This window comes from Paraburkholderia elongata, assembly GCF_013177735.1.
Taxonomy (GTDB): domain Bacteria; phylum Pseudomonadota; class Gammaproteobacteria; order Burkholderiales; family Burkholderiaceae; genus Paraburkholderia; species Paraburkholderia elongata.
Genome location: NZ_WOEZ01000074.1, coordinates 57,672 through 170,964 on the forward strand (window position 1 = coordinate 57,672; position 113,293 = coordinate 170,964).

Genomic DNA, 113,293 nt, shown 5'->3' on the forward strand with positions numbered 1-113,293 from the left:
GTGCCGCCGGGCAGCGACTTGCGCGCATTGGCCAGATGCACGGCATGACTCGCGCGATCGAGCGCGCCTTCGTCGCTGGACGGCCTCGGCGCGAACAGGACAACGGGCGGCACCAGCGTGCCGTCGTCCTGCTGACCGCGCAGCAAAGCCTCGAACCCCACCTGCTTCTGATGCGACAAACTGTATAGCGGCTGGAAGTGCGAGGTGAGGTAATAGTCCTCCCAGCGATGCCGCAGCACGGCCGCCCCACCCTCGTCATGCGCGGCATCCGAGAGCATCTGCAGCACCTCAAGCGGCAATGCGCGTTCGGCGCACACGCGGTTTCTGCCCGAGTGCTTGGCGCGCAGCAAGGCCTCATCGGCGCGGTCGAGCAACACCATGATGCTTTCGCCGCTCCGGTGTTCGGCCACGCCGAAGCTCGCAGTCAGATAGCCGTCCGGCCGCTCGATCGCGGCAATCGCGACGCGCAGCCGCTCGGCCAGCGCCAGTGCGCCGGCCAGGCCGTCGCGCAGCAACACCGCGAACTCCTCTCCGCCGATCCGGCTCACGCTTTCGTCCGCGGAGGTCTCCTCCATCAGCACCTGGGCGACCTGGTACAGGGCATGGTCGCCGATCGCGTGGCCAAAGCAGTCGTTCAGCGATTTGAAACTGTCGATGTCGAGAAAAATCGCGCTGACCCGCGCATCCGGCTTCATGGTTTCGAGGCGGAGTTCAGCCTGCTTCACAAACGCGCGGCGGTTTTGCAGGCCGGTCAGCGGATCGGTCGCGGCGAGTTGCGCCAGTTGGCTCTCGAGCAGAAAGTGGTTGCGCCGGAACCGGTAGAAACCGAAGTGAAACACAACGGAAGTCGGTACGCCGATCGCCGCGATCCACATCCACACGACAACGTCGACGTCATGCATGCGCGGCTCGCCAACCAGTAAGGCCAGCGCCGCCCCATAGAAGAGCGCGCTGCCGGCGAAGAAATGCAGCGGCGTGAGCCATAGCGGCGCGGCGCAGATCGGGATCACCACCATCGCCGGCAGTAACCACAGCAACGGTTGCTCGACGCCGGAGACGTTCAGCGCGAGACCGGCCACCAGCACCAGCGCGTACGCGACACCGATTGCGCCGAACGTCCAGATCGAGCCGGCGCGTGGAATCGCCATCACTAGCAAAGCGAGCACCAACGCACAGGCGAGCCGGTAGGAGAGCGGCGTCGTCGGACCGGCAACCATGTTGCGCGCTCCCACGAAACACAGGAACGCGACGACAGCAAACGCCATCGTCACGGTCGAAAGTGGACGTTGGTGTTCCAGCGATCGTCTATGAAATCGATCGCGCAAACCGGAATCGGACAGTTGCTTCGTTGAGGTAGAAAGCATATTGACAGTTATCAGGCTGGCTCCGGCCACTCGGCCAATGTATAACGGCAACCGTCTGACAAATATTTATGCCCTGCCCGCAAATAGATTTGCGCCCCGCTCCGTAAGGGCTACGCGGCCATTACGCGATCGCTTCCCGAGGTCCCGGCGGCAGCGAAGCATTCAACAGGTCGAACTGCAGCAACCGCATATCGAAGCCGTCCATGACGCCACGCGCGACATGCTCCGCGCATAACAGCACCTTCGCAATCGTTTGCGCGTACAACGCAGACGAATGTAGTGTCCATATATGGGGACGACACTAATCGGCTAAACCCGTAAAGCACACTCGATCAGGTCACGCCCCAAGCGTTGTGGCCTACAATTGTTGCTGCCGCGCGGCCGCTTCGCGCCCGCGGCGCACGGCAGAAGATTCATCCCGCCTCCTGCTGAACATCCACGCGCGCCAAGCGCGCCGGCAGAGTGGGGACACACTCATTGACGTGACCTCTGTGGAGCGCAGCAATGCCATTTCTGGCACAAGACCACGGTTGCCCCGGCTGGAACGGGGAAATGGCGCGGCGCATCAGCGAATTCGACTGGACCGCGACCAGCCTCGGCGCAATAGAAAACTGGCCGCGCAGTTTGACCGCCACCGTTCAAATGCTGCTCGCCTCGCCCGTGCCCCTCGTGCTTCTCTGGGGCAAACCGGGCTACATGATCTACAACGACGCCTACGCGATATTCGCTAGCGGACGGCATCCGTATCTGCTCGGCTGTCCGGTCGAGCGCGGCTGGCCAGAAGTCGCCGAATTCAACCGTCACGTGATGACGACATGTCTTGCCGGCGGCACCCTGTCGTATCGCGACAAGGAACTGGTCCTGCTGCGCGACGGCAAGCCTGAAGACGTCTGGATGGACCTCTACTACAGCCCGGTCGCCGACGACAGCGGCGCACCCGCGGGCGTACTCTCGATGGTCGTCGAAACCACCATGCGCGTACTGACCGAACGCTGGCGGCAACATGCCGAGGCGGAACTGCGCGAGACCAACGAACGGCTGCAACTCGCGCTCAATACCGGCGCCGTGCTCGGCACCTGGGTGCTCGACGTGCGAACCGGCACCGTCACCGGCGACGAACGTTTCGCCCGCACCTTTTCGTTTCCACTGGAAGAGGCCACGCAAGGGGTCGAGCGCAATGCCGCGGCGCAGGTGATCCATCCTGACGACCAGCCGCTCAACGATCGCTTGACGATCGAAGCGATACGCACCGGCCAGCCATTTCGCGCCGAGTACCGGATTCGCCGCCCCGATGGCGACTATATGTGGGTGCAGGCGAACGGCCAGTGCGAGTTCGACGAACAGGGGGAGCCGACGCGCTTTCCCGGCGTGCTGATCGACATCCACGAACGCAAGATCGCCGAACAATCGCTGCGTCAGTTGACCGAAACGCTCGAACAACGCGTGGCCGATGAGGTCGCGGCACGCGCGCTCGCCGAAGAGCAGTTGCGACAGGCCCAGAAGATGGAAGCGATCGGCAGCCTCACAGGCGGCGTCGCGCACGACTTCAACAATGTGCTGCAAGTGATCAACGGCAATCTGCAGATGCTCGCCGCCGATGCCGATGGCAGTCTGGCCACGCTGCGGCGTTTGTCGGCCGCGACCGATGCCGTCAAACGCGGTGCGAAACTGGCCGCGCATCTGCTCGCCTTCGCGAGGCGCCAGCCGCTCTCGCCTACCGTGTTGAACCCGCGCCGTCTGCTCGCCGGCATGAGCGAGATGCTGCACCGCGCGCTCGGTGAGACTGTCAAGATCGAAACGGTGTTGAGCGACGACCTGTGGAATGTGCAGGCCGATCGCAATCAACTCGAAAACGCACTACTCAATCTCGCGATCAATGCGCGCGACGCTATGCAAGCCGACGGCACGCTCACCGTCCGCGCAACGAACCGCGTGCTGGACTCCCTGTTTTGCCGTGGCAAACCGGAGCTCTCGCCGGGCGAATACGTGGCGTTTTCAGTGACCGACACGGGCACCGGCATGAAGCCTGAAATCCTGGAGCGCGTGTTTGAACCGTTCTTCACGACCAAACCCGACGGCCACGGCACCGGTCTGGGCTTGAGCATGGTGTTCGGCTTCGTCAGGCAAAGCGGCGGCCATACGGTGATCGACAGCGAAGTGGGACGCGGCACCACCGTCTGGCTGTTTTTCCCGCGTTGCTGCGAGCCGGAAACAGTCGAAGCCGTCGATCAGACCTCGGCGCCGGTGGGCGGCGGCGAAACGATTCTGGTGGTCGAAGACGATGCAGATGTCCGCCTGACTGCCGTCGAAATGCTCGCGCAGCTCGGCTATAAGGTGCTGACTGCATCCAGTGGCGACGCGGCGCTCGAATTTATCGAAAGCGACGTGCCGATTGATCTGCTATTTACCGATGTCGTGATGCCCGGCCAGGTGAAAAGCGTGGAACTGGCGCAGCGTGCGGCGGCGCGCTCGCCCACGGTGCCGGCGCTCTTCACCTCGGGCTATACACGCGACGAGATCGTCCATCACGGCAAGCTCGACGCCGGCATCACCCTGCTCTCCAAGCCTTACCGGCGCGACGACCTCGCGCGCAAGGTGCGCAGCGTATTGCACGCTGGAGTCGCCGGCGTGATCGATGGGCAGACTACCGCGTTGGCGGACGCTCTGACCAGTCCGCCGTCACCTCAATCCGGCATGCCGGCTCGCGTGCTGCTGGTCGAAGACGACGCCGATTCGCGCGACGCACTCAGCGACCTGCTCGGCGCGCTGGGTCTCGACTGCACCGCGGTCGCGAGCGCTGAAGAAGCGTTGCCGCTCGTGCCCGAGCAACGTTTCGACGTCCTGCTCACGGACCTGACGTTGCCCGGCATGTCCGGCGACAACCTGGCGCGCGCGGTGCTGCGTCAGCGGCCGGACATCCACGTGTTGCTGGTGTCGGGCTACGGCAAGAGCGCCGAGATCGGCGACACCATCCCGGGCGCACGGCTGCTCGGCAAACCGCTCGATATCTCGCAGCTGCGGTGCGAACTCGCGGCGTGGCTCGATCACACGGAGGCGGCTTCCTAGCGCGCGTCCTTCACGCAACCAAACGACTCCGCCGATGGACATCCGATGCGGCACCGCTGGCTGGACCGACAAGACGCTGATCGCCTGTAAGCGCTTTTATCCGCGCGGCAGCAGCAGCGCCGAAGCGAGGCTGCGTTTTTACGCGTCGCAGTTTCCGCTCGTTGAAGTCGATTCGGCCTACTACGCGATGCCATCGGCAAGCAATGCGCAGTTGTGGACCGAACGCACGCCGGAAGGTTTCACATTCAACTTCAAGGCGTTTCGCCTTTTCACGGGGCATCAGACTTCGCCCGATGTGCTGCCCAAAGACATTGCGATGGCGCTGCCGGAGGGCATCACCGGCCCGCGCAAAAAGAACGTCTATTACGGCGATCTGCCCGCCGAGATCCTCGACGAGCTGTGGCGGCGCTATCTGGAAGCGCTCGAACCGCTACGCACGAGCGGCCGCCTCGGCGCGGTGCTGTTCCAGTTCGCACCGTGGATCACGCGCTCGCCGGACGGTCTCGCGCTCGTCGAAGAATGCCGGGCACGCATGACCGGCTACCTGATGGCCGCCGAATTCCGCAATCAGTCCTGGTTCGACGATCGGCACGCGCAATGGACACTCGACTTCTTGCGCGAGCGCAGCCTCGTCCATGTGATCGTCGACGCCCCGCCGGATGTGACGAACCGCGTGCACACCGTGTGGGAAGCGACGCATCCCGAACTCGCGATGGTGCGTCTACACGGTCGCAATACGCAGACGTGGAGCGCGGCGGGCGCGGCAAGTGCGGCCGATCGCTTCGATTACGACTACAGCGACGCCGAACTGAGCGAACTGGCTCCGTCGATCCGCGCAATCGCGACCCGGGCGGGCCGTACCCACGTGATCTTCAACAACTGCTTCGAAGACCAGGGACAGCGCAACGCGCGTTCGCTGATGACCATTCTGGGCAGCGATGTCACCTCGCTTGCGTAGGCCCGACGGTCACGTTTGCGTGCGCACCGCTCACACACTCCATACCGCATCGATCAGCGGAATCACCCAGACGAGCGACGGCAGCCAACCACGACGCGCGTCGACATCGGGCTCGGGCAGATCGAGCGCGGCGAACGCGAACAGCGCGGCGTCGGGAATCACGCGTGCGAGACTCACCATCTTCACGATCGTGATCAACACGCCGAGCATGAAAACCTCGATCATTCCCCACGGTCGCACGAACTGGATCGCGTGCAGCGCAACCTCTTCAGCGTCAGCAGGCAGATCTCCGCATGCAGCGTCTTCAGGTCAACACGCGGTTTGCTTTCCTGCCGCGCGCACCTGCGGTTTCCGCTGCCGCGTGGGTGGAGCCTGCCTGGTAAGCATCATGGGCTCAGCCGGCTGATTTTCTGTCCCTGCACGCCGATTCCAGCCATCAACCCAGACTGACCGAAGATGAACGCATAAACATCGGAGCGCGCGGTCGTGCTCGAAAAATCAGAGGCCATTCCCGACTCCGCGACAACAACGCTCGGCCCCGCACCGATCGACCATCCGTCACTACTGTTGTTCAGATAATTCAGCGCTGACGGCTTCATCAACACCATGGCCTCGGAGAAACTCTGCGCGCCCGCCTGCAGTCCGTACGACAGCGAGGTCGCATTGTAGTAGCCGAGCACATGTCCATCGGGCACGAACAGAACACCGTTGCCGCCGGAGCCGCCAATCAGCAGGCCAGCTTTCAAGATGCTCGGAAAGACAAGGACGCCCACCGAATGCGCGGCCACTTCCTTCGCACGGGGTGTTGTTGTGTACAGCGTGTTGAGCGCCGTGCGCGCTTCCTGTTCGAGGTCGGCACGCGATGAAGTGCTACTTGAAGAGCCGCCCATCCCCGAGCAGGCAGCGACGAACAGAAGCGGGAGCAATGCGGTCAGGCGAAGGGACTTGATTGACATCGTGAGCTTTCCTTATTTTATCGGGCTGTACGCCCTCGCATGAAAGCTGCGAGGGTCAAGGCCTTTGATGAAATTGAAAATCGAACAGCAATACCTCGCGCACCCGCGCTAGTGAGACGTCTCCTGAATGTCGTTAAGCTTCCAACTCTTGTCAAACCACGGTGCAAGCGGACCATACAGCCGGAAAATCGTCAGCCAGCTTTTTCCTGGTATGGTCTGAATCCAGTTGCTCTCCTTGCCTGAAGGTGCTTTGGGTCCGAAGTACAGGTCGACCGATCCGTCGGGGTTCTTCATGAGCCCCTTTTCACTTGAGAGGCTCGGGAACTGCTGGTCCGTCTGCAGCATCGAGCGGGTCTGCGTGTCGTACAGCACGACCGACCAGAAATCCTTCACTGGCACGTTAGGCGAAACGTGGAGCGTGTAGTCCTTCGCGCCGTCGAACGGCTTACCCGTTGCGTCGTAATTTGCAGCGGCGTATTGCGAGCCGATGCCGGGCATCGCGATGACCATCGCGGGTGTATCGACTGTCGCCGCGTAGAAGAACATGGTCCGGGCGTCAAAGTTGCGGGCACCATTGTTGAGCCATTCATAGCTTCCACCAACGAACGGCGTGTTCCAGTGCCGGTCGGGATAAATCAATACCGCTTTGTCGCGATTTGCGAAGTCGATTGCGCGCGCAGTTGCGTTACCAACCGCCACGGCGTCGGTGAGAATTTTTGTCATCCTCGCGTCCGGCGCGAACGGCTTATCTTTTTCCATCCCGATGGATGCAAAAAGTCCAGTCATGTCAGGCCCATAAGAGCCTGCGGGCTCCTCCTGAATGATTTGATTCACCTCCTCGTAGAACTTGATGTCGTTCGCATGAACCGTGTTAATGATTGGCTGTTCTGTGGTTTGGCCAGAATGAGACCCGCAAGGGATGCCAGTACTGCGGCCCTAACCCACGTTGCGGCTTTCCTGTTCACGTCCGGCTCCGATTCGTCCATGGGCGTTCATCGTTTTTTGCGGTACTGGAAATTTGAGGTGCCGTCGAATACCGACGAGTCTGTTTTCCTATTTGCCGAAAGTCATGTTCAGGCCGGCGAAAATAGTCCATTGTGGAACGCCGATGGGACCGACAGGTTCGATGGGAATGGTCGGCCGGAGAAGCAAGTCATTCGTATGTCCGCTGACCCCGAACAGGCTCGGGGTAAAGAAGTTCTGGATGTTGAATGACGCTGCCAGATTGAGCGGATTGTTGCTCTTGTTCGCGTCATCCGCCGGGCTTTGGGCGATAGCATTCCCCATCGATAGGCAAGCAATAAGGCACACGCCGACTGGCGAAAAGCGAACATTGGCTTATTCATTCCCTCGTCCTCTTACCTGGCTTCTTTGATATGTTTTCCCCACACTATCCAAGACATAAATTTCCAAACCGACCAGAAATTCAAGACAAGCAAATTCCCGCCGTAAGGATTGGCGCTCGATTCGACGATTAATCAGGGATTGGCTTCAACTTCTGAAGTGGCGCCTAGCGCGTCTGCGCGAGACAAGATGCGAGTAACGGCGTGAGCAATCACAATTCACCTCTCCGGAAAATAGAACGTGTGCCATATGGCCACGTTGACGCACGCCTCATCACCATTACGATCTGGCTCTGGATACTAACAAAACCCCAAACGTGCTGGGGGATTATTTTTGAACATAATTGAAAGCATGCGCGATGCATAAAGTGGCGTACTGGTTTTAAAACAATGCATATGTGATAGCGGCGATAGACAGAAAGACCCTGGCGAATGGCTCCCACTTTCCGAAGTGTGTCAGGCGCTTCAGAGTCGGCAAAACGTTGCCTCATCATTCCCCCTCCAAACGAACGGCCCGGTACGCTCTGTTGCGTAATTTCTATTGACGAAATTATTTTCGCAAACCTAACTAAATAATAAAATCAGACAGATTAAGTAAGGGGAAATATCAGCCTTTGTCGCAATAAACATGCGCCATGATGTTCGGACCGACATGAATATCTTAAAGCTTGATGAAATTGCTGGATCCGGGCGTCGCGCGCGTGTTTAAACGCCCGCACTATCCGCTGGACGTAATCCTGATGTGTGTGCCTTGGTACGAGGCCTACGGGCTGAGTCTGCGCAACATTGAAGAGATGATGGCTGAGCGGGGTATCGAGGTCGATCATTGGACCGCGCACCGCTGGGCTATCAAGCTGCTACCGGTCCTGGAGAAGGCGTTTTGCCGTCGCAACCGACCGGAACGGCGAACCCGGAACGGTCACGATCGACGAATGCCGAGTGAACTTCGCTGAGCTGGAGGCCCTCAATAAAGCTCGACGGCGGCCTGAAACCCGAACGAATGAAGGTGCATTGTAAGATCTACTGCGTCGGCGCCACCCCGTTGCAATCGAGCGTCGAAAAATCTCGCCCCAGTTGCCACCAACTCAAAGTGCCGAGCTCGAAGACCAGGGGCAGCGCAACGCGCGTTCGCTGACGACCATTCTGGGTAGCGATGTCGCCCCGCTTGCGTAGTCTCAGCAGGCACGATTGCGGCCGGTCTTGCGATTTGCTTTCAATGCCGGCCAGCATCCATATTGTGACCGTTTGCATCGCGCTTTTTATCCCGCTGCCGATAATGCAGCTTATATTGATGTTAGCAGCCGCGTTTTGCGCGGCACTTCTTCTAGCCACGAGAACCATCATGCCCGCCCAACACGACGAAGTCCCCACTGCCAACACCAAGCCGAGCAAGGCAAAACGCAAGGATCTGTCCATGGTGTCGCGCAATCTTCTGATGGTTGTGGTCGGCGCCGTGGTCTTCGCGATCGTTGCGACGGTCGTGCTCTACGAGCCGATCACTTACGGCGACGAGATTCCCAACTTCGGCATCATTCTCATGATGACCGTGCCGATTATCGCGGGCGTGGCCTTCCGGGTGGGACTGGATGCGTGGCTGGATAAGGAGTGAGCGGCAACACCACCCACACCTCCAAGCCGCCGCCCTCGCGCGCATGAAACTGCAGGCTGCCGCCGTGCAGCCGCGCAATTCGCTCAACAATCGCTAGCCCGAGCCCCGTACCGCCGCTATGCGCGCGAGCATTGCGGCCACGCTGAAACGGCGCCTTCAGCTGTTCCAACTCCTCTGCCGAAAGCCCTTTGCCTCGATCGCCGACCGCGACATACACGGCTTCGCCCGTGGCCCAACTCCGCACGGCGAGCCCGCTGCCGCCATAGACGATCGCGTTCTGCATGAGGTTCATCAGGAGCCGCATCATGCTGATCGGCCGGTACGCAACCGCGGGCAAAACCGCGAGCGACAGCGCAAATTCGTGACCCAGCCCAGCGAAATCGCCGGCGAGCCGTTCGATCAACGCATTGAGATCACCGGGCTCGGCCGCTTCACGCTCGCCGCTGCCCGCGTAATCCATGAACTGCTGCAAGATCGTCTCGATCTGGTCCAGATAGGACTCGGCGGCGACGACAAAGCTGCTGTCGCTGCCGTCCGGCATCGCCATGGCCATCGAGAGCCGCAGTTTGGTGAGCGGCGTGCGGATGTCGTGCGAGATGCCCGCCAGCATCAGCGCGCGCGTCGCCTCGGCTTGCTGCAACGCATGCGTCATCTGATTGAATGCGCTGCTTACCGTGGCGATCTCGGTCGGACCGTCGGTCGGCAACGGCGCGGGCGTTTCGCCGGCTCTCACGCGGCGCGCCGCCCGCGTCCACTGCTGGAGCGGCTGGTTGAGGTGGCGCTGGATCACGTAGCCGGTCAGCGCCGCCAGTGCGCCCAAACCGAGCGACAGCAGGATCGCGGCGTCGAGTCCGGCGCCTTGCGCGTCCTCCGGAATCGGCAGCGCGATCCAGTATGGCACGTGCGGCGCATCGGCCGGCGCATGCATGCGAATCCACAACCGTTGACCGCCTTCGGACTGCCAGAGCGCGGGCATGTCGGCAGGCAGATGCTCGCGCAAGCTGTCGAGAAACACGTTGCGCTGATAAGTGCGATAGGCGCGCATCAGACTCGGCGGCGGTTCTGCGGCGGCTTCGGCGGGTAGTTGCGCGCGAGCGTCGAGGCGTGCGGTCAATTCGGCGCGCGCGCCTGGCGGCGTAGCCCGAAGCAGGCTATCGAGCGTCATCACATAGGTGGCGAACACCGCGCCCGCCCGCTCGACGCGGGGCCGCTGCACGTAATGCAGCAACACGCCGAGCGCACAGACCTGGCTCAACATCACCAGCACGATCAGCAAGACGATATTGCGCGCCAACAGCGTTTTCGGCAGCGCCCTCCGCAGCCACGCGCGTGTCATGAGTCGACGTCCGCGATCAGCATGTAGCCCACGCCCCATACGGTCTTGATGAAGCGCGGCTTCGACGGGTCGTCCTCGACGATCTGCCTGAGCCGCAGCACCTGCACGTCGATGCTGCGATCAAGCGCATCGTGCTCACGCCCACGGGCGCGCGCCAGCAGATTGTCACGACTCACGGGCCGGTTCGGCGAGGAAGCCAGCGCGACGAGCAGCAGCATCTGCGCCGAATGAATCTCCAGCAGTTCGCCGGCGCGCGACAACTGCTGCTTGCCGACGTCGAGACTGAAATCGCCGAAGCGCACGCTCTGCGAGGTCACGGTGACATCGCCCGAGGCCATCTTCTGGCGGCGCAGCAGCGCATTGATCCGCGCCACCAGTTCACGCGGCAGGAACGGTTTGGCGAGGTAGTCGTCGGCACCGGTTTCGAGGCCGACCACCTTGTCGAGCGGATCGCCTTTGGCGGTCAGCATCAGGATCGGCAACGTCTGCCCCTGCGCGCGCAAACGGGCGCAGATGGCGAGGCCGTCTTCTTCGCCGATCATCAGATCGAGCACCAGCAGATCGAACGGCTCGCGCTCCAGATAACGGTCGAGCCGTTTGCCGTCCTCGGCGATCCGTACGTCGAAGCCCTGGCCGCGCAGGAAACGCTGCAGCATGTTGCGCAGTTCGGCTTCGTCGTCGAGCACGATGATTTTGGCGGGGCGATCCATACGAAAGCTCCTCGGTTTAAGCGTCGGGCGGTGTATGCCGCGCCGCGTGCCGTTCGGCCTGGCGCTGCAACAGCACGTAGAATGACGGGATGAACAATACGGCGATGCACGTTGAAGCAAGCATCCCCGAAAATACCGCAATGCCAAGCGAACGGCGTGCGCTCGCACTCGCGCCGGTGGCGATCACCAGGGGCACCACGCCGAGAATGAACGCGAACGAGGTCATCATGATCGGCCGGAACCGCAGACGCGCCGCTTCCACCGCGGCCTCGGCGATGCCGACGCCCTGCGCGCGCAGATGCCGTGCGAATTCGACGATCAGAATCGCGTTCTTCGCCGACAGCGCGATCAGCAGCACGAGGCCGATCTGTGTGTACAGGTTGTTGGCCGCACCGAGCGCGGCAAGCGTACCGGCTGTTCCGAGCAACGCCATCGGCACGGCGAGCACCACCGCCACCGGCAGCAACCAGCTTTCATATTGAGCGGCGAGCACGCAGAACACCAGCAACACGGCCACGGCAAACACCCAATATGCCGAATTGCCGACCAGTTTCTCCTGATACGACATCGCGGTCCATTCGTAACCGATGCCGGCGGGCAGCACACGCGCGGCCTCCTGCTCGAACGCGGCGATCGCCTGGCCGGTGCTATAGCCGTTCGCCGGATTGCCGTTGATGGCCGCAGCCGGCGCCAGGTTGTACAGCGTCGCCACTGCGGGGCCTACGCTCGGATGGGCGTCGATGAAGGTGCCCAGTTCGACCATATGGCCGCTGTTGCTGCGAATCTGCAACCGGCGAATGTCGTCGGTTTCGCGGCGAAACGCGCCGTCGGCCTGCACAAACACGGGGAACGTATGGTTGAACGTCGTGAACTGGTTCACATAGCTCGAGCCCACGTAATCCTGCAACAGGTCGAACACATTGCCGACCGGCACTTGCAGCGACTCGGCCTTGGCGCGATCGAGCGTGAGTTCGACGGTCGGCACCGACGCGCGAAACGGGCTGAACACACGCTGCAGTTCGGGCCGCTTCGAGACGTTGGCGATCAGCGCGTCGGTGGCATCCTGCAAGCGCTGATAGTTCTGCGAGCCGTCCGTGAGCATCACCTGCATCTGCACGCCGCCGCTATTGCCGAGGCCCTGGATCGGCGGCGGCACGATCACCACAGAGCGCACGTCAGGCAGTTTCGCGAGTTCGCTATTCATGCGCAAATATAGCGAGCGCAGGTCCTCGTCTTTGCCGCGCTTGCTCCAGTCGTCAAGCGTGACGTAGATTAGCGCGGAATTTGGCAGCGATGCGTTGTTATCGAGTGGCGAGATGCCGCCGATCGACACCACGTGGCTCACGCCAGGAATCGCGCCAATGCGCTTTTCTATCTGTGCGCTCGCCTCGCGGGTGCGCGCAAGCGATGCGGCATCCGCCAGTTGCGCGGCGATCAGGATATAGCCCTGGTCTTCGAGCGGAATGAAGCTGGTGGGCACCCGTGTCAGCAGAAATGCAGACGACGCCCCGAGCAGCAGCGCGATGACGAGCGCCAGCCTGGAGTGCTGCACGAACCACGAAACGATGCGCACATAGATCTTTTCGACGCGGGCGTATCCCTTGTCGAACACGCGATACACGATGTTCGGTTTGCCGGGCCGCGCGTGCCGCAACCAGCGCGCGCTCTGCACCGGCTTCAGCGTCACCGCGTTGATCGCGCTGATGATGGTCGTTGCGACCACAACCAGCGCGAACTGCCGATACATCTGGCCGGTAACGCCGCCGAGAAACGCCGACGGCAGGAACACCGAGATCAGCACCAGCGTGATGCCGACGATCGGTCCGAGCAACTCGTGCATCGCGTCGATGGCGGCCTGCTTCGGCGTCTTGCCCTGCTCGATATGCTGCGTAATCCCTTCGACCACCACGATCGCGTCGTCCACCACGATGCCGATTGCCAGCACGATCGCGAACAGCGTCAGCAGATTGATCGAGAAGCCGAGCATGTAGATCGCGCCGAACGTGCCAATGATCGTCACCGGAATGGTCGTGGCGGGCACGAGCATCGCGCGCCAGTTCTGCAGAAACAGCAGGATCACCGCGAGTACCAGTAGCGCGGCCTCGAACAGCGTCTTGTACACGTCGATTACCGACTGCCGCACGAAGGTCGTCGTATCGAACGGCAATTGATAGCTGACGCCCTTCGGCATGTCTTTGGCCAGCCGTGCCATGGTCGCCTTCACGGCATTGCCCACTTCCAGTGCGTTGGCTTCGGGCAGTTGATAGATGGCGATGCCCGCAGCGGATTTGCCGTCGATATTGAAGAATTGTCCGTAACTCGAGGAGCCCAGTTCGGTATGACCCACATCGCGAATGCGCACGAAGTGGCCACCGTTATTCGGATCGGCTTTGACGATGATGTCGTCGAACTCGTGCGGATCGGAGAGCGCGCCCTGCATCGTCACCGTGAGCTGGAACGCCTGGCCGGCGGCGTTCGGCTCGGAACCGAGCTGGCCCGCGCTCACGTCCTTGCTTTGACTCTGGATCGCCTGCATCACATCGGCTGCGGTCAGATAGCGCTCGCTCAGCTTCTGCGGATCGAGCCACACGCGCATGCTGTACTGGCCCGTGCCGAACACGGTGACGTCGCCGACACCCGGCAAACGCGCCAGTGTGTCGCGCAGATAGATCACCGCGTAATTGCTCAGGAACAGCGTGTCGTATTTCGGATCCGGAGATTGCAGCGTGTACAACTGCAGGATCGCCGTGGAGCGCTTACGCACGGTCACACCCTGCTGCTGCACTGCTTGCGGCAATTGCGCGGTGGCGGCCGACACGCGGTTTTGCACCAGCACCTGGGCTTTATCGACGTCCGTCCCGACCGCGAAGGTGACGGTGAGTGTGTAGGTGCCGTCGTTCGTGCTGGTCGACTGCATGTAAAGCGCGTTTTCCACGCCATTGACCTGCGTTTCGATCGGCAGCGCCACGCGATCGATCACGGTCGCGGCGCTCGCACCCGGAAAGCGTGCGACAACCTGCACGGTCGGCGGCGTGATCGGCGGATATTGCGCGATCGGCAAGTTGATCAGCGCAACGGCGCCGAGCAGCATCACGATCAACGCGATCACATTGGCGAGGACCGGACGCTCGACGAAGAAGCGGATCATGACTGGCCCTGCGCCGCCGCGGCGACCACCTGCACTTTAGCGCCGGGCGCGACCGCCAGCGCCCCGCCGGTCACGACCTGGTCGTTCGCATTGAGACCCGAGGTGATCGCCCGCTGCGAACCGTACAGGCCACCCGTGATCACCGCGCGTTTCTCGATCACACCCGCGCTGTTCACGATCAGCACCGATGCACCCGCCTGCTCGCGCAGCAACGCGGTGTCCGGCACCAACAGCACCTTTTGCGGCGCGCCGGCCGGAATATGCACTTCGACCGACATGCCAGGAATCAGGTGCGCGTCCTGATTGGCGATATCGGCGCGCAGCTTGACCGCCCCGCTGTCCGGATCGACCCGTGTGTCGACGAATTCGAGCGCGGCGTCCTCCCCCTTGCCGGCTGCCGCGCCGAGCACATTGACGCGCACCGTGCGCGGCGGCTGCGTAAAAAGCCCGATGCGGTTCGCGTCGCGCTCGTTGAGCGTGAAATTCACGTACACCGGTTGGATGCGATCCAAGGTGGCTAGCTTCGTGGAGTCGGAGGCGCCCACCAGATTGCCGACGTCGAATGCGCGTGCGCCGATGCGGCCCGCAAACGGCGCGCGTATTTCCGTGTAGCCGAGATTGATGCGCGACATGTCACGTTTGGCGAGCGCCTGGTCGCGTGTGGTCTGTGCTTTTTGCAGCGTCGATTCGGAGGTCGCGTTATCGGACGTGAGTTGCTTTTGCCGGACCAGTTCCTGGTTGGCATTGTCGAGCGCGGCTTGATCGTAGGTCAGTTGCGCGCGATACGTATCCGGCTCGATGCGAAACAGCACTTGCCCTTGCTTGACGTACGCGCCATCGGTGAAGCCGATTGCCTTCAGCACGCCTTGCACGCGCGCCACCAACGTGACGGTCGCCGAGGGCGCGACGGTGCCGCTCAGATCGAGCTGCTCGCGCACCTCGCGCGGCATCGGCCGAGTCACGCTCACTTGCGGCAAGGGTGCGGATTGCGCGGCGGGCGCGCTGCCATCGCGGCACGCGGCCAGCGCCACAGCCAGCACAATGCAAAGCCTCGCTCCCAGGCGCCGGCTCGACTCGTTCCGGCTTGCCTCATTCCTGTTCGCCACGCTACGGCGTGCCCAGCTCGTGCTTGTCTCTGTCAGGTTGTTATTTTCCATTCTCTAGCTGACCTCCACTGCTGCGCGCCAGCGCGGAATTCGCGGGCGGGTTCAGCAACCGGCCCCAGTCCGTGCGCTGCGCCATCTGTTCGGCAATCTGTTCGCTCACCACCTGCTGCCCCTGCGCCACTTCCCAGCCGCCGCCCAACGCGCGATACAGCGACACCGCCGCGAGCGCGGCGATCCCCTGGTTCTGCGCGAGCGAGTCGCCGTCGCGCAGCATCGAACGCGATGCGTCGAGCACCGTGTCGTACGTCACCGACCCGGCGCGATACTGGATATTGGCGAGCCGCAACGCGCGTTGCGACGCATCGGACGCGCGTGACGACGCCGCCAGCGCATCGAGCGAAGTGCGCAGCGCGGCAATGGCGTCCTCCACTTCTTTCTGCGCTTGCAACACCGTGTTCTGATAGTCGAGCACGGCTTCCTGGAAGGCGGCGTCCTGAATCCGCACGGCGTTTTTCAACTGGCCGCGATCGAGGATCGGCAGCGTAATGCCCGCGGAAAAGAGGCCGATCGTCTTGCTGCCCCATTGCGACAGTCCGATGCCATGCTGTTCGCCCGACGAAAGCCCGAACAGTCCCGTCAACGATAACGACGGGTACAGCTTCGCTTTGGCCGCGCCGATCAGTGCCGATTGCGCCGCTGCGTTGAGCGCGGCCTGCCGCACGTCGGGACGGCGGCGCAACAGATCGGCGGGAATCCCGACATCGATCTGCGTCGGCGGCACGGGAATCGCCGCGCTGCCTTTGAGTTGCGCATCGACAGCGTCGGGTGGATCGGCAAGCAGCACGGCGAGCGTGTCGCGGTCTTGCGCGCGCGCCTTGATGAGCGGCGGAATCTGCGCCTCGGTTTCGGCCACCAGCGTGGCCGCCTGTTCGACATCGAGCTGGCTCGACGCGCCGCGTTTGTAGCGCGCCTGGGTCAGCGTGAGACTCTGCTGCACCGCCTTCAGGTTTTGCTGCGCCACTGCGATACGCTGCTCGAGCGCGCGCAAATCGATGTACGCATTGGCGACATCGGCGAATAGCGACACGAGCGCGTTGTCATACGCGGCTTCGGAGACGCGCAGTTGTGCGCGGTCCGATTCGATCTGCCGGCGGTACTTGCCCCAGAAGTCGAGTTCCCAGCCGGCATTCACACGCAAATGCTCGGCCCACAGATGTGTCGGCGGCAGCGGACCGACGCCGCTTGTGTTGATATGGTCCGCGCCGGCTGAAACGCTGCCCGATTGCGGCAGCAGATTCTCCGCGCTGATCGCGAGTTGCGCACGTGCCTTGAAAATGTGTAAACCCGCCACTTGCAGCGACAGATTGCGCTCGTATGCGCGCTGTTCGAGCGCGCTCAGCACCGGATCGTTGAACGCAGTCCACCAGGCCGCTTGAGCGGCGGGCGCGGCCTGCGCCTCGCCGGCCAAGCTCTCCAGCCACTGGTTTTCGAGCGTCACGTCCGGCTGTTTGAAGTCGGGGCCGACTGTCATGCACCCTGTCAGCGCCCCGCTCATCGCAACGGTCAGCGCCAGGATCCGCGCCACGCTCATTGCCACGCTCATTGCCACGCTCAGCGCCACGCTCGGCGCGCAAGCGATGCACGGGCGGCAAGACGGGACAGGTTTCATCGCGTTGTGGCGTCAAAGGTCCTACGATCCCGCCGATGCCCGCGCGGCTCAGTGCGCTGCCCCGCGTTCCTGCATGAATGCCGCGATCTGCGGCAACGTGATGTAGCCCGCTTTCTGCGTGTCGATTTCATCGAAATGCTTGGCGACCATCGGCATGCCCGCGGCGGCCTGTTCCCTCGTGAGCTTGCCGTCGTGCGTGGTGTTGGCATTCGCAAAGCGCGTTTGCAGCTGCTGCGCCATGCGTTCCATACGTTGGGGATTGCCACCCTGCGGTGCGGCCGTTTGGGCGAACGTGACGGTGGATGCGCAGCACAGCAGCACAACGGCGAAAAACTTTTTCATGACTGACTCCTTCGATTGGGACATCGTGCGTCGCCTGCAAACCGCTGCGATCCGTCCGATGACAGACCGAATTCTTGGGGAAGCGCCGCCGGAAGGCAATTTCAGAATCATGTCGCCATATGTCATGGTTTTCGCGGCGCTGGCACGGCAGGCACACGCGCTGTCGTCGCAACACAGCGTGCGCTTCATACACCCGCACGCGTACGGCTTAGCCCACTTTCGCGCGACATTAAATGAAATAAGTTCGCGCTGCCGTTTCGAAGGCGCTTTGCGTATCTTTCGTCTGGCGGCGCTACAAGCACCTTAAGCACTTCAAGCGCCTCACGCACCTCAAGCGCCTCAACGGTTCGGGCGAGCTCTCAAGCAATCCGAACCAGCTGCATTGCTTCTTCACTGGAAGACGCGCCACGCCGTTCAAAACGTCTCAGGAGTATCAAGTGAGTATTCGTCTCGTCTGCGCCTCTACTTTCACCGCCATCGGCCTTGCCTGTTCGTCGACGGCGTTCGCCCGGGTGGTCATCTATATGCCCGCTGCCGTGGTCTATGCACCGCCGCCACGCCCTGTCTATTACTACGCGCCGGTCAAACCTGTTTATGTGGTGGCACCCCCGCCGGCTCCCGTTCCTGTGGCTGTCGCAGTCGGCACGCCCGTGCCGCTGCCGAAGCCGCCTACGTACACGACGGTCGTCGTGCCGGCGCCGACTAGCTACGCGATCGTGCCGGCTCCCAGCGTCACCTACGCACAACCCGTCATGGTGATACCGCGTTAAATGTGCCGGATGCAAGCCCTGACAAACCGTCCCCGCGCTGCGTGCGTCGGCCCGGCGAAAGTGGCATGCACCGGCCTACCTGCAGCTAGCTGCCGGCGGCAGCGAGCCAGACATACGCGGAACGAAGAAGCAAGGACTTGATGACGGTGCCGTCGGCGGCCACGACCAGATCGGGAACCGCCGCACCGTCGGCAATTTCGTCGATCAACACGCTACCCACGGGCAGGCCGGGCGCAAAGCGCGCGGTCAGCGTATCCGTATCCAATGTGTTGATTACAACAATAGCGGTTGAACCAGCATAGGCCATGCTGTACGCAAGAATGCCTGGTAAATTCCCGTTGTCCTGAAGAATGGCCGGCGTGCCGCGCGAGAACACTCTGTTCTGCTTGCGCAGCGCGCTGAGTTGCGCAATGAACCGGACCATCGGCGCTCTGGTGTCGAATTGGCGTTTGAAAGCTCAATGTCAACTCAACATCGCGGAGTGCGGCACGGCATTTGCTGGAAGCGCCACAAACACCAGGCGTGTCCATTAGTTAGACATATCCGTCCAACTGCCGCCGTACCGCTTGCACCGTTTCATCGCCCATCCACCTCTTCTTCAGGACCGTTAGATGAGTTATCAGGATATTGACAAAGAGATTGCCCATCTCGAACGCGTATTCGGGCTGATTTCCACCAACGATCGCCTTCCGCTGTCGTATTGGCGTAATCGGCTGAGCATGTTCCCTAAAACATTGCTGATGCCGATACAGCGCGCACGACTCGCACGGCTCAAAGCCGCGCTTCGCTCACTCGAGCAGTCCGCGCGAGCGGCTGGCGGCCGAGCCGCGCATGCGTTCGACAGGCACCCGGCCATGCCGCAGGCGGTGACGGAGAAAGCGCGAAGACGCGGCTGACCGCCATCGCACCGCAGATCGACGGCAATCGCTGAACGGGCGCGAATAGCACGCGGCGGCGTCAAGGCAGCCGCCGCGTGTTGCTCAATCCATCAGGAAATCAAAATCCGCGCGGCGAGCGCCAGCGCGAGGGCCGGTAGCATCACCACTGCCCCTACTTTAAGGAACTTCATAAAGCTCACGTCCTCGCCTTCCCGGCGAATTGCGTTGAGCCAGAGGATCGTTGCGAGCGAGCCGGTGATCGACAGGTTCGGACCCAGATCGACGCCGATCAGAAACGCATCGATCACGCGCTCCGGACTATGCGCCTGCGTCACGGTCGAACTGGCGATCAGACCCGCCGGCAGGTTGTTCATCAGATTGCTGCCGATCGCGACGATGCTGCCCGCCCAGCCAGACGTCGCGAGTTCGCTGTGTTGTGTCGCGCCTTGCAGCAGATTGACGAATGTCTTGATGACGCCGGTGTGATCGAGCATTTCGACCAGTACGAACAAGGCGGCGACCAGCGGCAGCACGCTCCACGATATGTCACGAATCATCGGCAGTGGCGATTTGCGCTCCTGGATCAGCACGACCGCGGTGGTCAGCGCGCCGAGTATCGCGGTGGGCAGGCCAAGCGGGACGTCGAAGGCGGAAACCGTCAGCAGCACGACGGCCGTCACCGCAATACCCGCAAGCGCAACGCGCCCGCTCGACGACAACTCGAGCGGCTCGAGATCGGCCTCGCAGGTGCCGGCGAGCGCTTCGCGCTGGGTCCAGCGCAACAGCACATAGGTCGCCACGATCGACAGCAGCGAAGGCAGTGTGAAGCGCATCAGCCAGGCGCCGAGCGCGGGCGTGTGATTGCCGTACAGGACGATGTTGGCCGGGTTCGAGATCGGCAGCACGAAGCTCGCGGCATTCGCGATGAACGCGCAGACGAACAGCAAGGGCAGCGGATGCGTCTTCGCTTTTTTGGCGGCGGCAAATACCGCCGGCGTGAGGACGACCGCGGTGGCGTCATTGGAAAGGAAGGCGGTGATGACCACGCCGACCAAATAGACCAGCAGAAAGAGCTTCCGTGGCGAACCTTTGGCGTGGTTGACCGCGAATACGGCGACCCAATCGAACAGGCCTTCGCGGCGCCCAACTTCCGATAGCAGCATCATGCCGAACAGGAAGAGGTAGACGTCCGTGCCTTTGCCGACTGCCTCGACTGCCAGATCGACGGGAAGCAGGTTCAGCGACACGAGTAATAACGCGCCGGCGGCGGCCCACACGGCCTCGGGCCATTTGAACGGCCGGGTGATAACGCCGGCCGTGGCGGCGAAGGCAATACCCCAGGATAGGAAGACGGAATGCACTAAATAAGTCCTGAATTCTGATTGCGCGTGAGCACGGAATTGGAACGCAGCATAACCCATGACCGTGATGCCACATGGGTTGGGGGCAAATTGTGTACCGCACAATTCAGGCTGCCGCGCGAGTGTATTCCACCCCCATTAGCATCACGGGTACAACAATCTGTTCTCTTCTCCCCGTCTATTCAGTTTTCATTGGCATCCCTACTATTCGCAATCACACCCGACACACCGCACACGGCAAGCACCACGAATAGCGAGCATGAACCCATGAAACCCCGTCCTTCAGACATCGAGCATTACAGCGGCACTGCCGTCGCCCTGCACTGGCTCATTGCGTTGCTGATCATCGGCGGGTTCTATCTCGGCTGGATCATGACCGATATCCCTGGCTTTACGCCCACCAAGCTGAAGTACTTCTCGTGGCACAAATGGATCGGCGTGACAGTCTTCGTGCTGGCCCTGGCACGCGTGCTGTGGCGCGCCACTCACCGCGCGCCGGCGCTCGGCAGCGCTACGCCCACGTGGCAGAAGGCTGCTGCCCATCTCGTGCATGGCGTGCTCTATGTTCTGATGCTGGCCATTCCGCTGTCCGGCTACTTCTATAGCTCGGCCGCGGGCATTCAGGTGGTGTACCTCGGCATCGTGCCGCTGCCCACCCTCATCGGCCCGGACCAGGCGCTCAAGGCAAGCCTGCGTACGGTTCACGTGCTGCTTAATTACACGTTGCTGGCACTCGTTGCCATGCATGTACTCGCGGCGCTCAAGCATCAATTCGTCGACCGCGACGGATTACTCGCACGGATGATTCCGTTCCTCAAATGACACACGAGTAACGGGCGAGCTGCAGCCGATTGGCTACAGCCTGTTGGCAATCTAATTCCCAGCGGTGTGCAATCAGCGCGCGCGGGTTCGATAGGATGCGTACCACTATGAAATCAAACTTTTATCACACCATGCTGGCCGGCGTCGCCGCCGTCTCTTTCTTCGGCGCGGGACTCGCGCACGCCGATGTCGACACGGGCAAAAGCAGCGTTATCGCCACGACGAAGCAGATGAACGTGCCGGTGGACGGCAAATTCAAAAAATTCTCGGCGCAGCTTAATTTCGATCCGGCCAAGCCGGCCGTCGGCAGCGCCAACGTGTCGATCGACACCGGCAGCTACGACCTCGGCGCGGACGACTACAACAAGCAGGCCCAAGGCAAGGAATGGTTCGATAGCGCGACCTATCCGGCCGCGACGTTCGTCTCGAGCGCGATCGCGCCGGCCGGTGGCAATCAGTACAAGGTCACCGGCAAGCTCACCATCAAGGGCAAATCGCAGACAGTCGTGGTGCCGGTCACCATCGCCAGCCAGGGCACCACGCAAACCTTCGACGGCGCATTGCCGATCAAACGTTCGCAGTTCGATGTCGGTACCGGCGAATGGAAAGACACGTCGGTTGTCGCCGACGAAGTCGTCATCAAATTTCACATCGTCGCTTCGAAGAAGTAACGAAACACACCCAAGCGTCGCATCACTTTCTGAAACCTGGAGAATCCCTTGAAGAAACAACTTTTGCTCGCCGCAGGCGCGCTGACCGCGGCTATGTCGTTCAACGCAATGGCCGCCGAAACGTATCAGCTCGACCCGATGCACACCTACCCGAGCTTCGAAACCGACCACTTCGGCGGACTGTCGATCTGGCGCGGCAAGTTCACGAAGAGCAGTGGCACCGTGGTGCTGGATCGCGCGGCGAAGACCGGCACGGTGGACGTGACGATCAATATGAGCTCGGCGGATATCGGTAACGACAAGCTCGACTCGGAACTGGCCACGGACAAGTTCTTCGATGCAGCCAAGTACCCGACCGCGACCTACAAGGGCACGCAGATCCGCTTCGACGGCGACAAGCCGGTGGAAGTGATCGGCGCGCTGACCATGCATGGCGTGACCAAGCCGGTCAACCTGAAGATCGAATCGTTCAAGTGCATCATGAACCCGATGCTCAAGCGCGAAGTGTGCGGCACTGAAGCGACCGCGACATTCAATCGCGACGATTTCGGCGTCGACTTCGGCAAGACCTACGGCTTCAAGATGCTGACCACGCTGAATATCCAGGCTGAAGGCATCAAGCAGTAATAGCTAGCGCCCTGCAGCGCGCGCTTGACGCAAGCTGCAGGGGGGTTGCGGCAGACGGTGGTATCACTCCCCGTCTGCGCATTCCCGAGATCGGCACGCAGACCGGAAGCACGGCACCTTGCCCCGGCGGAGCAAGGTAATATTACGGTTGGCGTCCGGCGTGCAGCGCATCATGGCTCGCGTGTCCTGACGCCCGGCGCAGCAAGCCATCTAACAGGGCAGCACGGCCGCGCGCGTCGACTGTTATGCTCGCTGCCGTGCCGTCACCCCATCCGCCATCCATGAGTTCTGTAAGCCGCCGCATCGCGCATCTGGACATGGACGCGTTCTACGCGTCCGTTGAGCTTTTGCGCTATCCCGAACTGCGCGGCCGCGCGGTGGTGATCGGCGGCGGCCGCAATGGCGTGCCGCAAACACTTGAAGACGGCAGCCGCCGCTTTGCGAAGCTGCGCGATTATGCGGGCCGCGGCGTAGTGACCACCTCCACCTACGAGGCCCGCGCGCTCGGCGTGTTCTCCGCGATGGGCATGATGAAAGCGGCCGTGCTCGCGCCGGATGCGATTCTGCTACCCACCGATTTCGAGTCGTATCGCCACTACTCGCGCCTGTTCAAAGCGGCGGTCGCCACCTTCACGGACCGGATCGAAGACCGCGGCATCGACGAAATCTATATCGACCTCACCGAGTTGCCGGGCGAACCGCGCGAGATCGCCGCGCGCATCAAGCAGGCCGTCAATCAGGCGACCGGCCTCACCTGCTCCATTTGCGTGGCGCCGAACAAGCTGCTGGCGAAAATCGGCTCTGAACTCGACAAGCCCGACGGCCTCACGATTCTGACGCCTGCGGATGTGCCGTTGCGCGTGTGGCCGTTGCCGGTGCGCAAGGTCAATGGAATCGGACCGAAGGCCGCGGAAAAGCTCACCGCGCTCGGTCTCGTCACGGTCGGCGATCTGGCGGCGGCGGACGCGGGCTTGTTGCAGGACCACTTCGGGCGCAGCTACTCGGCGTGGCTCATGCAGGTCGCGCAAGGCTACGACGAGCGGCCGGTGGTGGTCGAATCGGAGCCCAAGTCGATGAGCCGCGAGACGACCTTCGAACGCGATCTGCATCCGCGTCATGATCGCCCGGCCTTGTCGAGTTCGTTTACCGGCTTGTGCGTGCGGGTCGCGGAAGACCTGGTCCGCAAGGGCTATGTGGGCCGCACCGTGGGCATCAAGCTGCGCTACGACGACTTCCGCACGGTCACGCGCGACCTGACCCTCGACGAACCCACTGCCGACGCCACCGAGATCCGGCGCGCGGCAACCGAATGTCTGAGACGGGTGGAATTGAACCGCAAGCTGCGGCTCTTGGGCGTGCGCGTGAGCGCGTTGACGCCGGCCAACGCACAAGCGGTGAAGCAGCGTCTACCGGTTCAGGCCGATTTGCCTTTTACCAGCGACGATTAACCCGCTGCTTCTGCTGGTATCCCGGCATTCGTGCGTGCTGCCGACAAGCCGATTTCCACACTCGAGGCCGCAATCGAAAACGCAAACGTGTTGATCCCGTTCGCGCTTTCCGCCGACACCGTGCCGCGATGCATTTCCGCAATGGCCTTCACGATCGCGAGACCCAGCCCGTGGTTTTCGCGGCTATTGGTGCGGGACACTTCCGCGCGATAGAAGCGGTCGAACAGGTGTTCGAGCACGTCCGGCGCGATCGGCTCGCCCGGGTTGGCCACCGCTATGCGCAACTGATCCGCCGCATTCGAGATCGTCACCGTAATCGCCGCGCCCGGCGCGCAATGCTGGATCGCGTTCATCAGCAGATTCGTGCAGGCGCGGCCGAACAACGAGCGGTTCACGCGCGCCACCGCATCGCCGTGCAACTGCGCATGCACGCGCGCTTCTTCAAGCGGAATCTCCAGAAACTCCAGCGTATGCGCGACTTCCGCAGCCAGCGACACTTCGACGAGACCCGTCGCGCGCTCGCCCTGGTCGGCGCGGGCGAGGAACAGCATGTCGTTGATGATCGTGCGCATGCGTTCGAACTCTTCGAGATTCGATTGCAGCGTATGGCGCAGATCGTCGACCGAGCGGTTGCGCGTCAACGCCACTTCGGTCTGGCCGATCAGAATCGTCACTGGCGTACGCAGTTCGTGAGCCACGTCCGCGTTGAACGACTCGAGGCGGCCGTATGCGCCGTCCAGACGTTCGAGCGCGCCGTTGAACGAGTTAGCCAGATCGTTCAATTCGAGCGGCAGCGAGGCCGTATTCAGACGCTGCGAGCGGTTATTCGGGCTCACGGCGGAGGCATCTCTCGTGAGGCGCGTCAACGGCGCAAGACCGAGGCGCGTGACCGAGTAACTCAGGAGCAGCACGGCGAGACTACCCAACGCGGACAGCGCGGCAAGCGCCGAGCCGAACACTTGCATCGTGCGCACGTTGGGCAAACAACTGGCGGCGACCTGCAATTGCACGGGCGGGCGGGCGCCGTAAGCCGGTATCGTCACCGTGATGGTCAGCATGTCCGAGCCGCCGCCGACCGGCGAAACCCTCGCGTAGCCGCCCTGCCAGCTCGCCACCACCGGCCCCTCGATGGGCTTGCCATAGTGAAAATACGGATCGCCGCTCGATACCGAATACACGGTGCTGCCGTCGTGCGGCATCATGTCGGTGAGCTTCTCGCGGGCTATGCGCCACTTCTCCGGCGTCACCGCGTGATAGACGATGATGCGCGCGATCTCGGTGCGATCGTCGAGCGATTCGCGCAGATGGTGTTCGAGTTGCGTGCGCAACACCAGAAACAGCCCGGTGCCGACCAGCGTGAACACGAACAGCGCCACAAGCGCGAACATCAGCGCAAGGCGGCGCGCGATAGAACGGTTCATGATTGCTCTGCCTCTTCACGTACTTCGAGCACGTAGCCCATGCCGCGCACCGTGTGCAGCAGCTTCGAGGGAAACGGGCCGTCGAGCTTGGCGCGCAGTCGTTTGATCGCGGTTTCGACCACGTTCGTATGGCTGTCGAAGTTGACGTCCCACACGAGTTCCGTAATGGCGGTCTTCGAGAGGATGTCGCCCTGGCGGCGCGCCAGCACGCTGAGCAACTGGAATTCCTTGGCGGTCAGATCGAGACGTACGCCGTCGCGGGTGGCGCGCCGGCCGATCAGATCGACGAACAGATCACCCACCGAAATCAGCGTCGACTCCTGCGAACGCGTGCGGCGTGCCAGTGCATGCAGCCGCTCGACCAGTTCGAGAAAGGAAAAGGGTTTGGTTAGGTAGTCGTCGGCACCTTCGCGCAGACCACGCACGCGGTCGTTCACATGGTCGCGGGCGGTCAGCATGATGACCGGTGTCGACTTGCGCATGCGCAGCGCCTTCAGCACGTTGAAGCCATCGCGTTTGGGCAGCATGACGTCGAGGACAATCACGTCGTAATCGAATTCGGTAGCCAGATGCATGCCTTCCTCGCCGTCGAGCGCGACGTCGACGACCCAGCCCTGCTCTGTCAAACCGGAGCGCAGGTAGTCCACCACCTTATGCTCGTCTTCAACGATCAGCAATTTCATGCGCGTCCCCTTGAATCAGTATTATACGAAACGCCTCGCTTTCCTCTTTCCTGTCTGGCCGTGTCATTGTCGGGCGGCTCACTTCGCGGGAGCCATCGCCTCCCTCGTGTCCGCTGTGCGCGCTGCGTTCGCTGTGTCCGTTGCGTTGCTGGGCGGCTGCGCGCCCGAACCGTCCGTGCCGACATCCCAGCCGCCGCCCAGCGCCTTCACCAGTGAAACCGAGAGGGTCATCTGCTGGCCGTGGATCTGCACGTCCTGACGCTCGCTGGTGAGCAACGACTGCTGCGCGGTGATGACGTCGAGGTACGCGACCAGGCCGCCCGAATAACGGTCGTTGGCGAGCGCCAGCAGATGCTGCGCATCGGTCACCGCCTCGTGCGACTGCTTCGCCGCGCCGTCCAGAACCGAGAGGCCAGTGATGCCGTCCTGCACCTGCTGGAATGCGTTGAGCACGGTTTGCCGGTAATTCGCCTCGGTGGCCTTGTAGCCTTCGCTCGCGAACTGCACGTTCGCCGCGCGGCGGCCACCGTCGAACAGCACCTGGCCGACCGTCGCGCCCAGCGTCCACATCAGCGTCGGCGCGCTAAACAGGCTGGCGAACTGCGTGCTTTCCCAGCCGATGCTCGGCGTCAGCGTCAGGCTTGGAAAGAACGCTGCTTTGGCGACGCCGATCTGCGCGTTCGCCGCGGCCATCGCGCGCTCCGCCGAGGCAATATCCGGGCGGCGTTGCAGTACGTCGCTCGGCAAACCAAGCGGAATCGCTGGCACCTGCATGTCGAGCACTTTGGATTCGATGGCGAACTGCGGCGCGGGCACACCGACCAGCGCGGCAATCGCATGTTCAAACTGCGCGCGCTGATTCAGCAATAGTTGCGCCTGCACACGTGTCGAATCGAGTAGCGATTTTTGCTGCAACACGTCGAGGCCGGACACCGAACCGAGATCGTGCTCGGTCGTGACGTAATCGAGCGCCTTTTGCTGCAGTTTCACCGACTGATTCAGCACGTCGATCTCGGCGTCGAGTTCACGCAGCGAGTAATAGTCGGTGGCAAGATCGGTGGTGAGGACTAGCCGTGCGTTGGCGAGGTCGTCGGCCGATTGCTGCGCGGAGGCCGCAGCGCCTTCCACCTCGCGACGTATCCGGCCGAATAGATCGGTGTCGTAGTTGATCGTCGGGCCGAGTTGCAGATTGTTCTGTACCGTCGACGTCGTGGGCGTGCCGTAATTGCTCAGTGGGCGATCATGCGAAATTCTGAAGCGCGACCCGGACGCCCCCAGATCCACTTCAGGAATCTGCTGCGCACGGGTGTTCGCCAGCGTCGCTCTGGCCTGCGCATAGTGCGCGCTCGCCGCGGCCAGTGTCTGGTTCTGCGCAAGCGCCTGTGTTTCCAGCGTGGCGAGCGTCGGATCGCCGAAGGCGCTCCACCAGTCCAGCGAGATCGGCGCATGGGAAGGCGCCGCGACGCGCCAGTATGAATCGGTTTGCCAGGCCGGCGGCACCTCGGCTTGCGGTCGCTGATAATCCGGGCCGACTGTGCACGCAGCCAGCAAGGCCGCGCTTGCGGTGGCCGCAAGCGCCGTTAGCGTCGCTCGTGATGTCAATGCCCGATAAGCGCCCGCCTGCTTCGCGATCACGACGCCCCCTTGCCGGTCTTCTGCGGCTGCGCGATCCGCACGTGATCGCCGTCCGCGATCGAATCGCTCGGGTTGACGATGACCTTGTCGTTCGCCTCGATCCCGCTTTCGATTTCGAGCGACTGCCCCAAGTCCTGCGCGATCACGATCTTGCGTAACGCCACAGTACCCTTCGCATCGACCACCGCGAGCCGCGGACCTTCGGCGCGAAACAGCAACGCATTGCCCGGCACCATCAATTGCGCATGGGCAACCGCCGGCACAGCCACCTGCACATACGCGCCGGGCCGCAGCTTGTCGTCGGGATTCGGCAAGGTCACTTCAATTTGCAGCGAGCGGGTTGGCACGTCGATCGCGCCGGAGATATGCGTGATCGTGCCGTGGAACTGCTGACCCGGCAATTCAGCCTGCGTGACCACCACCTTCTGTCCGACCGACACGTTTTGCGCGTACGCCTGCGGCAGTTGCACATAGACCCGCAGCGGATCCGACTGCGCCAGCGCGAACAGCGCGCGGCTCGTGCCGCTGCCCGCGTCGATCAGGTCGCCGACGTCGACATTGCGCTGCGTGACCACCCCCGCAAACGGCGCGACGATGCGCTTGAACGATTCGAGTTGCTGCAGGCGTTTCACGTTGGCATCGGCAGCGGCGAGGTTGGCGATGTCCTGCGTGTAAGTGCTCTGCCGTTCGTCGAGTTCCTGCTGCGAGACCGCATCGCGTTGACGCAGTTGTTGCCAGCGTTCCAGCGAGGATTTGGCGAGGCCGAGACTCGAACTGGTTTGCTGACGCTGCGCCAATGCCTGCGCGAGTTCCTGATCGATTTCCGGTGTATCCAGATCGGCGAGCAGTTGCCCCTGCTTCACGCGCGTGCCGATATCGACATACCAGTGCAGCAGATAACCGGTTGAACGCGCGTAGATCGGCGATTCGACATTGCCGCGCAACGTACCCGGAAGCAAGGTGTTGCCGCCGCCTTCCGTTTGCGTCGGACTCACCACGTTCACATACTGCGTGGCGTTCTGTTTCGTCGTTTCAGCGACCGAGCGGTTTTGCAGAACATTCGCGATCACCGTGCGCAATGCCCCCACGGCGAGCAGCGCCAGCACGATCCAGATGGCGATTTTGGCGCGCTTCCATTCGCGACCGCGCGGCGGCAAAGCGTGGTCGCCTTCGGTCTCTCGCGCGGGAATCGCCAGCGATGCATGAGTTTTTTCGGTCATTTCAGTCAGCCATCTCAGTCAGCCGTCAAATTACGTTACGCGGGTTTGCCTTCGCCGCCGTGGTCCGGCGCGGGGCCGTCGTTGCTGTGGCCGCCCGTCATGTCTGTATCGTCATCGTCGCGGTGGCGCCGCGCGAGGCGGCTATGAATGCTCGCGAACACCAGTGGCACGAAAAACAGCGTGGACACGGTAGCGAACAGCAAGCCACCGATCACCGCGCGGCCCAGCGGCGCGTTTTGCTCGGCGCCCTCGCCGAGCCCGAGCGCCATCGGAATCATGCCGATGATCATCGCGAACGCGGTCATCAGCACCGGCCTGATCCGGCTTGCACCGGCTTCGAGCGCGGCGGTGAGCGGCGGTGCACCGGCGGAGAGCCGCTGGCGCGCGAACGACACCATCAAAATACTGTTGGCGGTGGCCACACCCATCGTCATGATCGCGCCGGTCAAGGCGGGCACGCTCAAATGGGTACCGGTCAGGAACAGCATCCATACGATGCCCGCCAGTGCCGCGGGCAACGCGCTGATAATGATCAGCGGATCGACCCACGACTGGAAATTCACCACGATCAGCAGGTACACCAGCACGATTGCCATCGCCACGCCGAGCCCGAGACCGAAGAACGAACCGCGCATGGTCTGCACCTGCCCGCGCAAGGTGATCTGGCTACCGCGCGGCAGCGAGGCCCGCACGTTGTTCACCAGTTTGTCGACCTGGGTGGCCACGCTGCCCAGGTCGCGCTTTTCGACGCTCACGTACAGGTCGATCACCGGCCTGATGTTGTAGTGCGTAACTTCCGCGAACTGATTCTGCGGCGAGACCTGCACGAGGTTGCCGAGCAGTTGCGTCGGACCGCTGGCCGCGCCCGAGACGGGCGTGCGCAACAACTCATCGATCGACGACACCTGATACTGCGGCGTTTGCACCGCGACGTTGTATTCGACACCGTTCTTGTTGTTGAACCAGAAACCCGGCGAGGTCTGCGAACTGCCCGACAAGGAAATGAGCACATTTTGCGCCACATTGCTCGCGCTCAGATTGAGTTGTTGCAGCCGGGTGCGATCCATCTGAAGATTGATCGCGGGTTCGTCCAGTTTCTGCTGGATGTGAGTGTCGACGGTACCTGGAATCATCCGCACCTGTTTCATCAGCTTTCGCGCAACGTCGAAGTTGCCCTGCTGATCCGCGCCGGCAATCTGCACGTCCACCGCGGCGGGCAGGCCGAAGTTGAGAATCTGCGTGACGATGTCGGCCGGTTGAAAGAAGAACTCGACACCCGGAAAGCGCTGCGGCAGGATCGCGCGCAGTTGGTCCATATAGCCTTGCGTCGGCTTGTGGCCCTCGTTCAAGGCCACCTGAATTTCGCCGTCGAGCGTGCCGATCGTACCCGCGTTGCTATACGAGAGATTGATACCGCTATACGGCAAGCCGAGGTTATCGAGAATCGTGCTGAGCTCCGCAGGCGGCACGACCTCGCGGATCACCTTCTCGACTTCGTCCGCGAGACGCGCGGTTTCCTCGATGCGCGTGCCGGTCGGCGCCCGCATGTGGAGACGAATGTCGCCAGCATCGACGCTCGGAAAGAAGTCTTCGCCGAGCACGAAAACAAGACTCATCGACAGCACGCAGAAACCGAGAAACATGCTGCCGAACATCCTGCGGCGCACCAGCACGCTGCTGAGAATCATGATGTAGGTGGACCGCATGCGCTCGAAGCCGCGATCGAAACGCAGATAGAGGCGCCGGAACAGACTCGGCGTGGCATCGGCCTTGGGCTTGTGCGCGTGGCCCATCAGCAGCATCGCCAAAGTTGGCACCAGCGTACGCGACAGAATGTACGAAGCGAGCATCGCGAACACCACCGCTTCGGCGAGCGGCACGAACAGATAACGCGCGACGCCGGTCAGGAAGAACATCGGCACGAACACGATACAGATACAGAGCGTCGAGACGAGCGCCGGGATCGCGATTTCGCCGGCGCCGTCGAGAATCGCGTCGTGCAGATTCGTGCCTAAATGCAGGTGCCGTTCGATGTTCTCGATCGTCACCGTCGCATCGTCCACCAGAATCCCGACCGCCAGCGCGAGGCCGCCCAACGTCATGATGTTGATGGTTTGCCCGAGCGCGTGCAATGCGATCAGCGAAGACAGAATCGACAGCGGAATCGAAATCGCGATGATGCAGGTGCTGCGCCAATTGCCGAGGAACAGCAGAATCATCGCGGCGGTCAATGCGGCGGCGACCAGCGCCTCACGCACCACGCCCTGCACCGCCGCTTTCACGAACACAGACTGATCGAACAAGGCCGTGATGTTCAGGTCCGGCGGCAACGCAGCGCGCGCGGCAGGCAGAATGCCATGCAGCGTATTGACGATCGAGAGTGTCGACGCACTACCGTTCTTCAGCACCGAGATCAGCACGCCGCGGTGTCCGTCCTGCCGCACGATATTGGTCTGCGGCGAGAAGCCGTCGCGCACGTGCGCCACTTCACGCAGATAGGTCGTCGCGCCGTTGAGCGTGCGCACCGGAATGTCGTTGAGCCCTTCCACCGTCGCCGGCGAGCCGTTCATATTGATCGTGTATTCCTTCGGTCCGATCTTCGCCGTGCCGGTCGGCAGAATCAGGTTTTGCGCATTGAATGCGCTGACCACATCCGTAGGCGTCAGGCCTTTCGCCAGCAACGCGCGCGTGTCGAGGTCCACCGAGATCAGACGCGATTTGCCGCCGTACGGATAGGGCACGGCCGCGCCTGGAATCGTCACTAGTTGCGGGCGCAGGAAGTTGAGCGCGGTGTCGTTGAGCGCCTGCTCGGAGAGCTTAGGGCTCGACAAGCCGAGCTGGATCACCGGAATGCTGGAGGCCGAGTAGCTGATCACCAAGGGGGGCGTGGCGCCCGGCGGCATCTGCTTGAGCTGCGCCTGCTCGATGGCCACCGTCTGCGCGATCGCGGTCTGGATGTTGGCGTTCGGCTGCAGGAACACTTTGATAATCGCAATGCCCGCAAGCGACTGCGATTCGATGTGCTCGATGTCGTTGACCGTGGTGGTCAGACTGCGCTCGTTGACCGACGTGATGCGATTGGCCATGTCTTCGGCCGACAAGCCCGTGTAATTCCAGATGATGCTGACCACCGGAATATTGATTTCCGGCAGCACGTCGACCGGCGTGGTCAACAGCACGAACGGCGTCGCCAGCAAAATCAGAATGGACATCACGATGAACGTGTATGGCCGCTTTAGCGCAACGTTGACGATCCACATGAAACGCGCCCGAGAGAATGCCGATAAGGGATGGGTGAATCAGCACGTATGCTAGATCGGTAGCACCAACGCCTGCATGGCGCGAAAATGGCGAATTTGTCAGGAAGGCTAATGTAAGGATTGGCGCCACTTCAAACACGTGCGAGTTCATGTTGCGCAAACGTTTGATGAGAGGGAAATAAGCTCTTTTAAGGGAATTGCTAAAGGCATGTTTCGCCGAACTGCGGCGAAACATGCCTTGAGATTAAATTGCGCAATGCAAATACCTTACGCTCGGGCGTTGATTCTGGTGTTGGTGTTCATTCCGGCGCGGCTGGTGAATCGCTGAGCTTTGGCGTCGCGCAAAAAAGGCCGGTCAACCATGGTGGTTGACCGGCCTTTCTCGTTTCGAAGCGCCGGAGTGTGCCGCCAGCGCCTTGCACAAGTATTACTTCGCAAACAACGACGACATATCCGCAAACGCCTTGAATTCCAGCGCGTTACCCGACGGATCCAGGAAGAACATCGTCGCCTGTTCGCCGACCTCACCCTTGAAGCGTACATGCGGTTCGATGATGAAGTCGATGCCGGCCTTTTGCAGCTTGTCCGCGGCGGCCTGCCATTGCGCCATCGAGAGCACCGCGCCGAAGTGGCGCACCGGCACCGCGTCGCCGTCAACCTTGCTGGTCTGCCGGTGGCCGATCTCCTCCGGCGCGAGGTGCGCCACGATCTGATGACCGTAGAAATTGAAGTCGACCCAGTCCGGTGAGCTACGCCCTTCCGGACAGCCGAGCAACTCGCCATAGAACTCGCGTGCGGCGGCGAGGCTATGCACAGGAAACGCCAGATGGAACGGCGGCAAAACGGTTTCGGCAACGCTCATGATCGGAAAACTCGCAGAGGGGAAAGTGGTTCGCGCATTGCTCCATGAAGCGGTCCGTAAAGCGGTCCATGAAAGCGCACGTGCGAGACCAATTTTAACCATGACTAAAAATGGTGAAAAACGATATATATTTGACCTGACCAACACCAAAATCGATCAATCGACGATGCTCAGCGAACTCAAGACTTTTATCGCCGTCAGCCAGTACGGCACGTTTTCCGGCGCGGGCGCGCGCATCGGCCTGACGCAATCCGCCGTGAGCGCGCAGATGCAGCGGCTCGAAGAGGAACTCGGTTTCGAGCTGTTCGATCGCACGGGCCGCTCCGCCACGCTCAACGACGCCGGCCGCGAAACGCTCGCACTTGCCGAAGAAATGATGACGCTGTACAACCGGCTCTCGGAACGCGGCGCGGGCGCGGCCGAAAGCGGCATGCTGCGGGTGGGTGCGATTGCGTCCGCGCAGGTGTCGTTTCTCGCCGACGCGCTGGCCCGCTTTCGCGACGACCGCCCCGGCTGGCGGATTCGCGTCGTGCCCGGCGTGTCGCTGGGACTGCTCGGGCAGGTGGACTCAGGCGAGCTCGATCTCGCCGTCATCATCAAACCGCCGTTCGCGCTGCCGTCTGAACTGGAATGGCGCACCCTCGTCACCGAACCGTTCGTGCTGCTGGCGCCCAAGGCGCTCGCGCGTGGCAAGCGGTCCTGGCGCGAGCTGCTCAGAAGCGAGCCGTTCATCCGCTATGACCGCGGATCGTTCGGCGGCAGGCTGGTCGACCGCTTTCTACGGCGCGCGCGGCTGAACGTGCACGACGTGATCGAGTTAGACGAGTTGCAGGGTATCGCGCAACTGGTCGCGCGCGGCATCGGCGTGGCGCTGATTCCGAATACCGCGGGACTTGGTAAGTGGCCCGCCAACGTCACCGCACTCGAGCTCGGCGACGCGACGTTTCACCGTGAAATCGGGCTCGTGCAGCGTCCGCGGCATAGCCGGCAAGCGGTGGCGGGTGCACTGGCGGATTGCATCGGTACAGCCGCAGGGCTCTGAGTTGGCTGAGTGCCTGGCGTTACCCGCGTTGTCCGAGCTGTCCGAGCTGCCCGAACAGCCCCGCAAACGCCCGATTGTGCCGCTGCACAGGCCATCAACTGTATCTGTGAGATCTGCACGCGGGCGAGCAGAATCGTTGTTCGCGCATCGATCCGCGCTATTCGCCTGTGCCGCAACGAGCGGCACGGTTTGCCTGCCTCCAAGGTTTATCAGCCCATGACCGCCAGCACATTCCTCACCGCCGATGTCCTGTTCGCCTATAGCGCCTACTTCGTCGGCACGGCGAGTCCGGGGCCGAGCAATCTCGCGATCATGTCGCTCGCCATGAGCGCCGGCCGGAAATCCGCGCTGACCTTCGCGCTCGGCGTGGTGTCCGGTTCGTTCTTCTGGGCCTTGCTGGCGTCGCTGGGTTTGTCGGCGGTACTCGCCACTTACTCGGAATGCCTGGTGGCGATCAAGATTGCCGGCGGCCTTTATTTGCTGTGGCTCGGCTTCAAGTCCGCGCGCTCCGCATTCAGCGCGGAGAAACTGCCCACGAATACCGCACGCGAAGGCGAACCGCTCAAACGGCTCTATTTGCGCGGCCTGCTGCTGCATCTCACCAATCCGAAAGCAATTCTGGTGTGGCTTTCGATCGTTTCGCTGGCTATGTCGCCCGCAGGCGGCACGTCGCACACCGCGCCGGTGGTGCTCGGCTGCATGGTGATCGGCGTATCCGTGTTCAGCAGCTACGCGGTGCTGTTTTCGACCGCGTCCGCACGGCGCATCTACGTCGCGATCCGTCGCTGGCTGGACGGGTCGCTGGCGATCATGTTCGGCATTGCCGGGATCAAGCTGCTGACTTCGAAAAGCTAGCCGCGCCTTTGCGGCGCGCCCGCTCTGCGATACTGTCACTTTGATGACTCGAGCGGGTAAGCGAACACGATGAGCGGTAGCAATGATCTGAATCCGGCAGCGAAGCGCTCGCCATTGCAAAAGCGGCTTTATCTGGCAGGCGCCGTTGTGCTGCTCGCCGGTCTGATCGCCGCGGCGATCATCTATGCAATGGCTCCGGCGCCAGACAGCGCCGTCGCCATGTACAGCATCGCAGACCCGCGCTATCAGATCGAATTGCAGCGCATCGGCGGCAACGCGGCCGTGTTGATGGCGCAGTTTCATCAATGGTTCGACGGTCTTTGGCACGGCACGGCGCTCGCTTATACGGTGGCCGTGCTTGGCGCCCTGCTCGCGGGCGCATGCTTTTTTATCGGGTATTTCTTTGCCGGCGAAGAGCCGCAGACCTGAAGCAATCCACCGCGTCTGGCCAAACAGGCGTCTACGACGCGTCTTTAACGTGCGTACCAGGCTGCGCCACGCCTGCCATGCGCAGCGCCTCATGCAAGGTGCTGAAAATGCAGTTTGTGCCGACGATCGGGGTGATTCCATGCCGGTCCATATCCGAGCGCAAATAGCGGTTCACGCGTGAGAAGATCACTTCGATACCGCTGCGCTTGAGCGTCTCGAACAACTCGCCGACCGAACGCGCCGCCGAATAGTCCAGGTCGGTGATCGCGCCGGAATCGATCACGAACCAGCGCACCGGGCCCGGCGCATGATCGACCAGGCTGCGGACGTCTTCGACAAAAAAGTGGTCGTTCGCGTAGAACAGGTCGGCGCCGAAGCGATAGACGATCAGTCCCGGCGCGGTCTGGATTCCGGCCGCGGCCGGCACCGGCACCCAGATGCCGCCTTCGCCGGGCACGAGCACCATGGTGTGCGGCCGGTAACTATGCCGCACATGTCGCAGCAGCGATAACGCCACCGCCACCAGAATGCCGTGCTCGACACCGATCAGCACTACGGCCGCCGCGGTGAACACGGCCAGCGTGAATTCACCGGGACTTTCGCGTCGAATCGAAAACAGCGTCAGCAGATTGATCAGGCCGATAGCGATCGTAAACACAATGCTGGCCAGAATGCAGTGCGGCAGGTACTGCAAAAAACGGCTGAAAAACAGCAGCACCACGACCACCACCAGCGCGAACACAACCTGCGCGAACTGACTGCGCGTACCGGCGCGATCGCCCATGGCGGTTTGCGTCGGACTGCCGTTCACCACGAAGGCGCCGGAAAACGCTGCTGCGGCGTTGGCGGCGGCAATACCCAGCAGATCGGCATTGGTATCGACGGTTTCGTGATAACGCTCGGCGAATACGCGGCTCGCGGCGGCGCTTTGCGCGACGATCATCACGAAACACGAGGCGGCGACCGGCAGCAGATCGAGCATCTGGTGCCACGTGACCGAGGGCATGCGCAGCGGCGGCAGTCCACCTGCCACCGGCCCCAGCACGGCAATACCGTGCGCCGCGAAACCGTAAACATCGCTTGCAGCGATACCCGCCACCACCGCGATCAACGGCACCGGCACGCGTGGCAAAAAGCGCTTGCAAACCAGAATGGAGACCACTACCAGTGCAGAGATGGCGAGCGTCGGCAGATTGATCTGCGCCGACTCGCGCACCACGAGCGCGAGTTGATCGACGCTGCTCGCGGCATGCCCGGGGACGCCGGACATGTCACCCAGCATGGCGATGCCGACCTGCACGCCGACCCCGGCGAGGAAGCCGACCAGCACCGTGCGCGAGAGAAAGTCAGCGAGAAAACCGAGCTTGAAGATCCGCGCGATGAACAGGAGCGCCGCGGTGAGCAAGGCGACCATCCCGGCGAGCGCCGCATATTCGGCGCTCGATGCCGGCGCCATGGTCGAGAGCCGGCTGGCGAAAATGGTGGCGGTGGCGGAATCGGCAGCCACCACGAGGTGCCGCGACGCGCCGAAGAACGCGAACGCGATAAGCGGCAGAAAGACGGTGTAAAGGCCCGTAACGGCAGGCATGCCGGCAATGCGCGCGTAGCCGAGCACCTGCGGGATATCCATCGAAGCCAGTTGCGCGCCGGCCAGCGCATCGCGCGCCGCCGCAGCACGGTTCAACGGAAGGATGCCTTTCAGTAAGCCAAGGCGTGTGGTGATGTTTGCCAGAAAATCTCGCATGCGCGATAGTGCCCCAAACTTAGGTTATCGCGCATCGTGCCGTGACTCGGCACAGAAAGGCAAGGATTGGGGCTTCGATCGGCTAAAGAAAATGGCTAAAACCGGCTTAATGGCCTCGAACCCGGGCCCCGAACGCGGGCTCCGAACTCGCCACTGAAACCGTCCCACTTTGGCTTAACGCCTGAACTGCCCCGTCAGCGGATCCACATGCCGCGCGAAACCGAACAGCGCGGCGATGCAGATCGGACAAGCGATGATGAACACGGCCAACATCTCGCACCCCGTAACAATTTGTTACTGCCAAGTTTAAGCGATTGCCGTGCGAATTGAATGAGGGAAAACGCAAAACACTGTTGCGTGGTATTACAACAGCGTTGCGCGCCGGGGGCGTCGAATGCGTGAACTTGCGTTTAGAATCACCGCCCTAATTCGCCTCCTTGAACAACACCACGCCCGCGAAACTCACCAGTCCGCACGTCAGCACATACCAGGCCGGCGCGTAAAAACTACCCGTCATGCGTCACAACGCGCTGACGATCAACTGCGCGAAGCCGCCGAAAATCGTCACGCCCAGCGCGTAGATGATGCCGAGCGAGGTTGCCCGCACTTCCGGTTTGAACGCTTCGAGAATCAGCACGAAACCCGCCGGGCTCGAAAGCGTCATCAAGCCGATCAGCACGAAGACGACCAGCACCACTGTGTAGATCGACGGCCAGGTTTTGATCGCGTAAAACGCCGGCAGCAGCACGACCAGCGACACCACCGACACCGCGTACAGCAGAGTCTTGCGACGCGGCATGCGGTCCGCGAGACGGCCGGCCAACGGCGAGCCGATCAGCAGCACGAGGCCCGCCGTGCAACCGGCCAGCAGCGACACCGCGGCTGGCATGCCGGTCGTCATCGTCAGGAACGACGGCAGGAAAAACACGATTACATACATCGACGAGGTGCCGCCGATCACCAGCATCGTGCCCGCCACGATCTGCCGCCATTCGATCCGAGCCTTGGGCGGAGCCGCGATTGGCAACCCTGTTTTCGCTGCATGCGCGGCCGGCAAGGTCTCGTCGAGATGCTTGCGCAGATAGAAACCGAGCGGACCGATCAGAAGCCCGATCAGAAACGGCACGCGCCATCCCCATGCAAGCAATGCCTCGTGCGACAGGCTGCGCGTGAGCGTTGCCGCCACCAGCGCGCCGGCCATCGCCGCGCCGCCCTGCGAGGCCATCTGCCAGCTCACCAGCGAACCGCGCCGACCCGAGCTGCCCGACTCCATAAGCAAGGTGGTCGCCGCGCCCACTTCTCCGCCGGCCGAAAAGCCTTGCAGCAAACGGCCGAGCACGATGATCGCCGGCGCCGCCAGACCGATCGTGGCGTAAGTCGGCGCGAGGCCGATCATGCCGGTGCCGAGCGCCATCAGCGAAACAGTCAGCACGAGGGCCTGCTTACGGCCCACACGGTCGGCATACGCGCCGATCACAATGCTGCCGAGCGGCCGCACGACGAAGCCGACGCCGAAGGTTGCGAGCGACATCATCAGCGCGCCCAGCTCGCTGCCGGCCGGAAAAAACAGCTTGCCGATCAGCGCGGCGAAGAAGCTATAGACCGTGAAGTCGAAGAACTCGAGACCGTTGCCGAGCGCAGCGGCAAAGACGGTCCGGCGCGACGCATGCCGCTCTTTCACGTCGGTCGCTTCGGTCACGTCGGGTACAGCGGCACTGGCGGTGTGTTGGATGGTATTCATGGGAGAGTCCCGCCTAGAAGTTGTGGTACATGCCCAGTGACATGGTGACCGGTGTCGTGCCGAGTTCCGGTGCGGTGCTGCCGGTTTGGGTCGGCAGCGGATTATTGTTCAGCAGTACCGTGGAAATGCCGAAGTTGCGAATGAAGCCCGCGCGCGCATACAGCCCCGTGCGCTTGGAGAGGGTGTAGTCGTAGCCGAGCATCACGCCGAATGCCGAATCTTTCGCGGGGTTCTTCGCCGAGTCGTGCACGCCGGACGTATCGCGATACACCACCGAAGCGCGGAACGCATTGCGCCCGACCGGCCAGATCGTGCCGAGCGTATAGACGCGCGCGATGCCGTCGTTGGCGAGCTTCGGCGCGTACTGGTTGAACGCGCCGGACAGCACGATCTTGCCGGTGTCGACCACCACGCCGAAACCGTACAGATCGTTGCGCACGGTGCTCGTGCCGCCTGTACCACCCGCGCCGCTTGTGCCGCTTGTGCCGCTTGTCCCGCTTGTCCCGTTTAAGCCCCACACCTGGTTGTAGGTGCCCGTCACGTAAGTCGTGCCGTCATACCATTGCAGCAACGCGCCCTGCGCCGCCGCGGCAGGCGACTGGCCGGCCACGTTGCTCGGCGCGTACATCAGCTCCGTGCTGAAGCCCGCAAAGCTCGGCGACAGGTAGGTCATCGCGTTGTTCACCCGCGCGGGCAATTGCGTCGCGCCCGCACCGAGGTCGCAGTTGTAGCCGAAGCCCTTCGGCGTCTGCACGACGGCGGTGCCGAGCCACGTGTAAGCCGAGTTGGTGCCCACGGTGCCAAACACGTCGACGAAAAGCGGCAGGCCCGTGCCGATCTGCTTGCCGAAACGCACGCGGCCATAAGTCGACGAATTCAGCCCCACCCATGCCTGGCGATTGAAGAACGAGGTGTTGTCCTGCATGGCGCCGCTATTGGCGAGAAAGCCGTTTTCCAGATTGAATTCGGCGCGCAGTCCGCCGCCCAGATCTTCCCGTCCGAACAAGCCGAATTTCGACGTCCATTCGCCGCCGCTCTGGGTCTGCACCAGCGACTTGCCGCCCACGGTCTGATAGTTGATGCCCATATCGATCGATCCGTACAGCGCCACGCCTTCGCGCAGGCTGCCGTTGAACTCCGGCAGTGCGGCGAGCAAGGTCACCTGATACGGCTCGGCGTGCGCCGTGCCAGTTCCGAGCGTCAGCAGTGCCGCGCTCATTGCGATGCATTTTTTCATGGGTCTCCCTACTCCTCGCGTGCAATTAATGTCTAGAAACGAAGTGCAAAACTGAACTGAAGATTCCGGCGCCATGGACGCCGGATCGAAACCGGGCGAGCGGACCGTGCTCAGGTAGCGCTCAGGCCGTGCTCAGGCCACGCTCAAACAGCGCTCGGCGAGTCCGACGAAGTAAGCAGCCCCCCCAGCTGATCGCCGCGTCGTTGAAGTCGTATTCCGGGTTGTGGACCGCGCAACCGCCTTTCGAGTCGACGCCGTTGCCGAGCACCACATAGCAGCCCGGCACCACTTCGGTCATCCACGAAAAGTCTTCGCTGCCCATCACCGCATCGGGCATTAGCGTGTAGCCCTCTGGGCCTGCCAGGGCTTCGATGGTTTCGATCGCGAGGTCGGCCGCGCCGCGATGATTGACGAGCGGGCGCGAGATCTGCCGGTAGTCGACTTCGGCCGTGGCACCATAGGCTTGCGCCTGCAATTGGGCGATGCTGCGGATCCGCGCTTCGACCTTGTCGCGCGTTTCCGAGTCGAGGGCGCGCACCGAGAGTTTCAGCGTCGCGGTTTCGGGGATCACGTTGGGTGCGGTGCCGGCATGGATCGCGCCGACCGTCACCACGGCCGCGCGGGTCGGCTCGATGTTGCGCGCGACGATCGATTGCAAGGCCAGCACGATGTTGGCCGCCGCGACGATCGGATCGCAGCCCAACTGCGGCATCGCGCCATGCGTGCCCTTGCCGGTCACGGTGATCGTCACCGTATCGGACGAGGCCATCATGCAGCCGTGGCGCAGCGCGAAGTGACCGACCGGCAGGCCGGGCGCGTTATGCAGCGCGAACACCTGATCGCACGGAAAGCGCGTGAAAAGACCGTCCGCGATCATCTTCGAGGCGCCGCCCAGGCCCTCTTCCGCGGGCTGGAAGATCACGTTCAGCGCGCCGTCGAATTCGCCCCGGCTAGCGAGCCGGTGCGCGGCGGCCAGCAGAATCGCGGTGTGGCCGTCGTGGCCGCATGCATGCATGGTCTGCGCGACGGTGCTCGCGTACGGCAGGCCGGTAGCTTCCTGGATCGGTAGCGCGTCCATGTCGGCGCGCAGGCCGAGCGTGCGGCCCGATGTGCCGCGCCGCAGTTGGCCGACCACGCCGGTGCCGCCGATGCCCGTCGTCACGTCATAGCCCCATTCGGCGAGCTTGCGCGCGACCAGTTCGGCGGTGCGCGTTTCAGCGAAGCCGAGTTCGGGATGCGCGTGGATGTCGTGGCGAATCGAGATGAATTCGTGTTCGGTCTCGCGCAGTTCGGCGAGAAGCTGGGGAAAAGACTGCGTCATTCGTTTTGCTCCGATTAAGCCGGCTGCTGTTTCGCAACCGTCGAAGCAAAGCGTAAAGATCCGGCCCGAAAACAAATAAGCACAAATTTTGATGCGTATAACTGCCAGTGCTATATTCCGCATCATGAAAATTCATCATCTGCGAGCGCTGGCTGCAATTGCCTCGACCGGCAGCATCAACGGCGCGGCCAAAGCGCTGTACGTGACGCAACCGGCCATCACGAAGGCAGTGCGGGAACTGGAGACGGAGTTCGGCGTGCGCCTGCTGGAGCGCAACCCGTGGGGCGTCGTGCCCACGGCCGAAGGCGCGGCGCTGGTGAGCCGGGCGCGCACGGTGGTGCGCGAGATGGAGCGCGCCGAGGAGGATATGGCGCATCTGAAGGGGCTGCGCGACGGCAGCCTGGTGATCGGCATCACGCCGATTGTCGGCACCACGGGGCTTGCCGAGGCCTTCGTCGAATTTCGTAAACGCTGGCCGATGGTGACGCTGGAGTTTCGCGAGTTGGGTTTCAACCAGTTGCACGAGCAACTCCGTAATCGCACGCTGGATCTGGCATTCGCCGCATTCGCGCGACCGGTCAGCGATCTGGGCAGCGTGAAGCAGATGGTCTCGTTCGAGACCGTATTCGTGACGCGTGCGCAGAGTCCTTATGCAGACGCTGCTTCGCTCGAGGCGGTGCAGGAAGCCGAGTGGATTCACACCGACGTGACGCACAACTACCCGGGCTTTATCCGCGCGATGTTCGAGTGTGCCGGGCTCACGCCGCCCCGGCGGATCACGCGCTGCACGTCGTACGCGCTGTTTTACAGCCTGACGATCAGCACCGACGCGATCTTCGCGTGGACCACGCATTCGCTCGAAGAAACCGCGCTCGGGCAGAGCTTCGTGCGCCTCGCACTGCCGGTCGCGCCGCCGCCGTTGCAGTTGTATCTGCTGTCACCACAGGAATCGCAACTGACGCGGCCGGCGGAGTATTTCGTCCACTGCATCGAGCAGGCGATCGGGCCGTTGTTGAAGGGGCCGGCGGCGCGCGAAGGGGATTGATGGGGTTCGCAGGGCGTTTTCGCCCGTCGTTTTCCTCTTCAACTTGCCCGATACTTCAGGCAAATATTTATATTTTGACTAGAGTATCGGACAAACTAACGATGTTTTTGTGACATCATCAACCTACCTGCCATCCCAGATCCACCCTGTTTGTCCGATACTTTTGACATATTAAAGATATTTGCCTAATCTATCGGACATGCCTCGCACCTTTAAACGTTCCTTTCCGTCGGTCGAGAAGCAGATGCGCGCTCTCGGCGAACGGCTGAAGCTCGCCCGTCTGCGGCGCGAACTCCCAACTGTGCTGTTCGCCGAAAGGCTGGGCATTTCGCGCGACACATTGAGCCGCCTCGAGAAAGGCGATCCGAATATCGCGCTCGGCACCTATATGCGAGCGCTTCGCGTGTTGGGCCTCGACACTGATATGGACGCCGTCGCCCGCGACGACGAACTCGGCCGCAAGTTACAGGATCTCAAGTTGCCGGGTCAGCGAAAACCGCGTACGAACACGCCCGGTGCTGCTCCTATCAAAACCGGGCAGCCGACAAAAAAACACCCGAAGAAATCTGATGGTCAGCAATAAACCTCGAGACGCGTTCAAGGTATTCCTCGACGCAGCCGAACTGAGCCCCACGCAACAGGTCGGGACCTTGTATCGCCAGACTGCACGCACCGACTTGCCTGCCTCGTTTGCCTATGCGAAGAACTGGGTAGACGGGCGCAACGCATTCATGCTCGACCCGCGCCTCGAGTTATGGACCGACGAGCAATACCCGCCTGCGAAATCCGCCGCATTCGGTGTCTTCATGGATTCAGCGCCGGATCGCTGGGGCCGCGTGCTGATGGAGCGCCGCGAGGCCGCGGCGGCAGATCGCGAAGACCGGCCCATGCGTAATTTGCAGGAAATCGATTTCCTGCTGGGCGTACACGATCTAACGCGAGTCGGCGCGCTGCGGTTTCAAGACATGGGGGGACATTTTCTCGACAACAGCGCCGATGCCGCGCCACCGGTCACCGACCTCGCGACCTTGGCGTATATCAGCCTGCGCATTGAAGAGGCGGACATCGAAAAACTGCCCGAGTACGAGCAGTGGCTCGCCATGCTGATCGCCCCCGGCACCTCGCTCGGCGGCGCTCGCCCCAAAACGAACTTCACCAGCCTGGGCGACGATCTCTGGATCGCCAAATTTCCCGCGAAAGACGACCGCTACGACATCGGCGCGTGGGAATACATCGCTCACCGGTTAGCCAAAAAAGCCGGCATCTGGGTGCCGCAGTCCGAACTCAAGTACGTCGGCACACGTTATGGCACCTTCTGTGTCGAACGATTCGATCGCCGTGAAGGCGGCCGGCGGCGCATGTACACCTCCGCCATGACCTTGCTCGAACGTCAGGACGGCGAATCGGAGGCAAGCTATCTAGACATTGCCGAGTACCTCGCCGGCAACGGCGCACAAGGTCATATCGACGAAGATCTCGCACAACTCTTCAGAAGAGTCGTTTTCAACGTACTCGTGGGAAACCGGGACGATCATCTTCGCAATCACGGCTTCATTCGCGAGGCTTCGGGCTGGCGGCTTTCGCCAGCGTTCGATATGAATCCAAACCCGAGCAAGCGGGAACACGCGCTCACACTCGACGGTATGAGCGCCCTGCCCAATCTTGGAACCGCGATCGAAACTGCCGAGTTTTACCGACTCGACGACACGCAGGTGCGTCGTATCGTTGCGGAGGTTCAAGACGCCATCAATACATGGCGGGAAGAAGCCACCGAGCTGAATCTGTCCCGGACCGAAATACAGCGAATGGAGTCTGTATTTCAGGCGTGACGCCCTCGCATGGCAGCCACACGTCCGAGGCGTGCCGCTCGCATCGGTCACCTTCGCGCTCGCGTTCCGGCACATGTCGCCATACCCCTTATAATCCGGCATGACCCGAATCCCGCACCATATCCCCTCGCAATCGGCCGCACACGGCCGATCAGCCGCCCACCGCTCACCGGTGGCCGCATGAAAACACCCAAACGTCTGCTCCCGCTGGTCGAAGAAGGCCTGATCGACGAAGTCATCTCGCAGTTGATGAGCGGCAAGGAAGCCACCGTCTACGTGGTCCGCAGCGGCGAATCCACGCGCTGCGCGAAGGTCTATAAGGACGCCAAACAGCGCAGTTTCCGCCAGGCCGCGTCCTATCGCGAAGGCCGCAAAGTCAAGAACAGCCGCCAGCAGCGCGCGATGGAAAAAGGCAGCCGCTATGGCCGCGAAGTGCAGGAACAGGCGTGGCAAAACGCCGAAGTGGATGCGCTGTTCCAGCTTGCCAATGCCGGCGTGCGCGTGCCGCAGCCGTTCATCTGCACCGACGGCGTGTTGCTGATGGAATTAGTGACGGATGCGGACGGCAACGTCGCGCCGCGTCTGAACGATGTCGAGATGACCGAAACGCGCGCCCTCGAATTGCACGCGCTGCTGCTCAACCAGGTGGTGCGCATGCTGTGCGCCGGCATGATTCACGGCGACCTGTCCGAATACAACATCCTGCTCGCGGCAGACGGCCCGGTGATCATCGACCTGCCGCAAGCCGTGGACGCCGCCGGCAATCTGGAAGCGCCAGCCATGCTGGAGCGCGACGTGAACAATCTCGCCACGTATTTCGGCCGCTTCGCGCCCGCGTTGCTCGACACGAGCTACGGCAAGGAAATCTGGTCGCTGTATGAAGCGGGCGCATTGCAAGTGGATGCCGAGTTGACCGGCCGCGTCGAACTGGACACCACGCCGATCGATCTCGAAGGCGTGCTACAGGAACTCGAAGACACGCGGCTCGACGAAGAAGCGCGCCTGCGCTACGAACAGTCGCTGCGCAGCGGTACCTAAGCCGACCCTGCACTCCGCTTAAGCGCTCCCGGTGCCTGCCCCACCGACTCGCGCATCGTCACGCTCACCGGAAACTCGCGGATGATCTCCCACGAGGTCCGGTAGCACTGATTGACCAGCCAGCGCACGGCATTCTGCGTCAACTCCGCCGTCGGGATATGCACCGAGGTGAGCCCAGGCGCGGCATAGGCGGCAGAATAATCATCGTCGTAGCCGATCACCGAAATTTCGTCCGGTACGGCAATGCCCGCCTGGTGGAAGCGCGCCAGCGCACTCACAGCCATCGTGTCGTTCGCGCAGAAGAGCCCCGTGAAACGCCGCTTCGAATCAAGTAGTTTCTGCGCGGCAGCGTAACCGCCTTCCGGCGAGAAGTCCGATTCGATCAGCGTGACGTCCTCGCGCGCAATGCCCTCGCGCAATAGTTCGGCAAAGAAGCCTTCGAGCCGGGTCTGATTGTCCGAAGCACTGAACGGCCCGGATATCACCGCGATATCCCGATGCCCATGATCGAGCAGCGTGCGTGCCGCCAGCTCGCCGCCGCGCCGATGATCCGCGCAAAACGACGCCTCCGGCAACTGATCGAACGCGCGATTCAGAAACACCATCTTCGGATGCATGCGGTGCAGCATGTCCAGATCCTCGTCGTGCAGATCGTGGCTGATCACCACCACGCCGTCGCAATCGCGGCCGATCAGAAAGCACACCGCCTCGATGGCCTGCTCGCGCGGCGACACTTCCCCGCAACCCGTCGCAACCACCACGTGGCGCCGCACCGCGCGCAGTTCGGCGTCGGTCTGCTTGAGAATCGTGCCGTAGTAGGAGCCGAAGAAGGTCGGCACGAAAATGCCGATCATGCCGAGCGATTGCGTCGCCATTGCCCGGCCGATGGACGACGGCCGGAAATTCAGCGCTTCGATCGCGGCCTTCACACGGGCGGCGGCATCGGCTGAAATGGGTCCCTTACCGGAAATGGCTCGCGACGCAGTCGACATGCCAACGCCGGCCAGTGCCGCGACATCTTTGAGTGTTGCCACGCGGGTCTCCGTCAAGACAGTTGAATTCAACGACGCCGCATCCAGTCACTACAGACGCGCGCCGCCTTCTTCCTCGAACAGCGAGATATGCGCGCCATCGAACGAGAACGCCGCGGCATCCCCTATCGCCAACGGTGTCTTCGTCTGATCGATCGACGCGATTTGCTCTCCATGATAGTCGAGCCAAATGACACGGTGGTTGCCCATCGGCTCGATCAGTGAAATGTTCGCGCGTTCGTTCATCGTCGTGCTCGTGCCCGTGCCCACGTGCACGTCTTCGGCCCGGACGCCGAGTACGCAAGGTAGACGATCCGTCGGCAGGCTTTTGAAAGGATATGACGACACATCGAACCGCAAATGCGCTGTGCAAAAGTGCAGCGTACCGTCGCGCACCTCGAGCGTGCCCTTGAGCAGATTCATTGCGGGCGAGCCCAGAAACGTTGCGACGAACAGATTGTTCGGCCGCGCATAGACTTCGGCGGGCGTGCCGAACTGCTGGATCACGCCGCCGCGCATCACCGCCATGCGCGTGGCGAGCGTCATGGCTTCAACCTGGTCGTGGGTCACGTAGATCATCGTCGCGCCCAGACGCTGGTGCAGTTGCTTGAGTTCGCGACGCAATTCGGTGCGCAACTTGGCGTCGAGATTCGACAGCGGTTCGTCGAACAGGAACACGTCGGCCTCGCGCACGATCGCCCGGCCGATCGCCACGCGCTGCCGTTGCCCGCCGGAGAGTTGCGCCGGCTTGCGCTTGAGCAGCGGGCCGAGTTGCAGCATCTCGGACGCGCGCGCCACGCGCCGTTCGATTTCCGCCTTCGGCGTGCCGTTGATGCGCAACGCAAACGACAGATTGCGCTCGACACTCATGGTCGGATACAACGCATACGACTGAAACACCAGCGCGATACGGCGATCTTTCGGGTCGGCCCAGGTCATGTCTTCGCCGGCGATTTCGATGCTGCCGTCGGTCACGTCGATCAAGCCCGCAATGCTATGCAGCAAAGTGGATTTGCCGCAACCCGATGGCCCGAGCAACACGACGAACTCACCGGCTCGCACGTCGAGATCGAGATTCTCGATCACCGTATTCGCGCCCAGCTGGATCTTCAGATTGCGCACCGATACGTTGGCCGGATTCGACAGACCGGCCGCATCCGCCGCGTTGCCGAGGTTCGCCACGTCTGCCGCATCTGCTGCCGCGTTTGGCATCGCATTTGCCACGTCGTTTACCCCCGCATTTGTCAACGCATTTGCCCCATTCACCAGGTTTGCCATCCCTTATCCCTTGACCTACCCCTTGACGGCGCCGGACGCAATGCCGCGCACAAACCAGCGGCCCGAAATGAAGTAGACCGCAAGTGGCACCATGGAGGTGAGAATGGTCGCCGCCATATTGACGTTATAGAGCCGCTCGCCGGTCGTCGTATTGATGATGTTGTTCAATTGCACCGTCATCGGCAGGTTTTTCGTGCCGGCGAACACCAGGCCGAGAATGAAGTCGTTCCAAATGTTCGTCACCTGCATGATGACCGCGACGACGATGATCGGCGTGGACATGGGCAGCATCAGTTGCAAAAAGATACGCCAGAAACCGCCGCCGTCGATGCGCGCCGCCTTGAACAACTCCTGCGGGATCGACGCGTAATAGTTGCGAAACAGCAGCGTCATCACCGGCATGCCGAAGATGGTATGGATCACCACGATGCCCGGCAGCGAACTGAACAGATGCACGCTCGCGAGCACGCGCACGAGCGGATAGACCATCACCTGCACGGGAATAAAGGCGCCCATCAGCAGCACGCCGAACAGCAGTCCGGCCCCGCGCGGCCGCCAGAACGACAACGCGTAGCCGTTCACCGCGCCAATCACGATCGAGAAGATCGTACTGGGCACGACGATACGCACCGAATTCCAGAAGCCGACCTGAATGCCATTGCAATCGAGCCCCGTACAGGCGGATTGCCACGCGGCGCTCCATGCATCAAGTGTGAAATGCGTGGGGAAAGCGAGCAGATTGCCGAGGCGAATCTCGCTCATCGGTTTGACCGACGTGACGAGCATCACGTACAACGGCAGCAGGAAGAACAACGCGGCCGTGAGCAGAAACGCGTAGACACCGAGACGTGCGGGCGTAAAAGCCCGGCGGCGCCGGCGGCTACGGCTCGGCGTGCCGCCTTTCAGCGGAGGGCTGAGCGTGTTCATCACACCTCCTTGCGCAACGCAGCGCGGCTGCGGGCATAGAAGAACGGCGCGAGAATCGCCAGCACCGTTGCCAGCAACACGATCGACGCTGCCGACGCGAGGCCGATATTCGCGCGGCCGAACAGGTAATCCATGATGAACTTCGCCGGCACTTCGCTCGCCGTGCCTGGGCCGCCTTGCGTCATGGCGACTACGGCGTCGTAGAGTTTCACGACCATCACAAAGAGCAGCACGAAGGCGGTGGACATGGAAGGCCCGAGCATCGGCACGACGATGCTCGCATACACGCGCCAACGCGGAATCCCGTCGATACGCGCGGCTTTCCACAGTTCGTCGTCGATACCGCGCAGGCCGGCCAGCAGCAGCGCCATCACGAGGCCGGATGCCTGCCATACCGTCGCGATGACGATCGTGTAGATCACCCAGTCCTGATCGACGATCCAGTCGAAGCGTGCATGCACGAAACCAAGCTTGTGCAACACGGCCTGCGCACCCAACTCAGGATTCAGAATCCACTGCCAGACCAAACCGGTTGCGACAAACGACATTGCGTACGGATAGAGAAACACCGTGCGCAACGCGCCTTCGGCCACCACGCGCTGATCGATGAAAATCGCCAGCAACAAACCGATCACCATGCACGCAATAATGAAGCACGCGCCGTAGATCACGATGTTTTGCAGCGAGAGCAACCAGCGGTCGTTGTTAAACAGCCGCGTGTATTGCGTGAGACCCGCGAAGTCGCCGGAAGGAAACGTACGCGAGTTGCTGAGGGACACGCGCGCGGTCCAGACCATCGTGCCGAGATACGCGAACACGACGGTCAGGACCATCGGCAGCAACGCCACCCATGCCGCTATCGGCAAACGCTTTCTTAGCGGCTTTTTCAAGGGCCTTTTGCGAGGCTTGGAATCGGTGGCTTGCAACTTGAGCGCGTGCATGGTGAGCGCCTAGCTCTTCAACGCACTGGCAAACGCCTTCTGCGCGTCGTCGACCGACTGGTTCTTGTTCCAGAAGTTCGTGATGACGTCGATCAACGCGCCCTGTGTGTCAGGCGAGAGCAGCATTTCCGGATTCGGCAACTGACGCGACTTGTCCTTCATGATCGCCATGCCCTCCTTCGCGCAGATGTCGAGACTGCTGGCGTCCACATCGGGACGAATCGGAATCGAGCCTTTCTTCGCGCTGAATGCAACTTGCGCGGCCGGCGAGGTCATCACCGTGGCAAGCAGATTTTGCGCCTTGATCGCGTTGGCGTTGTCGGTTTTCGGGAACACGAACACATCACCCGCGACCAGATACGGCGAGTGCGGACCGAAACCCGGGAAGCAGCCGAAGTCCTTGCCGGCACTCTGGTTGGCCGCCGAGAATTCACCCTTGGCCCAGTCGCCCATGATCTGCACGCCCGCCTTGCCGGAAATCACCAGCGCGGTGGCATCGTTCCAGTTGCGGCCAGGCGAGCCCGGATCGACGAAATCATGCAAGCGCTTGAACGACGCGAGCACCTTCTTGAACGCATCCGACTTGACCGCGTTCATGTCGCGATCGCGGTACACCTTCAGATAAAGATCGGGACCGCCGACGTCGGCGAATACCGCGTCGAACGTGATCTTTTCCTGCCACGGCTGACCACCGAGCGCGAGCGGGATCACGCCCGCGGCCTTCAGCTTGCCGAGATCGGCGATGAATTCGTCATAGCTCTTCGGCTCGGCGGCAATGCCGGCCTTCTGGAACACCGGCTTCGAGTAGAAGAACCAGGCCGGCATGTGAATATCGACCGGCGCGGCGTAGTAATGACCCTTCACCTTGATGCTGTCGATGATCGACTGCGGGAACACGTTGTTCCAGTTCTCTTTCGCGGCAACGTCGTCGACGTTGTTCAGCAGGCCCTGGTCGATCAGGTCGTGAAATTGCCTCGACGTATTGAACTGCGCAGCGGTGGGTGGATCGCCGCCGACGATCCGGTTAATCGCGGTGGAGCGCGCCTGATCGGCGCCGGCCACTGCATTGTCGATCCAAAGGCCACCGGCCTTGTTATATGCATCGGCAAACTGGCGAATCGCGGCCGATTCGCCGCCCGAGGTCCACCAGTGAATCACGTTGGCTTTCAAGGGCTCCGCCTGCGCGACGACGCCATACAACGCCAGTGCCGCAACCACGCCTCTTAAGACCATTTTTCTGCTGTTCATTCCGTCTCCTGTCGACCAGAGTTAGCGCTTTAGCGCTTACTCTGGTCCCATGCACGATAGTTGCGCCAGGCTTTGCGCCCGTGTTTCAAGTCGACATACAAACCAGCTCCACCTGCCGTTAGACCTGTGCCTTAAACCCGTGCCTTACGCTCCTTCAAAAACTTCGCCACCCACTCCGCGCTGCGCTTGATCGTACGCTTCTGCGTACTGTAATCGACATGTACGACACCAAAGCGACGCTCATACCCAAACGCCCACTCGAAGTTATCCATCAACGACCACAGAAAATAGCCGCGAATATCCACGCCGGCCTTGATCGCCTGATCGACCGCCGCGAGATGGCGCTTGAGGAACGAGATGCGCTGCGTATCCTCCACATGACCGTCGGTCACCTGATCGTCCGAGGCCATACCGTTTTCGGTGATGTAAATCGGCGGCAGGTTGTGATACGTCCTCTTGAAACCGGTCACCAGATCGCGCAAGCCATCGGGATACACCTCCCAGCCCATCTGCGTGCGCTCGACGCCTGCGAGCGGCACGTCCCGGAATCCATGCGCGCCGTCGCTCGCAACGTTGGTGCGGAAGTAATAGTTGATGCCGAGAAAATCGAGCGGCGCGGAAATAGTCTGCATGTCGCCGTCGAGCACCAGCGGCTCGGTTCCCGGCCACAACTCGAACAGGTCCTGCGGATACGCACCCTTGAGCAGCGGATCGAGAATCCACGCATTGTGCTGGACTTCGAACAGATGCGCCGCGCGCTGATCCGCCGCGCTGCCACTATTGGCCGTGCCTCGGCCAATGTTGGCGACGATACCTTTCTGCGAAGCGGGATCGTTGGCGCGCAATACCGGCACCGCGAGACCGTGCGCGAGTAGCAGATGATGCATCGCCTGCGTCGCAAAGCGTCCGTCGGCGAGGCCCGGCGCGTGGTGGCCGTTGCCGTAGCCGAGATACGCCGAGCACCACGGTTCGTTGAGCGTCGCCCATGCGTCGACCGTGCCGGCAAGTTCGCGGCTCATCAGGTCGGCGTAGTCGGCGAAACGGTAAGCGGTGTCGCGATTGAGCCAGCCGCCGCGATCTTCCAGATGCTGCGGCAAGTCCCAGTGATAGAGCGTCACGAAGGTCGTGATGCCCTTCTCTTTCAGGCGGTTCAGGAGGCGCTTGTAGAAGTCGAGCCCTTTGCGATTAGGCACGCCTGCCGCGTCCATCACGCGCGGCCATGCAATCGAGAGCCGATAGCCTTCGAGGCCGAGCGAGGCCAGCATGTCGACGTCCGCTTCCCACCGGTGATAGTGATCGCAGGCAACGGCGCCGGTGTCGCCGGCCAGCACCTTGCCGGGCGTCGCCGAGAAGGTGTCCCAGATCGAAGGCAGGCGGCCGTCTTCATCCACCGCGCCTTCGATCTGATACGAAGCCGTGGCGGCGCCAAGCAGGAAGTTTTTGCGCCACAGCGCGGAGTCAGCGGGCGGGGTGAAGGGGTCGGCGAGCGGGTCGTTGGAAATTGCAGGGGATAGAGCGTCGGATACAGCGGATGCGTCGTTTGCCACGGATTCTCCTGCGCTGAGGTCGTTGAACCGGGTACGGCGAAACTCGATGTAGAAGTTACGCGGAACCTGCTTGACAGCAGATGTGGAAGCGCTTCCACAATGACCAGCGAACGATAGCAGTGGCGGATTCACCGCAGCAATCAGGGTTTGTCTGGAGAGGGGGCTGGGATGCGCCGCGCCTCGGGTCCGCCCTGCGCCATGACAGAGCGTCGGTCGGTTATGGCACTCAACCGTTAGCCATTTACTGTGCTGACGGCCGGTCAATTGGCTCTTGCGAGACGGTCATGTATTGCTTGATGTCAGGCTGACCCAGCGCAATCGCATTGAGCATTGCGACGCCAAGCCGACGCGCGAACTCGTCGTCAAGCCTGAAATCGAATTCGTCTAGCAGGATCGGTACTGCGAATATTCCAGTCAAGATCGGGACCAGCCTGGCTGGCTCGACCAATTGCACGTTCAACCGTTGACTGCCCTGGTCATAGTTCAGAACCACGGAACGCGGGGGATCAATCGCCATCAATACCCTCTGCACTGTTCGGCTTGTCGATTGGGTGCGGCGTGACGTTCAGGTGTTGTTTGATGTCCGGTCGGCCCAATGCAATCGTATTGAGCATTGCAACTCCAAGTTGTCGTGCTAATTCGTCGTCAAACTTGAACTCTTCATCGTCCAGAAAAAACGGCACTTCCATAATTCCGCGCACGACCGGGGCCAGCCTGGCTGAATTTACAGCTTGCATGATCAACTGCTTAGGATCTTCGGTGTAGGTCAAAACCATGGAATACGGCGGATGATTAGCCATTAATACCCTCTGCACTCTTGATAGATTTGGAATGCGCTCTGTTTACACAGTGCGACGGCCCGCGCGCCGCCCTTGCGGAAAGCAATCGCATTGCGCATTTCGATTTGAGCTTCATACTGCGCGAAGCATTCGCTCTGGAGGTCTCCGTTGGCGCGCGGCCCGCGCCGACGGACGGTGGTGATAAGAGGACAGTTCGCACTTTTCCCACAGGCCTCACCGGGCTGGTTCCTGTCCCCTCGGCGCCATGACCAAACGTCGGTCGGTCATGGCGCTCAACCCTCTGGCCAATTACTCTTCTGGCGGCCTGTCGATTGGATGCTGCGTAAAGGTCATGTATTGCTTGATCTCCGGCTGCCCCAGCGCAATCAGATTAAGCACGCCACCACCAAACCGACGAACAAATTCGTCGTCAATCCTGAAATCGAATTCGTCCAGCAGGACCGGCACTTCGAGTTCTCCAGCCAGAACTGGGGCCACCCTAGCCCGTGAAACAGATTGCACAATCAACCATTGACGATCTTCGTCGTAAGTTACTACCACAGAACATGACGGAAATTTAGTCATCGATACCCTCCGTACCCTACTGTCCTGACAGCTCGTCGATTGGCCGTTGTGTAACGCTCAAGTATTGCTTGATGTCCGGCTGACCCAGCGCAATCAGACTAAGCATCGCGGCTCCAAGCCGTCGCGCGAACGCGTCGTCAAGGCTGAAATTGTGCTCGTCCAGCAAAATCGGTGCCTTGAGCGTCCCGGCCATGACCGGTGCCAATCTGGCTCGATCAATAGCCTGCACGGCAAACTTCTGACGATCTTCGATATATGTCAGAACCACGGAATACGGCGGATGCTTAGCCATCAATACCCTCTGCACTGTTGATATACGAATAGGCAATGGGTCGTCCTCTGCCCATCCTTCGTGGTAGCTTCAAGTCACTTACCTTGAGGCTCGCTATCTCGTTGTCCTGCTAGTCCTCGATTGGCTGCTGCGTGACGTTCATGTATTTCTCGATGTTAGGCTGGCCCAGCGCAATCAAATTGAGCATTGCGACTCCAAGCCGTCGCGCGAATTCGTCGTCAAGCTTGAAATCGTACTCGTCCAACAAGATTGGCATTTCGAGTTTTCCGGCCACGAGCGTGGTCAACTTGGCTGGTTCAACAGCTTGCACAATCAACTGTTGGCAATCTTCGACATAGGTCACAATCACGGAATAAGGCGTATGCCTAACCATCAATACCGCCTGCACTCTTGATAGATTTTTGAATGCCCTCTGCTTACACAGCGGATCTGCCCGCGCGTCGCCCATGTGGAGAGCAATCGCATTGCACATTTCGATTGAGCTTCATACTGCGCAAAGCATTCGCCCTAGAGATCTCCGGCGGCGCGCAATCCGCGCCGCCGGACGGTGTTGACAAGAGAGCAGTTCGCGCTTTTCCCACGGGCCCCATCAGGCCCGTTCGCGCCCCCTCAGTGCAATGGCCAAACGTCAGTCGGTCATACCACTTAACCTCTGGCCAATTACTCTTCTGACGGTCTGTCATCCGGCCGTTGTGTCACGCTCATATATTGCTTGATGCCCGGCTGACCAAGCGCAATCAGATTCAGCATGGTCGCGCCAAGCCCTTGCGCGAATTCGTCATCAAGCCTGAAATCGAATTCGTCTAGCAGGATCGGCATTTCAACTGCTCTAGCCAAGAGTGGGGCCAGCCGGGTTGGGGCAACTGATTGCAAAATCAACTGTTGACGATCTTCGTCGTAGGTTACAACCACGGAACACGGCGAAAAACTAGTCATCGATACCCTCTACGGCTTGTCGATAGGCTCTTGCGTGACGGTCATGTATCGTTTGATGTTAGGTTGACCTGCCCCAATCAGATTGAGCATTGCGACTCCAAGCCGTCGTGCGAATTCATCGTCAAGCTTGAAATCGTATTCGTCCAGCAGGATCGGCATTTCGAGTGCTTCAGCCATGAGCAGGGCCAGCCTGTTTGGATCAATGGCGTGAACGATTAACTGTTGCAGATCTTCGTTGTAGGTCAGAACCACGGAATACGGCGAATGTTTGGCCATCAAAACCCTCTGCACTGTTGATACCTCTGGAATGCGTTCTCTTTGCACAACGCGCGGGCCCGCGGGCCACCTTTCGGGCCACCCATTGGGCCACCCATTGGGCCACCAAGCAGATCGCACAGATCCAAATCGTTTTCATACCGCGCGAAGCATTCACTCTCGCGACTTTCCCTGCCACCGCACTTTACCATTCCACCATCACCACTTCCGGTCCCAAAGAGAGCGCTATAAAGCATCGATCTCTTCGCAGAATCCGTCAGGTCCGGCACAAGAGCAGGATAAGGAACCTGCAACTGATCGCTCAGCATCAGCTCCGTTGTCTCGCCCCACTTCGGCAGCGGTTCGCTCAGTTCACTACCAAAAAGCTTCCCCGTCAACTTGGCTTTCCAGGCCATGTAACATTCAACGCAGAGGCTTGGAACGAAAGCCTTGGAGTCAGACTGAAGACCTGTGAGGTTGGCAGGTGGCGAAACAGGATCGTTACCCAACGCCCAGTTGGTGAGCCACACACCCAGTTCAGCATCGCTGATCGGCTGCTGAACGCCGCCATTCGTTGCCACCGCCGCTGTACGCGTCGACACCGTGCCGTTCGCAGCATAGCCATACCGGACCACCAGTTTGCGGGCGAGTCCGCCGTTGACCACACCTGCCTTCTCGTCGTACCGAAAAACAGATACGCGCCCGCGCTCGTCGTAACTGATGTCCGCCTGACCGCTATTGCCTGCTATAGCTGTTGCACGATTCGCGGCGTCACGGCTAAGCGTTCGCATCGACCAACCCGACACGGCATCCCGCGTCGTTGCGATGTTGCCCCTTGCGTCGTACGTGTAGGTCCAATCTTCAATCTTCGCGCCATTCTGGGATGTCGTGGCCGACAGAAGACGGCCCGCATTGTCGTAGCGTGCGCCGACCGTCAGTTGGCTCCCCGTCCCGACCGCCTGCAGCCCCTGTTCGCCTGTCAGGTCCGTCGTTTCCCGTTCTGCGTAGCCCGTGACGTTGCCGCTCGAGTCATAAATGAACGCGCGGATCTTGCCCGGTGTAGCAACCAGATTCGGACGCAGCGAGCTGGCATCGTTGTACTCAATCGTTATTACCGTCTTCTTCCCAGCGACCGTTGCAATCGCCTTCGTTGGCCGATTGGCGCTGTCCCACGTGTACTGCGTATCGCCTTCTGGAGTCGTTCTCTGCGTCAGATTCCCTGCGATATCCCACTTGCGCGATATCGTTCCGGCTGGCGTAACGATTGAACCAGGACGCCAGGCGTCCGGGAAACTGAAACTGTACGTGCTCGTGCCGTACATGTCGCTGAGTGTCGTCTTGCCGGAACCATAGTTAAGCGATGTATTACGCGTCGTGTCGGGATGGCTGACCGATATCACGCGTGCATTGGCATCGTAAGTCCACGTCGCTATCCTTGATCCGGATTCGTCCTTTACGCCCGTCAACGCCTTGGGGAAGCGTGCATCTTCGTACAAATATTGACGAATGGATCCGTCTGGATGGGTTACCGAAGCAAGATTACCTTTTACGTCGTACGCATACTGCGTGACCTTGCCCAAGGGATCTACCATGCCAACGATGCGATCGCTATCGTCATACTGAAGATTGATCTTGAATCCGTTCGGTCCTATCTGATCGACCGGCCACTGGTTGATCTGCACCATCCGCTGTCTGGAGTCAAACAGAAACTTGCGGAGCATACCCGTGCGGGTTGTCTCGGAATAGAGATTGCCGTTGCCCGAATACGCTTCCGTTGTACCGAGCAGGTCGTCTTTCAGGTAGTAGTATCCAGCGCCATCTTTCGTCAGGGAGAGCCCGCGATTTCCCAGCATGGCCCACGCCTTACCGTTCCACTTGAATGTCAGCGGTTGCTGGTTACCCCGATAAACAACGATTTGCGGCGTGCTCGCATTAACCGCCGTCAGATCAATCCTGCGCTGCCAGTTGTTGACCCAGTTGCGGCCCATCGCTATCTGCGAGGTGTCATAAAGCCTCGAAAGATACGTGCGCCCAAAGACGAGTGGGAGCGCATCGCCGCTCGCAAAATCAGTCTCGGAAAGTGTGACGATGCCCTCCGCCGGCAATACCGGGTCCGCCACCGGGCACGAACCTTCTGGAGAAGGGGGAACCGGTGCGCCACCGCAATAGTCCTTTATCCAGTCCGAAGCATTGGGACAGTTATAGTAATTCATGCTGCTGTACGGATCGTCTGCGCCCCTCGACATAGGTGTCGTGCCGGCCACCTGGATAGCGCAGGTCGGGGTCCCGGGCGTCCCGAGAGACTTCTGATATGCCTGCATACATTGCATGTAATCTGCCGCGTTGGCGCCAAACGCGACTATAAGCAGCATGAATGCGGCCAGCAGGCGAGCCGCCATGCCCGTTTGACTCTCAGTAATTTTCCTGTTTTTCATAGTCATCCTTATTGGTTTTACTTGGTTTAATCACAAGCGCCCTATAAGGAGCATTCCATCCCCACTATCCAATAATTCCTAAAATTACAATTTCCAGAATTCCCGTACACGCTTCTTTCAGACTTCCTACGTAATCCGTATGGAGTTACGCAAGAGCCCGTCAGCCATCAACGCATCGCAGTAAGAAAACCCGAACGTCAGACGTGAACCGGCTGCACGCGGTCCCGTTTGACGCGAGATATACCTGCATGAAGATTGATGGGGACCGAGGGTCCGATCTGAGACAGCTAGAAGGAAAATGACGGGGTGCGGCGGCAGCCGCCCCAAAAGAGCGATACAAAACGCTGAGCGCCGCGTTAAGCGCCCAGCGTGACCCGCCGTTAAGACTTCTGCGCCGGCAGATTAAACGCACCCCGGTCATAAGCCTCGCAATACGCCTTCCAATCAACCCCCACCTGCGCTTCGCATTGCGCCGCGAGTTCGATCAACGGCAATTGCCAATCCTTGCGATTGCCGAACGCGATCAGCTCGTCCGCAATCGACGACTTCTGCCGGCCACCGCTGCGCAGTTGCGCCCACGCGCTCAACTGGGCCATGCTGTTGATCACTTCTTCGAGCCGCGGCAGCTTGCCGTCCCAGTCGCTCAACGCGACGCGGTCTTCAGAAGGCTGCAAGCTGCGCAGCACATACGAGCGCTGATTGAATTCGACCGCATGCAGGAACGCCTGCGAGACCGCCTGATTGCGCCGTTGAACTTCAACCACTCGCTGTGCCTCGCTCTGCCACTTCGGCTGCGGTGTGCGCACATGCGGCGTCACCGAAGAAGGCAGCGCCTCTTTCAGGTCAAGCAGATAGTTGCCGTCCGGCGAGCCTTTGCCTTCGACGAGAATCGCGTAGCGATCCACGCCCAGGCTGCCGGTGCCGGCAATCCGCCGCGTCACGTCGATGACGCGATAGAAGTCCGGATTGGGTTGACCGGCGGCAAACTGATGCATGAACGCAGTGACGGCGGCGCGCGCCTCGTCACTGATCGCCAGCGCTTTTTTGCCGTCCACTTTGAGCACGCGGGTCTTGCCCTTGAGCGTGGTGCGCCGGTCGAGATACGCGGCGCGCGTGCGGCTTGCCAGTGCGTCGAACAGATCGCGCACCATGCCGACCGAGGTCTCCGCTTCGATCCAGCGCGCTTTGCCGAAGGCGAGCGCCGCGCTATAAGCGTCGACCGCGGTGTGGCAGAGCGCGAGTGCCTCCGCGCGGCTCAGTTTGAGGTCGCTCGCGCCGACCAGCACGCTCGTGAGCAGCCGCACCAGTTCGTAAAGACTTGGCGCGAGGCAGGCTTCATCGAAATCGTTATTGTCGAAATAGATGAGGTGGTTGTCGCCCCTGTAGCTGCCGAAATTCTCCAGATGCATATCGCCGCAAATCCACACCGGCGGTGCATCGTCGAGCACCTTGTCGCGCGGCAGACGCGCGTAAAACAGATGACAGGCGCCGCGCAGAAACACGAACGGCGAGCTGCGCATAAGCTTGTATTTCATCGCGAGCCGTTCAGGATCGCGGCCGGTATTGAAGCTGGCGATGGTCTGTGCGATATCGGACATGTGTTTCTCCTTCATGCGGCTCAATGTGGTTTCAGTATGGGTTCGGTACAGGTTCAATGCGAGCGGATCGAATCCGCGAGCGCATGGAGATTGAGTGGCTTCACACGAATCACACCGCCGCGCGGACTGTCGATATCGGCGACCAGCATGAACGACAGCGACACGATCAGCGGAACGATCAGCAACAATCCGGCTCCCGCTTTCAAACCGCGCGCGCCGTAGCCGACCAGCACGTTGGCGCACACCGCTATCAGCACCATCAGCGCCCACGCCGCGAAAGGAATGCGATTCCACCACGCGGCCTGCGTGTAACCCTGCGTATTGAGCACGTCGTTCATTCCGGCGACAGCGAGCGCGGCCACGGGCGTGGGCTGCGCGGCAGCGGCATTCCTCACTGTAGACCACATTGCGTCCTGCAGGCGCGATGTCTCGGCATTGACCCGGGCGAGTTCGCCGGTGTCGCGCGTCGTGTAGAACAGCACGCGCTCGTCGAGATAGGTCTTCAGCAAGCCGCGCACGGTCGCCGCATCGGCGGCGGGCAACAGATCGGCGCGGACGTATTCGGTGCCGATCGCGTTCGCCTCTTCTTCCTCATAGTTCTTGCGTTGATCGTAGCGGCCTACCGCCATCGAAAAAGTGAAACCGATGATCAGCGCGAGCAGCGTTAGCGTGGCGGCCTGAATCACGCTGAAGTCGTCGCGTGCGGCCTCGTCGATTTTTCTGAATCTCCGCAACACCGACGCGCCGATGCGCGCCGACAACCACATCGCAACAAAGCAAATAATGAAGACGAGTGGCGGATGGTCGAATAGGGTTTGCATGGGCGAGCGTTTTTCTTATCGGAGATTTGTTAACGGGAACGCTTTGGATGGCGATTAAACGTGCACAGCCACTGCATCATAAGAGACGCCACGCGGATGGGGAAGCATGCGGGCGAAGCTGAATTGGCACGTGGCCGGTAGCATGCCGGGCGTCAGGAGCCTGTCATCAGATAGTAACGTCCGTCCGCACTGACATTGAAGCCGAAACCGCATTCCGTCGGCGAGCCATGCGTCCGTATGTCGAGCGTCTCCGGTGCGGAGAGCTTGAATTCGATCAGGCATTTATCCGCTGGTTTGTCCGTGTGTTTGTCCGATGGCTTGTCCGCTGGTTTGTCATAAGGCGCGAGGTTGGTGATCCTCGCGGTGGCGTCGAGCGGCGCATCGCCGACGCCATCGGTCATCGGCACGCGCGCCACACCGTCGTAAAAACGCACGTAGGCCGACAGGCTGCCCATGTTCGCGCTCGGTTGACCGTCGGCACTAACGGTGGGATACACGAAGTCGCCGTCGATCCGATAGACGCCGCGCCGCCCTTTCACTGGCTTCACCTCGACACTGTTCCACGCGCCGAAAAACATATAACTGGAGAAGCGCGCGCCGTTCGGCGGCACGCCGTTCACCACTGCTTTGCCGGCGATCGATTCGAGGCGTTGGCGCGCAGCCGCTACGGCACGGCCGAGCAGCGCGTCGTTCGGATAATCGTTGCCACGGCTCACCGCCGTCCGGTAGTACGCGCGCGCATTCGGCAACGCGCCCAGCTTCAGTTGCACATCGCCCTGATGGACCAACGCCATCGCCACGCGAGCCCGCGCCGAACTGGTCGCTTTCGGCGAGTTCTCCTCGCCCGCCTGCATGGCGGTGGCCTCGGCGAGCGCGGCTTCCATCTCGACCAGCGTTTGCGCTTCCTTGATGCGCCCGGCTTCAAGCGCGGCCACGCCCAACGCCGCGCATGACGCGTTCGTGCGGCACGGCACGTCCTTGCCCGCCAGCAGGTTGCGGCGATAGAGTTCGGCGCGCGAATCGGCGGCTTCCGTTTGCGCCGCGACGAGCGCGGGCGTAAGCGCTGCAATAGCAGTGACGGCAACGGCAGCAGCGACGACGGCGGTTTTGGCGTTCATGAGTAAGAGAGGACGATGGCGATGATGCGTTTCGGTGACGCCTTCAAGCAGCCGTATGCGTGGCACATTTGACGTGGATTGCCACGGACGCTGGCCGTGATGCTGACAGAAAACCGGCGATTGCGCGAACCCTTGCATGCCGCCGAAGCGAGCAGTCAATCGTGCGATTCAATCGCAACGCCCGGCACGCGGCGCTCCGTGACGTTTGAGCATGCATGAAACGCATTCGGCACGTCATGCGGCACGCATCGAATGGCTTGCCATGCACGAGCCGTGTACGATTTTGCACATCGGCAAGCGCCCGTTTGAAACGGTTCACGCATGCGAGAACGGCAAGGCGAACAATGACGCGTATCTACGCGGGCGTCTGCGCCCCGACCTGCACCCCGAACTTCTTACGATACGCGCCTGGGCTCGTCAACGCGATACGCCGGAAGTGCCGCCGCAGCGATTCTTCGGAACCGAAGCCCGCCAGCTCCGCAACGCGCGCCATCGCCAATGGGACCGGCGCTTCAAGCAGTTCCCGCGCAATTGCCACGCGTTCACGCACCAGCCATTCGTAGGGCGCCATGCCGGTGGCGTCGTGAAACTGCCGCTGCAGCGTACGCGGACTCATCGCCGCCCGTTCGGCCAGCGAGCGTAAGGTGTGTGGCAACCCGGGATGGCGGCGCACCCAGTCCATCAGCTTCGCGAGGCGCCCGCCTTCGTCTTGCGGCATCGGCCGCGGCACGAACTGCGCCTGACCGCCCTCGCGATGCGGCGGCACCACGAGCCGCTGCGCGACGCGGTTGGCTACAGCGCTGCCGTGATCGCGCCGCACCAGATGCAGCAGCATGTCGAGCCCTGCCGCCGATCCCGCCGAGGTGATGATCTGTCCTTCGTCGACATATAACGCATCCGGCTGCACGCGCAATTGCGGATAACGCTGTTGCAATTTTTCGGCGTAGCGCCAGTGCGTCGTGACAGCCTTGCCGTCGAGCACACCCGCAGCCGCCAGCACGAACACGCCGGAGCAGATCGAACAGAGGCGCGCGCCGCGATCGCAGGCGGCGCGAATCTTCTTCAGCAGCGGTTCGGGTGGCAACTCGTCAGCGTCGCGCCAGCCGGGGATGACGATCGTATCGGCGCGATCCAGGAGCTTGAGCGTGTACGGCGCGGCGACGGTGATGCCGCCGGCTGCGCGAATCGGACCGGGTTCGCTCGCGCATACCGCGAAGCGATACCAGTCCACGCCGAGCTCAGGACGTTCGAGCGCGAACAATTCGGTCACGCAGCCGAATTCGAACGTACAGAGCCGGTCGTAAGCCAGCGCAACGACAAGATGATTATGCATGGCGTGATGTTACCGGAGATTGACGATTACGCCACTTACCCGTTGCGTGCGGCGTCGCGACAATGAAGGCTCCAGAATCGCTTCGCCACGCAATCACACTCGCTGTCCTACAGGAACCTTGCCATGCCCACTCACAACGCGATCAATGCAATGAACGCCGTCACCGCCATCCCCGCTGCCGATAGCGCCGCCGCCCTCGCCCACTTCCAGGCGTCACTGCATTTCGAAACCGATTGCGCGGACGTGTCCTCAGCACTCGCGAGCGGCTCGCCCGGCTTCGTGCTGCTCGACGTGCGCAGCCCGGCACTGTTCGAGCAAGGCCATGTGCCGGGCGCGCTGAACCTACCGCACGGCAAGATCGTGGCGTCGAAGCTCGCGGCGTACCCGCAGGACACGCTGTTCGTCACCTACTGCGCGGGCCCGCATTGCAACGGCGCTGCACGCGGTGCATTGCGCCTCGCGCAACTGGGGCGGCCCGTCAAATTGATGATCGGCGGCGTCGCGGGCTGGCTCGACGAGGGCTTCACACTGACCCAAGCCACGGCCAGCCGGGAGATGCTCAATGCCAATACCTAACATCTTGGAAATCAATTAAATAAACGCCGCCAACTGTCGATAACAAGTTCAGCCGCTTCTCCCCCGCGGTTGGACTTAACATGCAGAGCTCATACAATTTTTGGCTGGTCGCAATCTCGTTCGCCGTCGCGGTGCTGGCGTCTTACACGGCGCTCGATTTGACGGGCCGCATCTTCCTGCTGGCGTCGGCAGGTCTGCGGCGCGCGTGGCGCCTGGGCGGCGCCGCGGCGCTCGGTGTCGGTATCTGGTCGATGCACTTCATCGCGATGCTCGCCTTCTCACTGCCGATTCCTCTCGGCTACGACTTCGCGACGACCGCTTATTCGCTTGGACTCGCGATCGGCGTGTCGTATCTGGCGCTGGTCGTGACTACCCAAGCGCGGCTCACGCCGCTTCGGCTCGTGGCTGGCGGCGTGCTGATGGGCTTCGGCATCGCCGGCATGCACTACACCGGCATGGCGGCGATGGAAATGGAGCCTGGCATCCACTATCAGCCGGCCTGGTTCGCTGGCTCGCTTGCGATCGCGATCGGCGCGTCGACCGCCGCGCTGTGGATGGCGCGCGCGCTCAGTAACGACGGCGAACGCCACGTGGTGCACAAGCGTTTAGGCGCGGCGCTGGTGATGGGCATCGCGATCAGCGGCATGCATTACACCGGCATGGCGGCCGCCGAGTTTCCGCTCGGCGCCGTGTGCGGCGCGGCCAAGGGTGTGAACGCCACGTGGCTCGCGACTTCGGTGATCCTGTTCACCTTTGCCATTCTGATCGTCACGCTGATACTGTCGCGTTTCGATGCGCGCACCAGCTTTCTGATCGGCTCAGTATCGAGTCTCAACGGTCAGATCGTGCGGCTCGCCACGCTCGACACGCTGACGGGCCTGCCCAACCGCAGCACGCTCACCGACCGCATCGAACGCGCGATCCATAGCGCGCGCCGACAGCGCTCGCTGTTCGCCATCCTGTTCATGGATCTCGACGGCTTCAAGACCATCAACGATTCGCTCGGCCACTCGGCCGGCGACGAAGTGCTGTCAGCCTTCGCACAGCGTCTTCTGCTGTGCGTGCGGACGAGCGATACCGTCGCGCGTCTCGGCGGCGACGAATTCGTCGTGCTGTCCGAGAACCTGGATTCACGTGAAGATGCCGGCACGATGGCCGAAGGCGTGCTCGATCGGATGCGTCAGGGTATATGGACCGATTCGCAACCGCTGCAGGTGATGCCGAGCATCGGCATCGCGCTCTATCCCAACGACGGCGACACCGTCGACACGCTGCTGAAGCATGCCGACGCGGCCATGTACGAGGCCAAACGCGCCGGCCGCAGCACCTATCGCTTCTTCGGACAAAGCATGAACGAAGCCGCGACGCGCACGCTGCAAATTCAAAGTGCACTGCATGAAGCGCTCAGCGTCGGCCATTTCTCGCTGCACTTCCAGCCGAAGTTTCACGGCAGCGGCAACTCGCTGGCGGGTGCCGAAGCGCTGATCCGCTTGCATCATCCGCAGCTCGGCGCGCTGGCGCCGCTCGAGTTCGTTCCGATTGCCGAGCGCTCGGGCCAGATCGTGCAGATCGGCTACTGGGTCTTGCGCGAAACCTGCCGGCAGATTCGCCGCTGGGTCGAGCAAGGCCTGCCGTCGATGAAAGTGGCGATCAATCTGTCACCGCGCCAGCTGTCGCAACCGAACCTCGTCGCAACGATGCTCGAGATCGTCAAAGCGGAAGGCGTGCAATGCGAACAGATCATGTTCGAAATCACCGAAACCGTCGCGATGCAGGACGCGCCGAAAACCATCGAAATGATCCGCGAGTTCCAGGCAAGCGGCTTTGAAATCGCCATCGACGATTTCGGCACCGGCTATTCCAGCCTCGCCTATCTGCAACGCTTTCGCGTCAAGCAGTTGAAGATCGACCGCTTCTTCACCAACGGGCGCGAATAGCGCGAGGTAGGCCGCCGGGTCGACCGGCGCGCCGTTGACCAGCACTTCGAAATGCAGATGCGGGCCGGTGGAGCGGCCGGTCGAGCCGACATCGGCGACATACTGGCGCGGCAGCACCAGATCGCCGACATGCACGACGATGCGCGACGCGTGGCCGTAACGGGTCACGAGGCCGTTGCCGTGATCGATTTCGACCGCGTTGCCATAGCCCGATTTCTGGCCGGCGAAGATCACCCGGCCGCCCGCTGCCGCAAGAATCGGCGTGCCGGTTTTGGCGACCAGGTCGATGCCCGGATGGAAACTCAAACGATTTGTGAAGGGATCGGTGCGGTTGCCGAACGGCGAGCCGAAGCGCGCGCCGTCGGCGGGCATGCGGCCGGGAAAGGCGGAGTACGCGATCGCGTGGTCGGCGGTTTGTTGCTCGAGCGCGGATAGCGTCGCGGCGATGCAACCCAGTTGTTGCCGGGTGTGCTCGGCATCGGCATGGCCGGCCGGTTGCGGCATGACATCCGTAACAGCGACGCGGTGGCAAGGAAGGACCGCCCTCGCCTTCGCCGTCGGTAGCGGACGTGTCGGGTTCAGAGGCGGCGCCCGGCGTAGCTGGGGGGGCTGTCGTGCCCGGTGCGCGCGGCGCCGGCCGCGGTGTATTCAGACGTGCTTCGAAATCGCGCACGCGCCGACCTGCATCGTCAGGCGCGCGATGCGCGGTTCGATCTGTGCCACGGACGCGTTCAGCTTGCCGAGTTGATCGATTGCATAGTCGTGCTCGACACGGTTCGCCGCCTGGTCGCCGGAGCCGCCGTGCGCCGGCCAATGCAGGCCGATCGCGATGCCTGCTGCGAGCGCCAGCGCGGCTGCGCCGAACGCTGTCGCAACCGCGATGGTCAGCGCGGTGCGGCGCGTGACGAAGCTGACCGAGCCGCTGGAAAGCTGATTGCCGGCGCGAAACACGGAGGACATCAGCGGCCCCCGGCACGCGCCGTGCGACGCGTGCAAGGCCGCGCACGGGCGGCACAACGCACGTTCAGCGTGTTCGGCGTGTTGAACGTGCTGGGCGCGCCCAGCGTGCTGAGCTTGCTAAAGCGGGACCGGAGATCGGCGGACAAGATTGACTGCATGCGGTATCGACCGGACAACATACCGGTGGCGATAATATACAAAGGGCGCCGATTATCGCCTGGCATCGCGAACCATCATCTCAAATACAAATGGCAGAAAATGGCCGCAAGCGAATCCGCACTCAAGCTGACAATGCCGCCTCGTCCGGCGCTATCCGATCAAGCCCTTCCAATGCCCTGAGCCGCGCGACCAGCCCATCGCCGGCACGCGTCATCGGCATGCGCAACTCGTCGCGTATCAGGCCAAGCGCAGCGAGCAGGGCCTTCAGCGGCGCCGGATTCGGTTCGGCGAACAGCGCCTGGATCAGTGGCGCGAGCTCCTGAAAAATACGCCGTCCTTCATCGAGCCGGCCCGCCGATAGCGCGCGATACAGCGCGACGAACCGCTCCGGCCGCAGATGCGCCGAGGCCGCGATCGCCCCGCTCCCACCCAGACACAGTGTGTTGAAAATGTTGATGTCTTCGCCGGTCAGCACCTGCAAACGGCCGTCGCGAATCAACGCGAGCGTGGTGTCGAGCGACCCGGCGCAATCCTTCACCGCCTGAATTCGGGGATGCGCGGCGAGCGTCAGAAGCGTGTCGAGTTCGAGCCGCACGCCGGTTCGATAGGGAATGTCGTACAGCACGACAGGCTTGTCGCTCGCATCGGCAAGCGCCATGAAATGCCCGACGATGCCCGTTTGCGAAGGCCGGATGTAGTACGGCGCAGCCATCAGCACACCGGCTATCGGCAGTGCGTTCAGTTGCTCGATGCGCTCGCGCATGCTCGCCGTGTGATTGCCCGACACGCCGACCAGCACCGGCAGCGCTTGTGCGTCTGCGCCGCGGGCGGCGGCTTGCGCTTCGTCGAGAATCGTCGCCAGTACGGCGTCCTGCTCAGCGGCGTCGAGCGCGGCCGGCTCGCCGGTCGTGCCGAGCGCGACCAGCCCGGCAATGCCCGCGTCGGCATAGCGGCGCACCAGCGCGCGCAGCGCGGCATGATCCACCTCGCCGTCGGCGAATGGTGTGATAAGCGGAACCCAGATACCCGAAAAAATAGACATGTCTTTACCTCGATGACGACCGTATCGATTCCGATCAGCGGTGCGAGGGAGGAAAAACAGGGAATGCCGCGGGTGGGCGTTGACCGGCTGTTCCGTCGCACATCTGACGGAACAGCTGCTCCGGTCAGATGAGCGGCTGTTTTTTGGCTTTGGCGCTAACGCTTGCGACATTCGCGCGCGCGGCCACGACGCTCGCAAAAGCGAGACGTGCGGTGGTTGACGGGCGGAGTCGGAGCGTTTGGCCGGAATGCATGAAACGCAGTGTAACCGCGTCCGGCACGAGTTTGCAAAACTCATCGCAAAATTACTTGACTTCTGCGACAGGGAAACTAATATACGCAGCGCGTACATATCCGGTACGTAACCCATTCCCGACAGGTGCCCGCATGAGCGTCCCGCAACAAGCCTTCCTACGCGATGCGATGCGTCGCCTGAACATGACCCGCGAGACGTTCGCAAGCCGCATCGGCGTATCGCGCCGCGCGCTCGACACATGGCTGCTGCCGGACGATTCGCAGGAATCGCGGGCCATGCCGGAGATCGTGGAGCGTTTCGTGTCGGAAATCGTGGTGCATGGCGAGCCGGGTGAAAAGCATACGCAAAGCGTAGACTCGCAGTCGCTGGCGAGCCAGATGCTGTTCGAGGGCAAGCCACAACTGCTGTCGGTCGATCAGTTCTCGCGCGACTCGGTCGAGGCGCTGTTCCGCGTCGCCGACATCATGCAGCCGATCGCGCGGCGCCGGAAAATCTCCCGCGTACTCGAAGGCGCCGTGCTCGGCAACCTGTTTTTCGAGGCCAGCACGCGGACTCGCGTGAGTTTCGGCGCGGCATTCTGCCGGCTCGGCGGCTCGGTGTGCGACACCACCGGCTTCACGTTTTCGTCGATGGCAAAGGGCGAGTCGATCTACGACACCAGCCGCGTGATGAGCGGCTATGTGGATGCGCTGGTGATCCGCCATCCGGAGCAAGGCTCGGTGGCCGAATTCGCGCGCGCCACCAACGTGCCGGTGATCAACGGCGGCGACGGCCCGGGCGAACACCCGAGCCAGGCGCTGCTCGACCTGTACACGATCCAGCGCGAATTCTCGCGGCTCGGCAAGATCGTCGACGGTGCGCATATCGCGCTGGTCGGCGACCTGAAATATGGCCGCACGGTGCATTCGCTGGTCAAGCTGCTGGCGCTGTATCGCGGCATCAAGTTCACGCTGATCTCGCCGCCCATGCTTGAAATGCCGAGCTACATCATCGAGCAGATCTCGCGCAACGACCACGTGATCGAGCAAACCAACGATCTGCCCGCCGGGCTGCGCGGCGCCGACGTGGTGTACGCCACGCGCATCCAGAAAGAGCGCTTCACCGACGAATCGTTCGAAGGCTATACGCCGGATTTCCAGATCAATCAGGCGCTGATGGATAGCGTATGCGGCCCCGACACGCTGATCATGCACCCGCTGCCGCGCGACAGCCGGCCGGGCGCGAACGATCTGAGCGTCGATCTGAATCATGATTCGCGGCTGGCGATTTTCCGGCAAACCGATAACGGCATTCCAGTGCGGATGGCGATTTTCGCGGTGCTGCTGGGTGTCGAAAAACTGGTCCAGCATTCGATGCGCGACGCCGCGTGGCGCCCGCCCGTTTATCTCGGTCCGGACGATGCGGTGTTTCACGGCATCGATTGATTGAGCGACCACGATTCGCTCATGCAAAGCGGCCTTGCTGTGAATCAGCAAGGCCGCTTTTTTACGCTGCCGCGATCGAGCCGTTACACGCTCACCCCCACGCTTGCGGCGACTTGCCTTCCACGACCGTGCATTGCAGACCCGACATGCGGCCAGCCGCGTCGATGGCCGACTCCAGTTCAGCAAACGGATACGACTTCAACTCGACCGAATCGAGCGGAATCAGCCCCGACGCCACCAGCGAAACCAGCGCGAGATAGTCGGCGCGCGTGTACATGAAGTGGCCGATCAATTCCCAGTTGTTCAGCAACATCTCCCTGTACGTAATCGGCAAGTCCACTTGCATGCTACCCATCAGCAGGAGCCGCCCGCCGCGGCGCAGGCTGCGCAATGCGACCAGGGTCGCGTTAGCGTCGGTGGCCTGGCCGACCATGTCGAACGCGAGGTCCACGCCGCCACCGCTTGCGGCACGAATCGCCGCTATGTCTTGCGCGGCGTCGCCGCTCAGCACGACGGGGACCACGCGCCCGCGCCCGTGCTCGGCCAGCGCTTGCAGCGGTTCCAGACGCCGACCGAGCGCGACGACCTTGCTCGCGCCGAGCGCCAGCGCCGCGAGTACGGCCGCCGAGCCGAAGTAACCGCTCGCGCCGTTGACCACCACCGTTTCGCCCGCCGACAGACGGCCGCGTCGCAAGCCGCCGAGCGGCACCGAGAATTTGCCCAGCACCGCGAGACGCGCGGCATCGATCTCGTCCAGACCGTCCAGTGCGATGAGCGTCGAGGCCGGGAATTCGGCCACTTCGCGCAACGTACCGTGCGGAAACTCAGCCAGCAGCGCACCACTGTCGGCGCTGATGCCGGTGAGCCCTAAAAGCGCCTGCGCGGGCTCACGCACCGTTTCGTCGGCAATCCAGTACGGATTCACGGCGACCCGTTGCCCGGCGCGAAATGCCACCACGCCCTCGCCGACCGCGACGATCCGGCCAACACCATTGGTGCCGGGCGAAAACGGTCCCGGCGGGTATGCGTACGGCAACTTCCCGTCGACATAGTCGCGCGTGTAACTCAGCAACGGTACCGCCTCCATCCGTACCAGCACGGCATTACGGCGCGGCTGCGGCTGTGCTACGTCGCGCAAGGCCAAAGGCTTGCCGGGTTCATCGAGCATCCAGGCTTTCATTTCGGTCTTCCTTCAGTTCGTTTCGGTGCTTGAACTGTAGAAGCGCGGTACGTATTCTAGAAATCAATTGCTCATATGCGACCTATCAACATGATTGATCTACGCGGCATCGATTTGAATCTGCTGGTTTCACTCGACGCGCTGCTCGCCGAGTCGAACGTTACGCGTGCGGCCGAGCGGCTGCATCTGACGCAACCGGCCGTCTCCACGCAACTCGCGCGCTTGCGGCAGATCTTCGGCGATCCGCTGCTGCTGCCCTCCGAAACCGGCCGCGGCATGACACGCACGGCCCGGGCGCTGGAGTTGATGACGCCGCTGCATGCAGCGTTGAAGAATCTCGAAGCAGTGGTGCGCCACCGACCTGCGTTCGATCCCTTGACCGACACGCGGCGCTTCGTGATCGCCGCGCATGACAACGCCACCGTGGTGCTCGGCATGCGCCTGATGGAGCGCTTGCCGGCATTGGCTGGGCCGGGTGTGCGCGTGGCGTTCGTGATCGGCGATCAGCCCACCGCCGCGTCGCGGCTCGAAAGCGGCGAGATCGACCTGCTGCTCGGTTCCGACCGGATGATTCCGCCGTCGATGAAAGCCCGCAAGCTCTACGACGAGCATTTCGTGTTCGTGCAGCGCAAGGGCCACCCGCGCGGCACCGCCCCGCTCGATCTCGACACCTACTGCGCGCTCGATCACGTTCTGGTGTCGACCAGCGGCGGCAGTTTTCACGGCTTCATGGACGAGCATCTCGACGAACTCGGCCGCGAGCGGCGCGTCGCGCTGTCGGTCCAGCACTTCACGTTGGTGCCGGAGTTGCTGTCGAATACCGACTATGTTTCGACCCTGCCATCGCGCTTCGCGGCACGCTACGCCGACCGGCTCGACACCTTTGCGCTGCCGTTCGACGCGCGCGGCTTCACGTTGTACGCCGGGTGGCATCCGCGCAACCAGGCCGATCCGGCACTCGTGTGGCTGCGGGAGGCGCTGGCCGAACTGGCGGCACGGTAGGACATCGAGCGAGGCACGGCCTGCCGTTCGATCAGAAAGGAAGCATCACGCGCTGCAAGAGCCTCTCGCGCGACGGGCGCACAGTCACCACCATGCCTCTGCAGCCTCAAAATCCACGTATTTCGCATCCATCTCCGTCCATCAACCCGCCAATTCCAGGCGGCGGCTCACGCACTCAACCCCACGTTCCGAGATTTTTTGTTGAGAACGCTTCTCAATTGCAAACATGTTGCATAGAATGCATGCCGCAAACACTTTGTAATAAACATGGAATATCCGGGTAAGGAACGCGTTACCTGCCCGGCCACCAGCACTCAACGACGGGGATAAAAATGAAGTTGCGGTCCGACGAACCGAAGCTCGGCAAAATCAGCACGACGCTGTGCAGCATGTTGGCGGCAGGTCCCGCTCTCGCGCAGGGCACGGTCGGCACGGCGCCGCCCGACAAGGAAAGCCAGCTTGCGCCGATCGCCGTGCAAGGCCAGCCGGACGACGGCTTCAAAACCGACCACTCAGCGTCGGTCAAATTCACGGCGCCGCTGGTCGATACGCCGAAGTCGGTGACCGTGATTCCGCAGGAGTTGATCAAGAGCACGGGCGCCTCGACGCTGACTGAAGCGCTGCGCACGGTACCGGGCATCACGTTCGGTGCTGGCGAAGGCGGTAATCCGCTCGGCGACCGGCCGTTCATTCGCGGCTACGACGCGCAGGGCAGCACCTTCGTCGACGGCATGCGCGACATCGGTGCGACCACGCGTGAAGTGTTCAACATCGAAAGCGTGGAAGTGACCAAGGGTTCGGACGGCGCGTACGGCGGCCGCGGCGGCGCGGGCGGCAGCATCAACCTGATCACCAAGACCCCGCATCTGGGCAATTCCGCCGACGGCAGCGCGGGCCTCGGCACCGACCGCTACCGCCGCTTCACTGCGGACGGCAACTGGCAAATGGCCGATCACGCAGCCTTCCGCCTGAACGTGATGAGCCACAACAACGACGTGGCCGGCCGCGATGCAGTCAACAACGAGCGCTGGGGCATCGCGCCGTCGTTCACCTACGGTCTCGGCACGCCGACCCGCGTCACGGCGAGCTACTACCACCTCTCGACCGACGACCTGCCTGACAGCGGTATTCCGTACTTCTACACAACCACCAACAAGCCGGCCAACGTCGACACGATCTATGCGGCCAAGGTGGACCGCCACAACTTTTACGGCCTGATCGACCGCGATTTCCGCAAGACGACCTCAGACGTCGGCACGGTGCGCATCGAACACGACATCAACAGCAATCTGACGATCCGCAACACCACGCGTTATACGAAGTCCACCCAGGACTACATCTGGACGCAGCCGGACGACAGCCAGGGCAACGTCGTCAACGGCATGGTGTGGCGCCGCGCGAATACCCGCGCCAGCGACGTCTACAGCCTCGCGAACCAGACCGAACTGTTCGGCGAATTCAAGACCGGTTTCCTGAAGCACAGCTTCACGACCGGCCTCGAAGTGTCGCGCGAAACCAGCGTGAACGATTCGTACGCCGTGGCCGCAGCCACCGGTGCGATCTGCAAAACCAAGGGTATCGGCGCGGCGTCGGGCTATAACTGCACGAGCCTGTGGTCACCGAATCCGAACGACCCGTGGGCCGGTTCGGTTAGCAAAGCGAACGATCCGAGCGAGCAGCGCACTACCACCAAATCGCTGTATGCGTTCGATACGATCGAACTCACGAAGCGCTGGCAGGCCAACGTCGGCTTGCGCGTCGACGATTACTCGACCGATTTCCGCAACACGGTGGCCAACGGCGGCAAGCGCACCTCGCGCGACGACACGTTGTTCAACTACCAGCTCGGCCTCGTCTTCAAACCGGCTTCCAACGGCAGCGTGTATGCGTCGATCGCGACGTCGTCGACGCCGGCCGGCGCGCTGCTCGGCCAGGGCAGCGAAACGCAATCGTTGACGCCGGGCCGTGGCGGTGTCGGTGCGAACGCGGATCAGCTCGCCCCGGAAAAGAACCGCAGCATCGAACTCGGCACCAAGTGGAATGTGCTGAACAACCACCTCTCGCTGACGGGCGCGCTGTTCCAGATCGACACGACGAACGCGCGCGTCACGCTGCCGAACAACGAATACGCGATGGTCGGTAACAAGCGCGTGCAAGGCTTCGAATTCGGCGTAGCCGGTCAGTTGACGAACAAGTGGCAGGTGTTCGGCGGCTACACCTACATGAAGAGCCAGTTGCGCGACAACGGCAAGACCACCTCGGATAACGGCCACCAGTTCCCGAACACACCGAAGAACAGCATCAGCCTGTGGACCAACTACGACGCGCTGCCGAAGTTCACGATCGGTGGCGGCGCGTTCTACATGTCGCAGGTGTACGGCGACACGGCGAATCTGCGTGCGGTGCCCTCGTACTGGCGCTTCGACGGCATGGCAACGTACCGGATCAACAAGAAGGTCGATCTGCAACTGAACGTGCAGAACATCTTCAACCGGACGTATTACGACCAGGCGTATCCGGCGCACTACGCGTCGATCGCAGCCGGCCGCACTGCCTTCCTGACGCTCAACGCGCATTACTAAGCACGGCATGATGGAACAGGTGACGCTGAAGGCGCTGGCGAGCGTGTCGCATGACGAGCTCGCCGCGATTCTCTCCGGGCCGCCCGCCAAAGCCGCCGCGTGGGTGGCCGCAGCCGCGCATAACGGCATCGTCGAAGCCCAGGCGGTGTACGGCCAGTATCTGCTCGACGGTCACGGCGTAGAGCGCAATGCCGAAGAAGCGTTGACGTGGTTCAAGCACGCGGCCCGCCAGGATCATCCGATGGCGATGAACATGCTGGGCCGATGCTACGAACACGGTTGGGGAACCACCGCGTGCGCGCCGGTCGCGGTCTACTGGTACCGGCTCGCGGCACGGGCGGGACTCGACTGGGGCATGTACAACTATGCGTCGGCGTTGGCACTCGGCAATGGTGTGGAATGCGATCGTGCGCAGGCTCTGCAGTGGTTTCGGCGCGCCGCCGAAATGGGTCACGCGAAGTCGCTCAACTTTATCGGCAGCTTTTACGAGGACGGCTGGGAAGTCGATGCAGACGCAAGCATCGCACTCGACTATTACCGGCGCGCAGCGGTGGGCGGTGACTTCCGCGGCCAGTTCAACTATGCGAGGCTACTGGCCGGGCGCGGCGAGATCGACGCCGCGTTGACGTGGTTGCGGCGCGTGCCGCTGACGGCTACGGCGGCGTTCGTCGAGAAAATGAGGGCGTGGCTAGCCGCTTCGCCGGTTGGTGCATTTCGTGCACTGGCTGAAGACGTCAATGAAGAGTCGCGCGCATGATGTTGCATCTGCAAGGCGTACTTAGCAAACAACAGGTCGCGCAATGCCGCGAAGTCCTCGACGCGGCCCAATGGATCGACGGCAATGCGACTTCCGGCGCACAGTCGGCGCAGGCCAAGCGCAACCAGCAATTGCCCGAAGGCTGCCCCACCGCACGCGCGGTGGGCGATGCGATTCAGGACGCGCTCGGGCGCAATCCGCGTTTCTTTTCCGCTGCCTTGCCGCTGAAAGTCTTTCCACCGCTCTTTAACCGCTATGCCGGCGGTGACGGTTTCGGCACGCACGTGGACAACGCGATCCGCCAGTTGCGCGGCACCGACTTCCGCATCCGCAGCGATCTGTCGGCCACGCTCTTTCTCGCTGAACCGGATAGTTATGACGGCGGCGAACTCTGCATCGAAGACACCTACGGCATGCACCGTTCGAAGCTGCCGGCCGGCGACATGGTGCTCTACCCGGCTTCGAGCCTGCATCACGTGAGCCCGGTGACGCGTGGCGTGCGAGTCGCGTCCTTTTTCTGGATTCAGAGCATGGTGCGCGACGACGGCGAACGCGCCATGCTGTTTCAACTCGACAACGACTTGCAGCGCCTCGCCGCCGAAAAAGGTTCCAACGATTCAACCGTGGTAAGTCTCACCGGTATTTATCACAATCTGCTACGCCGCTGGGCCGACTCTTGATTTAACGGACTCCTCATCCCACGCAAAACAGTCTTTCTATTTGTACCCAGAAAGAAGGCCCTTCCGCGTATTTACTTTCTCGTTCATGCGCGTGCGCGATCTGCCGGTAACGCTCGATAAGGTGATGAGGGTGAGGCAGGTGTAATGGGCGCATGTAGATAAGATCCGCCACGCATGCGGTGCGGTTGCGCTGCATGCGCGGAACGAATCGCCGAGGACGCGCTAAGCGCGTGATGCGCGGCCGACGATCTCGGCGGTGGTCGCGATCTGCGCATAATCCATCGCGAGGTTGGCGAGCGACAGTGCATGCACGTCTTCGGCCGCCCACACGCGACCGTTCAGATCGCACATGTCGAACGTGAAGGCTGCGTCGCTCGCCACCAAGGTGGCAAAGCCGAGGTTACCCGCCGTACGCGCGGTGGATTCGACCGAGTTGTTCGTGATCACGCCCGCGATCACCACTTGAGCGATCTGCCGTGCGCGCAACCAGCGCTCGAGTCCGCTCGCGATGAACGCATCCGGCACGTTCTTTTCGACGACATGCTCGTGACCGTTCGGCTCGAACGCCACCTGAAACTCGACGCCGCTCTGCCCCGGCCAAAACACCGAACCCGGCTCACGGGAAATGTGGCGCACGTGCACAACAGGCCGTGCGGTTTCGCGCCAATGGGCGAGCAAGGCCGCGAGATGGTATTCGGCGTCAGGATTGTTGCGGCGGCCGAGCTTGGGAAGCTGAATACCCTTTTGCAGGTCGATCAGGATCAGCGCGGCATTGTCGTCGAGACGCTTCATGGCGATGAAGTTTCGCTGTGATGTGTGGGAAGCGGCTCATTGTACGGGCACTGCCGCGAATCGCGGCACACGTCGGCCCATGCATTGCCGCTTGCCTGCCAGTGCGTTGCATCGCACAATCGGCCTCATCCTTTCTACCGGTGCCCGCCCATGGCCTACGCCTCGCTCGCTACTGGCGTGTTGCTCGCCGCCGGCTTCGGCTCTCGCTTCGACCCGGACGGCCGGCACAACAAACTGCTCGCGCGCATGCCCGACGGCACGCCGGTCGCGCACGAAGCCGCGCACCGACTGCTCCAGGTCGTCTCGCGTGTCCTGGCCGTGGTGCGGCCGGGCTCGGACGCCCTAGCCCGCCTCTTGAACGACGCCGGTTGTGACGTCATGTTCGCCCCGGACGCCGAACGCGGCATGGGCGCGAGCCTTGCAGCCGGCATTGAAGCCAGCGAAGACGCCGAAGGCTGGATTGTCGCGCTCGCCGATATGCCCCGCATCGCCGTCACGACGATCGAAGCGGTGGCCCTTGCGCTCGACGGCGGCGCTTCGATCGTCGCGCCGTTTTATCAGGGACAGCGCGGCCATCCGGTCGGCTTCGGCGTCGAGCATCGAGACGCCTTGATGACACTCGACGGCGACACCGGCGCGCGCGCGCTGTTGACTTCGCAGCGAGTGATGCGGCTCGACGTCGACGACCCCGGGATTCTGCGGGACGTGGACACGCCGGAAGATCTGCGCAACGTTTAGGTTTCGCGCGACAGCGCCGTCTGCGAACCGGCGGACTTGATCCAGGCCGGCGATTGGGCGCATACTGTATATCTATACAGTATTTTGGCCGCATAGGTACGCGCATCACGATGTGCGTATCCACGGCGCGTCAGCATGAAACGCATTCCGATCGAACCGTCTTTCGCCGTATGGCGGCGCGCCGCGCGGGCGCTGCTGCGGCAAGGTGTCGAGCCGGCGCAGATCGAGTGGGTTGAGTCTGAAGGTGAAGCGGCGGCTCCAAACACGCTGGCTACTGAATCCGCGCTCGCCACTGTAGGTGCCTCCGAAACAGGAATCGCTACTGGCCCTGCCCCAGTCCTGTCCGCTCCCGCGATTCCCCGCGAACTGCTCTCCTGGCTGAAAACGGCTGCGTGCTTCCGCGCGCCGGACCGCTGGGCGCTGCTGTACCGCGTCCTATGGCGCTGGACCCGCGGCGAGCGCGACGTCCTCGATCTGAACGACCCCGACGGCTCGCTGCTGGATCAACGCATCCAGGCTATTGAACACGAAACCGAGGATCTGGTGACACTTACGCTGTTCAGACGGCGTGATCCGTCGATGGGGCCACCCGAATTCGTCGGCTGGTATGAGCCGCATCATGACTTGCTGGAGCGTGCCGCCGCGCTGTTCGCCGCTCGCATGGGCGATTCCACGTGGATGCTGGCCACGCCGCACGGCGCGTCGTTCTGGAACGGCATGCTGCTGCGCATCGGCCGGCCGGCAGCGGGGGAACGCGAGCAAGCCGCGCACGCGTTACCGGCCAGCACCATGACCGGCGAAGCCATCACCAGCACGCCCACGGAGGCGCTCTGGCTCGCGTACTACGCCAGCGCCTTCAATGGCGAGCCGTCGTCCGTGCCGCTGCGCTACTGGAGAATGCCGCCCGCGGGTCGACCGCTGCCCGCACGCCTTGCTCGCGAGCGCAGCCGTCTCGGCGCGCAAAGCGCCGCCGTCACCGTTTCTCCCGCGCCACCGGTCGAGTTTTCGGCAATGACGCCGCCCTTGCAGGAGCCCACTGGCCCGCTCGCCACCTGCCGGCGCTGCGCGTTATGGCGAAACGCGAAACAGGCGGTTGCGGGCGCCGGGCCCGCACAAGCGGCGATCATGGTGGTCGGCGAACAGCCTGGCGAGTACGAGAACCAGCACGGCGAGCCGTTCACCGGCCCAGCCGGTCAACTGCTGGACGCCGTGCTTGCGCGCGCCGGTCTGAAACGGGAGGCGCTGTATCTGACTTATGCCGTCAAGCATTACAAATGGGAAACGCTTGACCAGCAGCGCGTTCACCGCACGCCCGCGCGGCGCGAAGTCGAGGCTTGCCAGTACTGGCTGGAAAAAGAACTGACGCGGATCACGCCGCGCGTCATCGTCACGCTCGGCGCGACCGCACTGAAAGCGCTGACCGGCGCGCACGTCAATCTGTCCGAATACCTCGGTCAAACCATCGCCCACGACGGACGCCTGATCGTGCCGGCCTGGCATCCGTCGTATGCGCTAGGAATGGCCGACGCCAGGTTGCGCGACGACATCGTGGCGACCATTGCGGCGGCGTTCGGCCGCGCAGCGGCGCTGGCGGACAATGGCGGGCGATAGCGCGTAGCCAGCAGGAGCAAAAACGTAACCGCTCACAGGTGAGTGATTAATCAGGCTAACCGCTCATATCTGAGCGGTTGCGAGTGCGCGATGCAAGCACGGCAGCGCACCCGCCAAAGGTGAACCTCTGCGGGAAGCCACGGCAGAACCGGCCCAGCCAGGCACACGGTTTGCGCCGATCACAACGATTACACAAGCCGCGCCAATTCCGCCTAAGCTGATGTGACGCCGCCAATTCCGCAACATTGAAGCGTCAAATGCGGCCTCGCGCGTTTCGAAACCACCACATGCCCCATGAGTGAAACCAGCCCACGCCTTTTCATCGTCTCGCCCCATTTCGACGACGCCGTCTTCAGTTGCGGCGCATTACTCGCCGCCCATCCAGACGCCGCGGTCTGCACGGTGTTTGCCGCGCCGCCCGAGCAGGAGATGCATACCGAATGGGATGAAAAGTCGGGTTTCACGAGCGCCCATCAGGCGATCCACGCCCGCACGCTCGAAGACAACCTCGCGCTAGAGGTGCTCGACGCGATTCCACTGCGCATGCCGTTTCGCGAAGACCAATACATGGACTCGCCGTCGATCGCCAGATTAGCCGCGGCGCTTGAAGAGACCATCTACCGCACGACCGCGAACACGCTGCTGATGCCGCTCGGCCTGCATCACGAGGATCACGTACGGGTGTTCGAAGCCTGCTGCGAAATCTTGCCGCGCCTGTCGCATCTCACGTGGTTCGCCTATGAGGACGCGATTCACCGCTGCACACCCGGTGTCGTGCAGGCGCGCCTCGCCGACCTCGCGCAACGCGGCATCGTCGCCACACCCGCCTATCCGAGCGCGAGCCATACTATTGATCTCGCGCGCCGCACCCAGCTCAAACGCGAAGCGGTCAACGCCTACGAAAGCCAGTTGCGCGCTTTCGGCGCGGGCAATTACGACGACGTTTTCGCCGCCGAGCGCTACTGGCAATTGAGCGTGGGCCGTCGCAGGAAAAAGTAAGGGGCGCGCGGCGTGCTGGATCGCCTACGCTAAAAGGAAACGGCCAGCGTGTAGGTGGATTCGACCGCCAGCGGCCGTATCGCCCGCTTTCAGTTCGCGTCTCAACTAAAAGGTGATGCAATGAGCTACGACATGCATACCAGCCCGATTCCCGATCCGAATGCCGATCCGAACCGGGACCCGGAAGCCGATCCGCTAGTGCCGCCGTCGCCGGGTCATCACACCGAGGAGCCGCAGCGGCCCGAGGGACCGCCGGACAAAGACCCGGTGTGACGCCGCCGTGCGCTTGTTACCGGATCGTTGCCGGATCGTTGCCGGATTTTTACCGGACGCGCGAATAAACGCGTGCTTTAGCGCGTCAGCTCGGTAAAGCCTTGCAGGAGACGGTCGATGTCGGCGGCGTGGATGTTGCCCATCGTCGAGATGCGGAACAGTTCGGCTGACAACCCGCCCTGACCGGCATAGGTGACGAAACCACACGCCTTCAGCGCGTCGTGCAGTTGCGGATACGACACGCCGTCCGGCAGGCGATACGCGCGCAGCACCACCGACGAGTGCTCCGGCGGCAACACACTGCCGACGCCCCGCTCGGCCAGGCCCGTGCGCGCCTGCTCGGCGAGCGCTGCGTAACGCGCGTGGCGCGCGTGGCGCGCACCCCAACCGCCCTCGCCGGCGAGTTCGCGAGTGCTTCGATCAGCGCGTAGTACGCATGAACCGAAGGCGTGAACGGCGTATTGCGCTGATCCTGCAAACGCGCGAGGCGCCCGAGGTCCAGGTAATACGTGCGGCTCGCCGCCTGCGCGAGCGCCGCACCAGCACGAACGACGCGCCAGGCACGCCATGCAGACACTTGTTCGCGGTCGCCGCGACAGCGTCGAGGCTGGCGTCGGTGAAATCGATCGCTTCCGCGCCGAAGCTGCTCACGCCATCCACCAGCAAACGCAGACCACGTTCGCAGCACAGCGCGCCGAGCGCCTGCAGATCGTTCAGACGGCCTGTCGTTGTTTCGTGATGAATCACCGCGACGTGCGTGAACGCTTTCTCCGCGTCGAGGCGTTCGGCGATTTTCGCGAGATCCGGCGCCTGCATCCAGTCGTGTTTCAGCGACTCATGCGCGATGCCGTATTGCGTGGCGATCTGCGAAATACGCTCGCCGTACACGCCGTTTTCCACGACCAGCAGCTTGCCGTTTTGCGGCACCAGTGCGGCGGTCATGCTTTCAACAGCCGCCGTGCCGGAACCGGTCATCAAGACCGCTTGCCATTCGTTTGCGTCGAGGCCGTACAGATCGACCAGACTTGTGCGCGCCTCTTCCTGCAAGTCGAAAAATTCGCTTTCGCGGTGGCACAGATCCGTTTGCAACAGGCTGATGCGGACGCGTTCGGTGAGCGTCACCGGGCCGGGATTGTGCAGCAGCATGAGCACACTCCTTAAGCGGAGCCGATGTGGCGCAACAAGAGCCCTCGGCTTCGCCTCGGCGAAGCGCCCAAGCATTCAAAGGACAAGTGCCACCAGCGAATGAAAGCGCGAACTCGCAGTTCGAATTAAACACCGGGATGTAGCAATGGCAATGGCAATGGCAATGGCAATGGCAATGGCAATGGCAATGGCAATGCTACGGCGAGCCGCGGTGCTGAGCAAAATGCGAGTGCGAAAACGTAGTAGTTGGTTTTAAGAGAATTACGTTTCGACGCGCGCAGCGCCGCCGGAAGTATGACGGCCTTGTCACTCACGCTGAATGTGCGAGAACACAGATTCCAGATGCACCACTACCTCCTCCAAGCCGGGGGACCCGCTTAAGAATTAGCGGTGTGAAGCCGCTTTCTTTGCTTACTTTCTTTGCGGCGGCAAAGAAAGTAAGTGCCTGCCCCGCACAGGGGCGACGCTAATAGACCAATAAGAAATCAAGGAAAGGCCAAAACCGCAAGCGCACAGAAAAAAAACACCGCACGGGCAAACAAATCAAGGAAAGTCCAACGCTGTAGGCAAACAACCGAACAAGCGCCGAACAGGCAAACCCACCCCAAATTAGTCAGACAAAAACACAGCGGGTTTCCCCTCCCCTGCGGAGCAAAGACCGAGAAGCCGTAAACAACGGCGAGCGACAAGCCAATCGCTGCAAGCGAAAAAGTGAAAGATTGAAAGAGTGAAAGAGCACCACCCTGACCGACCACCTCGCGAAAGCGAAAGCAACAGCGAAAGCAAACCCCATTGCCATGAATCTGAACAAAAAACTAGCCTCAATGATCGCGGTCCTCTGGACCGGCCTGATCCTGATCGGTGGCTTCGGCGCATGGCAAAACCGCGCGTCGATGATCTCGGACCGCCGCGATCAACTCGCCTCGCTGATCGACCAGGCCAATCACATCGTCAACCGCTACTACACCCTCGCCCAGCAACACACGATCACCGAAGACGAAGCCAAAAAGCAGGCGCTCGAATCGCTCGCTGCCATGCGCTATGGCAAAGACGGCTACATCTCCGTCAACGACTCGCAACCGGTCATGCTGATGCACCCGATCAAGCCGGAACTGGTCGGCAAGAACTTCGCGCAGTTCACCGACCCAGCCGGTAATCACCTGTTCGTCGATATCGTCAACGCAGGCAATCACGACGGCGGCGGCTATGTCGACTATCTATGGGCCAAGCCCGGCAGCGACAAACCCGTGGCGAAAACCAGCTTCTCACTCCACTTCGCGCCGTGGGACTGGTATCTCGTCACCGGCATGTACATGGACGACGTGCAGCGCGCGTTCTACGCCAATCTGCTGCGCTGGCTCGTCATCATCGTGACGCTCGGCGCGATCGCCACTGTCGTCATGCTGCTGGTGTTGCGCAGCATCCGCCGCACGCTCGGCGGCGATCTCGAAGTCGCGGTCGAAGCGGCGCAACTGATGGCGCGTGGCAACCTCGCGACACGTGTGCCGGTGCAAGCGAACGACAACGGCAGTCTGCTGCACGCCCTCCACACTATGCAGGCCGGTCTCGTCGATACGGTCTCGCGCGTGCGTCTCGGCACCGAAAACATCAATATCGGCGCAACCGAAATCGCCGCTGGCAACACGGATCTGTCGCAGCGCACCGAGGAGCAGGCCGCGGCGCTCGTCGAAACGGCGTCGAGCATGGATCAGATGACGGTCAACGTGAAGCAGAACGCGGACAGCGCGCTGCAAGCAGCGCAACTCGCCGGTCAGGCCGCGGATGTGGCCACACGCGGTAGCCGCGTCGTCGACGACGTGGTCCGCACGATGGGCGAAATCACCAGCAGCTCGCGGCAGATCGGCGACATCATCGGCGTGATCGACGGCATCGCGTTCCAGACCAACATCCTCGCGCTCAATGCCGCCGTCGAAGCGGCCCGCGCGGGCGAACAGGGACGCGGCTTCGCGGTGGTCGCCGCCGAAGTGCGCAGCCTCGCGCAGCGCTCGGCCACGGCCGCGAAGGAAATCAAGGCGTTGATCGAAACGTCCACCCATACCGTCGAAGCCGGCGCGTCGCTGGTCGCCAACGCCGGTTCGACCATGGGCGAGATCGTGCAGTCGGTGCGCCGCGTGAACGAAATCCTCGAGGAGATCAGCAATGCGTCGCGCGAACAGAGCGCGGGCATCGAACAGGTCAATCGCGCAGTCGGCGAAATGGATCAGGTCACGCAGCAAAATGCCGCGCTCGTCGAACAAGCCGCCGCCGCGGCCCATTCGCTGAAGGATCAGGTGGGCGTGTTGCGCGAGGCGATCTCGAGCTTCGCCTTGCCGGCCTGAGGTCGCCGGCTCCCTTTAGGCAGCGGGGACTCTCGCAGAAGAGAGGCAGCGAAAAAGAAGGCGCTCTACAGGCAGCGAGCGCCTCTTTAACACGCCGCGTCGGAGTCGACGCATCAATCGAACGAACCAGCCGCGCGGATTTTTCAAGTCCGCGCGGCTTTTTTGTGGCCGCCTGTGTCTGTGGCTACGTCTTGCGGTTACGACCACAGCCGCGTCTGCTCTGCGAAGGCGAAGCCTCGCCGTTCTCAGCAAACGCTTGCCACGCCCGATCCCGCAACCCGATTGAGCCGAATTAGGCCTGTGTCTCGTCGGCACCGTCACCGCGCTCGGCGGCTGCACGGTGCGCGACGTGCTGCCCGGCCACTATCCCCTTGCATCGATCTCGCATCCAGATTACGTTCTGATTACAATCGAGGCAGCGTCGATTGCCGCGGCCAGCGCCAAATGGCTGCGTCACTGGCAACTCAAGGTATTCACCGCCGCCGATTCGGGCGGCGCAAGCTAATCCCGCTGCACGCCACACGCGTGGGGCTTTCACTCGAGGAACACGCTCGTCAGCCACGCGCGACAGGCCGCCGGCATTGCCGGTTTCTCGCCCCGCATCGCTGTTCGCTCACCGCACTCATGATCCAGAAGAAGAAATCGCAGTCGCACGATCCGTACGCGCCCGTCGCGAAGAACCAGCTGCTGGCCGCGCGCCTGCCGATGTGGCGCTCGAAACTTGTCGTCCTGCTGGTGTTCGGCGCGTTCGCGTCGCTGGCGGCGCGCGCGTTCTGGGTCCAGGTGGTCAATCAGAACTTCTACGTCGATCAGGGGCAAAAACGCTATCAGCGCACCCTCGAACTCGACGCGACGCGCGGGCGCATCGTCGACCGCAATGGCTCGATGCTCGCCGTCAGCCTCGCGACCTATGAGATCTGGGCCTCGCCCAAGCTGCTCGACGAAGCCGCGTTCGCGCCGCTTTCGAAGCTGCTCGACTTGCCGCTGGCGGAACTGCGCCGGCGTCTGACCGGCGACAAGACCTTCGTGCTGCTCAAGCGCCAGGTGGATGCCGACACCGCCGATCACGTGAACAAACTGGGCCTCGGCGGCATCACACAGATTGCGGATTCGAAGCGTTTTTATCCTGAAGGCGAATCGGCGGCGCACGTGGTCGGCTTCACCGATATCGAGGACAACGGCCAGGAAGGCGTGGAGCTCGCCGCCAACGAGCAACTGCTCGGCGTGCCGGGCCAGCGCGAAGTGATCCGCGACCGTCTGGGCCGGGTGGTGTCCGAAACGCGGCCGCTCGTGCCCGCGCAGAACGGCGACACCATCCATCTGACGATCGACCGGCGCATTCAGCAGCTCGCCTACGCGCAACTGAAGGACGCCATTGCCAAACATCAGGCCGAAGCCGGCAGCGTGGTCGTGCTCGATGCGCGCAACGGTGAGATTCTCGCGCTCGCCAACTATCCGAGCTTCGATCCGAACGACCGCGCGCGTCTCACTGGACGGCAACTGCGCAACCGCGCGGTAGTAGACACCTTCGAGCCGGGCTCGACGATCAAGCCGGTCGTCGTCGCGCTGTCGATCGACGAAGGCAAGGTGCGGCCGCAAAGCGTCATCAATACCGCGCCGGGCTGGTACAAGATCGGCCCGGCCGTGATTCACGACACGTCGAATCATGGCGCGATGACGGTTGCCGAAGCCGTGCAGAAATCGAGCAATATCGCACTCGCCAAGCTCGCACTGAATCTGCCCGCCGAAAAGATCTGGAACAAGTATCAGGAATACGGGCTTGGGTTGAGGCCCGATCTGACCTTTCCGGGTGTCGCGTCGGGCAAGGTGCGCCCGTACAAACGCTGGCGTCCGATCGAACAGGCGACCATGGCATATGGCTACGGACTGTCCACTTCGCTGCTGCAAATCGCGCAGGTCTACACCGCTTATGCCGGCGACGGCACCCTGCATCCAGTGAGTCTGTTGCGTAAAGCTAAAGACACAGATGGGAGCGCGGGTGCGGATGGCGCGGTGCAGGCCACGGATAACGGCCATGCGGTCACCACGCCCGCCACCGCGCGCGCGATTCGCTCGATGCTCGAAATGGCCACCGGCCCGGGCGGCACAGGGCGCGCCGCGGCGGTGGAAGGCTACCGGATCGGCGGCAAAACCGGCACGGCGCGCAAACAGGTCGGCGCCACTTACGCGAAAAACCGTTACCGCGCGCTGTTTGTCGGCATGGCGCCGATGAGCGACCCACGGCTGATCGTCGCCGTCATGATCGACGACCCGGCCGGCAAGGCGTTCTATGGTGGGACGGTGGCCGGCCCGGTGTTCGGCGCGGTGACGGGGGGAGCGCTGCAATTGCTGGGGGTGCCGCCGGATGCCTAAGGAGAAGGAACTCGGCAAGACGCCGACGCGGGACGTGGGTGCGCGCGCATCGCGTTTGCATCGCGTCTGACCCGCCTCTGTCCCGCTACTCCGTGAATCGCATCACGCCATTCCAAGCGAGGCTTAGCGTGGCGCCTTATCGCTACCCGCGTTCGCCAGCGCCTCAATGCGGTTGCGGCCGTTGCGTTTGGCCTGGTACATCGCCCGATCGGCTTCTTCCATCATCGCGTGGCCTTGCGCGGCCGCATCGGCCGGCGTACCGGTAATCGTGCGCGCCGCCACGCCGATCGACACGGTCAACGCGATGCGTTCGCCGTGGTCGTCCTGCAAATCCAGCTTTTCGACAGCCAGCCGCACGCGCTCGGCGACCGTCAGCGCGTCGGCCCGATCGCCTTGCAGCAGCGCGGTGAACTCCTCGCCGCCGTAGCGCGCGACGGTATCGCCCAGCCGCACCTGCTGACGCACGCAGGCCGCCACCGCCGCCAGAGCGCGGTCGCCGGTCTGATGTCCGTAGGTGTCGTTGATACGCTTGAAACTATCGATATCGATGAAAAGACACGCGACCGGCACGCCATACCGGACGGCACGCATGATCTCCTCGCGCAGCCGTTCATCGAAGTAGCGGCGATTGGCGAGGCCGGTCAGCGAATCGGTCATACCAAGTTGCTTGAGCCGCTCGCGATGCGCGACATTGTCGAGACTCGCCGTAACGATGCTCGCAAAGCGCTCCAGAATATCCGTCGCCATGCCTTCAGCGAAACGACCTGGGTCGTCGCTGCAGAGGCATAGATAGCCGCTGACGGTGTCGCCAGCGGCAAGCGGCAGCAAGATCGCGCTCGCCGGCGTGTCGGCGTCGCCGAAGAACGCGCGGCGCGCCGTTTCATCCAGCTCGCCCAGCTTGCCCAGCCACGGCCGTCCCTCGTCGCACAGACCCTGGGCGGCGAGGCCGCCTTCGCGCGACGTTCTCAGATTGGGTTGGTCGAGCGCATGCAAAGCGCCCGGCTCGAGCAGCTCGAGCAACATCGGCGCACGGTCGTCGAGCCAGACCACCACGCGCGCCAGCGAGAATTCTTGCGGCAGATGGCTGAACAGCGTGTCGAGAAACGACGCGAAATCCTGCGCGCCGATCAACCTCAACTCGACGTTCTGGAAGCGGCGCAGCGTGCGCTCGTTGTGCTGCACAGTATCGACGAGCGAGCGAAGGCGGTCTGAAAGCGGCGTTTGAGCGAGATTCGTCACGTTATCGATGCGGGCCCGGAGGCGGAGCGGGGTCGGCGGCCCCAATCGCTTTAATAACGGCCAATTCCGAGAGGTCTTGAGGGTTGGATCACCGCGCACGCAAAACAGCGGCTTAACGAGGCGAACAAGAGAAAGATCGAGCGCGGGGATTTTGAGCGCGATCTTAAGTTTGGTTTAATTCTTACCTGTAACTATGACGCACAACATCCCCTGTTGAGCCGCCAGAACATCGGCGGCGTTTTTTTTCTCCGGGGGTGTCGCCGACGCGCCGATAGATGGACAGCATGCCTGCGAAGAAGGAGTCAAACGATGGTTGAAGACACGGTATTCGAGCATTTGCGCGCAATGCCCGGCAACGAATGGGTGCGCCAGATCCACTCGTGCAAGGTCTCGGACCCCTTGCAGCCCCCTTGGGGACGCTCGTACAGACTCGTCGAATGGACCATGAAGCACACCCCCGAGTCGAGCCGCCGTGTGGTGCCCGCGGAAAGCACGCCACTCGAAATCGCACAAGCGGTCGTATCGCACATTCCGGGGCGCCGCTTTTGCCAGCACAACGACGACTAATCGCGCAGACGGCAACCTGCCCTCAGCTTTTCGCGCGCTTCGCCATTTCTTCCTGAAACAAGGCGATTTCTTCCGCAGCGGCTTTCGCGACACTCGGCCGCTGCATCAACCGCTTGTAGTACTCAGCAACTGCCGGCCATTGCGAAAGATCGACGCCGCCATACGACGCCCAGTTCAGCACGGTGACCAGATAGGCATCGCCCACACTGAAAGCGTCGAGCAGATACTCGTTTTGCGCCAGATGATCTTGCAGAACGCCTAGCCGTAACGCGGCCTTGTCGCGCGCATAGCGCTTCACGTCTTCGGGCGCGCGCGCATCGAGTAGCGGCACGAACACCGCCTTGTGCAACTCCGTACTGATAAAACCCAGCCATTGCTGCAAGCGCGCACGCTGTGCCGTGCCGGCGGCCGGCGCGAGCCGTGCGGCCGGAAAATGATCGGCCACATACGGCAAAATCGCCGTGTTTTCGGTCAACAGCCAGCCTTCGTCCGTGCGCAGCACCGGCACCTGCCCAAGCGGACTGATCGGATAGAAGTCCGAGCCATCCGACAGCTGTTTAGACTTCGTGTCGACCTGAATGTACCCAGCCTGCGCCCCCGCCTCGTACAACGCGATTCGGGTGGCCAGTGAGCATGCGAGCGGCGAAAAGTACAGATCCATGGGGAATTTCCTGTCGTTGGTGTTTTTGTACTATATTGCACATAAATCACTTTCGCCACATTTTTATGCCGACCAGTACAAAAAAAGAAATCCGCCCTCGTGGCCGCCCGCGTGCCTATGATTCCGACCAGGCGCTCGCCGATGCAACAGACGTGTTCTGGCGCAGCGGTTACGCGGGTACCTCGCTGGATCAATTGAGCGCCGCGACCGGCATGAACCGCCCGAGCCTGTACGGCGCATTCGGCGACAAACATGCGTTGTATCTGACCACGCTCGAACGTTATATCGAGGCCGGCCGGCTCGCGATGGTTCATGCGCTCGGCGAGGACCTACCCTTGCCGCAGGCGCTGCTGCGCGTTTATGACGGCGCACTCGCGTGGTACTTGCCCGCCGACGGTGATCCACTCGGCTGCTTCATGATCGGCACCGCCGCGGTCGAAGCGGTGGATGACGCCGAGGTCCGCGCAGCGCTTGCCGAGGGACTGCGCACTTATGACAAGGCCTTCGAGAAACGCTTCAAGCTGGCGCAGGCCACGGGCGAACTGGCCGCCGATGCGCAGCCCCCCCTCCTCGCGAAGCTCGCGTCGGCGATTTTGCACAGTCTCGCGTTGCGCGCCCGCGCGGGCGACTCGCGTGCGTCACTGCGGGCGACAGCGGTTGCGGGGGTCGCGTTGATATGCGGCAATGTGGGCGAGTCACCGGTGGCTGCAACGGGCAAAACCGCAGCGAAGGGACGTGGACGCTAGACGGAAGGTGTTTCGTCCGCGTCGTTCAGTTTCCCCCGGATCATAGGCAGCCGGATAGCAGCGCCTTTGCAATGCTTGACATTCACGGAGAGCGGTTATGCCTATGATGGTTTCATCCGCTCGACACGTTATGGCTTCGACATGAGTTATCCGTACGATTTGATTACCGCGACGTGTCTTTTCATCATCGTGGTCTCCACCTCCATCATGCTCGCGCTCAGTTGAGCGTTGTAACGCCTCCTCTTGCAGAGGTTGCGAGCCAGTCAACGCGCGCTACGCGGTTTCGTAAAAAGACGGGATATACTGTACGTATATACAGTACTTTTCGCCTGAGCAATGCGTCTTCCTCCCTTCGACCCTCCCACGCTCGCCGAACTGCGCGCCTGGTGGCGCACGCGCGACGAGCAGGCCATCCAGCGGCTCATCCTCGAGATCCAGCGCCAGCGGCTCACGCTGCTGGAGTTGCGCAACCTGATCGACAGCGGCGTCCAGCAGGCGCGCGCCACCGACCGCACGCTGGTCGAGCGCGGCGAACCATTAATGCCGCTACGCATACGGATCGCGCAGGAAGTGCTGCGTGTTGGTGATATCGACGATACGCGGCAGATAAGCCGCGCCGAACAGGAAAGGCTCGCCGTGCGCACCCAGGGTCAGATGGAATACGCACGTGAAGGCCGCCTGAGGCGGCAACGCCGGAATATCTAGCTCGAGCGTGCCAGCGTATTGCCGCGTGTCCGATTCAGCAGACAGGCACGCGTTTAGCGGACGGTTATAGACATTCGCCGATTACCCGTCGGCGATCCGTTACCATTGCGGGCACAGGGCCGCATGAGACTCAAATGAGACCCACATAAGGCCCGCATTTTTTCATCCACTGAAGTCTTTGCCTTGCCCACCTATACCTTGCCCGCGCCGCTCTGCGCGGAACTCGAGATTCGCAAGAGCCGTTTCATCGCGCATGCGATACCGGTCGCCGACCGCGACGCCGCGATGGCCGAGTTGCGGCGTCTGCGCGACGAGCATCCTGGCGCGACGCATGTGTGCTGGGCGTTGCTGGCAGGTGGCCAGTCAGGCATGTCCGACGACGGCGAGCCGTCCGGAACCGCGGGCCGGCCCATTCTCGAAGTGCTGCGGCATCACGATCTGGACGGCGTGCTGGCGGCCGTCGTGCGCTATTACGGCGGCGTGAAGCTGGGCGCCGGCGGGCTGGTGCGAGCGTATACCGATGCGATTGCCTCGGCGCTATTGGACGCGCCGCGGGTCGAGAGGATTGCCCAGGTTACGCTGGTCGTCGAAGTGAGTTACGCCGACGAAGCGAAAGTGCGCAGGTGGATCGAGGCTGAAGGTTACGGACTCGTCGACAGCGCCTACGGGATGCTGGTGAAGATGACTGTCCGGCTACCCGTCAACGCAGTAGATCATGCCCGGCTAGCCTTGGTGGATATGACTCAGGGCAAAGCCGGTTTCTTTTGATCGTGTTGCCCTCTGAGCGGGACTGGTTTAATCGTTCGAGAATTTCGGCCCCTGACCCTGTTAAGAAGATGCACGGGATCGGCTCGCTGTTACCATGCTGCTCTGTACCGCGATGACTCAACTTAAAAGGCAACTCCTCTGACCTCGACCGCCGCTTTTTCCAGCACAGCGCCCGAGTCGCCGCAACAGAGTCAGTCTCTGCGGCAATCGCTCGGCCCCCGGCGTCCGGCCCTGAGATCCGCTGTGCTCAAGGGCTGCGGCGCCGTCGCACTGCCGTTGATGCTGTCCGCCTGCTCCTGGTCGTGGTTCGGCCTGAATAGCCCACCACGCGCGGCCGCGCATTCAACCGGCTGGCTCAGCGTGGCCCCCGCCCGCGATTTCGTCTACATGCCGGCTCTCAACGGGCAGGTTTCGCCGAACCGGATCGAAAACACGGCGATGACCGGCATCGTGCTAAAAAACGATATCAACGAGACCGTGCGTAACGGCATCGCGAGCAGTTTGCGGATCGCCGGTTTTCATCTCGCTGAGGGCGGGAAGGTTCTGAGCGGCAGCATCGAGAATTTCACGGTAGACGACTCGCGGTCGCCGGCATTCTGGACACTGAAAATGCGCTACATCGTGACCGATCCCGCGACCCAGAAAGTTGTGTTCACAACCATCAAGACAGTCCGGCAGAAGTCGCCTAAATTTACCAGTAACACCGTCGCTATCGAAGACACGGTCAGGTTGAGCGTCGATGCGTTGATCAGCGACCCGGGATTCGTTAAATCGGTGAATTAAGCGGACGGACCGAATCGGCACGTTCCGCCGATTCGCTACAATCGGGAAATATCGGGAAAAAGCAGAATCGAGGCGTTACTGGCGCCGACGGTCTCGCGCGCCCGACTCGTTGCAACACCGTCCCCTTCTCCGTGTGAGCCGTCATGTCTATCACCACCTGGCTGTTCTTCCTGCCCGCCTGCTTCGCGATCAACCTCGCGCCCGGTCCAAACAATCTTCTATCGATCAACGTAGCCGCGCGTCACGGCTTCATGACGGCCTTCGTCGGCGGCACCGGCCGGCTTGTCGCATTCGCGTTGATGCTGGTGCTGGCCGCGACCGGCCTCGCCGTCGTGCTGCACGCATCCGAGTGGTTCTTTCTTGCGATCAAACTGGCCGGCGCCGCGTATCTGATCTGGCTTGCCATCCAGTTGTGGCGCAGCGACGCTCCGGCCATCGAAACGACCCAGCAGGACGACGCATCGCTCTGGCGGATTGCGCGGCAGGAGTGTCTCGTGGCGGCAGGCAATCCGAAGGCGATTCTGGTTTTCACCGCATTTTTGCCGCAGTTCGTGGATATCGCCAAACCGATGTTGCCGCAGTTCGCCGTGCTCGGCGCGAGCTTTCTGGTACTCGAATGGGTAGCGATCGCGCTGTATTCCTGGGCCGGCATGCACCTTGGAAAGTGGCTGGTTCGCGCCAAGGTTCGCCGGTGGTTCAATCGCTGCTGTGGAACGTTTCTGGCGGCCATCGGCGTGAGCTTTCTGCTGGTTCGGCGGACATAACACGCCTGATCCGAAGCACAATACTAAGCTTACCGAACTATCTCTCCGGTAACGCTCCGGCTGTACAGCACCCTCTCGCATCGTCGAATGCCGCATGGTAGCCGGCTCATTGGCGCAACCATAAACGATAGGTAATGCACTTCCGCAGAAACTTTAACTATCAGCAATCGTCCTGCCCCCCTATGCTCGAAGAATGACCCGCCGCCGCGGCAATGCGATATGCGGCATCGGGCAAGCGACTTCTCATAGTCATAGGGGCGGCATCATGAAGATCTGTATCTTCGGAGCAGGAGCGATTGGCGGCTTGATGGGCGTGCAACTGGCGCGTGCCGGCGCGGATGTGAGTTGCGTCGCACGCGGTGCGCATCTTGCGGCGATGCGCGAACACGGCGCGCGCCTGATCATGGACGGCGAAACCTACAGTGCGCCGGTGCGCTGTACATCCGACCCGCGCGAACTCGGTGTGCAAGATGTCGTGATCGTCACGCTGAAGGCGCACTCGCTGCCCGGCGTGGTCGATGCGATGCAACCGCTCCTCGGCAAGCACACGGCCATCGTCACCGGCGTCAACGGCATTCCCTACTGGTACTTTTACCAGCACGGCGGGAAATTTGCCGGCACGCGCCTTGCCAGCATCGACCCTGACGGCAGCCAATGGACCAAGCTCGGCCCCGAACGTGCGATCGGCTGTGTGCTGTACCCCGCTGCTGAGATCGTCGAACCGGGCGTCATCAAGCACGTGTACGGCAAGAAATTCCCGATCGGCGAGCCGAGCGGCGAACGCACGCCGCGCATTCAGCAGTTGCACGAGATCATGCAGGCAGCGGGATTCGACGCGCCGATTCGCGACAACATCCGCGACGAAATCTGGCTCAAGCTGTGGGGAAATCTGTGCTTCAACCCGATCAGCGCATTGACCCACGCTACGCTCGATGTTCTCACCAGCGACCCCGGCACGCGCGCGGTATCACGCACAATGATGCTCGAAGCCAAGCGCATTGCGGATCAGTTCGGCGTGCATTTTCGCGTCGATGTGGAAAAACGCATCGACGGCGCGGGCGCGGTCGGCGCACATAAGACTTCGACGCTGGTTGATCTGGAGAACCGCCGTCCAATGGAGATCGATCCGCTATTAACGGTGGTGCAGGAAATGGGCCGGCTCGTTGCCGAGCCCACGCCGACTATCGACGTCGTGCTCGCCCTGATCAAACTACGCGAACGGATGGCATTGCAGGGTGATTGAGCGTCAGTTCGTTCCTCGACCAACGTCTCGCTCGCAAGCCTCAGCAAAGGATCGAACGCCACGCGTTCGATCCTTTTCTTTCACACCGCTATTGATCGATAGCCAGCCATACCGCCTTCGGCTCGGTGAAATTTTCGATCGCCACGTCGCCATGTTCGCGGCCAAAACCGGAATCGCCGGAACCGCCCCACGGCAAGCGCACGTCGGTATAGCCGTAGGTGTTGATCCACACGGTGCCCGCTTTCAGATCACGCGCCACTCGATGCACGCGGCCGATATCCGCGCTCCATACGCCGGCCGCGAGGTTATACAACGTTCCATTGGCGATACGGATCGCGTCGGCTTCGTCGTTGAAGCGAATCACACTCGCCACCGGTCCGAAGATCTCCTCCTGTGAAATGCGCATTTCATGCTCGACGTTGGCGAACACCGTCGGCTCGACGAAGAAGCCGCGCTCGCCCACCCGCGCGCCGCCGGTCACGAGCGACGCCCCTTCGGAGCGCCCTGTCTCGACATAGCCGAGCACGGTTTTCATCTGCGCCGCGGAGATGAGCGGCCCCATCGACGTTTCGCGCGCCGCCGGATCGCCGACCTTGATCGCCTTCGCACGCGCCGCGAGACGCTCGACCACTTCGTCGTAGACATCGCGATGCGCCAGAATGCGTGAGCCGGCCGAGCATACCTGGCCGGTGTTGAAGAAGATGCCTGACGCCGCGGCTCGCACCGCATTGTCGAGATTCGCATCCGGGAAGATCAGGTTCGCCGACTTGCCGCCGAGCTCCAGTGTGACGCGCTTGAAGTTGCCGGCCGCGCCCTGCAGAATGCCGCGCCCCACAGAAGGCGAGCCTGTGAAAGTCACTTTATCGATGCCGGGATGCGCCACCAGCGCATCGCCGACCACCCTACCCTTGCCGGTGACGATGTTCAGTACTCCCGGAGGCACGCCCGCTTCGAGCGCGAGTTCGCCGATGCGCAACGCGGTTAGCGGCGTAATCTCCGCAGGCTTGACGATCAGCGTGCAACCGCACGCCAGCGCGGGGGCGATTTTCCACATGCCGATCATTAGCGGGAAATTCCACGGCACGATCGCGGCGACCACGCCGATCGGTTCACGCAGCGTGTACGTCAATGCGTCGGGACGTACTGGCACAACCTGCCCGTTGATCTTGTCGCACCAGCCTGCGTAGTATTCGAGCGTATCGATCGCTGCAGGAATATCCTGGCGCATCACCGCCGAGATCGGTTTGCCGGCGTCGAGGCTTTCGAGCGCGGCGAGCTCCTCCAGATTCGCGCGCATCAGGCCGGCGAGACGCGCCAGGATGCGGCCTCGTTCGGCTGCCCGTATCGCGTTCCACACCTTCAACGCGGCACGCGCCGCATGTACCGCGGTATCGACATCGGCAACGCTGCCTTGTGCAACCAGCGCAATCGGTTCTTCGGTCGCCGGGTTGATGTCGACGGAATATTCACCGGTGCCGGGCGGCAAACGCTTGCCGTCGATCAGCAGGTCATGGCGCCTGAGGTCGGTTTCAGTTTCCATCATGAAGCTCCTTGTGCGGAATGTCGCGTGGGCTGACTAGTAGCGGATCGGAGAGGGCCGCGAACTGCGCCCACGCCGTCGCAGCGTTGGGTCTGAGGGAGCGATTGCGGCGATGCACGAGCAGTGTCGTCAGATTCATCTCCGGAACCAGCGGCCGGCTCACCAGTGACGCGGCGGGCGCGGGCCAATGCCCACCGACGGGTAAAACGCCGATGCCGATACCCAGCTCGACCATGCGCGACACCGCTGCGACGTGTCCGAGTTCCTGCTCCGGCCGTCGCTTCAAGCCGTGCGCGCTGAAGGCGAGTTCAAGCGCCGCGCGCATGCCCGCATCGGCATTCAGCGTGACGAGCGCCCATTCCTGCAATGCGCTCCATGCGACGCCGGCTTGCCGCGCCAGCGGATGCGCGGGCGGCATCACCACGTGCAGTGGCGTCGTGAAAACCACTTGTGCGTGAAACTGATCGGTGGCAAGGGGCTCCGCCACCGAGACCACGCCGAAGTCCACTTCCCCCCGCTCGACGCTCGCGAGCACATTGCTTTGCGGTTGATCCTCGACGGACACGATCAGCTCGGGAAACGCCGATGCACAACGGGCAAGCCCCTGAGCCACCCAACTCGACGACAGCACAGGATTGCTCGCCAGCGCAACCACGCCGGTGTGTCCGTCGTAAGCGGCACGCTCCTCGCGCAGCGTCAATTCGATTTCATCGAGCAGGCGGCCGATTCTGCGCTCGAGACTCGCGCCCGCGTGAGTCAGTTCTACCTGGCGTGTAGTGCGGTCGAACAGTTTCAATTCGACTGCGTCTTCAAGTTCGCGCACACAACGGCTCACCGCAGACTGCGTCAGATCGAACTCGCGCGCCGCGCGCGTAAAGCTCCTTTCACGCGCGACGGCGACGAACACCTTGAGTTGCTGCAAAGAAACATTCATAACGTCATTACCGGGTGTGGGCCGGCCACCCTATTCCCCTGTCTGCTCAGGCCAGTGGCTAAGCCGCGAGGCCTTGCTGCCGGCAACGGCCAGCACGCCCTGGGGCTCGTTGTGCGCTTCGATCCAGCGCGAACGCATTGGCGCAAGAATGAACTTCGCCGAGATGCCCGCGACGATCGTGACGGCGGCGGAGACGATAAAGACGAGAGTCCAACCGCCTGTGGCCGACAGTACCGAAGCAATCGGCACCAGCAGCGACGCCGTGCCCTTCGCGGTGTAAAGCGTGCCCGCATTGGCCGTCGCATATTTGCTGCCGAAAGTGTCGGCACAAATCGCCGGAAAGATCGAGAAAATTTCGCCCCAGAACAGAAAGATCAACGCGGCGAACGTCATGAACGCATACGGGTTGCTGCCGTACTGCATGAGGCCGAGCAATGCGAGGCCTTCGCCGATGAAGATCACGAACATCGTGTTTTCACGGCCGAGTTTGTCGGAGATGAAACCGCACAGCGGACGGGTAAAGCCGTTGCAGATATTGTCGATGGAAAGCGTGGCAGTGAGCAGCGGCAGGGTCATGCCGAAGATCGTCATCGGGATGCGTGCGAGCCCCCAGTCTTTCGCAATCGGACCGATTTGCGCGGTCGCCATCAAGCCGCCCGCCGCCACCGCGACAAACGATACGTAGATCACCCAGAACACCGGCGTCTTGATCATCTGCCCCGGCGTGAAATCGACCTTGGTGACCGCGAACTTCTTCTTCGGTGCGGCTTGCTGGCGCAAATTCGGCTTCTTCAACAGCAACGCGAGCGCGAGTATGCAACCACCCTGCAGGATGCCGAAGAAAAAGAAGGTGTGCTCGTAGCCCGAGCGCGTGATCATGTTGGCAATCGGAATAACGGTGACAGCCGCGCCGGCGCCAAAACCTGCTGCAGTCAGGCCGGCCGCAAGACCGCGGCGATCCGGAAACCACTTCAACGCATTGCCGACACACGTACCGTACACACCGCCCGCACCGATTCCGGCAATGACCGCCGACACGTACAGCATCGGCAAGGTGGTCGCATACGAATTGATGACCCACGCGAGACCAGCGCATACCGCACCGCCGGCAACCACCGGGCGCGGACCGAACTTGTCGACCAGCCAGCCCTCTACCGGCACGAGCCACGTTTCAGTGAGAATGAAGATAGCGAAGGCGAGTTGAATGGATGCTTCACCCCAGTGATGCCGCGTATTCATCGGCGTGACGAACAACGTCCATGCGTATTGCAGATTGGCCACCAAGGCCATGCACATCATGCCGATGACGAGCTGCCACCAACGGTTCGCCCAGAATACGCGAGCCGTGGTCTGCCGAGTGATATCGTCCATGAACCTTGTCTCCGCTATTTATGTAGTGCGACCGGCCGTCGCGCCGCACTGTATGCGTCTCACCTTATCGTTATGACCCGAATATCCCTGCCATTCGGGAATATTTAATATTTTCGTCTTAATTTGCATTATTTAAAAACTGTCTTGCTTGAATCATTGCTTTACAGGCCAGTTCTTTATTCCGATCAATTAAGCGTCGGCATTGTCTCGACTTTTCGCCGCCGCCCGCGCGGCGCCTCGAATCCAAGCGTTAACCCGAGTGTCGCGCCGAGTACTGCGCCAACAATTCCGCTTCTTATACAGACCCATGCTAGGGTCATTGCTGAATTACTAATAATTAAAGTTTGTTACTATGTTGATTCACGTTTGCTTATACATTGGCCATGACGATGCGCAATGCCACTCTGCGGCAACTGAAGGTCTTTGAAACAGTGGCGCGCCACCTGAGCTTCTCGCGCGCCGCGGAAGAATTGCATCTGACACAGCCCGCCGTCTCCACCCAGGTCCGGCAACTCGAGGAACACGCGGGGCTGCCGCTGTTCGAGCAGCTCGGCAAAAAAATCTATCTGACGCCGGCCGGCACCGAGATGCTTCACTACAGCCGCGCGATCATTCAGCAGTTCCACGAAGTCGACGAGGCGATGGGTCAGCTCAAGGGCGTCTCCGGCGGCAAGCTGAACGTCGCGGTGATCAGCGCCGGCGACTACTTCTTTCCGCGCCTGCTGGCTGAATTCACGCGGCGCTACTCGGGCGTCGAGCTCAATCTCGCGGTGCACAATCGCGCGGAACTGTTGCACCAACTCGCGACCAACCAGACCGATCTCGCGGTGATGGTGCGCCCGCCGCACGAAACTGACGCGACCAACGAGCCGTTCGCGCCGCACCCTTACGTGATCGTGGCGGCGCCCACGCATCCGCTCGCGCACAAACGCAACATCAAGATGAGCCAGTTGGCGAGCGAGGCCTTTATCGTGCGCGAACGCGGCTCGGACACATGGAATTCGATGGAGGAAGGCTTCGCCGGCCGTCTCTCCAATCTCAAGATCGCCATGGAGATCAAGAGCACCGAGACGATCAAGCAGGCCGTGATCGCCGGCATGGGCATCGCCTTCCTGTCCGCGCATACGATCAGTCTCGAGTTGCAGCTCGGCCATCTGGTCGTGCTCGACGTCGAGGGCTTTCCAGTCATGCTCAACTGGTACGTCGTGCATCGGAAGAACAAGCGCCTGCCGCCAGTTGCAGTCGCGTTCAAACGCTTCCTGATGGAGGAAGGCGCGAGTCTCATCGAGAAAATCACGCGGGTGAAGGAATTGAGCGTCTATAAGCAATAAGTTATGGCAAGCCATTAAAACTTTAACTATTGCCGATTGATCAGTATCCCTATGCTGCAAGTGAGTTCCCTTACTTGTCAGCCAAGGAGGCCGATCATGAATCACGCTTCGGTTGAGTCCCATACCAGCACGCGTACTGCACGCGCTATCGTGGACCGCCCCGACGACGCCCATCTGAGCGCGTACAACGCAGCCTTCAGCGACCTTGGCCTGCGGTTCCGCTGGGACCAGGCCACACTCGAGGTGCTGAAGGAATTCAACAGTGAAGCGGCACGCATTACTGCTTACATAGAGCGATTCCACGCGCATCTTCACAGGGCATACGAAGCCGAGTTTCTTGCCCAGATGATCCTGAGCAAGAAGGCCTGGTATTACAGCGAGTTCGCGGCATCGGGTGAAGCCAACGAATAAGTGCTTCGGCGGAACGGTCACGCCATTCGCCCGGCTTTCCGCGTTTTCCTCTCGACGCATCCGTGCATTCATCTTTGACGGCACATCGCGCGGTGAGTGGCGCGTTGGCGGACAAAGCCGCGCTTTTGTGCGCTCGTGTTCCCAGTGTTATTCAAGCCGCGGCGGTGCCGGTATGCTGCCGCGCGCACCATGCCGGGCGCTATCTCACGCAGCGCCCATGTTTGCTCTTCGCCACCGTGCCATTCGATGCGCGCCAGTAGTCTTTGCCGCTTGAGCTTTAATGTGTAACAGCGGGTGTGACGGCGCGCGTGACAGCATCCTGCCAACACGTGGGCGCCGGGATTGTTGGGGTATGCGCGGTTCGTCATCAAATGCGTGCCTAGCGCAGCGGCCAGCACGCTCATCGCAAGCAGCGCAGCGAGCCCGAGCGGCTGCGCCTGTTCAGTGACGAAGCCGTAGCCAAGCCATCCACACAGCAGCAGCGCCGACACATTGACAATGCCGTGGCCCGGACGCGCCGCCGCGCTCAGGTCCAACGTGCCGCGCAGTGTGCAGAACGCGATTGCGGATGTGGCGAAAACCAGTGCACCGATGAAGACCGCGGCATAGAGTTCGATACGCTCGACATTCGCCTGCGCCTTCGCCGAAAGGTAGCAAGCAAACCCGCCCAACATGACTGCGAGCCCCATGGCGCTGCCAAGCAACGCAACGAGCCTGGGCCGTCGTGTCATATCGCTAGCTCACACGCAGCGGCCAACGTATTGCTTAGCGTGCCGATCCCTTCGACCGTGATCGTCACGGTCGCACCGTCCTTGATCGATCCAACGCCCACCGACGTGCCGCACGCAATCACATCGCCCGGCTCGAGCGTCAAGTCCTGTGAAATCAGACGCACCTGCTCGGCAGGCGAAAACACCATATCGGCGAGCGGATAGTTCTGCCGCTCCACACCGTCGAGCGTCGTCACGAGACGCGCAGTGCGCCAGTCGAAACCGGAGACGATCGAGGGTCCGATACAGCAGAACGTATCGAAGCCCTTTGCGCGGCACCATTGCGGGAAGTGGGGATTCTCGTTCAGCAGGTCGGCTGCGGTCACATCGTTGACCAGCGTGTAGCCGAAGATAGATTTCGCAGCCTCTTCAGCACTCGCATCGCGACAGCGCCGCCCGATCACAATGCCGAGTTCGCCTTCGTAGACGATCTTGCCCGCGTAGCTGAGCGGCCGCTGGACCGGTTCACCCGAGCCGATCACCGATCCCGCCGGCTTCAGAAGAAATAGCGGATGCGCAGGCACAGGCTTGTCGAGCTTCGCCGCAAGCGCGTGATAGTTATTCCACAACGCAACGATCTTGCCGGGCGCACAAGGCGCGAGCGGCGTGAGTGCACGTGTCGACAACACAACGCCAGTCGGCACCGGTTGATCGAGACTTTCATACTCGTGCAGATAGCCACCTTCCACCCGGCCGAACACGACGCCACCGTCGCTCGACATGAAACGCATCCACGTATCCATACGTCGCTCCTTGATGTCTCAAATCGCGCCGGCGGTCCGAAATGCGCTGATCTGTTCGTGCGAGTAGCCGAGTTCGGCCATCACCTCGTCAGTGTGCTCACCCAGCAGCGGCGAGCGCTTGACTTCGGTCGGGCTGTCCGACAGTTTGATAGGATTACCAACCGTCAAGTACTTGCCGCGGGTTGGATGATCCACTTCGACAATCGTGCCGGTTTTGCGCAGCGACGGCTCTTCGGCAATTTCCTTCATCGAGAGAATCGGCCCGCAAGGTATGTCGTATTTGTTCAGAATCTGCATGGCCTCGAACTTGGTCTTGGTCATGGTCCAGCGCTCGATCTCGCCAAAGATGTCCTTCAGATGCGGCAAGCGCGCGGCCGGTGTGGCGTAGTTCGGATCGGTGGCCCATTCTTCCTTGCCGATCACGTTGCAGATCTTCGCCCACACCGGCGCCTGCGTGATGAAGTAGATATACGCATTCGGATCCGTCTCCCAGCCCTTGCACTTCAGAATCCAGCCTGGCTGACCACCGCCCGAAGCATTCCCCGCACGCGGCACCGCTTCACCGAACGTCCCGTTCGGATATTGCGGATACTCTTTCATCGTGCCGGTGCGTTCGAGCCGCTGTTGGTCACGCAACTTCACGCGGCACAGGTTGAGCACGCCGTCCTGCATCGCGGCGAGCACCTTCTGACCGCGCCCGGTTTGCGTGCGTTGATACAGTGCAGTGACAATGCCTAGCGCCAGATGTAAACCCGTACCGCTGTCGCCGATTTGCGCGCCGCTCACCACGGGCGGGCCATCGTCGAAACCAGTGGTCGAGGCCGCACCGCCCGCGCATTGCGCGACGTTCTCGTAGACCTTGCAATCCTCGTAAGGACCAGGGCCGAAACCCTTCACCGAAGCCACGATCATGCGCGGATTCAATTCCTGAATCCGCTCCCACGTGAAGCCCATCCGGTCGAGCGCGCCCGGCGCGAAATTCTCCACCAGCACGTCGCACTTCTGGATCAGCGCCTCGAGAACCAGCTTGCCTTCCGGGTTCTTGGTGTCGATCGTGACCGAGCGCTTGTTGTGATTGAGCATCGTGAAGTACAAGCTGTCCACGTCGGGAATATCCCGCAGTTGCTCACGCGTGATGTCGCCGGCACCGGCCCGCTCCACCTTGATCACATCCGCGCCGAACCACGCGAGCAACTGCGTGCAGGTCGGGCCCGATTGCACATGCGTGAAATCGAGAATGCGCACGCCGTCGAGTGCTTTGCTCATGTCATGTCTCCTGTTCAGTCAGTTGTGTGCAACGGTTATCGACCGACGCGCCCGCTTCGATAACGTCCGCTTGCGCGGATCTCTCGCCCCGATACATACCGCATGTGATATATCACATGCGGTCAAAGTTAAGTTTTCGATGCGACTGTTCCCAGAATGTCCACATTGAATGGCTGCCTGGTGGTCTGCGCTGTGGGCAAATGCCCATGCTTGCGGACGCTCACCCTAGGGAAAACACTAAGTTATGGCCATCTGCGATCAGGTTTGATATATCACATACCATATTTTAAAGACCGTCAAGCGGGCTTAACCCGCACTGCAAGACGACAGCTAAAAAAAAGCCTGCGGTGATGACATCACCGCAGGCCTTTTCCATCCGTAGCGCCAACCCGGCGCCTAAGTCGCCGTCAATCCAGAAAATCGCAATTTGCTTCGACAAACGCCGCCAGATCGAGCGAATGCTGGCGCGTCAGCCGTTCAGCCAGTTCAGTATCGCGCTGCTCCAGCGCCTCAATAATGCGCAGATGGTCGACGATCGAACGCGACGCGCGGTCGCTTTGCGAAATGGTCATGCGGCGGATCGCCCGCACGTGGATGAAGATGTTCTTGATCGTGTCGAGAATGATCTGCGACTTCGACAACTCGACGATCGCCTGATGAAACGCGATGTTGGCGTCCGAATACTCGGCGATGTGCTCAGCCGGCGTGGCGTCGCGGAAATTGTCGAACATGTGGCGCAGGCGGGCGATTTCCTCGTCCGTGGCGTGCAGCGTGGCTAGGCGCGCCGCCATGCTTTCGAGCGCGGCCCACATCTGGATCATTTCGACGATCTCACGCTTGCTCTTGCGCACGATGTAGATGCCGCGCCGCGGCACCATGCGCAGAAAACCTTCCTGTTCGAGCAGCGTCATCGCCTCGCGCACCGGCGTGCGGCTCACGCCCAGCGATTCGCTCAGCACGCGCTCGTCGAGGCGGATTTCTTCATGAGTCTGATAGATATCCGCGTCGGCAATGGCCTGGCGGAGCATGGCATACGCCTGATCGCGCAAGCTCGCGCTCGCGCCGATCGGCTGCAATGACAACATCAAGGGTGTGGCCACTGCTTCAGTTTGAAATTCTGACGACATTCATCGCCTCTTGTTGAACATGCGCACGATACGGCACCGCCGCAGCCATTCCGCCGTCTTGCTCGCCCAGGCCGATGAACCGGCCATGTTGCGCTGCAAGCTGCGCAACCGGCTGCGGGATCCAGCGGGTCAGCAGGACGGTGGCGGCAGAGCCTAAACCCACGACAGCAACGGCAAGCAGCGCGAGAGGAATAAATTCCATTTGTAACTCCGAATGATTGAGTGAATAGATGACTCAATCATATGCTGCAACGCCGCAAAAATCAATATTCAGTATGTAGTATATCAGTCGATGTTGTTTTTAGGATTGCATGCTCAAGGTAGCACGAGCGACCGGCGGGCGGTTCCTCTCCTTTTCGAAACAGGCGAAGCTCAGTGTAAACGCGCAAAACGCGCGCTATGCGCGCAGCCGCGTTCGATGATCGCGCAATTTCACTCGAATGCGGATTGTGGGAAAGGCTTCTCATCATTAACCTTCGGGGAATCCTGTGATGGGCCCGCAGCGGCCACTGCCCCATATCTGCCGCGCGCTTCCAGACAGCACCCCGAGAATCCGAAGGAGACACCGTCATGAGTATCACCATCCCAAAAGTGCCTAAAACGGCCACCGCCGACAACCGCACGGCGCGCAGCCAGGCCAGTAAGGCGGCGCTTGGCAGCTTCGTTGGCGCCGTGGTCGATTGGTACGACTTTCTGCTCTACGGCATCGTCGCCGCGCTCGTCTTCAATGCCGAGTTCTTCCCGAAGGTCAGCCCGGCGATGGGCACGCTCGCTGCATTCGCAACCTTCGGCGTCGGCTTTCTGTTTCGGCCGCTCGGCGGCTTCGTGTTCGGCCACTACGGCGACCGGCTTGGACGCAAGCGCATGCTGGTCCTTACGGTGATGATGATGGGTCTCTCTACCGCGGCGATCGGCCTGCTGCCGGCCTTCTCCAGTATCGGCTGGTGGGCGCCGGTGCTGCTCGTGACGTTGCGCGCGATCCAGGGCTTCGCGGTCGGCGGCGAATGGGGCGGCGCGGCGTTGATGGCGGTCGAAAGCGCGCCGGAGAAGAAAAAGGCGTTCTACAGCAGCGGCGTGCAGGTCGGCTATGGCGTGGGTCTCGTGCTCTCGACTGGCCTGGTCGCGATCATCAGCCGCTCGATGGACAACGCGTCGTTCCTGAGCTGGGGCTGGCGCCTGCCCTTTCTGTTCAGTGTGGTGCTGGTGCTGATCGCGCTGTGGATCCGCTCGAGCATGGAAGAATCGAAGGAGTTCGTCGAGAAGGTCGGCGAGCACGGTGAACGCAGCGTGCGGCTGCCGATCGTCGAGGCATTGCTGAAGCACCCCAAGGCTTTCCTGCTGATCATCGCGCTGCGCCTTGCCGAGTTGTTCACGATGTATATCGTGACGGCGTTCGCACTGAATTACTCGACGGCAAATCTGCATATGCCGCGCGAGTTCTTCCTCACGATCGGCCTGCTGGTCGGCGCGGTGAGCTGCGTGACGATTCCTTGTTTCGCTTGGCTTGCGGACCGTTTCGGCCGCCGGCGCGTGTATATCGTCGGCGCACTGGTCGGCATGTTCAGCGCGGTGCCGTTCTTTCTCGCTCTCGAGGCACGCTCGACGGTGTGGATCGTGATCTTCGCGGTCATGCTCGCCAACGTCGCCCACGACATGGTTGTGAGCGTGCAGCAACCCATGTTCACCGAACTGTTCGGCACCGAGTATCGCTACAGCGGCGCCGGAGTCGGTTATCAGGTGGCAAGCGTGGTCGGCGGCGGCTTCACGCCGTTTATCGCAGTGGCGCTGGTCAGCTTTGCCGGCGGCTCGTGGCACCCGGTGGCTGCTTATCTGGCAATCGGCTGCCTGATCTCGGTGCTGGTGGCGGCGAAGATGAAGACCGGGCGCACAGTCGACTGATTCTTGCCTGATTTTCACCGTTGACTATGCGGCGGGCCGGCTTGGCGAAGGTGCCAATGCCGGCCCACTTGCCTCTTATCTCCGCCTTTTTGCCGATTCCGGCGTCCAACTCCCCCGCATCCGGTAGTCCATCCCAAGGCTTTATGCCGCGTTGCCGCAATTCGACAGATTGCGGTCGTATTTCATCAGGCTAATGCCTTATGCATTTTTATCTCATATTGCAAAGGCCAAATTCACGCTCTATCGTTCGTCGAAGCGGGTTTCATATCGATTTCTGCCCATCTCATATGAGATTCTAATACATATATCGATGACTTATCGACCTGCAATTTTTACGCAGGGACACTAAAGCATTGTGTATGAAGCGCCGATAACAAAGAATTCCTCACCGGAGACCGACCATGAGCAGCATCACCGAGCCGAACGGGCATTCAGGTTCTGCCCCATTCTTTTCCAAACAGGCCACCGTTGCGAAACCGGGGTTTTCGCGCTGGATGGTTCCGCCCGCGGCCCTCGCCGTTCACCTCTGTATCGGCCAGGCGTACGCCTTCTCCGTGTTCAACGGTCCGCTGACCAAGGTCATCGGCATTACGCAATCCGCCGCTGACGACTGGTCGCTGACCTCGCTCGGCTGGATCTTTTCGCTGGCGATCGTGTTCCTGGGTTTGTCAGCCGCGTTTGCTGGCAAGTGGCTCGAGCAAGTCGGCCCGCGCCGCACGATGTTCACCGCCGCGTGCTGCTTCGGCGGCGGCTTCCTGGTTTCCGCGCTCGGCGTGCATCTGCATCAGATCGCGCTGCTCTATCTCGGATACGGCGTGATCGGCGGGATCGGACTCGGCCTCGGTTACGTGTCGCCGGTGTCGACGTTGATCCGCTGGTTCCCGGACCGTCGCGGCATGGCGACCGGCATGGCGATCATGGGCTTCGGCGGCGGCGCGATGATTGCCGCGCCTTTGTCGGTGGCGTTGATGAACCACTTCCGCAGCGCGACGAGCATCGGTGTAGCCGAGACTTTCGTTGTGCTCGGCATTGCGTACTTCATCTCGATGGCGATCGGTGCGCTCGCGATTCGCGTGCCGCCGGCAGACTGGAAGCCGGCCGGCTGGACGCCGCCCGCAACGAACCAGAAGAAGATGATTTCGCGCAACCACGTGCACATCGATCAGGCGTTGAAGACGCCGCAGTTCTATCTGATCTGGCTGGTGCTGTTCCTCAACGTGACGGCCGGCATCGGCATTCTGGGCCAGGCTTCGGTGATGATTCAGGAGAGCTTCAAGGACACCGTGACGGCCGCCGCGGCGGCTGGTTTCGTCGGCCTGCTGTCGCTGTTCAACATGGGTGGCCGTTTCGTGTGGGCCTCGGCTTCGGACTGGATCGGCCGCAAGAACACCTACTTCATTTTCTTCGCACTCGGCGCCGTGCTGTACTACCTCGTGCCCGGCTTCGCCGCTTCCGGCCAGATCGCCCTGTTCGTGCTCGCATACTGCGTGATCCTGTCAATGTACGGCGGCGGCTTCTCGACGGTGCCCGCGTATCTCGCGGACATGTTCGGCACTGCGTTCGTCGGCGGCATTCACGGCCGCCTGCTGACCGCCTGGGCCGCGGCAGGTGTTGCAGGTCCCGTGCTGGTGAATTACATCCGCGCATATGAAGTGGCGCACGGCGTCGCAAAGGCGGATGCCTACACGATGACGATCCACATCATGGTCGTGCTGCTGGTGATCGGCTTCGTCTGCAACCTGCTGGTCAAGCGTGTCGACGACAAACACCACATGACTGACGCACAACTCGCCAAAGGCGCCTAACGAGACTCGCATGTCGACCATTCAAGCCGTTCATCCGACCAACAAGGTCAAGCTCGCCGTCTTCTGGCTCTATGTAACGCTGCCGCTGGCATGGGGCGTGATCAATACGCTCTCGCAAGCGATGAAGCTGTTCAAGTAAGTGTTGAACGGCACCCCGCACTGTGCGGGGTGCCGGTACAGGCTTGCCGACGCGCGCGCGAACCGCGCGCGCTCTCCTACTTTGCTACCCTCCTTTCCCCGGCTACCACTGGTACGCCGCACCGGCGCCGACTGTTGTCGCGGCAGAACTGATGCCAGCGCCGAGTTTCACTTTCAGGCTCTGCGTGACACGCGCCGACAAGCCCACTGCGACCGCCTGATAACCCTTATAGCCGGCTGTCCCGACACCGATCGCGAGGTTCTTGTTCGCATCGACCTCCGGAACCATAGTCAACGCAATAGCCGACGCCGTGCCCGAATACGCATTGCGCGCGATATCGTTCATGCCGCCCTGGAACTGCTGCATGTTCACGGCGTCGCCGGGCGCCTGCCCCGCCGCGACGTTGGTGATGCGGCGCTCGTTGCCGGTCGAACCGACCGAAACCGTGTTCGACTGATCGGCAACCGAGCCTTCGCCAATCGCAACCGAGTTCGGCGCACTCGCTTTTGCGCCGCCGCCGATCGCCACGGTACCGTTGCCGATCGCCTGCGCCGCATTGCCTGTGCTGTTGACGGCGACATATGAGCTGCCGGTGACCTGAGTGTTCTTCACAGACTGACCGAGGTCTCCGATCTGCTGGCCGAGGTTGCCAATCTGCTGATTGGTGTTCCAGAGTTGCGCGCCGGTGACCGCATCGGTGCTGGTGGCCGATACTTCGCCATCCTGCAGGTTGGTGAGCGTGACCTTCGGCGCATTGGCTGCCGTGCCGCCAAGCGTGACCTTGTCGTGTGCGGAACTGTCGTACTGGAGCGCATTCGCCACCGACCCGCTGATGTTGCCGATCGTGGTTTGCAGTCCGGCAATATCACTGGTGTTCTGCGTCACGCGGCCATCCAGATTGGTGATCGCGCTGCCGACGTTGCTTACGACCGTGCCGCCGACGTTGTACGACGGCGCAGTCACCGAACCGTCCGGATTGACCGTCGAGCCGCCGCCGAGCGCCACCGCCGTGCTCGCCGCGTGCGTGTAGAGCTGCGACCCGTTAACAGCGTCCGTACTGGCGGCGTTGACAGCACCTGGCGCCACACCGGTGAGCACCCGGTTGCCCGACGTGCCGGCCAGGTTGATCAGACTGCCGTCCGTCGTCGCGCCGACGTTGATAGTGCGCGACACGGGATCTTGCGTGACGATGCCGATCCCGCCGGTCTCCATGTTTTGCTGCAAGGTGGTGAGGCCGGTGTCGAGCGAGCCGAGTGCGTCGCCGACAGTGGTTTGCGTGGCTCCCTGCAGGTGGTATGTGGGACCGGTCAGCGAACCGTCGGCATTGATTTGTGCGCCGCCGCCGAGTGCGGTCACCATGGGTTTGATCTGACCGACATTGACCGCGGACGTATCCGTGGTGCCCGCTGCGATACCCGTCAGTTCGCGTACGCCGCTAGTGCCGGTGAAATCGACGCTGGCGCCGTCGGTATCTTTGGCGACCGTGAGATTGCGCGACGTCTGATCCTGCTGGACAAGGCCGATCTCGCCGTTCGTGATCTGATTCGTGATGTTGCTCACATCTCCTTCGATAGTTGTGGTGCGCGCGTCGAGATTAGTGATCTGGGTGGTGTTGTCTGTGACGCGCTGATCGAGGTTGGTGATGCTGCCGGTGTTGGCGGCGATATCGCTGGCGTTCTGCGCCACCGCCTCGTTGGTCGCGAACAGTTGCGAACCGTTTACCGCCTGATCGCTGATGGCGTTGATCGCACCGGGCGCCACACCGGATATCGCACGGTTACCGCTGGTGCCGGCCATGTTGACGTGCATGCCGTCGGTTGCTGCGCCGACAAGAAGGTCATGAGAAACCGGATCCTGCGTGACCAATCCGATACCGCCAGCGTTGATCTGCGTCTGGAGCAGCGACAGGTTGGTGTCGAGCGAACTGAGCGCGCCGCCCACCGTGGTTTGGGTGCCAGCTTGTACATGGTAGGTGGGCCTGGTTACCGAACCGTCGGCATTGACGGTAGCCCCACCGCCAAGCGATGAGACGACCGGACTGATCTGACCGAGATTGACCGCGGAACCCGCGGTTGTGCCAGCTGCCACCCCGAGCAACTCGCGCGAGCCTGCAGTTCCGGTGAAGTCGACATGTTTGCCGTCCGTGCCCTTCGCCACGGTCAGGTCGCGCGAGACCGAGTCTTGCTGCACCAGTCCAATTGCGCCATTGTCGATGTTGGTGGTCATACTGGCCATATCCGCAGTATTTTTCTCGACCGCCTGATTGGTGTCATACATCTGCGCGCCGGTGACAGCGTCAGAACTGCCGGCGTTCAGCGCGCCGTCCGCAACGTTGGTGAGCTTGACGGGCGTGCCGGCGTTGCCAAGCGTCGCCACGTCATGCTTCGCGGTGTCGTACTGAAGCGCGTCGGCGCTGGCGGCTATGCTGTCTGTCGCAATCGACGCCAAAGCCGCGCCGACGTCGTTGTAGGTCGTGCCGCCGATGACGTATGCCGGGGAGGTGATCGAACCGTCCTGGTTGATTGCTGCGCCGCCGCCAAGTGCTGCGTTCACGCTCTTGAGTTGACCCACCGTCGCTGCGTCGGAGTCGAATGTGCCGGCTGCGACATTGATGATCTGGCGACGCTGCGCAGTGCTGCCCACTGAAATCGCATTCACCCGGTCCGCGACCGAGTCGTTACCCAGCGCGATCGAATTCGCCTGGCTCGCCGTCGCACCGACGCCAAACGCCATCGAGTTCGTGGCGCCCTTGAGGATCTTCGCGTTGTAGCCAATCGCCACGCCACCGCTCTCCTGCACAATGGCGCCCGTGCCCATCGCCATCGCGTTCGTTGCGACCACGTTAGCGTTGTAGCCAATCGCCAGCGAGTTGTCCGACATGACCCCGACCGACGCGCCCGCACCAATCGCGGTCGAGTTCAGCGACCTTGCATTGGCGCTCGATCCGACCGCCGTCGCCTCGTTGGCGGCAGCATACGCGCCCGCGCCCACAGCCAGCGCATCGATGCCCTCTGCATCCGCCACTGGACCGATCGCCATCGCATTCATGTCACCCGAAGTAGTCGTCGCCGTACCGCCTGGCGTCACGTTCTCACTCACCGCAATATAGCTTGTCACCGATGGCGCGCCCAGCAGCATCGACTTCACACCACTCGTTTGCTGCGCATTCTGCGTGACTTGCGTCTGCAGCGCGTTGAGTTGGCTGGCCGTTGATGAATTTGTACCAATCAGGATGTCGTACACCTGACCGACCGTTGCCGCATCGGTCATGTCCCTGCCGCTTGCCAAATTGGTAATGCGGCGCTCCGCCCCCCTGCTGCCCACCGACACGGTATTGGCAGCGTACGTCATCGCGTTCGTACCGATAGCCGTCGAGTTGGCGTACCCGGCTGCCGCGCGCGAACCGATCGCAACCGCGCCGTTACCACTGGCAAAGGCACTACCGCCAATGGCGACCGCTTCGCCGCCCGACGCAGTCGCCGCGCTCGCGACCGAGACCACCTTGACATACTTCGACGCGTCGGTCGGATCCCCGGCGACAATGTTGATCGCCTGCAGTGCATCGCCCACGTTGGCGTATGTACTTCCGCTGATCACATAACCCGGCGCCGAAATCGTGCCATCCCTGTTCACCGCCGTGCCACCGCCCAGTGTTGCCGCCACGCTGTTGGCCGTGTTGTACAGCTGCGCGCCGTTCACCGCGTCCGTGCTGCCCGCTGCCACTGTGCCCGCGGCAAGACCCGTGATCTTCGTGCCGTTCGCACCCTTCAACGTGAGCTTGCCCATCGTCATGTCATCGTACGCGACGAAGTTGCTCCACACGTTGCCACTGTTGTCCACGTTCGCGCCCATCGCCTTGATCTGGGCCAGATTGACCGCATCGGTATTCTGCGTACCTGCGGCCACGTTGGCGATTTGGCGCTGCAGCGTGCTGCTGCCCACCGACACCGTGTTATCACGGTCAGCCACCGACCGCTGACCCAGCGCCACCGAGTTAAATCCAGTAGCACTGCTTGCCGCACCCAAAGCTGTTGAAAACCGGGCCACGGACACAGCTGCGGTCCCGAGCGCAATTCCACCGGCTCCGTCGACTTCGGCAAGCTCGCCAATCGCTGTCCCTTGCGTAGCCGAAGCATTAACGAAAGAGCCACGGCCGACGGCGGTACTGCCACGAGCGGCCGCATTGGCAGGCGCAGTGTCGGTACGAGGATTCGAACCGCCCATAGCGTTGTCGGTAGGCACACCAAACGCCACAAAAGGCGAATCCGCCCCGCCGTTGTTCACGACGTTGCTAACCGTGTTGGTAACGTTGGCGAGGTTGTTGGTTACGTTGGCCAGGTTACCCGCCACGTTTGTCACGTTTTGGTTTGTCTGGTTCAACTGGCCGACGTTAACCGAGCCGGTCGCCGCAGTGCCGGCCGCAACGCTGGTAATCTGCCGCTCTGCGCCATACGAGCCGACCGAACCGGTATTGACGCGGTCAGCGATCGACCCGGAGCCCAGCGCCACGCTATAGTCGTTGCCCGCAATGGCGTTAGATCCCCCTGCCACCGAGTTGAAACCCTCGGACATTGCGTGGCTGTCTGCCGCAAACGACTGCAGGTCTGAGGCGAGCGCCGCCTGGCCGTTCACGATCGCGTCGATGCCGGTCGCCGCCACAGCAGCAAGCAGCGCCACATTCCGTGCACCGCGCCCGGACGACTTCTTCCCGCGCCCTCTTGCGGTCTCTGCAACAGCTACAAACGTGCCGGCAGACGCATTCCAAACAGTTTTATAAGACTGGTTCAAGATTTATCCCTTCCTCTTATATGAACAACGCATCCTAAAACAGGACAGATATTTCTTATGGATTCCTAAATACGTACTCGAAATCTGAAAAATATTTAAGAGCCTTTCACACCTCGCCAACACCTGAAACCCTGCCGCGCAACGAAACACTCCCTAGCTCTCGCCGAAACCTGAACAGGAATTTTTAGCCTACTCACGCTAAAAAAACTCTGTTTTACGCTAAACAGGGAAGATAAAACATACGAAAATTCCTAAATTTCATTGAGACGCCGTAAACGAAGCGAGCTTTACCCGTGGATGGAAAACGCTCGTCGTTCTGTAGGACGCTGCCACGTGGCGCCGTGCTCGCTCGAGCCGAGGTCATAGCGCATCGGAGATGCTTCAAAGAAGTGTATCGAACGCTAACGCGGAATTCGACCTGGCCGAATGGATAGGACCTGCCCAAAACCAAACAAAAGCCACATTAAGCACAGAGTGGGTTTTGCCCGCCGGCAGCGGGAGATTGCGGCTCCTATGCCGCGTAATTTTGGGCTTCGGCTAGTGGCAACGGTCCGCAGTGTCGGTGCGACGACGGGAATTTACCAAGCACTTCGGATGACTACGGCGACCGGGCGCGCGCCCTCGAACGTGGACGCGCAGGCGCTATTATCAGCCGCCATGGGAAGCGACCGGCGCGTTCGCGGGTGCGACCAGGAGCTACGCGGCTAGAAGTGCCGCATACAAAGCGCCCTGACCATCGGCCCGCGGCACATCACCTCCACGCGGGCCCAACACAGCAACCGCCTAGATCTTCTCGAACAACACCTCTTGCGCACCCTCCCACAGCACCTTGGTGCCGAGCTCGCGCAGCTTTTCCTTGCCTTCGACGATTGTCAGGAAGTGATTACCCGCAAGCTGGCCAAGCTTGCTCGCGAAGCAGCACGAACCGTACGCGAGAATGATCTCCGTTTCGCTGTAACCGCCCGGGTAGAACAGGATGTCGCCCACCGACGGATGGCTTGTGTGATTTTCGAAGCCGACCGCCACGCCGTCGTTTTCGAGTTTGAAGTCGCCCAGCGGGACCCAGCAGCCCTCGCCGCTCCAGCGCACGTGGATGATCTTCTGGCGGTACGGCAGGAGCTTCAGAAAGGCGGCCACTGTTTGTGGCGCGTCGGGATGAGTTTCGGCGGTGAAGACGTGGCCGCAGGAGGTGATTCGAAGTCGGGTCATCGCTAGGTATCCGGTATGAAGGGTTGGGTGGAAGGTCGGTCAGACGCCGGCTGGGGCCAGGCTGTAGGCGCAACATTCTGTCTATCGGTGCAAGGCTTCGACAGATACAGTTGCCGTCCATCTGGTCAGGCCAGTTGATCCAGTGGCGACGGCTGCCACGCACGAAGCAGGTCGCCGCGCCCCAACGGCGAACCGCCACGAACCGACGCAACCCTCTACAAGCCAACAGGTACAACGGGTGCCCCCGTTTTTCGCTTCGCTACATATAGAACACACTGGCTGCAAACCGGCCGGAACAGCATCCGGGCCCGGACGTGCCAGGTCCATCGCCCGCCGCGCCACGAAACTTCGTAGTTTGCAAGCCGTGCAATGCACAGCAAACTGCGAAAGGTGCGTGATTGCCGTTTCGGCGCTTCATTGAACCTTGCCCTCGACGACCCACCACGGCCGGCCGCGATACGCTGTGCCAAGTGGCAATCGGGCACTCCCGCGCTGCACAGCAGCACAGCATATCGCGGGCGGCGAACGTTCGCATGTCGTCAAGCGTCGGCCTGCCGCTCGGGTATTGCCTGGCGGGGTGAGCCGCCCACACGATCCAGCCGCGCAATCCGACTCTCAGCCGCGCAGCCGGTAGGCAAGCGGCGTCACTCCGTAGCCACGCTTGAACTGCACGGAGAAATGACTGGCATTCTCGAAGCCGACCGTAATCGCGACTTGCAGCACCGTCTGATCGGTGGCGCGCAGCAGCCTCGCGGCTTCTTCGAGTCGCAAGCGCGTGACGAACTGGTGAGGCGTTTCTCCGGTCTCGCGGCGGAACACACGAGCAAAATGAAAGCTGCTTAAGCCCAATACTGTTAACAATGTCGAATTTGTGTTAACTTTCAAGCGCCTGCAACGACAAGAAGAGCTTGAAGATGGCAAGAACGGAAGCAACGCTGCCCGGTGGTGCGAGGCTCGCGGACTATCTGGCGGTGGGGTATCTGGCGCTG

The 113,293-nt window shown here is 61.8% G+C and carries 99 protein-coding genes and 5 pseudogenes (1 of these 104 running past the window's edge); 44 read left to right on the forward strand and 60 right to left on the reverse strand.

Annotated features, from left to right (window positions below; translation table 11 throughout):
• Positions 1–1,364 carry the 5' portion of a bifunctional diguanylate cyclase/phosphodiesterase gene (locus GNZ13_RS14885; RefSeq protein WP_172165519.1) on the reverse strand. 970 nt of this gene lie to the left of the window's left edge, so the window shows 1,364 of its 2,334 coding nt (coding positions 1–1,364); its start codon is at positions 1,362–1,364; its stop codon lies beyond the left edge, outside the window.
• 504 nt (positions 1,365–1,868) lie between these two features.
• Here GNZ13_RS14885 and GNZ13_RS14890 point away from each other — a divergent pair.
• Positions 1,869–4,430, forward strand: a complete 2,562-nt coding sequence (locus GNZ13_RS14890) for a hybrid sensor histidine kinase/response regulator (protein ID WP_172165522.1) — start codon at positions 1,869–1,871, stop codon at positions 4,428–4,430.
• A gap of 34 nt (positions 4,431–4,464) precedes the next feature.
• Complete coding sequence (locus tag GNZ13_RS14895; RefSeq protein WP_172165525.1) at positions 4,465–5,388, forward strand: DUF72 domain-containing protein; 924 nt, start codon at positions 4,465–4,467, stop codon at positions 5,386–5,388.
• A gap of 117 nt (positions 5,389–5,505) precedes the next feature.
• On the opposite strand, the pseudogene GNZ13_RS54250 reads toward GNZ13_RS14895, so the two are convergent.
• From GNZ13_RS54250 to GNZ13_RS14915, 4 genes and pseudogenes are all read right to left on the reverse strand, one after another.
• Positions 5,506–5,646, reverse strand: a pseudogene (locus GNZ13_RS54250) (paraquat-inducible protein A); the annotation flags it as partial.
• 128 nt (positions 5,647–5,774) lie between these two features.
• Positions 5,775–6,344 (reverse strand): lipid-binding SYLF domain-containing protein, encoded by a 570-nt coding sequence (locus GNZ13_RS14905; RefSeq protein ID WP_172165528.1) that lies wholly within the window; start codon positions 6,342–6,344, stop codon positions 5,775–5,777.
• A 108-nt stretch (positions 6,345–6,452) separates the two neighbouring features.
• A complete protein-coding gene (locus tag GNZ13_RS14910; protein WP_236001998.1) occupies positions 6,453–7,067 on the reverse strand; it encodes a DUF1214 domain-containing protein in 615 nt (204 codons plus the stop codon).
• A 330-nt stretch (positions 7,068–7,397) separates the two neighbouring features.
• The gene (locus GNZ13_RS14915; RefSeq protein WP_236001999.1) at positions 7,398–7,631 is read right to left on the reverse strand and encodes a hypothetical protein; all 234 of its coding nucleotides are present in this window, start codon (positions 7,629–7,631) and stop codon (positions 7,398–7,400) included.
• A 727-nt stretch (positions 7,632–8,358) separates the two neighbouring features.
• On the opposite strand from GNZ13_RS14915, the pseudogene GNZ13_RS14920 reads away from it, so the two are divergent.
• Both GNZ13_RS14920 and GNZ13_RS14925 read left to right on the forward strand, forming a co-directional pair.
• A pseudogene (locus GNZ13_RS14920) lies at positions 8,359–8,586 on the forward strand (IS6 family transposase); the annotation flags it as partial.
• 443 nt (positions 8,587–9,029) lie between these two features.
• On the forward strand, positions 9,030–9,296 hold the full coding sequence (locus GNZ13_RS14925) for a hypothetical protein (protein ID WP_172165534.1): 267 nt from the start codon (positions 9,030–9,032) through the stop codon (positions 9,294–9,296).
• Here the strand turns inward: GNZ13_RS14925 and GNZ13_RS14930 are convergent.
• The 6 genes from GNZ13_RS14930 to GNZ13_RS14955 all read right to left on the reverse strand — a co-directional run bounded on the left by GNZ13_RS14930 (position 9,241) and on the right by GNZ13_RS14955 (position 17,607).
• Positions 9,241–10,632 (reverse strand): ATP-binding protein, encoded by a 1,392-nt coding sequence (locus GNZ13_RS14930; RefSeq protein ID WP_172165537.1) that lies wholly within the window; start codon positions 10,630–10,632, stop codon positions 9,241–9,243. The genes GNZ13_RS14925 and GNZ13_RS14930 overlap by 56 nt on opposite strands.
• Positions 10,629–11,342: a response regulator gene (locus GNZ13_RS14935; protein WP_172165540.1), complete on the reverse strand. Its 714-nt coding sequence runs from the start codon at positions 11,340–11,342 to the stop codon at positions 10,629–10,631. The genes GNZ13_RS14930 and GNZ13_RS14935 overlap by 4 nt, the downstream gene beginning before the upstream one ends.
• 16 nt (positions 11,343–11,358) lie before the next feature.
• Positions 11,359–14,490 (reverse strand): efflux RND transporter permease subunit, encoded by a 3,132-nt coding sequence (locus GNZ13_RS14940; RefSeq protein ID WP_172165543.1) that lies wholly within the window; start codon positions 14,488–14,490, stop codon positions 11,359–11,361.
• Positions 14,487–15,647, reverse strand: coding sequence for an efflux RND transporter periplasmic adaptor subunit (locus GNZ13_RS14945; RefSeq protein WP_172165545.1), 1,161 nt, complete (start codon positions 15,645–15,647; stop codon positions 14,487–14,489). The genes GNZ13_RS14940 and GNZ13_RS14945 overlap by 4 nt, the downstream gene beginning before the upstream one ends.
• The gene (locus GNZ13_RS14950) at positions 15,637–17,199 is read right to left on the reverse strand and encodes an efflux transporter outer membrane subunit (protein ID WP_172165547.1); all 1,563 of its coding nucleotides are present in this window, start codon (positions 17,197–17,199) and stop codon (positions 15,637–15,639) included. The genes GNZ13_RS14945 and GNZ13_RS14950 overlap by 11 nt, the downstream gene beginning before the upstream one ends.
• A gap of 114 nt (positions 17,200–17,313) precedes the next feature.
• Positions 17,314–17,607, reverse strand: a complete 294-nt coding sequence (locus tag GNZ13_RS14955) for an EF-hand domain-containing protein (protein WP_172165549.1) — start codon at positions 17,605–17,607, stop codon at positions 17,314–17,316.
• A gap of 437 nt (positions 17,608–18,044) precedes the next feature.
• Between GNZ13_RS14955 and GNZ13_RS14960 the strand changes: the two genes are divergently transcribed.
• Positions 18,045–18,377 carry a hypothetical protein gene (locus GNZ13_RS14960; RefSeq protein ID WP_172165551.1) on the forward strand — a complete coding sequence of 111 codons (333 nt, stop codon included), beginning with the start codon at positions 18,045–18,047 and terminating at the stop codon, positions 18,375–18,377.
• Between the two features lie 85 nt (positions 18,378–18,462).
• Here the strand turns inward: GNZ13_RS14960 and GNZ13_RS14965 are convergent, their stop codons facing one another.
• Positions 18,463–18,801, reverse strand: coding sequence for a hypothetical protein (locus GNZ13_RS14965; protein ID WP_172165553.1), 339 nt, complete (start codon positions 18,799–18,801; stop codon positions 18,463–18,465).
• Positions 18,802–18,988: 187 nt separating this feature from the next.
• Here GNZ13_RS14965 and GNZ13_RS14970 point away from each other — a divergent pair, with 187 nt between their 5' ends.
• Positions 18,989–19,273 (forward strand): hypothetical protein, encoded by a 285-nt coding sequence (locus GNZ13_RS14970; protein WP_236002000.1) that lies wholly within the window; start codon positions 18,989–18,991, stop codon positions 19,271–19,273.
• Positions 19,274–19,365: 92 nt separating this feature from the next.
• Here GNZ13_RS14970 and GNZ13_RS14975 read toward each other — a convergent pair whose 3' ends face one another.
• Positions 19,366–20,616: an arsenic transporter gene (locus GNZ13_RS14975; RefSeq protein WP_172165555.1), complete on the reverse strand. Its 1,251-nt coding sequence runs from the start codon at positions 20,614–20,616 to the stop codon at positions 19,366–19,368.
• 267 nt (positions 20,617–20,883) lie between these two features.
• On the opposite strand from GNZ13_RS14975, the gene GNZ13_RS14980 reads away from it, so the two are divergent.
• From GNZ13_RS14980 to dinB, 4 genes are all read left to right on the forward strand, one after another.
• Positions 20,884–21,438: a cytochrome b gene (locus GNZ13_RS14980; protein WP_172165557.1), complete on the forward strand. Its 555-nt coding sequence runs from the start codon at positions 20,884–20,886 to the stop codon at positions 21,436–21,438.
• Positions 21,439–21,545: 107 nt separating this feature from the next.
• Positions 21,546–22,109: a YceI family protein gene (locus GNZ13_RS14985; protein WP_172165559.1), complete on the forward strand. Its 564-nt coding sequence runs from the start codon at positions 21,546–21,548 to the stop codon at positions 22,107–22,109.
• A 48-nt stretch (positions 22,110–22,157) separates the two neighbouring features.
• Positions 22,158–22,736, forward strand: coding sequence for a YceI family protein (locus GNZ13_RS14990; RefSeq protein ID WP_172165561.1), 579 nt, complete (start codon positions 22,158–22,160; stop codon positions 22,734–22,736).
• A 281-nt stretch (positions 22,737–23,017) separates the two neighbouring features.
• The gene (gene dinB, locus GNZ13_RS14995; RefSeq protein ID WP_172165563.1) at positions 23,018–24,184 is read left to right on the forward strand and encodes a DNA polymerase IV; all 1,167 of its coding nucleotides are present in this window, start codon (positions 23,018–23,020) and stop codon (positions 24,182–24,184) included.
• Here the strand turns inward: dinB and GNZ13_RS15000 are convergent.
• The 6 genes from GNZ13_RS15000 to GNZ13_RS15025 all read right to left on the reverse strand — a co-directional run bounded on the left by GNZ13_RS15000 (position 24,181) and on the right by GNZ13_RS15025 (position 33,265).
• Entirely contained in the window at positions 24,181–25,605 is a 1,425-nt protein-coding gene (locus GNZ13_RS15000; protein ID WP_172165566.1) for a heavy metal sensor histidine kinase, read from the reverse strand. The two genes, dinB and GNZ13_RS15000, sit on opposite strands and share 4 nt — an antisense overlap.
• Positions 25,602–26,288: a heavy metal response regulator transcription factor gene (locus GNZ13_RS15005; RefSeq protein ID WP_172165568.1), complete on the reverse strand. Its 687-nt coding sequence runs from the start codon at positions 26,286–26,288 to the stop codon at positions 25,602–25,604. Before GNZ13_RS15005 ends, GNZ13_RS15000 begins: the two co-directional genes overlap by 4 nt.
• A 78-nt stretch (positions 26,289–26,366) precedes the next feature.
• The gene (locus tag GNZ13_RS15010) at positions 26,367–27,890 is read right to left on the reverse strand and encodes an efflux transporter outer membrane subunit (RefSeq protein WP_172165731.1); all 1,524 of its coding nucleotides are present in this window, start codon (positions 27,888–27,890) and stop codon (positions 26,367–26,369) included.
• Positions 27,891–27,919: 29 nt separating this feature from the next.
• The gene (locus tag GNZ13_RS15015) at positions 27,920–29,143 is read right to left on the reverse strand and encodes an efflux RND transporter periplasmic adaptor subunit (RefSeq protein WP_172165570.1); all 1,224 of its coding nucleotides are present in this window, start codon (positions 29,141–29,143) and stop codon (positions 27,920–27,922) included.
• A 35-nt stretch (positions 29,144–29,178) separates the two neighbouring features.
• On the reverse strand, positions 29,179–32,403 hold the full coding sequence (locus GNZ13_RS15020) for an efflux RND transporter permease subunit (protein WP_172165572.1): 3,225 nt from the start codon (positions 32,401–32,403) through the stop codon (positions 29,179–29,181).
• A gap of 427 nt (positions 32,404–32,830) precedes the next feature.
• Positions 32,831–33,265, reverse strand: coding sequence for a VOC family protein (locus tag GNZ13_RS15025; protein WP_172165574.1), 435 nt, complete (start codon positions 33,263–33,265; stop codon positions 32,831–32,833).
• A 166-nt stretch (positions 33,266–33,431) separates the two neighbouring features.
• On the opposite strand from GNZ13_RS15025, the gene GNZ13_RS15030 reads away from it, so the two are divergent.
• The 3 genes from GNZ13_RS15030 to GNZ13_RS15040 all read left to right on the forward strand — a co-directional run bounded on the left by GNZ13_RS15030 (position 33,432) and on the right by GNZ13_RS15040 (position 35,591).
• Positions 33,432–34,307 carry a LysR family transcriptional regulator gene (locus tag GNZ13_RS15030; RefSeq protein WP_172165733.1) on the forward strand — a complete coding sequence of 292 codons (876 nt, stop codon included), beginning with the start codon at positions 33,432–33,434 and terminating at the stop codon, positions 34,305–34,307.
• Positions 34,308–34,523: 216 nt separating this feature from the next.
• Positions 34,524–35,162, forward strand: a complete 639-nt coding sequence (locus GNZ13_RS15035) for a LysE family translocator (protein WP_172165576.1) — start codon at positions 34,524–34,526, stop codon at positions 35,160–35,162.
• A gap of 69 nt (positions 35,163–35,231) precedes the next feature.
• The gene (locus GNZ13_RS15040) at positions 35,232–35,591 is read left to right on the forward strand and encodes a hypothetical protein (protein ID WP_172165578.1); all 360 of its coding nucleotides are present in this window, start codon (positions 35,232–35,234) and stop codon (positions 35,589–35,591) included.
• A gap of 31 nt (positions 35,592–35,622) precedes the next feature.
• On the opposite strand, the gene GNZ13_RS15045 is transcribed toward GNZ13_RS15040, so the two are convergent.
• From GNZ13_RS15045 to GNZ13_RS15060, 4 genes are all read right to left on the reverse strand, one after another.
• Positions 35,623–37,335 (reverse strand): SulP family inorganic anion transporter, encoded by a 1,713-nt coding sequence (locus GNZ13_RS15045; protein WP_172165580.1) that lies wholly within the window; start codon positions 37,333–37,335, stop codon positions 35,623–35,625.
• Between the two features lie 520 nt (positions 37,336–37,855).
• Entirely contained in the window at positions 37,856–39,076 is a 1,221-nt protein-coding gene (locus tag GNZ13_RS15050; protein WP_172165582.1) for an MFS transporter, read from the reverse strand.
• Between the two features lie 13 nt (positions 39,077–39,089).
• A complete protein-coding gene (locus tag GNZ13_RS15055; RefSeq protein ID WP_172165584.1) occupies positions 39,090–40,313 on the reverse strand; it encodes a porin in 1,224 nt (407 codons plus the stop codon).
• Positions 40,314–40,434: 121 nt separating this feature from the next.
• Positions 40,435–41,634 carry a M20 aminoacylase family protein gene (locus GNZ13_RS15060; protein WP_172165587.1) on the reverse strand — a complete coding sequence of 400 codons (1,200 nt, stop codon included), beginning with the start codon at positions 41,632–41,634 and terminating at the stop codon, positions 40,435–40,437.
• 124 nt (positions 41,635–41,758) lie between these two features.
• On the opposite strand from GNZ13_RS15060, the gene GNZ13_RS15065 reads away from it, so the two are divergent.
• The 4 genes from GNZ13_RS15065 to GNZ13_RS15080 all read left to right on the forward strand — a co-directional run bounded on the left by GNZ13_RS15065 (position 41,759) and on the right by GNZ13_RS15080 (position 45,546).
• Positions 41,759–42,679, forward strand: coding sequence for a LysR family transcriptional regulator (locus tag GNZ13_RS15065; protein WP_172165590.1), 921 nt, complete (start codon positions 41,759–41,761; stop codon positions 42,677–42,679).
• Between the two features lie 244 nt (positions 42,680–42,923).
• Positions 42,924–43,262 carry a helix-turn-helix domain-containing protein gene (locus tag GNZ13_RS15070; RefSeq protein WP_236002001.1) on the forward strand — a complete coding sequence of 113 codons (339 nt, stop codon included), beginning with the start codon at positions 42,924–42,926 and terminating at the stop codon, positions 43,260–43,262.
• Positions 43,249–44,508, forward strand: a complete 1,260-nt coding sequence (locus GNZ13_RS15075; protein WP_172165596.1) for a type II toxin-antitoxin system HipA family toxin — start codon at positions 43,249–43,251, stop codon at positions 44,506–44,508. Before GNZ13_RS15070 ends, GNZ13_RS15075 begins: the two co-directional genes overlap by 14 nt.
• A gap of 180 nt (positions 44,509–44,688) precedes the next feature.
• Positions 44,689–45,546, forward strand: a complete 858-nt coding sequence (locus GNZ13_RS15080; RefSeq protein WP_172165599.1) for a PA4780 family RIO1-like protein kinase — start codon at positions 44,689–44,691, stop codon at positions 45,544–45,546.
• Here the strand turns inward: GNZ13_RS15080 and GNZ13_RS15085 are convergent.
• The 18 genes from GNZ13_RS15085 to ftrA form a co-directional block, all read right to left on the reverse strand.
• Entirely contained in the window at positions 45,543–46,580 is a 1,038-nt protein-coding gene (locus GNZ13_RS15085) for a LacI family DNA-binding transcriptional regulator (protein ID WP_172165602.1), read from the reverse strand. The genes GNZ13_RS15080 and GNZ13_RS15085 overlap by 4 nt on opposite strands.
• A gap of 48 nt (positions 46,581–46,628) precedes the next feature.
• Positions 46,629–47,855, reverse strand: coding sequence for an ABC transporter ATP-binding protein (locus GNZ13_RS15090; RefSeq protein WP_407945634.1), 1,227 nt, complete (start codon positions 47,853–47,855; stop codon positions 46,629–46,631).
• A 15-nt stretch (positions 47,856–47,870) separates the two neighbouring features.
• Entirely contained in the window at positions 47,871–48,782 is a 912-nt protein-coding gene (locus tag GNZ13_RS15095) for a carbohydrate ABC transporter permease (RefSeq protein ID WP_172165605.1), read from the reverse strand.
• Positions 48,782–49,723, reverse strand: coding sequence for a carbohydrate ABC transporter permease (locus tag GNZ13_RS15100; RefSeq protein WP_172165608.1), 942 nt, complete (start codon positions 49,721–49,723; stop codon positions 48,782–48,784). Before GNZ13_RS15100 ends, GNZ13_RS15095 begins: the two co-directional genes overlap by 1 nt.
• Before the next feature lie 9 nt (positions 49,724–49,732).
• A complete protein-coding gene (locus GNZ13_RS15105; RefSeq protein ID WP_172165611.1) occupies positions 49,733–50,971 on the reverse strand; it encodes an ABC transporter substrate-binding protein in 1,239 nt (412 codons plus the stop codon).
• Between the two features lie 131 nt (positions 50,972–51,102).
• The gene (locus GNZ13_RS15110; RefSeq protein ID WP_172165614.1) at positions 51,103–52,518 is read right to left on the reverse strand and encodes a GH1 family beta-glucosidase; all 1,416 of its coding nucleotides are present in this window, start codon (positions 52,516–52,518) and stop codon (positions 51,103–51,105) included.
• A gap of 241 nt (positions 52,519–52,759) precedes the next feature.
• Positions 52,760–53,035: a hypothetical protein gene (locus GNZ13_RS15115; RefSeq protein WP_172165617.1), complete on the reverse strand. Its 276-nt coding sequence runs from the start codon at positions 53,033–53,035 to the stop codon at positions 52,760–52,762.
• Positions 53,025–53,318, reverse strand: coding sequence for a hypothetical protein (locus GNZ13_RS15120; protein ID WP_172165620.1), 294 nt, complete (start codon positions 53,316–53,318; stop codon positions 53,025–53,027). The genes GNZ13_RS15115 and GNZ13_RS15120 overlap by 11 nt, the downstream gene beginning before the upstream one ends.
• Before the next feature lie 288 nt (positions 53,319–53,606).
• A complete protein-coding gene (locus GNZ13_RS15125) occupies positions 53,607–53,882 on the reverse strand; it encodes a hypothetical protein (protein ID WP_172165623.1) in 276 nt (91 codons plus the stop codon).
• Positions 53,883–53,898: 16 nt separating this feature from the next.
• Positions 53,899–54,174, reverse strand: coding sequence for a hypothetical protein (locus GNZ13_RS15130; RefSeq protein WP_172165626.1), 276 nt, complete (start codon positions 54,172–54,174; stop codon positions 53,899–53,901).
• Positions 54,175–54,283: 109 nt separating this feature from the next.
• Entirely contained in the window at positions 54,284–54,646 is a 363-nt protein-coding gene (locus GNZ13_RS15135) for a hypothetical protein (RefSeq protein ID WP_407945635.1), read from the reverse strand.
• A 188-nt stretch (positions 54,647–54,834) separates the two neighbouring features.
• Positions 54,835–55,110 carry a hypothetical protein gene (locus tag GNZ13_RS15140; RefSeq protein WP_172165629.1) on the reverse strand — a complete coding sequence of 92 codons (276 nt, stop codon included), beginning with the start codon at positions 55,108–55,110 and terminating at the stop codon, positions 54,835–54,837.
• Positions 55,111–55,119: 9 nt separating this feature from the next.
• Positions 55,120–55,386 (reverse strand): hypothetical protein, encoded by a 267-nt coding sequence (locus GNZ13_RS15145; RefSeq protein ID WP_172165632.1) that lies wholly within the window; start codon positions 55,384–55,386, stop codon positions 55,120–55,122.
• Positions 55,386–57,800 carry a DUF6531 domain-containing protein gene (locus tag GNZ13_RS15150; protein WP_172165635.1) on the reverse strand — a complete coding sequence of 805 codons (2,415 nt, stop codon included), beginning with the start codon at positions 57,798–57,800 and terminating at the stop codon, positions 55,386–55,388. The genes GNZ13_RS15145 and GNZ13_RS15150 overlap by 1 nt, the downstream gene beginning before the upstream one ends.
• Before the next feature lie 380 nt (positions 57,801–58,180).
• Positions 58,181–59,398 carry a DUF2252 domain-containing protein gene (locus GNZ13_RS15155; protein ID WP_172165638.1) on the reverse strand — a complete coding sequence of 406 codons (1,218 nt, stop codon included), beginning with the start codon at positions 59,396–59,398 and terminating at the stop codon, positions 58,181–58,183.
• Between the two features lie 53 nt (positions 59,399–59,451).
• A complete protein-coding gene (locus GNZ13_RS15160) occupies positions 59,452–60,219 on the reverse strand; it encodes a bestrophin-like domain (protein WP_172165641.1) in 768 nt (255 codons plus the stop codon).
• Positions 60,220–60,371: 152 nt separating this feature from the next.
• Entirely contained in the window at positions 60,372–61,496 is a 1,125-nt protein-coding gene (locus GNZ13_RS15165; RefSeq protein WP_216674850.1) for a tetratricopeptide repeat protein, read from the reverse strand.
• 196 nt (positions 61,497–61,692) lie between these two features.
• Positions 61,693–62,670, reverse strand: coding sequence for a transcriptional regulator FtrA (gene ftrA, locus GNZ13_RS15170; RefSeq protein ID WP_172165647.1), 978 nt, complete (start codon positions 62,668–62,670; stop codon positions 61,693–61,695).
• 123 nt (positions 62,671–62,793) lie between these two features.
• Between ftrA and GNZ13_RS15175 the strand changes: the two genes are divergently transcribed.
• Together GNZ13_RS15175 and GNZ13_RS15180 are read left to right on the forward strand one after the other, a co-directional pair.
• On the forward strand, positions 62,794–63,246 hold the full coding sequence (locus GNZ13_RS15175) for a rhodanese-like domain-containing protein (protein WP_236002002.1): 453 nt from the start codon (positions 62,794–62,796) through the stop codon (positions 63,244–63,246).
• Between the two features lie 77 nt (positions 63,247–63,323).
• Positions 63,324–65,183, forward strand: a pseudogene (locus tag GNZ13_RS15180) (putative bifunctional diguanylate cyclase/phosphodiesterase); the annotation flags it as partial.
• A gap of 75 nt (positions 65,184–65,258) precedes the next feature.
• On the opposite strand, the pseudogene GNZ13_RS52290 reads toward GNZ13_RS15180, so the two are convergent.
• The 3 genes and pseudogenes from GNZ13_RS52290 to dapA all read right to left on the reverse strand — a co-directional run.
• Positions 65,259–65,687, reverse strand: a pseudogene (locus GNZ13_RS52290) (M23 family metallopeptidase); the annotation flags it as partial.
• Between the two features lie 144 nt (positions 65,688–65,831).
• Positions 65,832–66,143, reverse strand: a complete 312-nt coding sequence (locus GNZ13_RS52295; protein ID WP_236002004.1) for a hypothetical protein — start codon at positions 66,141–66,143, stop codon at positions 65,832–65,834.
• 280 nt (positions 66,144–66,423) lie between these two features.
• Positions 66,424–67,344, reverse strand: a complete 921-nt coding sequence (dapA, locus tag GNZ13_RS15190) for a 4-hydroxy-tetrahydrodipicolinate synthase (RefSeq protein WP_172165650.1) — start codon at positions 67,342–67,344, stop codon at positions 66,424–66,426.
• A gap of 386 nt (positions 67,345–67,730) precedes the next feature.
• Here dapA and GNZ13_RS15195 point away from each other — a divergent pair, with 386 nt between their 5' ends.
• Positions 67,731–69,023, forward strand: a complete 1,293-nt coding sequence (locus GNZ13_RS15195; protein ID WP_172165653.1) for an aspartate carbamoyltransferase — start codon at positions 67,731–67,733, stop codon at positions 69,021–69,023.
• Positions 69,024–69,114: 91 nt separating this feature from the next.
• Here GNZ13_RS15195 and GNZ13_RS15200 read toward each other — a convergent pair whose 3' ends face one another.
• Complete coding sequence (locus tag GNZ13_RS15200; RefSeq protein ID WP_172165656.1) at positions 69,115–70,203, reverse strand: zinc-binding dehydrogenase; 1,089 nt, start codon at positions 70,201–70,203, stop codon at positions 69,115–69,117.
• A gap of 90 nt (positions 70,204–70,293) precedes the next feature.
• On the opposite strand from GNZ13_RS15200, the gene GNZ13_RS15205 reads away from it, so the two are divergent.
• The 4 genes from GNZ13_RS15205 (at position 70,294) to GNZ13_RS15220 (ending at position 75,224) form a co-directional block, all read left to right on the forward strand.
• Entirely contained in the window at positions 70,294–71,205 is a 912-nt protein-coding gene (locus GNZ13_RS15205; protein WP_172165659.1) for a LysR family transcriptional regulator, read from the forward strand.
• Between the two features lie 332 nt (positions 71,206–71,537).
• Entirely contained in the window at positions 71,538–73,787 is a 2,250-nt protein-coding gene (locus tag GNZ13_RS15210; protein ID WP_172165662.1) for a TonB-dependent receptor, read from the forward strand.
• 10 nt (positions 73,788–73,797) lie between these two features.
• Positions 73,798–74,544 (forward strand): tetratricopeptide repeat protein, encoded by a 747-nt coding sequence (locus GNZ13_RS15215; RefSeq protein ID WP_172165741.1) that lies wholly within the window; start codon positions 73,798–73,800, stop codon positions 74,542–74,544.
• Positions 74,541–75,224: a Fe2+-dependent dioxygenase gene (locus tag GNZ13_RS15220; protein WP_172165664.1), complete on the forward strand. Its 684-nt coding sequence runs from the start codon at positions 74,541–74,543 to the stop codon at positions 75,222–75,224. The genes GNZ13_RS15215 and GNZ13_RS15220 overlap by 4 nt, the downstream gene beginning before the upstream one ends.
• Positions 75,225–75,446: 222 nt before the next feature.
• On the opposite strand, the gene GNZ13_RS15225 is transcribed toward GNZ13_RS15220, so the two are convergent.
• Positions 75,447–76,016: a cysteine hydrolase family protein gene (locus GNZ13_RS15225; protein ID WP_172165666.1), complete on the reverse strand. Its 570-nt coding sequence runs from the start codon at positions 76,014–76,016 to the stop codon at positions 75,447–75,449.
• Between the two features lie 150 nt (positions 76,017–76,166).
• Between GNZ13_RS15225 and GNZ13_RS15230 the strand changes: the two genes are divergently transcribed.
• The 4 genes from GNZ13_RS15230 to GNZ13_RS15245 all read left to right on the forward strand — a co-directional run bounded on the left by GNZ13_RS15230 (position 76,167) and on the right by GNZ13_RS15245 (position 79,637).
• Positions 76,167–76,754, forward strand: a complete 588-nt coding sequence (locus GNZ13_RS15230) for a nucleotidyltransferase family protein (RefSeq protein ID WP_172165668.1) — start codon at positions 76,167–76,169, stop codon at positions 76,752–76,754.
• 135 nt (positions 76,755–76,889) lie between these two features.
• Complete coding sequence (locus tag GNZ13_RS15235) at positions 76,890–78,365, forward strand: UdgX family uracil-DNA binding protein (protein WP_172165670.1); 1,476 nt, start codon at positions 76,890–76,892, stop codon at positions 78,363–78,365.
• A 294-nt stretch (positions 78,366–78,659) separates the two neighbouring features.
• The gene (locus GNZ13_RS15240) at positions 78,660–79,364 is read left to right on the forward strand and encodes a PIG-L family deacetylase (RefSeq protein WP_172165672.1); all 705 of its coding nucleotides are present in this window, start codon (positions 78,660–78,662) and stop codon (positions 79,362–79,364) included.
• 120 nt (positions 79,365–79,484) lie between these two features.
• Positions 79,485–79,637 carry a hypothetical protein gene (locus tag GNZ13_RS15245; protein WP_172165674.1) on the forward strand — a complete coding sequence of 51 codons (153 nt, stop codon included), beginning with the start codon at positions 79,485–79,487 and terminating at the stop codon, positions 79,635–79,637.
• A 77-nt stretch (positions 79,638–79,714) separates the two neighbouring features.
• On the opposite strand, the pseudogene GNZ13_RS15250 reads toward GNZ13_RS15245, so the two are convergent.
• Positions 79,715–80,783: pseudogene (locus GNZ13_RS15250) on the reverse strand (2-aminoethylphosphonate aminotransferase).
• Between the two features lie 797 nt (positions 80,784–81,580).
• Here GNZ13_RS15250 and GNZ13_RS15255 point away from each other — a divergent pair.
• The 3 genes from GNZ13_RS15255 (at position 81,581) to GNZ13_RS15265 (ending at position 85,495) form a co-directional block, all read left to right on the forward strand.
• Positions 81,581–83,122 carry a methyl-accepting chemotaxis protein gene (locus GNZ13_RS15255; RefSeq protein ID WP_172165676.1) on the forward strand — a complete coding sequence of 514 codons (1,542 nt, stop codon included), beginning with the start codon at positions 81,581–81,583 and terminating at the stop codon, positions 83,120–83,122.
• A 298-nt stretch (positions 83,123–83,420) separates the two neighbouring features.
• Positions 83,421–83,627 carry a TRIC cation channel family protein gene (locus tag GNZ13_RS15260; protein ID WP_172165743.1) on the forward strand — a complete coding sequence of 69 codons (207 nt, stop codon included), beginning with the start codon at positions 83,421–83,423 and terminating at the stop codon, positions 83,625–83,627.
• Between the two features lie 119 nt (positions 83,628–83,746).
• Positions 83,747–85,495 (forward strand): peptidoglycan D,D-transpeptidase FtsI family protein, encoded by a 1,749-nt coding sequence (locus GNZ13_RS15265; protein WP_172165745.1) that lies wholly within the window; start codon positions 83,747–83,749, stop codon positions 85,493–85,495.
• A 123-nt stretch (positions 85,496–85,618) separates the two neighbouring features.
• Here the strand turns inward: GNZ13_RS15265 and GNZ13_RS15270 are convergent, their stop codons facing one another.
• Positions 85,619–86,734, reverse strand: coding sequence for a GGDEF domain-containing protein (locus GNZ13_RS15270; RefSeq protein WP_172165678.1), 1,116 nt, complete (start codon positions 86,732–86,734; stop codon positions 85,619–85,621).
• A 309-nt stretch (positions 86,735–87,043) separates the two neighbouring features.
• On the opposite strand from GNZ13_RS15270, the gene GNZ13_RS15275 reads away from it, so the two are divergent.
• Positions 87,044–87,301 (forward strand): DUF2866 domain-containing protein, encoded by a 258-nt coding sequence (locus tag GNZ13_RS15275; protein WP_172165681.1) that lies wholly within the window; start codon positions 87,044–87,046, stop codon positions 87,299–87,301.
• 22 nt (positions 87,302–87,323) lie between these two features.
• Here the strand turns inward: GNZ13_RS15275 and GNZ13_RS15280 are convergent, their stop codons facing one another.
• Positions 87,324–87,962 (reverse strand): glutathione binding-like protein, encoded by a 639-nt coding sequence (locus GNZ13_RS15280; RefSeq protein WP_172165684.1) that lies wholly within the window; start codon positions 87,960–87,962, stop codon positions 87,324–87,326.
• Between the two features lie 65 nt (positions 87,963–88,027).
• Between GNZ13_RS15280 and GNZ13_RS15285 the strand changes: the two genes are divergently transcribed.
• The 7 genes from GNZ13_RS15285 (at position 88,028) to GNZ13_RS15315 (ending at position 92,971) form a co-directional block, all read left to right on the forward strand.
• Positions 88,028–88,708, forward strand: coding sequence for a TetR/AcrR family transcriptional regulator (locus GNZ13_RS15285; protein ID WP_172165687.1), 681 nt, complete (start codon positions 88,028–88,030; stop codon positions 88,706–88,708).
• Positions 88,709–88,774: 66 nt separating this feature from the next.
• Positions 88,775–88,933 carry a hypothetical protein gene (locus tag GNZ13_RS15290; protein ID WP_172165690.1) on the forward strand — a complete coding sequence of 53 codons (159 nt, stop codon included), beginning with the start codon at positions 88,775–88,777 and terminating at the stop codon, positions 88,931–88,933.
• Positions 88,934–89,044: 111 nt separating this feature from the next.
• Positions 89,045–89,413 carry a hypothetical protein gene (locus tag GNZ13_RS15295; RefSeq protein ID WP_172165693.1) on the forward strand — a complete coding sequence of 123 codons (369 nt, stop codon included), beginning with the start codon at positions 89,045–89,047 and terminating at the stop codon, positions 89,411–89,413.
• Between the two features lie 183 nt (positions 89,414–89,596).
• Complete coding sequence (locus GNZ13_RS15300; RefSeq protein WP_172165695.1) at positions 89,597–90,181, forward strand: IMPACT family protein; 585 nt, start codon at positions 89,597–89,599, stop codon at positions 90,179–90,181.
• 243 nt (positions 90,182–90,424) lie between these two features.
• Entirely contained in the window at positions 90,425–90,964 is a 540-nt protein-coding gene (locus tag GNZ13_RS15305; RefSeq protein ID WP_172165697.1) for a hypothetical protein, read from the forward strand.
• Positions 90,965–91,107: 143 nt separating this feature from the next.
• Complete coding sequence (locus GNZ13_RS15310; RefSeq protein WP_172165698.1) at positions 91,108–91,728, forward strand: LysE family translocator; 621 nt, start codon at positions 91,108–91,110, stop codon at positions 91,726–91,728.
• 265 nt (positions 91,729–91,993) lie between these two features.
• On the forward strand, positions 91,994–92,971 hold the full coding sequence (locus tag GNZ13_RS15315) for a 2-dehydropantoate 2-reductase (RefSeq protein WP_172165699.1): 978 nt from the start codon (positions 91,994–91,996) through the stop codon (positions 92,969–92,971).
• Positions 92,972–93,059: 88 nt separating this feature from the next.
• On the opposite strand, the gene GNZ13_RS15320 is transcribed toward GNZ13_RS15315, so the two are convergent.
• The 3 genes from GNZ13_RS15320 to oxlT are packed head-to-tail and all read right to left on the reverse strand — an operon-like array spanning position 93,060 to position 96,816.
• Positions 93,060–94,511, reverse strand: coding sequence for an aldehyde dehydrogenase family protein (locus GNZ13_RS15320; protein ID WP_172165747.1), 1,452 nt, complete (start codon positions 94,509–94,511; stop codon positions 93,060–93,062).
• Complete coding sequence (locus GNZ13_RS15325; RefSeq protein WP_172165700.1) at positions 94,501–95,445, reverse strand: LysR family transcriptional regulator; 945 nt, start codon at positions 95,443–95,445, stop codon at positions 94,501–94,503. Before GNZ13_RS15325 ends, GNZ13_RS15320 begins: the two co-directional genes overlap by 11 nt.
• A 30-nt stretch (positions 95,446–95,475) precedes the next feature.
• Positions 95,476–96,816 (reverse strand): oxalate/formate MFS antiporter, encoded by a 1,341-nt coding sequence (gene oxlT, locus GNZ13_RS15330; protein ID WP_172165701.1) that lies wholly within the window; start codon positions 96,814–96,816, stop codon positions 95,476–95,478.
• A 383-nt stretch (positions 96,817–97,199) separates the two neighbouring features.
• Between oxlT and GNZ13_RS15335 the strand changes: the two genes are divergently transcribed.
• The gene (locus tag GNZ13_RS15335) at positions 97,200–98,147 is read left to right on the forward strand and encodes a LysR family transcriptional regulator (protein WP_172165702.1); all 948 of its coding nucleotides are present in this window, start codon (positions 97,200–97,202) and stop codon (positions 98,145–98,147) included.
• Positions 98,148–98,243: 96 nt separating this feature from the next.
• On the forward strand, positions 98,244–98,558 hold the full coding sequence (locus GNZ13_RS15340; RefSeq protein WP_172165703.1) for a hypothetical protein: 315 nt from the start codon (positions 98,244–98,246) through the stop codon (positions 98,556–98,558).
• 68 nt (positions 98,559–98,626) lie between these two features.
• Here GNZ13_RS15340 and GNZ13_RS15345 read toward each other — a convergent pair whose 3' ends face one another.
• From GNZ13_RS15345 to GNZ13_RS15365, 5 genes are all read right to left on the reverse strand, one after another.
• Positions 98,627–99,289, reverse strand: coding sequence for an NAD(P)(+) transhydrogenase (Re/Si-specific) subunit beta (locus GNZ13_RS15345; protein WP_172165705.1), 663 nt, complete (start codon positions 99,287–99,289; stop codon positions 98,627–98,629).
• Positions 99,286–100,071, reverse strand: coding sequence for a fumarylacetoacetate hydrolase family protein (locus GNZ13_RS15350; protein WP_172165707.1), 786 nt, complete (start codon positions 100,069–100,071; stop codon positions 99,286–99,288). The genes GNZ13_RS15345 and GNZ13_RS15350 overlap by 4 nt, the downstream gene beginning before the upstream one ends.
• 18 nt (positions 100,072–100,089) lie before the next feature.
• The gene (frc, locus tag GNZ13_RS15355) at positions 100,090–101,337 is read right to left on the reverse strand and encodes a formyl-CoA transferase (protein ID WP_172165710.1); all 1,248 of its coding nucleotides are present in this window, start codon (positions 101,335–101,337) and stop codon (positions 100,090–100,092) included.
• Positions 101,338–101,744: 407 nt separating this feature from the next.
• Positions 101,745–102,464: a GntR family transcriptional regulator gene (locus tag GNZ13_RS15360; protein ID WP_172165713.1), complete on the reverse strand. Its 720-nt coding sequence runs from the start codon at positions 102,462–102,464 to the stop codon at positions 101,745–101,747.
• Positions 102,442–102,666: a hypothetical protein gene (locus GNZ13_RS15365; protein WP_172165717.1), complete on the reverse strand. Its 225-nt coding sequence runs from the start codon at positions 102,664–102,666 to the stop codon at positions 102,442–102,444. Before GNZ13_RS15365 ends, GNZ13_RS15360 begins: the two co-directional genes overlap by 23 nt.
• Before the next feature lie 368 nt (positions 102,667–103,034).
• Here GNZ13_RS15365 and shiA point away from each other — a divergent pair, with 368 nt between their 5' ends.
• The 3 genes from shiA to GNZ13_RS15380 all read left to right on the forward strand — a co-directional run bounded on the left by shiA (position 103,035) and on the right by GNZ13_RS15380 (position 106,307).
• Positions 103,035–104,363 carry a shikimate transporter gene (gene shiA / locus GNZ13_RS15370; RefSeq protein WP_172165720.1) on the forward strand — a complete coding sequence of 443 codons (1,329 nt, stop codon included), beginning with the start codon at positions 103,035–103,037 and terminating at the stop codon, positions 104,361–104,363.
• 401 nt (positions 104,364–104,764) lie between these two features.
• A complete protein-coding gene (locus tag GNZ13_RS15375) occupies positions 104,765–106,168 on the forward strand; it encodes an L-lactate MFS transporter (RefSeq protein WP_172165723.1) in 1,404 nt (467 codons plus the stop codon).
• 10 nt (positions 106,169–106,178) lie between these two features.
• A complete protein-coding gene (locus GNZ13_RS15380; RefSeq protein WP_172165725.1) occupies positions 106,179–106,307 on the forward strand; it encodes an MFS transporter small subunit in 129 nt (42 codons plus the stop codon).
• A 102-nt stretch (positions 106,308–106,409) separates the two neighbouring features.
• Here the strand turns inward: GNZ13_RS15380 and GNZ13_RS15385 are convergent, their stop codons facing one another.
• The 3 genes from GNZ13_RS15385 to GNZ13_RS52300 form a co-directional block, all read right to left on the reverse strand.
• The gene (locus GNZ13_RS15385; RefSeq protein ID WP_172165727.1) at positions 106,410–111,095 is read right to left on the reverse strand and encodes a beta strand repeat-containing protein; all 4,686 of its coding nucleotides are present in this window, start codon (positions 111,093–111,095) and stop codon (positions 106,410–106,412) included.
• Positions 111,096–111,878: 783 nt separating this feature from the next.
• Complete coding sequence (locus GNZ13_RS15390) at positions 111,879–112,304, reverse strand: DUF3830 family protein (protein WP_054042606.1); 426 nt, start codon at positions 112,302–112,304, stop codon at positions 111,879–111,881.
• A gap of 615 nt (positions 112,305–112,919) precedes the next feature.
• On the reverse strand, positions 112,920–113,293 hold a 374-nt coding region (locus tag GNZ13_RS52300; RefSeq protein WP_236002005.1), incomplete at its 5' end, for a helix-turn-helix transcriptional regulator.

Coding starts and splice junctions, on each gene's coding strand:
- dapA (WP_172165650.1), bottom strand. CDS start 67,344: ATGTCTATTTTTTCGGGTATCTGGGTTCCGCTTATCACACCATTCGCC.
- GNZ13_RS15025 (WP_172165574.1), bottom strand. CDS start 33,265: ATGAGCGTTGCCGAAACCGTTTTGCCGCCGTTCCATCTGGCGTTTCCT.
- GNZ13_RS15195 (WP_172165653.1), top strand. CDS start 67,731: ATGAGCGTCCCGCAACAAGCCTTCCTACGCGATGCGATGCGTCGCCTG.
- GNZ13_RS52295 (WP_236002004.1), bottom strand. CDS start 66,143: ATGTCCTCCGTGTTTCGCGCCGGCAATCAGCTTTCCAGCGGCTCGGTC.
- GNZ13_RS14925 (WP_172165534.1), top strand. CDS start 9,030: ATGCCCGCCCAACACGACGAAGTCCCCACTGCCAACACCAAGCCGAGC.
- GNZ13_RS15315 (WP_172165699.1), top strand. CDS start 91,994: ATGAAGATCTGTATCTTCGGAGCAGGAGCGATTGGCGGCTTGATGGGC.
- GNZ13_RS15280 (WP_172165684.1), bottom strand. CDS start 87,962: ATGGATCTGTACTTTTCGCCGCTCGCATGCTCACTGGCCACCCGAATC.
- dinB (WP_172165563.1), top strand. CDS start 23,018: ATGAGTTCTGTAAGCCGCCGCATCGCGCATCTGGACATGGACGCGTTC.
- GNZ13_RS14955 (WP_172165549.1), bottom strand. CDS start 17,607: ATGAAAAAGTTTTTCGCCGTTGTGCTGCTGTGCTGCGCATCCACCGTC.
- GNZ13_RS15295 (WP_172165693.1), top strand. CDS start 89,045: ATGCGTCTTCCTCCCTTCGACCCTCCCACGCTCGCCGAACTGCGCGCC.
- GNZ13_RS15060 (WP_172165587.1), bottom strand. CDS start 41,634: ATGACGCAGTCTTTTCCCCAGCTTCTCGCCGAACTGCGCGAGACCGAA.
- GNZ13_RS15360 (WP_172165713.1), bottom strand. CDS start 102,464: ATGTCGTCAGAATTTCAAACTGAAGCAGTGGCCACACCCTTGATGTTG.
- GNZ13_RS15380 (WP_172165725.1), top strand. CDS start 106,179: ATGTCGACCATTCAAGCCGTTCATCCGACCAACAAGGTCAAGCTCGCC.
- GNZ13_RS15145 (WP_172165632.1), bottom strand. CDS start 55,386: ATGGCCAAACATTCGCCGTATTCCGTGGTTCTGACCTACAACGAAGAT.
- GNZ13_RS15115 (WP_172165617.1), bottom strand. CDS start 53,035: ATGGCGATTGATCCCCCGCGTTCCGTGGTTCTGAACTATGACCAGGGC.
- GNZ13_RS15125 (WP_172165623.1), bottom strand. CDS start 53,882: ATGACTAAATTTCCGTCATGTTCTGTGGTAGTAACTTACGACGAAGAT.
- GNZ13_RS15065 (WP_172165590.1), top strand. CDS start 41,759: ATGAAAATTCATCATCTGCGAGCGCTGGCTGCAATTGCCTCGACCGGC.
- GNZ13_RS15160 (WP_172165641.1), bottom strand. CDS start 60,219: ATGCAAACCCTATTCGACCATCCGCCACTCGTCTTCATTATTTGCTTT.
- GNZ13_RS15040 (WP_172165578.1), top strand. CDS start 35,232: ATGAGCGGTAGCAATGATCTGAATCCGGCAGCGAAGCGCTCGCCATTG.
- GNZ13_RS15140 (WP_172165629.1), bottom strand. CDS start 55,110: ATGACTAGTTTTTCGCCGTGTTCCGTGGTTGTAACCTACGACGAAGAT.
- GNZ13_RS15390 (WP_054042606.1), bottom strand. CDS start 112,304: ATGACCCGACTTCGAATCACCTCCTGCGGCCACGTCTTCACCGCCGAA.
- GNZ13_RS15205 (WP_172165659.1), top strand. CDS start 70,294: ATGATTGATCTACGCGGCATCGATTTGAATCTGCTGGTTTCACTCGAC.
- ftrA (WP_172165647.1), bottom strand. CDS start 62,670: ATGCATAATCATCTTGTCGTTGCGCTGGCTTACGACCGGCTCTGTACG.
- GNZ13_RS15135 (WP_407945635.1), bottom strand. CDS start 54,646: ATGTGCAATGCGATTGCTCTCCACATGGGCGACGCGCGGGCAGATCCG.
- GNZ13_RS15155 (WP_172165638.1), bottom strand. CDS start 59,398: ATGTCCGATATCGCACAGACCATCGCCAGCTTCAATACCGGCCGCGAT.
- GNZ13_RS15055 (WP_172165584.1), bottom strand. CDS start 40,313: ATGAAAAAATGCATCGCAATGAGCGCGGCACTGCTGACGCTCGGAACT.
- frc (WP_172165710.1), bottom strand. CDS start 101,337: ATGAGCAAAGCACTCGACGGCGTGCGCATTCTCGATTTCACGCATGTG.
- GNZ13_RS14965 (WP_172165553.1), bottom strand. CDS start 18,801: ATGGTCCGGTTCATTGCGCAACTCAGCGCGCTGCGCAAGCAGAACAGA.
- GNZ13_RS15340 (WP_172165703.1), top strand. CDS start 98,244: ATGAATCACGCTTCGGTTGAGTCCCATACCAGCACGCGTACTGCACGC.
- GNZ13_RS15275 (WP_172165681.1), top strand. CDS start 87,044: ATGGTTGAAGACACGGTATTCGAGCATTTGCGCGCAATGCCCGGCAAC.
- GNZ13_RS14895 (WP_172165525.1), top strand. CDS start 4,465: ATGGACATCCGATGCGGCACCGCTGGCTGGACCGACAAGACGCTGATC.
- GNZ13_RS15100 (WP_172165608.1), bottom strand. CDS start 49,723: ATGCACGCGCTCAAGTTGCAAGCCACCGATTCCAAGCCTCGCAAAAGG.
- GNZ13_RS15020 (WP_172165572.1), bottom strand. CDS start 32,403: ATGTGGATCGTCAACGTTGCGCTAAAGCGGCCATACACGTTCATCGTG.
- GNZ13_RS14980 (WP_172165557.1), top strand. CDS start 20,884: ATGAAACCCCGTCCTTCAGACATCGAGCATTACAGCGGCACTGCCGTC.
- GNZ13_RS15035 (WP_172165576.1), top strand. CDS start 34,524: ATGACCGCCAGCACATTCCTCACCGCCGATGTCCTGTTCGCCTATAGC.
- GNZ13_RS15045 (WP_172165580.1), bottom strand. CDS start 37,335: ATGCGAGATTTTCTGGCAAACATCACCACACGCCTTGGCTTACTGAAA.
- GNZ13_RS15095 (WP_172165605.1), bottom strand. CDS start 48,782: ATGAACACGCTCAGCCCTCCGCTGAAAGGCGGCACGCCGAGCCGTAGC.
- GNZ13_RS15220 (WP_172165664.1), top strand. CDS start 74,541: ATGATGTTGCATCTGCAAGGCGTACTTAGCAAACAACAGGTCGCGCAA.
- GNZ13_RS15320 (WP_172165747.1), bottom strand. CDS start 94,511: ATGGAAACTGAAACCGACCTCAGGCGCCATGACCTGCTGATCGACGGC.
- GNZ13_RS15345 (WP_172165705.1), bottom strand. CDS start 99,289: ATGACACGACGGCCCAGGCTCGTTGCGTTGCTTGGCAGCGCCATGGGG.
- GNZ13_RS15375 (WP_172165723.1), top strand. CDS start 104,765: ATGAGCAGCATCACCGAGCCGAACGGGCATTCAGGTTCTGCCCCATTC.
- GNZ13_RS15150 (WP_172165635.1), bottom strand. CDS start 57,800: ATGAAAAACAGGAAAATTACTGAGAGTCAAACGGGCATGGCGGCTCGC.
- GNZ13_RS15070 (WP_236002001.1), top strand. CDS start 42,924: ATGCGCGCTCTCGGCGAACGGCTGAAGCTCGCCCGTCTGCGGCGCGAA.
- GNZ13_RS15130 (WP_172165626.1), bottom strand. CDS start 54,174: ATGGCTAAGCATCCGCCGTATTCCGTGGTTCTGACATATATCGAAGAT.
- GNZ13_RS14935 (WP_172165540.1), bottom strand. CDS start 11,342: ATGGATCGCCCCGCCAAAATCATCGTGCTCGACGACGAAGCCGAACTG.
- GNZ13_RS15265 (WP_172165745.1), top strand. CDS start 83,747: ATGATCCAGAAGAAGAAATCGCAGTCGCACGATCCGTACGCGCCCGTC.
- GNZ13_RS15310 (WP_172165698.1), top strand. CDS start 91,108: ATGTCTATCACCACCTGGCTGTTCTTCCTGCCCGCCTGCTTCGCGATC.
- GNZ13_RS15030 (WP_172165733.1), top strand. CDS start 33,432: ATGCTCAGCGAACTCAAGACTTTTATCGCCGTCAGCCAGTACGGCACG.
- GNZ13_RS15080 (WP_172165599.1), top strand. CDS start 44,689: ATGAAAACACCCAAACGTCTGCTCCCGCTGGTCGAAGAAGGCCTGATC.
- GNZ13_RS14915 (WP_236001999.1), bottom strand. CDS start 7,631: ATGGGGAATGCTATCGCCCAAAGCCCGGCGGATGACGCGAACAAGAGC.
- GNZ13_RS15225 (WP_172165666.1), bottom strand. CDS start 76,016: ATGAAGCGTCTCGACGACAATGCCGCGCTGATCCTGATCGACCTGCAA.
- GNZ13_RS14940 (WP_172165543.1), bottom strand. CDS start 14,490: ATGATCCGCTTCTTCGTCGAGCGTCCGGTCCTCGCCAATGTGATCGCG.
- GNZ13_RS14985 (WP_172165559.1), top strand. CDS start 21,546: ATGAAATCAAACTTTTATCACACCATGCTGGCCGGCGTCGCCGCCGTC.
- GNZ13_RS14910 (WP_236001998.1), bottom strand. CDS start 7,067: ATGACAAAAATTCTCACCGACGCCGTGGCGGTTGGTAACGCAACTGCG.
- GNZ13_RS15245 (WP_172165674.1), top strand. CDS start 79,485: ATGAGCTACGACATGCATACCAGCCCGATTCCCGATCCGAATGCCGAT.
- GNZ13_RS15240 (WP_172165672.1), top strand. CDS start 78,660: ATGAGTGAAACCAGCCCACGCCTTTTCATCGTCTCGCCCCATTTCGAC.
- GNZ13_RS15050 (WP_172165582.1), bottom strand. CDS start 39,076: ATGAATACCATCCAACACACCGCCAGTGCCGCTGTACCCGACGTGACC.
- oxlT (WP_172165701.1), bottom strand. CDS start 96,816: ATGGACGATATCACTCGGCAGACCACGGCTCGCGTATTCTGGGCGAAC.
- GNZ13_RS14945 (WP_172165545.1), bottom strand. CDS start 15,647: ATGGAAAATAACAACCTGACAGAGACAAGCACGAGCTGGGCACGCCGT.
- GNZ13_RS15075 (WP_172165596.1), top strand. CDS start 43,249: ATGGTCAGCAATAAACCTCGAGACGCGTTCAAGGTATTCCTCGACGCA.
- GNZ13_RS15015 (WP_172165570.1), bottom strand. CDS start 29,143: ATGACCGAAAAAACTCATGCATCGCTGGCGATTCCCGCGCGAGAGACC.
- GNZ13_RS15255 (WP_172165676.1), top strand. CDS start 81,581: ATGAATCTGAACAAAAAACTAGCCTCAATGATCGCGGTCCTCTGGACC.
- GNZ13_RS15285 (WP_172165687.1), top strand. CDS start 88,028: ATGCCGACCAGTACAAAAAAAGAAATCCGCCCTCGTGGCCGCCCGCGT.
- GNZ13_RS14930 (WP_172165537.1), bottom strand. CDS start 10,632: ATGACACGCGCGTGGCTGCGGAGGGCGCTGCCGAAAACGCTGTTGGCG.
- GNZ13_RS14905 (WP_172165528.1), bottom strand. CDS start 6,344: ATGTCAATCAAGTCCCTTCGCCTGACCGCATTGCTCCCGCTTCTGTTC.
- GNZ13_RS15005 (WP_172165568.1), bottom strand. CDS start 26,288: ATGAAATTGCTGATCGTTGAAGACGAGCATAAGGTGGTGGACTACCTG.
- GNZ13_RS15200 (WP_172165656.1), bottom strand. CDS start 70,203: ATGAAAGCCTGGATGCTCGATGAACCCGGCAAGCCTTTGGCCTTGCGC.
- GNZ13_RS15210 (WP_172165662.1), top strand. CDS start 71,538: ATGAAGTTGCGGTCCGACGAACCGAAGCTCGGCAAAATCAGCACGACG.
- GNZ13_RS15350 (WP_172165707.1), bottom strand. CDS start 100,071: ATGGATACGTGGATGCGTTTCATGTCGAGCGACGGTGGCGTCGTGTTC.
- GNZ13_RS14890 (WP_172165522.1), top strand. CDS start 1,869: ATGCCATTTCTGGCACAAGACCACGGTTGCCCCGGCTGGAACGGGGAA.
- GNZ13_RS15090 (WP_407945634.1), bottom strand. CDS start 47,855: ATGGCAAACCTGGTGAATGGGGCAAATGCGTTGACAAATGCGGGGGTA.
- GNZ13_RS15175 (WP_236002002.1), top strand. CDS start 62,794: ATGCCCACTCACAACGCGATCAATGCAATGAACGCCGTCACCGCCATC.
- GNZ13_RS15000 (WP_172165566.1), bottom strand. CDS start 25,605: ATGAACCGTTCTATCGCGCGCCGCCTTGCGCTGATGTTCGCGCTTGTG.
- GNZ13_RS15120 (WP_172165620.1), bottom strand. CDS start 53,318: ATGGCTAATCATCCGCCGTATTCCATGGTTTTGACCTACACCGAAGAT.
- GNZ13_RS15215 (WP_172165741.1), top strand. CDS start 73,798: ATGGAACAGGTGACGCTGAAGGCGCTGGCGAGCGTGTCGCATGACGAG.
- GNZ13_RS15235 (WP_172165670.1), top strand. CDS start 76,890: ATGAAACGCATTCCGATCGAACCGTCTTTCGCCGTATGGCGGCGCGCC.
- GNZ13_RS15105 (WP_172165611.1), bottom strand. CDS start 50,971: ATGAACAGCAGAAAAATGGTCTTAAGAGGCGTGGTTGCGGCACTGGCG.
- GNZ13_RS14970 (WP_236002000.1), top strand. CDS start 18,989: ATGAGTTATCAGGATATTGACAAAGAGATTGCCCATCTCGAACGCGTA.
- GNZ13_RS15365 (WP_172165717.1), bottom strand. CDS start 102,666: ATGGAATTTATTCCTCTCGCGCTGCTTGCCGTTGCTGTCGTGGGTTTA.
- shiA (WP_172165720.1), top strand. CDS start 103,035: ATGAGTATCACCATCCCAAAAGTGCCTAAAACGGCCACCGCCGACAAC.
- GNZ13_RS15335 (WP_172165702.1), top strand. CDS start 97,200: ATGACGATGCGCAATGCCACTCTGCGGCAACTGAAGGTCTTTGAAACA.
- GNZ13_RS14950 (WP_172165547.1), bottom strand. CDS start 17,199: ATGAGCGTGGCAATGAGCGTGGCGCGGATCCTGGCGCTGACCGTTGCG.
- GNZ13_RS15325 (WP_172165700.1), bottom strand. CDS start 95,445: ATGAATGTTTCTTTGCAGCAACTCAAGGTGTTCGTCGCCGTCGCGCGT.
- GNZ13_RS15230 (WP_172165668.1), top strand. CDS start 76,167: ATGGCCTACGCCTCGCTCGCTACTGGCGTGTTGCTCGCCGCCGGCTTC.